The following is a 115,343-nucleotide window of genomic DNA, read 5'->3' on the forward strand; positions in this document are numbered from 1 at the left end:
CTTGCGCAGGTAGTCGACGCCGTCCTCGCCGTGACAGAAGCTCACGTGCGGGATCGGGTTGATGAACTCCGACGGGGTGTCGAGGATCCCCTTCTCGATGGCGTGGGCCCAGAACTGGCGCGACACCTGGAACTGCTCGTTGATGGTGATCGCCTTGGAGATGTCGACGCTGCCGTCGGCGCCCTGCGGGGTGTAGTTGAGCTCACACAGCGCCGAGTGTCCGGTGCCCGCGTTGTTCCACGGGTCACTGCTCTCCGCGGCGGCGGCGTCGAGTCGCTCGAACACCGAGATCGACCAGTCGGGCTGGAGTTGCCGGATCAGGGCACCCAATGTGGCGCTCATGATCCCGGCGCCGATCAGCACGACGTCGGTCTTGGTCGTCCCTGGGTTGTCGTGTGTGTTCTTGTCGCCGGCCACGTCCTGCTCAACTCCCTTGTCGTCGACCGCTTCTACCGGTCGGCAGGTTGAATGATTCCATTCTCCCCCATCGGGGCGCCCTGGGATAAGCCGGTGTGGGAAAACCCACCGGATCGTCGAACACGCGGTCGCCACACGACCCCGGCTCAGACCGCCACTACAGTCGGGGTGTGGCACACGACTGGGAACCCGATGTCCTCGGACCGGATTTCGCGGCCCTGACCATCGACCTCGGTCCCGATCCCGACGGCGAGGGCACCGTCACTGCCACGCTGGTGCGTCACCTGCGGTCGGAATCCGACGCCGACGTGGCGGCCCCGCGGCCGTCGGTGCTCTACGTCCACGGCTTCACCGACTACTTCTTCCAGGCGCCGCTCGCGACCGCGTTCGCCGACGCCGGATACGACTTCTACGCCCTGGATCTCCGCAAGTGCGGTCGGTCACGGAAGCCCGCGCACACCCCGCACTTCGTCTCCGATCTCGCCCTCTACGACGCCGAACTCGGCGCGGCGCTCGACGTCATCGACGCGGCCGCCCCGGGGACACCGGTCGTCGTCGCCGCGCACTCCACCGGCGGGTTGATCACCGCGCTGTGGCTCGACCGCCTGCGCGCCACCGACCCGGGCCGTCACGGTCGCGTCACCGGACAGGTCCTCAACAGCCCGTGGTTCGACCTGCAGGGCGCACCGGCCCTGCGCAGCTGGGGCACGGTGCTCGTGCGGACGATCGCCCGGGTCGCGCCGTATCGCGTGCTGCCCAACCGACTCCCCGGCGGGTACGGCGAGAGCCTGCACGTCAGCGCCCACGGCGAGTGGGAGTACGACCTCGACCTCAAGCCGCTGGGCGGTTTCCCCGTCACCTTCGGTTTCCTCGACGCCGTGCGTCGTGGCCACGCCGCGCTGCACCGGGGAATCGACACCGGCGTCCCGTCGTTGGTCCTACGGTCGGCACGTTCGGTGCTCGGCGGGCCCTACCGCCCCGAGATCGACACCGCCGACACCGTTCTCGACACCGAGCAGATCGCGCGCTGGAGCGGGTGCCTGGGCAACCGGGTGACCGCGGTGCCGATCGACGGAGCCCGTCACGACGTGTTCCTCTCCCGCGAGGAGCCCCGTGCGGTCGCCTACGCAGAACTCTCGAGGTGGTTGACGGAGAACACCGCGACCCTCTCGATCCGCCGTTCGGTCGAACCACCACCCACGGGGTCGTCGCGCGTGACGCGCGACGTCTCGTGACCACCAGGAGCATGCACATGACAGACGTCGATCTCGCCATCATCGGTTCCGGCAGCGGCAACTCGATCCCCGACGACCGCTTCGACGAATGGTCGATCGCCATCTTCGAGAAGGGTGTCTACGGAGGGACCTGCCTCAACGTGGGCTGCATCCCGACGAAGATGTACGTCTACGCCGGCGAGGTGGCCGAGACCATCCGTGAGTCCGCCCGGTACGGCATCGACAGCCACATCGACGACGTGCGGTGGCGCGACATCGTGACGCGCGTCTTCGGTCGTATCGACCCGATCTCGCTGGGGGGCCAGCAGTACCGGGAGGACAAGTGCGACAACATCTCCGTGCTGCACTCCCACGTACGGTTCGCCGGCACCACCGACGACGGGCGCTACCGCCTGCTCACCGATGACGGTGACGAGGTGACCGCCCGCAAGGTCGTGATCGCCGCAGGCTCACGGTCGTTCATCCCCGAGGCCATCGCCTCGGGCAGTGCGCCGTTCCACACGAACGAGGACGTGATGCGTCTCGCGTCGCTGCCACGCCACCTCGTCATCGTCGGTGGCGGCTACATCAGCGCCGAGTTCGCCCACGTCTTCGCCTCCCTCGGCACGGAGGTCACGATCATCGCCCGCGGCGACAAGCTGCTGCGCCACCTCGACGCCGACATCTCCGACCGCTTCACCGAGATCGCGAGCAAGCGTTTCGACGTGCGGTTCAACGCCTCGGTGACCGGCACGAAGATCGGCGACGAGGGCGCGGTCGTCGTCGAACTGTCCGACGGGTCGTCGGTCACCGCCGACGCACTGCTGGTGGCGACCGGCCGGACTCCCAACGGCGACGGCCTGCACCTCGACACCATCGGCGTCTCGCTCGACGACGCCGGTCGGGTGGAGTGCGACGAGTTCGGCCGCACCGCGGCACAGAACGTGTGGACCCTCGGCGACGTCAGCTCCCCGTACCAGCTCAAGCACGTCGCCAACCACGAGGCGCGGGTCGTCCAGGCGAATTTGCTGCGCGACTTCGACGGAGACGACCTCGAGAAGTTCGACCACCGGTTCGTGCCCGCCGCGGTGTTCACCCACCCGCAGATCGCCTCGGTCGGTCTCACCGAGGCGCAGGCCCGCGAGCAGGGTCTCGACGTCACCGTGAAGGTGCAGGACTACGGCGACGTCGCCTACGGCTGGGCGATGGAGGACACCACGGGTCTGTGCAAGATCGTCGCCGAGCGGGGCACCGGTCGGATCCTCGGCGCGCACCTCATCGGCCCGCAGGCGCCGACGGTGATCCAGCCGGTCATCCAGGCGATGCACTTCGGCCTCGACGCCACGTCGATGGCCAAGGGCCAGTACTGGATCCACCCGGGCATGCCCGAGGTGCTCGAGAACGCGCTGCTGGGTCTCGACATCTGACCGGTTGGTCGCGTGCCGTCCGGCGGTCTAGCCGAGGGTCAGGTGGTCGGTCTCGGCGAACGTGACGCCGTCGCGCGCGAAGTCGACCCAGCGCCGCCGTAGGCGCGGTCCGAGGTCGGCGAGCGCGGATGCGCCATGTGCGCCCAGCATCGGTGCGTCCGCCCACGCCTGCGGGGTGCCCAGCAGGAACGGGATCTCGATGCTGTGGCAGGCGCCGACACCGGAATCGTCGGCACCCCAGGAGAACTCATAGGTGACCGCGCGGCCACCGGCGGTGCGGTGGGCGTCGGCGAATGCCTTCGCCGGTGCGGAGAACGCACGCCGCGTCACGATCGCGGTGAGCAGTCGGCGCAGGGTGGATCCCACGACCGGCAGGTGTGCGAGCCTCTGCAGACGTGGGATCGCCTCGACGAACGGGCTCCCGTCGTCGGAGGTCCACCCGATGAGCACCTCGACGGACGTGGCGCTCGCGGCGCGACGCACGGCGACCTCGCCGAGCGCCGGGAGCGGGTGTTCGCCGTACTGGGGTCCGAACGCCATCCCCGACGCGAACCCGAAATCGGTCGCAGCGGCCAGCGCGGCCGTATGCGCGGCGAGGACATCGTCGATCGCGAGGCCGCCGGGGTCGTCGCCCAGCGCAGCACGGGCGGCGGTCCCCATCGCCGCCGACATCGCCGTGGCGTCGCCACGCAGGGCGAGCGGCGCACTCTGCAGCACCGCGCGATGGAACAATCCCTGCGCGCCGTCGGCGACGAGCAACGCGGCGATGGAGTCGGCACCGGCGGAGTGGCCGAACACGGTGACCGCGTCAGGGTCTCCCCCGAAGGCACCGACGGCGTCGCGCACCCACCGCAGGGCCGCGATCTGGTCGAGCAGGCCGAGGTTTGCGGGTGCGACACCGTCGATCCCGAGGTAACCGAGGATCCCGAGTCGGTAGGTGACGGTCACGACGACGACGTCGTTCTCCCGTGCCAGTGCCTCGGGGGCGTACTTCTCGCTCTCACCGCCACCGGAGACGTACGCGCCGCCGTGCAGCCACACCAGCACCGGTCGGACCCGACCATCCGGCGTCGGCGCGGTCACCGACACCCGCAGGCAGTCCTCGTCGAGATCGAGTCCGGTGAGCATCGGACCGGTGACCGATTCGATGCGCGACGGCAGCTGCGGGCAGGCCGGTCCGCGACGGGTCGCGTCGAGAGTGTCGGTCCACGTCGGCACGGGCGCACAGGGTTCGAATCGCCGCGCACGGGCGTATCGAATCCCGCGTGCGTGCAGCAGGCCGTCGGTGTGCTCGGCGCGAACGGGTCCCGACGGGGTGTCGACGACCAGGGTGTCGAGGGTCATGGCGTCATCGTGGCATCTGCGGCGCGGGCCCTCAGACGTCGGGACCGCGCTGATCGCGAGCGGCACGGCGTTGCGCCTCGGCGCGCTCGCGGACCGTGCGGCGGAACTCCTCCTCGGCGCGGGCGTCGTCGGCGGCCGACCGCGCCGGGGCCACGGCGGGCTTCGTCGACGGCCTCGACGGCCGGCCCTCGCGGGGAGGCGCGCCCTCGTCGTCGCCGTCGTCCTTCGAGGGCCGTCCGAGCGCGAACCAGGCGATCGGTCCCAGCAGCGGCAGGACCATCGCACCGAGCACCCAGACCATCTTCGGCAGGCCGCGGACGGTACGCCCGTCGGCCACGACGATGTCGATGGCGACCGCGACGATGATGACGGCGTAGATCAGGACCAGGTACGGCACTGCGTCACCACCTCCTGCGCGGTGGTCGGATCGGACTCGTGGACATCGCGGTGCTCAGAACGTCGCGGAGCGCAGGGCGATCTCGCTGGCCAGGGCGGCGGGTGCGTTCTGCGGGATCCAGTGGTCGATGCCGGGCAGTTCACAGAATCGGTAGTCGGAGTAGACCATCCGTCCGCTGCCCTCCGCCTGTCCGCGCCCGAGGGCGGTGTCGCCGTCGCTCCACACCACGGTGGTCGGCACCTCCACGGGCGGACAGGCGAGGTTCGCCTTGATGTCGCCGGTGAAGTTGGCGCGGTACCAGTTGATGGCACCGGTCAGCCCGGACCGTTCCAGCAGCGGTGCGACCGAGTCGTCGGGCACGATGCTGCGCAGGAACGCGGCGTCGTCGGCGAGCAGGCCGTCCTCGGCCGCGGGGTCGATCAGCTTCGGGATGTACGACGAGCGCTCACGCTGGTCCCCGTCGGTCGCCAACGCGCCGGAGATGGCACCCGGGTGCCCGACGCTCACCGCGACGAGCCCGGTGAGGCGGCCCGGGTGTCGACCGGCCAGATGCCACGCGACCAGCGCACCCCAGTCGTGGCCGACCACCAACGCGTAGGAGATGCCGAGTGCGTCGAGGATGCCCACCGCGTCGTCGACGAGGTGGGGCAACCGGTAGGCGTCGACATCAGTCGGTCGCGCGCCCGGGGAGTACCCGCGCTGGTCGGGTACCACGGTGCGGAGGCCGGAATCGTGCAGGCGCGGTACGACCTCGTCGAAACACGTTCCACTGCTGGGGAATCCGTGCAGCAGCAACACGACGGGTCCGGTGGGGGGCCCACCCACCCGGACGGTGAAGTCGTGGTCACCGACGGTCACGATCTGCGTGTCGACGTTCATCACCTCGAGCCTACGTGGCGCTCCGGCGACGCGGAGTAGGTCGTGGGAGCCAACCCGAGCGTGACCGTCGGCAGGCTCCGCGGCACGCCGTCGGCCAGGAGTGCGTCGATCGCGGCGAGGTCTACGTGCGCGGTGAACAGGTCGGCGATCAGGTCGATCTGCGCCATGCGGGCAGCGTCGACATCGGTGTCGGGGGCCACCACGAACCCGGTCTTGCCGACCCTGTCGGCGACCTCGGCGAGCACTGCGCGCCGCACGGCGCCGTTGGCCAGCAGTCCGTGCCAGTGGGTGCCCCACACCGCGCCCACCACGCATCCCTCGGGCCCGTTCTCGTCGTCGACGATCCAGTGCGGATGCGGCGCCGGGCGGGAGAGACGACCGTGGTGGATCTCATAACCGGTGATCGCGTCCTCGCCGGCACCGTCGCGGTGACCCCGGACCTCGCGGACCAGCTTGGTCTCGTCGAAGACGATGTCGATGTCGAGGAGTCCGAGTCCGTCGACGACGCCGCCCCCGGATTCGACCGTGTCGTCGATCCGTCGCGCGAGCATCTGGTAGCCGCCGCAGACCGCGACGATCGGGCGACCGTGTGCCGCCCGGTCGATGAGCGCTGCGTCCAGTCCGCGTGCGCGGAGCCAGGCGAGGTCGGAGACGGTGGCGCGCGTGCCGGGCAGGACCGCCAGGTCGGCGGCGGCCACCGAGGCCATGTCGTCGACCCACCGGACGTCGACGCCCGGTTCGCACGCGAGTGCCTCGAGGTCGGTCGAGTTCGACAGTCGAGGGAGACGGATGGCCGCGACGGTGATGCGTTGCGACCCGAGCGCGGGGGTCGAGGGACCGATCGCGCGCCCGATCGGTGACGACAGCGAGTCCTCGGCGTCGAGCCACATGTCGTCGGCCCACGGGATCACCCCGAGAGTCGGGCGGCCACACAGGTGGTGCAGTTGGCGCAATCCGGGGTCGAGGATCGACTGTGCGCCACGGAACTTGTTGATCAGGAACCCGGCGACCCGTGACTGATCCTCGGGCGGGAGCGCGGCGACGCTGCCGAGCAGATGCGCCAGCACTCCCCCGCGATCGATGTCACCGACCACCACGACCGGGATGTCGGCGGCGGCCGCGAGGCCCATGTTGGCGATGTCGGTGGCGCGCAGGTTGATCTCGGCGATCGATCCGGCGCCCTCGCACACCACGACGTCGAAATCGCCGCGCAGCGAGGCGAGTTCGGATGCCACGATGTCGGCGAGTGCGGCGCGGCGCGAGTGGTAGTCGGTCGCCGTGATCCACCCGTCGGCGACCCCGCGCACCACCACCTGGGATCGACGGTCGCTACCGGGTTTGAGCAGCACCGGGTTGAACCGGGTCGAGGGGGCGAGTCCGCAGGCGAACGCCTGCATGCCCTGGGCGCGTCCGATCTCGCCGCCGTCGGCGGTGACGACGGAGTTGTTGGACATGTTCTGCGCCTTGAACGGCGCGACCGACAGGCCGCGGCGGTGCAGCACGCGGCAGAGACCGGCCACGAGCAGGCTCTTGCCCGCGTCGGAACTGGTGCCGCCGATCAGGAGTGCGCCGCTCACCGACGCCCTACTCCGATGGCAGCGTGAGGATCTCGGCGCCGTCGTCGGTTACGACGAGCGTGTGCTCGAACTGGGCGGTCCACTTCTTGTCGCGGGTGACCACCGTCCAGTCGTCGTCCCACATGTCCCACGCCAACGCGCCGAGATTGATCATCGGCTCGATCGTGAACACCATCCCCGGCTCCATCACCGTGTCCACGTTCGGCTGGTCATAGTGCAGGACGATGAGTCCGTTGTGGAAGGTCTCACCGATGCCGTGACCGGTGAAATCGCGCACCACCGAATACCCGAAGCGGTTCGCGTAGGCCTCGATCACCCGGCCGATGACGTTGAGCTCGCGCCCGGGTCGGACGGCCTTGATGGCCCGCATGGTGGCGGTGTGGGTGCGTTCGACGAGGTCGGCGTGTTCGGCGCTCACGTCACCGGCGAGGAAGGTCGCGTTGGTGTCGCCGTGCACGCCGTCGATGTAGGCGGTGACGTCGATGTTGACGATGTCGCCGTCGGCGATGACCGTCGAGTCCGGGATGCCGTGGCAGATCACCTCGTTGAGTGAGGTGCAGCAGGACTTCGGGAACCCGCGGTAGCCGAGGGTCGACGGGTAGGCGCCGTGATCGATCATGTACTCGTGGGCGATCCGGTCGAGGGCGTCGGTCGTCACGCCCGGCGCCACCGCCTTGCCGGCCTCGGCGAGGGCGTCGGCGGCGATGCGACCGGCAACGCGCATCTTCTCGATCGTCTCCGGGGTCTGCACCCACGGCTCGTGGCCCTCGTTCACGGTCGAACGCCACGCGTACTCCGGTCGCGGGATCGACGGCGGCACCGGCAGGGTCGGCGAGACGACCCCGGGCTGCAGAGCAGTGCGTACGGACATGGCGTCCATCGTATCGGGCGGCCGCGACGGGGCCGGCGCGCGTCGTCAGTCCAGGAAGTCCGGCGGCAGTGCGGTGAAGAAGTCACGGGTCACCGCGACGGCGTTGTCCGAACTCGCCCCGAGCACCACCAGCGTCGCGAAGGCGAGGTCGCCGCGGTAGCCGGCGAACCAGGCGTGGGAGCCGCCGGGGACCTCGGCCTCACCGGTTTTTCCGTAGACCTCACCCTGGTCCTTGATCCGGTCGGCGGTGCCGTCGACGACCACCGCGCGCATCATCGGCCGCAGCTGTCGGATCACGTCGGGGCTGATCGTCGGGTGCGGACCCGACACGGTGGTCGCGCGGTCGAGGATGAGTTGCGGCACCGGGGTGGAGCCGTGGGCGACGGTCGCCGCGACCAGGGCCAGACCGAACGGACTGGTGAGCACCTTGCCCTGACCGAACCCGTCCTCGGTGCGGGAGATCAGCTCCGGGGCGATCGGCACCGAGCCGGAGTCGACGGGGATGCCGGGCACGTCGTAGCGGGTGCCGATGCCCATCGAGGCCGCGGCATGGGCCAGATCCGACGGCCCCATCTCGCTGGCCAGCTTGGCGAAGGTGGTGTTGCACGACTTCGCGAAGGCCTGGAGCATCGAGACGTCCCCGAGGGAGAAGTTGTCGTAGTTCGGGATGGTGCGCTGCCCGATCGTCACCTCTCCGGGACATCCGACGGTCGTCGACGGGGTCGACAGGCCGGTACCGATCGCCGCGGCCGAGGTCACCATCTTGAACGTCGACCCGGGCGGGTACTGACCGATCGTCGCGAGCGGACCGACCTTGTCGGCCAGCGCATTCTGCGCGACGGCCAGCAGCCGCCCGGTGGACGGCTGGATCACCACCATCATCGTCTGGAACCGTGACGCGGCGTCGACGGCGCGTTGTGCGGCCTGTTGGACGCTGCGGGACAGGCTGATCGACACCGACGGCGACGGCGCGGGGTCGACCTCGGCGAGCACCCCGGCGGTGGCACCGTTGGCGTTGAGCGACAACACCCGCCAGCCGGCCTTGCCGTCGAGGTCGCTGGCCACCTGCTTCTTGACCTGACCGAGCAGATCGGGCGCGAACGTCGGGTCGGTGGGAACCAGGTCGGCGAGGTCGGTGCTGGTCACTCCCGGGATGGCGGCCAACAGGTCACTGACCTGGTCGAACTGGCCACGGTCGAGGGTGGCGACAGAGTAGGTGCCCGAGGTCGCCGTGGCGGCCTCGGCGATCGCCTGGGCGCTGACCTTCGGGACGAACCGGCCGACCACCGACGCCAACTGCGTGGCCGAATCGGCGACCGATCCCGTCGCGGCGGCCTTCGTCGCGTCGATCCCGACCCGGTAGACCGTTCCGGGGACGAGCACCGACGACCCGTCGGACTCGTTCACCGAGCCCACCGGGGCAGGGATCGACTCCAGCGACATCCGTTGCGTTGCACCGAGATCGGGGTGGATGTCGGTGGAGTCCCACCGCACCTGCCATCCCGAGTCGGCGCGGGCCATGTTCAGCGTCGCGGTGTACTTCCAGGTCTGGGCGCGCGGGAGGGTCCAGGCGTAGGTGACGTCGACCGTGGCGGTGTCCCCGGAGACCTTCGTCCGGCCTGCGGTCGCGGTCATCGCCGACGCCTGCAGTCCCGACCATGCGGCGTCGATGTCGGTCGATGCCTGCTGCGGGGAGTCGGTGCGGGCCGCCGCCTGATCGGTGCGGTGACCACCGAACACCTCGAGGAACGACGCCGCGGCCGCGCGCGGCCCGTCGTCGGTGTCGGAGCACGCCGTGCCCGCGGCCACGATGATCGCGGCCACCGCGACGGCGCCCAGACGAGCGGCGAGGCGGCGCGATCGAGGCGGGTGCGAAGTCGTCATCGAGACCGAGACTAGGTGCCCCACCCCGCCCGATCGTGGTGCCACGCAGCGGCTGCACCTGAGAATCTCCCCAGGGATCGCCGAGGGATGGATCAGTCGACGAGAACGGTCGCGAACGTGCCGACCTCGGCGAAGCCGACCTTCGCGTAGGCGGCGCGGGCCGCGGTGTTGAAGCCGTTGACGTAGAGGCTCGAGGTGCGTCCCTCGGCGGCGATCGCGGACACGACCGCGGCGGTGCCGGATGCACCGAGTCCCTCACCGCGGCGGTGGTGAGCGACCCACACGCCCTGGATCTGGCCGACGGTGGACGACATCGAGCCGATCTCGGCCTTGAAGACGACCTCACCGTTCTCGAATCGGGCGAACGCGCGGCCCGCGCCGATCAGTGAGGCGATGCGTCGCCGGTAGGACCGGCCGCCGTCGCCGGCGCACGGGTCGACGCCCACCTCGCCGTGGAACATCTCGATCGCGGCCGGCAGGTAGGCGTCGATCTCGCTGATGCGCACGCGCCGGACGGCTCGGTCGGGACCCACCGACGGCGGCCCCGACATCGCGAGGAGCGGTTGATCGGCGCGGACCTCACGTGCGGGTCCCCAGTGCGCCTTGGCGTGCTCCCAGAACGCCAGGACGTGGTCGGCCCGCCCGACGATCGACGAGCACACGCGGGGGTTGCGGGTCGCGCGGGCGGCGAACATCTCCATGTCGGCGGCGTCACCGAGCATCGGGATGAGGTTCGCGCCCGAGAAACACAGCGACGTCGTCGGTTCGGTGTTGGTCCACAGTTCGCCGCCGAGCAGACGCGGGGTCACGCCCTGCTCCTCCACCCGCGCGGCCACCATGCACATCGCGACCGGGTCGAGAGCCAGTGCGGCACCGACCGCCTCGGCGTCGCGTGCGCCGAGGGGCTTGTCGCCCAACAACTTCAACACGGTCGCTCCCGGCCCGGGCAGTGGTGGCCCGACCTGTCGGACGACGGGTCGAGAGGTGGAGACGATGCGCCTGTCGCAGGCGTCGGTGGGCTATCCGACGCTGACGACCGGCGATCCGGTGGTGGCACCATCGCCAGTCTCCCCCGAATCGGCGGCAATGCGAAGAGCTTCTTCGATCAGAGTTTCCACGATCTGCGCCTCGGGCACGGTCTTGATGACCTCTCCCTTGACGAAGATCTGTCCGCGGCCGTTGCCCGAGGCCACACCCAGGTCGGCCTCACGGGCCTCACCGGGGCCGTTGACGACGCAGCCCATGACCGCGACGCGCAACGGCACCTCCATGCCCTCGAGTCCGGCACTCACCTCGTCGGCGAGTTTGTAGACGTCGACCTGCGCACGGCCGCACGAGGGGCAGGACACGATCTCGAGCTTGCGGGGACGCAGGTTGAACGACTGCAGGATCTGGTCGCCGACCTTGATCTCCTCGGCCGGCGGGGCCGACAGCGACACGCGGATGGTGTCGCCGATGCCCTCGGACAGCAACGCACCGAACGCGACCGCGGACTTGATGGTGCCCTGGAACGCCGGGCCGGCCTCGGTCACGCCGAGGTGCAGTGGATAGTCCGACTGCGCGGCGAGCTGACGGTAGGCCTCGACCATGATCACCGGATCGTTGTGCTTCACCGAGATCTTGATGTCGCCGAACCCGTGCTCCTCGAACAGGCCCGCCTCCCACAGCGCCGACTCCACGAGGGCCTCGGGAGTCGCCTTGCCGTACTTCGCGAGCAGACGCGGGTCCAGCGAACCGGCGTTGACGCCGATGCGAATCGGGATGTTCGCGTCCTTCGCGGCGAGCGCGACGTCCTTCACGCGCCCGTCGAACTCCTTGATGTTGCCGGGATTGACGCGTACGGCGGCACATCCGGCGTCGATCGCGGCGAAGATGTAGCGCGGCTGGAAGTGGATGTCGGCGATCACCGGGATCTGACTCTTCTTCGCGATGATCGCGAGCGCGTCGGCGTCCTCCTGCCGGGGGCAGGCCACCCGGACGATGTCGCAGCCCGATGCGGTCAGCTCGGCGATCTGCTGCAGGGTCGCGTTGATGTCGTGGGTCTTGGTGGTCGTCATCGACTGCACCGAGATGGGGTGGTCGCTGCCGACACCGACCGTGCCGACCTGGATCTGGCGGGTCTTCCGGCGCGGCGCGAGCACCGGCGGGGGTGCTGCGGGCATACCGAGTCCGATCGACATCGGACCGGATGTGCTGTCGCTGCTCATGGCTGTCGCTTCCTAGAAGTTGAGTTTGATCGGATTGATGATGTCGGCGGAGAGGGTGAGGACCATGTAGCAGCCCATCACCGCGAGCACCGCGTAGGTCGCGGGCATCAGCTTGAGGTAGTCGACGGGACCCTTCGCAGCCTTGCCGAGGCGACGGCGGACCGCGTTGCGTCCCTTCTCGTATCCGATGAGCGCCATGTGACCGCCGTCGAGCGGCAGCAGCGGGACGAGGTTGAACAGGCCGAGGAAGAAGTTGATGCTCGCCAGCAGGAAGATGAAGAAGGCCCAGTTGCCGACCTCGGCGGCCTGACCGCCGATGACCGAGGCGCCGTAGACGCTGACGGGGGTGTCCGCAGAACGTTCCCCGCCGGTCACCGACGTCCACAGCGCGCCGACCTTCTGTGGCAGCGACAGCAGCGCATCCCATGTGCGCGCAACCAGCTGGCCGGTGAACACCACGGCCCCGGGGACCGCGGTCAGCGCCGTGTACTCGTTGATGCCCTTGTCACCGAGCCCCACACCGATCGCACCGACGGTGGCGGTCGTGGTGGTGCCGTCGCTGTTGCGGACCGGTCGCTGCACCTGCGACACGGGCACGGTGAGCGTCTGCTCGCGTCCGTCGCGCTCGACGGTGATCGCCACCGAGCCGGTCGCCTTCTGGATGGCGGCGACCAGCTCGCCAGAGTTGTCACCGCGATCACCGTTCACCGCGATCACGCGGTCGCCGGTGCGCAGTCCCGCGGCCTGGGCCGGGCTGCCGCCCGAGCAGGGGGTGAGGTCGCCGTTGGGTTGCACCGACGGCGCCACGCACGCCATCGACCCGACCGACACCTCGGTCTTCCCGCTGATCACCGGCAGTCCGGCGGTCAGCGCGAGGATCACGATCAGCACGAAGCCGAGGACGAAGTTCTGCATCGGCCCGGCCAGCAACACCACGAGGCGCTTCCACGCCTTCTGGCGGTACATCGCCCGGTGTTCAAACCGGGGGTCGATCTCGTCGTAGGTGGTCATGCCGGCGATGTCGCAGAACCCACCCAGCGGCAGCCACTTGAGTCCGTACTCGGTGTCACCGCGTCTCGTCGACCAGATGGTCGGGCCGAAGCCGATGAAGTAACGGCGCACGAGCATGCCGGTGCGTTGTGCGGCCCACATGTGCCCACACTCGTGCCACGCGATCGACAGCAACAGGCCGACCGCGAACAGCAGCACACCCAGGATGAAACCCACCGCGCTCGAGACCTCCAGTTGTCGTTGTCACGTTCTGACGCCGGTCTGCGCCCGCGATCACCTCGCGTGGCGTGTGACCAGTTCGTGTGCGCGGCGGCGGGCCCAGTCGTCGGCCGCGAGCACCTCCTCCACGGTACCCGGGGTGCTGGTCCACTCGTCGGCCTGAGCGAGGACGTCGCCGATGACACCCACGATCCGAGGGAACGCGATGGTGCCCGCGAAGAACCCGTCGGCCGCCGCCTCGTTCGCCGCGTTGAACACCGCGGTCAGCGATCCGCCCCGTGTGCCGGCCGATCGGGCCAGGTCGATGGCCCCGAACACCTCGGAGTCGACGGGTTCGAAGGTCCACGACGACGCCGTGGAGAAGTCGCAGGCGGCCGATGCGCCGGGCACCCGATGCGGCCACCCGAGGGCCAAGGCGATCGGCAGCTTCATCGACGGCGGCGAGGCCTTGGCGACGGTGGCGCCGTCGACGAAGGTCACCATCGAGTGCACGATCGACTGCGGGTGGACGGTCACGTCGATGCGGTCGTAGGGCACCCCGAACAGCAGGTGCGCCTCGACCACCTCGAGGGCCTTGTTGACCAGGGTCGCCGAGTTCAGCGTGATCATCGGACCCATCGACCACGTCGGGTGCTTGCCCGCCTGCTCGGGTGTCACCGACTCCAGCTGCTCGGCGGTGTGGCCGCGGAAGGGACCGCCGGACGCGGTCAGCACCAGTCGGTCCACCTCGGCCGCTGTGCCGGCCCGGAGGCACTGCGCGATGGCCGAGTGCTCGGAGTCGACGGGCACGATCTGATCGGGGGCGGCCGCGGCGAGGACCAGGGCGCCTCCGGCGACCAGCGATTCCTTGTTCGCCAGGGCCAGTGACGCGCCCGTCGCCAGGGCCGCGAGGGTGGGGCGCAGGCCCAGGGATCCGACGACGGCGTTGAGGACGACGTCGGCGGGAACCGACTCGACGAGGTCGCACATGGCATCGGGACCCGAGCGGACCGACGACCAGCCCATCCGGTCGGCGAGCTCCCGGGCGGCAGCGACGTCGGCGACCGCGACCGCCTCGGCGCCCAGGCCCAGCGTCGAGATCTGCTGTGCGAGGAGGTCGATGGTCGACCCGCCCGCCCCGACCCCGACGACGATGAACTTGTCGGGGTTGGCGGCGATCACCTCGAGGGCCTGCACACCGATCGAGCCGGTGGAGCCGAGGATCAGGACTCGCCTGACGGAGGGTGCGTCGCTGGGGGTCACCGACTCATTGTGGTGGGCGGTGGTGGGCGTGCCAATGCCGGGCCACGTCGACCCGTCGGGCGATCCACACCCGTTCGTGGGACTGCACGTGGTCGAGGAATCGTTCCAGTGCCGCGATCCGCGCGGGGCGGCCGACGATCCGGCAGTGCAGGCCGATCGACAGCATCGCCGGGGCGCCGGCGGTCCCCTCGGCGTAGAGCACGTCGAACGCGTCGCGCAGGTGGGCGAAGAAGTCCTCGCCGGTCGAGAAGCCCGACGACGACGAGAAGCGCATGTCGTTGGTGTCGAGGGTGTACGGGACCACCAGGTGGTGTCCGGCCGGCTTGTCCTCCGCCGATGCGGGGATCGGGACCCAGTACGGCAGGTCGTCGGCGTAGCTGTCGGAGTCGTAGAGGAATCCGCCGTGGGCGATGACCAGCGACCGGGTGTTCGGGGAGTCGCGACCGGTGTACCAGCCGACGGGGGCCTCCCCGGTGATCTCGGTGAGCAGGTCGACGGCCTCGGCCATGTGCGCACGTTCGACCTCGGGCGGCGTCTGTTGATAGTTGAGCCACCGCAGGCCGTGCGCGGCGATCTCGTGACCGCGCTCGACGAACGCCGCGGCGACCTCGGGGTTGCGGGCCATCGCCTGGGCGACGGCGAACACCGTCAGCGGCAGCCCGCGGCGCTCGAAGGTGCGCAACACGCGCCACACGCCGGCACGGGACCCGTACTCGTACAGCGATTCCATGCTCATGTGCCGGTCGGGATAGGCGGCCGGCGCGGCCATCTCGGAGAGGAACGTCTCGCTGGCCGGGTCGCCGTCGAGGACGCTGTTCTCCGACCCCTCCTCGTAGTTCAGGACGAACTGCACGGCGATGGCAGCGTCGTCCGGCCAGTGCGGGTGGGGACGGTGCTCCCCGTACCCAACGAGGTCGCGGGGCAGGTTCTCGGACCGGTATCTCGACAGCGACACGCCCGTCATCCTCCCATCGTCGATGCGCCGGTGCACCGGGGTCGGTGCCGACGATATGCTGTGCCTACTACGCGCCATCGTTGACCGCGGCCGACCGCCGCGACACCGGTCACGAGAAGGAGAAACCAGTGGCAAGCAGCGAGGTCGAGCACGCCGACACCCATTCCCACGAGGTCGAGGTCGTCGACACCGGATGGGCCCACGAGCCGCCGGACGCCCCCTCGGCCCGCTTCGGGTGGCACGGCGAGAGCCTGCCGGCGATGCGCATCGCCGGCTGGATCAGCGGTATCGCGCTGCTGGCCATGATCATCGGCAACCACCAGGGGCACGTCGAGGACCTGTACCTAATCGGTTTCACCGCGGCACTGTGGTTCGTGCTGCTGCGCGACGTGTACCTGCGTCGCGGCAAGTGGCGGAACTGAGCGTCCCGGTCTAACCCTCGGCCGCGAGCTGCCCGCAGGCAGCCGCGATCTCCTGTCCGCGGGTGTCGCGGACGGTGCACGCCACTCCCCCGGCCACGACCCGTCGCACGAACTCGCGCTCGACCGGCTTGGGCGCGGCGTCCCATTCGCTGCCCGGTGTCGGGTTGAGCGGGATGACGTTCACGTGCACCAGCTGGCCGAGGTGCTTGCGCAGTCGTTTCGCCAGCAGGTCGGCACGCCAGGGCTGGTCGTTGACGTCCTTGATGAGGGCGTACTCGATCGAGACGCGGCGACCCGAGGTGTCGGCGTAATACCGTGCGGCCGAGAGGACCTCGTCGACCGACCACCGGTTGTTGACCGGGACCAGCGTGTCGCGGAGTTCGTCGTCGGGTGTGTGCAGCGACACCGCGAGGCGCACCTGCCACCCCTCATCGGCCAGCCGCCGGATCGCCGGCGCGAGGCCCACCGTGGAGACGGTGACCGATCGCTGCGAGATGCCGAGCCCCTCAGGGGCCGGGGAGATGATGCGCGACACCGCGTCTCGGACCCGGTTGTAGTTCGCGAGCGGCTCGCCCATCCCCATGAACACCACGTTCGACAGACGGCGCGTGTTCGGCGCGCCGCCGGACAGTTCACCCTCGGCAACCGCTCGCGCCGCCGCGCGGACCTGGTCGACGATCTCTGCGGTCGACAGGTTGCGGTCGAGACCGCCCTGGCCGGTCGCGCAGAACGGGCACGCCATGCCGCAGCCCGCCTGCGACGACACGCACACCGTGGTGCGGTCGGAGTAGCCCATGAGCACCGACTCGAGCATCGTTCCGTCGTGGAGGCGCCACAGCGTCTTCCGTGTGGTGCCGTCGTCGCACGAGATGTGTCGGACCGGGGTCATCAACGTCGGGAACAACGCCGCGCCGACCGCGGTCCGGACCGCGGCGGGGAGATCGGTCATCGCCTCCGGGTCGGCCTCGAGACGTCCGTAGTACTGGCGGGCGAGCTGGTCGGCACGGAACCCCGGCAGACCGAGCTTCGTGACGGCCTCGGTGCGCTGCGCGCGGTCCAGATCGGCCAGATGCGTGGGCGGACGTCCCCGCTTGGGGGCGTCGAAGACCAACGGGAGGTCGAGACCGGGCATGGGTCAACGTTCTCGCAGTTCGGGGTGGAAATCCAATCGGGCCGCGTCGCCCGCCTGTCGCGCCGGACCTGTCGCGTCGCGGGTGTCCGACGAGGGATGATGTGGGCATGACATACAACGAGCCGACCCCGGCCGATCCCCACAAGTCCGCATCGGATCTCCCCCCGGTCGACGACACCTCCGGACCCGCCCATCAGGACTCCGTGAAGCAGGCCCTCAGCGAGGTGCAGCACACCCGGACCAAGTCCGCGTGGGTCGGCCTCATCGTCGGCGCGATCGTCCTCATCCTGCTGCTCGTCTTCATCGTCCAGAACCTCGACAAGCAGGCGATCCAGCTCTTCTTTTGGGAGGTCAACCTGCCGCAGGGCGTGAGCCTGTTGATCGCCGCGATCGCCGGCGCACTGATCACCGCGGTCGTCGGCGGTGCGCGGATGTTCCAGGTACGCCGCGCGGTGCGCAAGGCCTGAGGTCACTCGTCGCGCGTCGCGTCCCCCGGGCGCGGCGCGCGACGGTCGGTGTCCGCTGCGGCCCGGCTCAGAGCAGGGCGCCGAGGATGGCCCACACGACGAACGCCGACGGCAGGATCGAGTCGAGTCGGTCCATGATGCCGCCGTGGCCGGGCAGCAGGGTGCCCATGTCCTTGATGCCGAGATCGCGCTTGACCTGCGACTCGACGAGGTCACCGAGCGTCGCGCACACCACGAGCACGGGTCCGAGGATGAGGCCGATCCACCAGTGGGCGTCGACGAGGTAGGTGACGACGAGCACCGCGCCCACCGTGCCGAAGACCAACGACCCCGCCATGCCCTCCCACGACTTCTTGGGCGAGATGGCGGGCACCATCGGGTGCTTGCCGAAGAGGACGCCTGCGGTGTAGCCGCCCACGTCCGAGCACACGACCACGATCATGAGCGTCAACACACGCGCCCATCCGTGGCTCTGCAGCACCATCGCGACGGCGAACGACGCGAGCAGCGGCAACCACGCGAGGATCAGCACCGTCACCGCGAGATCGCGCAGATAGTTGACCGGCGCCGTCGTCCGCCCCTGCGACAGCAACTTCCAGATCATCGCGACGAGGACGGTCGCCACGAACGACACCAGCGCACCGGTCGCACCGAAAGGCCACGCGGTCCACATGATCGCCTGACCACCGCCGATGAGAGGGATGATCCCGACGTCGTAGCCACCGGCGCGGACCCGCTTGGCCACCTCCCAGGTCGCCACGGCGATGGACACCGCCACCACCGGGATCCACACCAGCGGCGCGAATACGAGGATCAGGATGACGCCGACGCCGAGGCCGCCGCCGACGGCGAAGGCCGCGGGCAGATCGCGCCCGGCCCGGGACTTCTTCTCCGGTGCCGCGGGCGCGGACGGGTCGGAGGAGGACGGGTCCGGAGCGGCCGTCGGCCTCGCTTCACTCACACCCTGTCCTTGTCTGTCGTTCCGTGCGGGTCGCCGTTCGTCGCGGTCACCCGGTCGCCGTCCTGCGCTCTCACACCTCGAGCAGTTCGCCCTCTTTGCGCGTCACCAGGTCGTCGACCTGGGCGACGTAACCGGCCGTGGTCTTGTCGAGATCCTTCTCGGCCCGGTTGACCTCGTCCTCGCCGGCCTCGCCGTCCTTCTGGATCCGCTTGAGCTCGTCGGCGGCCTTGCGGCGGACGTTGCGGATGGAGATCTTCGCGTCCTCGCCCTTCGACTTCACCTGCTTGACCAGCTCGCGGCGACGCTCCTCGGTCAGCTGCGGGATCGCCACCCGGATGATGTTGCCGTCGTTGGTGGGGTTCACACCGAGGTCGGAGTTGCGGATAGCGGTCTCGATCGCGTTGAGCGACGACGCCTCGTAGGGCTTGATGATGATCATGCGCGCCTCGGGGGCGGTGATCGACGAGACCTGCGTGATCGGTGTCATCGCACCGTAGTAGTCGATGACGATGCGGTTGAACATCGAGGGGTTCGCGCGTCCGGTCCGGATCGACCCCATATCGTCCTTGGCCACACCGACGGCTTTCTCCATCTTCTCCTCGGCATCGAAGAGTGCTTCGTCGATCACGGTTTCGCCTCCGTTGTGTGCTCGCTGCGGGTCGCGCGATTCGTGCTGATGTGACTGGTGGTGATCACGAGGTGACCAGGGTTCCGATCTTCTCACCCGCCACCGCACGCGCGATGTTCCCCTCGCGCAACAGGTTGAACACGAGCATCGGCATCTTGTTGTCCATGCAGAGGCTGAACGCGGTGGAGTCGGCGACGGCGAGGCCCTTCTCGATGACCTCGCGGTGGCTGATCTCGCTGTAGAGCGTCGCGTCGGGGTTCGTGCGCGGGTCGTCGGAGTACACACCGTCGACCGCCTTGGCCATCAGCACTACCTCGGCCTTGATCTCGAGTGCGCGCTGCGCGGCGGTGGTGTCGGTGGAGAAGTACGGCATGCCCATGCCGGCGCCGAAGATGACCACGCGGCCCTTCTCGAGGTGGCGCTGGGCGCGCAGAGGGATGTAGGGCTCGGCCACCTGGCCCATGGTGATCGCGGTCTGCACCCGGGTGACCACGCCGGACTTCTCCAGGAAGTCCTGCAGCGCAAGGCTGTTCATGACGGTACCGAGCATGCCCATGTAGTCCGAGCGACTGCGCTCGAGCCCGCGCTGCTGGAGTTCGGCGCCGCGGAAGAAGTTGCCGCCGCCGATGACGACCGCGACCTGTACGCCGCTGCGCACCACCTCGGAGATCTGGGCGGCGACGGTGGAGACCACGTCGGGATCGAGCCCGACCTTGCCGCCGCCGAACATCTCGCCGCCGAGTTTGAGGACCACCCGACGGAAACCGGGGCGCGCTCCCCCGTCGATCGTTCCCCCGTCGATCTCGGTCACATCATGCCTTCCGTTCAGCGCTCACCGGACGGGCGATCCGGGCCACCGCGGCAGCGTCGGAGAAGACCGGTTGTCGGTAGTGATCCTATGCGTACACGACAGGCCCCGGTGAGCGCGGTGCTCACCGGGGCCTGTCGTGGACTGGGTCGGGTCGGTCAGGCCTGGCCGACCTCGAAGCGCGAGAACGCGGTCACGGTGACGCCGGCCTCGTCGAGGACGGCCTTGACCGTCTTCTTCGAATCCTGCACCGACGACTGGTCGATGAGGACGACGTCCTTGTAGAAGCCGTTGACGCGACCCTCGACGATCTTGGGCAGCGCCTGCTCGGGCTTGCCCTCCTCGCGGGCGGTCTTCTCGGCGATGGACCGCTCGTTCTCGACGATGTCGGCGGGGACCTCGTCGCGGGTGGCGTAGCGGGCCTTCAGTGCGGCGACCTGCATGGCGGCACCGCGTGCGGCCTCGGCCGCCTCAGCGCCGTCGCCGCTGTACTGCACGAGGACGCCGACGGCGGGCGGCAGATCCGAGGCGCGCTTGTGGAGGTAGCTCGCGACGGGGCCGTCATAGGAGACGACGCGACGCAGCTCGAGCTTCTCGCCGATCTTCGCCGACAGCGCGGCCACGGCCTCGGTGACGGTCTGATCGCCCAGCGTCGCGGCACCGAGCGACTCCAGGTCTGTCGCCTTCTGCTCGGCGGCCGCGGTGACGACGGCGTCGGCGAGCTTCTGGAACTCGTCGTTCTTCGCCACGAAGTCGGTCTCGCAGTTGATCTCGATCATGACGCCGTCGCGGGTGGCGACGAGGCCTTCGGCGGTGGACCGCTCGGCACGCTTGCCGACGTCCTTCGCGCCCTTGATGCGGAGCTGTTCGACGGCCTTGTCGAAGTCGCCGTCGTTGTCGGCCAGAGCGTTCTTGCAGTCGAGCATTCCCGAGCCCGTGAGCTCGCGGAGCCGCTTGACGTCGGCAGCGGTGTAGTTCGCCATGTGCGGCGAGCCTCCTTCATCGGTGTCGCGACGCCCACGCTCGTGAGGCGCGTCGTCGCGTCGTGGGTGCCGACGTCGTGTGACGCCGACGGTGTCAGACGCGATTCGGGCGCCGGGCCTGATGGCCCGACGCCCTCGTCGTCGCTCGAGCCCGAGGGCTCGATCGGTCAGGCCTGTGCGGGCGCCTCGTCGGCGGCCGCGGGCGCTGCCTCGGTCGTGGTCGCCGGGGCGGTCGCCTCGGTGGCCGGTGCCTCGGTGCCTGCTGCGGGGGTCGTCGCCTGGGTGAGCAGTTCCTGCTCCCACTCGGCGAGCGGCTCGCCCGCTCCGGACTCGGGCTTGGTGTCGCCGGCGTTCTGGCCGGCACGCGCCTGAAGGCCTTCGGCGACGCCCGAGGCGACCACGCGGGTCAGCAGCGCGGCGCTGCGGATGGCGTCGTCGTTACCCGGGATCGGATAGTCGACCAGGTCGGGATCGCAGTTGGTGTCGAGGATCGCGATGACCGGGATGTTCAGCTTGCGGGCCTCGCCGACGGCGATGTGCTCCTTGTTGGTGTCCACGATCCACACGGCCGAGGGCACGCGGGCCATGTCGCGGATACCGCCGAGGGTGCGGTCGAGCTTGGTCATCTCACGCGTGAGCATGAGGATTTCCTTCTTGGTGCGACCCTCGAAACCGCCGGTCTGCTCCATCGTCTCGAGCTCCTTGAGACGCAGGAGACGCTTGTGGACGGTGGAGAAGTTGGTGAGCATGCCGCCGAGCCAGCGCTGGTTCACGTACGGCATGCCGACGCGGGTCGCCTCAGCGGCGATCGACTCCTGGGCCTGCTTCTTGGTGCCGACGAACAGGACGGTGCCGCCGTGTGCGACGGTCTCCTTGACGAACTCGTAGGCCTTGTCGATGTAGGTCAGCGTCTGCTGCAGATCGATGATGTAGATGCCGTTGCGATCGGTGAAGATGAATCGCTTCATCTTGGGATTCCAACGACGGGTCTGGTGCCCGAAATGAGCGCCGCTGTCGAGCAGCTGCTTCATGGTCACTACAGCCATGTGTGTGTTCTTCTTCCGTGTGCAGTTGGTCGTCGGGAGCGTCGTGCGCCCGACCCTGACGCCTGGGTCCGATCAGAACCGTGCGGACTCGAGGGTCCGTCGGACTGCCTGATCGGAGGTGTTCCGGGCACGAGCCCCGCATGCGCGAGGTGCCACCCGGGTTGTGCAGGCGTGCGAAGTCACCGCGTCCGGATGGACGAAGTGCGTCGTTCAGTGTACGCACGGGCCGCCCCGCCCACGAAATCGCTGGTCGCAAGGATGGAACCGCAGGTCGACGGCCACCGTCTGAACCGGTGTGAGCACAGATGTCGCCGGAGATGACCCGGTCGCGAATCGTCCCGAACCCGGTCGGTCGCCGATACGGGACGAGGGGTCGGCGACATCTGTGCTCGTCTCGTCTCGGCGGTCGAGGTCGTCGCGGTCCGACGGGAGGTGTCCGACGCAGTTGCTGAGGTCGGCGGTGACGCTCGCGGCCCTCGTCGCGGTACTCGTCGTCGCGATCGTCGCCGTGCCCGGGGCATCGAGGGCCGAGGGACTCACCCCGGGCGGCTACGGCTGGCCGCTGAGTCCGCGGCCGGAGGTGGTCCGGGGCTTCGATCCCCCGGCGAAACGCTGGCTGGCGGGTCACCGCGGGGTCGATCTGGCCGCGGCGACCGGTGCGCCGGTCTTCTCGGCCGGATCGGGTGTGGTGCATTTCGCGGGTGTGGTCGCCGGCAAGCCCGTGGTGTCGGTGATGCATCCCGACGGCGTGCTCACCACCTATGAGCCGGTGACCGCGACGGTCTCGGTGGGGACGACGGTCGTGCGGGGCTCGCTGGTGGGCACCGTCGAGGGCGTGCATCCCGGCTGCGTGTCGGCGTGTCTGCACTGGGGCGCGCGGCGTGGTGCGGGGTCGGCGGCCCGCTACCTCAATCCGTTGGCCCTCCTGGGCGCGGTCCGTGTGCGACTCAAACCCGTAGGCGCCGTCCTCGCCGCCGGAACGGCCGGCGGTCAGGCCCGGGGATGGGCCTGACGGTGGACCGCACGCAGACGCTCGACGCCGACGTGGGTGTAGAGCTGTGTGGTCGCCAGCGATGAGTGGCCGAGCAGTTCCTGCACGACGCGCAGGTCGGCGCCGCCCTCGAGCAGGTGCGTGGCCGCCGAATGACGCAGACCGTGTGGACCGATGTCGGGCGCACCCTCCACGGAACGTGTGGCCGCGTGGACCACGGAGCGCGCCATCCGCGGGTCGAGGCGCCCACCCTTCGCCCCGAGCAACAGAGCCGATCCCGACGTGGGGCCCGCGAGCGATGGGCGGCCGCGTGCGCGCCAGGCGTCGAGGGCGGCCCCGGCGGGTGCGCCGTACGGCACCGTGCGTTGTTTGTCGCCCTTGCCGATCACCCGCACCACGCGACGGCCGTCGTCGACGTCGTCGAGATCGAGTCCGCAGAGCTCGCCGACCCGGATACCGGTGGCGTAGAGGATCTCGAGGATCGCTCTGTCGCGCAACATGATCGGGGTCTGTGCGGACCGGCCCGCCGGCACACCGGCCGTGACCTCGGTCTCGGACAGGGCGGTGTCGGGCCGGGCTGTGTCGGGCAGGGCGGGGCCGGTCATCACGCTGCGCGCCTGATCCGGCGAGAGCACCGCGGGCAGGGTGCGGTGCGCACGGGGAGCCTGCAGTCGCGTGGCGGCATCCTGGGGCATCACGCCCTCGCGGGCGGCCCAGGTGCAGAACGTCTTCACCGAGGACACCTGACGCGCGATGGTGGTGCGGGCGGCACCACGTCGCGTCGACTCGGCCAGCCAGGCCCGCAGCACCGCGAGATCGATCTCCGCGATGGACAGCCGCCGTGCGCCGGCGAAGGTGACGAGCGCCCGGACGTCGCCGACGTAGGCGCGGATCGTGTGTTCGCTGCTGCCCCGTTCGTAGCGCAGGTACGACTCGAACTCACCGAGTCGCGTCGAGGAGGTGCTCACGTCGACCAGCCAACACCGCTCGTGCGGCACACCCCGTTCCCGACACGCTCGTCGTGATCAAAGTGTTCCCCGCCGACGACCGTTGCGCCGACGGACTGTTCAGGACCCGACGGGCGCACCCTCTTCGGTTGCCCGCAGCTCGGCCTTCCAGGCCCGGAAGCCCTCCTCGGTGCGCCCCCGACGCCAGTAGCCCGAGATCGAGGCGCGTCGCGCCGACACCCCTCGCTCGGTGCGGACGTAGCGCCGCAGGTTGTGCATGACCGCCTGCGCCTCGCCGTGGATGAAGACATGCGGCTCACCGTCGAGCCACGGTGCGTCGCGAACCGCGCCGATGAGTGGCGCGTTGTTGCCGGCCACGTCGTCGCCGGCGGAGTCCGAACCGGCGCCGCGGTGCACCCAGGTGATCCGGGCGTCGTCGGGTGCCGCGAGCGTGATCTCGTCCTCCGGCCCGGCGACCTCGATGAACGCCTGCACGGTGGCGGTCGCGGGCAACGCCTCGAGGGCCGCGGCCAGCGCCGGGAGTCCGGCCTCGTCGGAGGCGAGGAGGTGCCACGGCGCATCGGCGTCGGGGCGGTAGCCGCTGCCGGGCCCGAGGAAGCGCACGACGTCGCCGACCTGCGCGGACGCGGCCCACGGCCCGGCGATGCCCTCGGTGCCGTGGACCACGAAGTCGATGGCGATCTCGCGGCGTTCGGGATCGACCGAGCGAACGGTGTAGGTGCGCAGGACGGGTTGCTGCTCGGGGGTGTACTCGGCGCGGATCCGCTCGAGGTCGTACGGCTCGGGGTAGGTCACCCCGGGGGCTCCGAAGAGGATCTTCACGTACGCGTCGGTGTCGTCGCTCGCGGCGAAGTCGGAGAAGCCCGGTCCACCGAGCCGGACCCGCATCATGTGCGGGGTGATCCACTCGGTACCGGTGACCTCCATGGTGTTCAGTCGCTTGGCCATGACGTCAGCCTACACCCAGAAATTAGGACACCCTAAGTAGACGGAGGTCGGTGCGATCACCCCGGGCCCTCGCGCATGCCCCACGGTTGGCCGTATCCGCCCTCGGACTCCGGACGCGCCATCAACTCCAGGAACGGTGACGCCTCGAAGGCCTCCGGGCCGAGCACACCGGCTCCCGACCACACGCCGGTGGCGAGCAGTTCGAGCGCGATGACCGGGCCGAGCGCGGTCTGCCAGACGACGCACTGGGTGCCGTACTCGCGCATCGTCCATTCGTTGTCGCTGACGTGATAGAGGTAGACCTCCCGTGCCGCACCGTCTTTCGTCCCCGTGACCCACATGCCGGCGCAGGTCTTGCCGGTCATCACCGGACCGATCGTCGCGGGGTCGGGAAGCGCTGCGGCCACCACGTCGCGCGGCGACACCGACACCGGGCCGTCGGCCGAACGCACCCGGATCGGTTCGGTCGCGTCGAGTCCGAGGGTGTGCAGCGTCTGCAGCACACCGATGAACTCGGCGCCGAGCCCGTATTTGAAGGTGACGCGGCGCGCGTCGAGCCACCGGGGCATGAGGAGCACCTCCTCGTGCTCCACGTTCACGCACTCGACCGGTCCGATGCCCTCGGGGAACACGAACGTCTCGGGCTCGGAGAACGGCGGTGTCGTGAACCAGCCGCGGTCGCGTTCCCACACCACGGGCGGGTTGAGACATTCCTCGATGGTCGTCCAGATGGAGAACGACGGCGCGAACATCTCGGCGCCGTTCTCGTCGCGGACGACGAGGTTCGCCCCGTCGCGGGTGCCGAGTTCGTCGACGGTGTCGAACAGTTCGTCGCAGGCGTACCGCGCGAACACGTCGGACAATCCGGGCTCGACACCCATGCCGACCAGCGCCAGTCGGCCGGCGGTCACCCACTCGTCGTGCGCGGCGAACTGCTGCTCCCCCAACATCACCCCGGTCCGCGTGTGCGGATCGGTGGGGTCGGGTGTGCTGAGGCTCATCGCCATGTCGAGGTAGTCGGCGCCGGCGGCCAGGGCGCCGGCGAACACGGTCGGCACGAAGGCGGGTTCCACGGCGTTCATGACGTGCGTGGCCCGGTGCTCGCGTGCGAGCGCGGCCACCGCGTCGGCGTCGGAGGCGTCGATCCGCGCAGCGGTGAATCGTGCTGCGACGGTGTCGCCGTGCCGGTCGGCGATCGCGGCGACGGTGCGCTCCGCGCGGGTCAGGTCGTAGTCGGAGACGACGAGACGGTCGAAGAAGTCGCGGCGGGCCGCGATCTTCGCGAGCGCGTCACCCACTCCGCCCGCGCCGATCAGCAGGATGCGCATACCCGGGTGTGCCATACCTCAGCCTAGGTGGTCGGCGGCGCGCGCCACGGCGATGTTGTTGATCCAGGCATCCTGCAATGCCACCCCGGATTCGTACTCGCGCACCACGCGTTCGCCCGACGGTGTGCCGATCACGAGGTAATGACCGATCAGTACACCCGGATCGGCGAGTCCGGCGGTGGCGATCTGGTGCCGGAAGGTCGAGGCGATCCAGGCGACGTCGGTCGGCCCGACCGCCAATCGCACGATGCGGCGTGTCGGCCCCCGGCCCTCGAGGACGCAGCTCTCCGCGACGCATCCGCCGACGACGCCGGCCTCGGCCTCGGGGCCGACCACGATCTCGTCGGCGATGTCGTTGAGGACTGCATCTCGCGCGGCGAGTTCGAGAACAGCGCGGTCGGCTGCGGGGAGCAGGGTCGGACTTGATCCGGTGGCGATCGAGGTGAGGGCGGCGACAGCCTCGGTCGCCTCAGCGCGCGTGAGGACGCCGCGGTCGCTCTCGCGCAGGAACATCTCGAACGCCTCGTGGTTCGAGGCGGGCAACGGCTGAGGCTCGATGGCTCTGCCCTCCACGAGAGATCGTCGGTCCGGTGTCCGAGCTTATCGCCGCCGCCCGACATCCCAAGGCGTCCGTGCCGGCCGACCGTCATCGGGGCGGCGGACCCCACGTCGCGCCGTCGGAGAACGCGCGGCCGTGCACCTCCATCCGCGCCAGTGTCGATCGCACCCGGCCGATGTCGGCATCGCAGGCACGCGCGATCTCGGCGAGGGTGACCCCACCCCGTGTCCCCAACGCCGCCACCACCCGAGCCTCGAACGGGTCGGTCTCGCCGCGCTCGGCCGGTGTCGACGACAACGCGTCCGACCCGTCCGGCGAGACGAGACGCTCGAGGCCCGCGACGTCCCCGACGAGCACGGCGTCGCCATCGCTGATCAACGCGTGACACCCCACCGACATCGCCGAGGTCGCCGGCCCGGGGACCGCTCCGAGTGGGACACCGAGCCGACGAGCCCAGGCCGCGGTGTTCTTCGCGCCGCTGCGATGACCCGCCTCGACGACCACGACCGCCTTCGACAGTGCCGCGACGAGCCGATTGCGGGCGAGGAACCGGTGCCGCGACGCCGTCATCCCCGGCGGGTACTCGGTCACGATGGTCCCGACGCGGGCGATCTCGTCGAACAACAGCCCGTGATCGGTCGGGTAGTCGATGTCGAGGCCGCACGCCATCACCGCCATCGTGGTGCCGCCCGCGGCCAGTGCGGCCCGGTGCGCAGCGCCGTCGATGCCGTAGGCGCCGCCGGAGGCGACACAGCGTCCGCGATCGACGAGACCGTTGGTGAGGACCGCGGTCATGCGGGTGCCGTAGCCGGTGGCCGCGCGTGAACCCACCAGGGCCACAGCGCGTTCCGTTGCACCCTCGATCGACCCCGGGCCCCGCGTCCACAGTGCCAGCGGCGGGCCGCCACGCGCCGAGGTGTCCGCCGTGCTCAGGCCGTGCAACGCCCACGCCGGCCAGTCCTCGTCGTCGGCGGTCATCAACCGCCCACCGAGCCGGTCGGCGACGAGGAGATCGTGATCGGGGTCGACGAGGTGGTGACGCGACGCCGTCGACCGTGCCACGGCCTGGTGGCCGTCGGGGAAGCGTCGCGAGCGCACCGCCTGGGCGGCGTCGCGCACCCCGACCGCATCGACCAGCCGCGCGATCGACGCCGCCGGCGGCTCGGCCACCGCGGCGAGATACGCCCACGCCCGCAACTCCCGGGAGTCGATCACCGTGGGCGTCACGTGGTGCGGATCGGTGGGGGCCATCACAGTCGCGGGACGGGGCTGCATGTCGGGTTCGACCCCGACGCCGTCGTCGCTCACGCGTATCCCCTGTCCCGGAACAGCAATGCCTGTGCCACCTCGTCTTCCGTGGGTTGTGGGAGCCCGCCGAGGTCGGCCAGCGTCCACGCCAGTCGCAACGCCCGGTCCGCACCTCGCGCGGTGACCCGGCCGTCGCGCAGGAACAGCTCGATCGGCCGGATGGCCGCACTCGTGAGCCGGAACCGTTGCCGTAGCGCGGAACCGGGGACCTCGCTGTTGGTCTGCCATCCGTGCTCGGACCACCGTGCGCGAGCCGTCGCGCGGGCCGCCGACACCCGGGCGCGCACATCGGCGCTGCACTCACCGGTCGGGTTCATGAGCGCGGTGTTGCCCGGCGGGTCCATCCGGACGCGGATGTCGACCCGATCCATCAGGGGCCCCGAGAGTTTTCCCAGGTAGCGTCGCCGGACCTGAGCCGAGCAGACGCAGTCGATGTCGGAGGCCGGGGCGCACGGACACGGGTTCGCCGAGAGGATGAGTTGGAACCGCGCGGGCATCACCGCGACGCCGTCGCGACGCATCACGCGGGTCTCGCCGTCCTCGAGAGGTGTCCGCAGCGATTCGAGCGCTTTGACGCCGAGTTCGGCGCACTCATCGAGGAACAACACACCTCGGTGCGCCCGCGACACCGCGCCCGGTTTGGCCATCCCGGTCCCGCCGCCCACCAGCGCGGTCTGCGACGTCGAGTGATGCGGGGCGATGAACGGGGGCTCGGTGATCAACGGCCGCCCCGCCGGCAGCGTCCCGGCGATCGAGTGGATCGCGGTCACCTCCAACTGTTCGGTCTCACTCAACGCGGGCAGGATGCCCGGCAACCGTCGGGCGAGCATCGTCTTGCCGATCCCGGGCGGGCCGGTCATGAACAGGTGGTGGGCACCCGCGGCGGCGATCTCGAGGGCATAGCGCGCCTCGGCCTGACCCACCACATCGGCCAGGTCGGGAACCGCGGGCGCCGCCGCCACGACACCGGCCTCGCACACCGTGTCCAGGACCCGCTCGCCGGCCAGCCACGCGATCACCTCGCGCAGAGTGCTCGCCCCACCGACCTCCACTCCGGGCACCAGTGCCGCCTCGGCGACGTTGACCAGCGGCACCACGACCCGCGCGAAACCGGCGGCGCGGGCGGCCACCACCGACGGCAACACCCCGCGTACCCCGCGGATGCGCCCGTCGAGTGCGAGCTCGCCGATGAACACGGTGTCGTCGAGGTGGTGGGTCGCCACCAGGTCCTTGGCCGCGAGCACCGCCAACGCGATCGCCACATCGTGGTTGGAGCCACCCTTGGGCACCGTCGCCGGCGAGAGGTTCAGCGTGATGCGCCCGTCGGGCCACTTGCGGTCGCTGTTGGTGATCGCCGCCCGCACACGGTCTTTGGACTCCCGCAACGACGCGTCGGCCAGACCGACGAGCTGGACACCGGGCAGTCCCTGACCGATGAACGCCTCGATCTCGACCATCTGTCCCTCGACACCGGCCACCGCCGCCGAGCGCGCTCGACCCAGTGACATCAGAATCCCCGCGTCATCAGAAGACACCGCGCAGATGCGACACCGTGCACACCCCGACGACATCGATGTGCACCGCGATGACGTCGAACCGAATGGTCGGCCAGTGCCGTTCGGAGTCGGCGAGCCACAGACCGGCCAATCGCCGCAACCGTCGGTACTTCTCCGCGGTCACCGCCTGCGCCGGGTCGCCGAACATCGAACCGGTGCGCGTCTTGACCTCGACGATCACCAATGATTCGCCGTCGCCGTCGGTCGGATCGACGGCGACCACATCGATCTCGCCGTGACGGCACCGCCAATTGCGGTCGAGTACCGACCATCCCGCCGCGGTCAGGTACTCGACCGCGGCGTCCTCACCCCGCCGACCGATCAGCTGCCGTCGGTTCGGTTGTCTGCTCTGCGTTGCCACGGGGCAACCATGACCGCCGAACCCGACCACCTCGGTGGACACGACACCCGATCACGGCCGTTCTGTGCAGCAGCACCTTCCTGTGCACAACTCCGACCGTGTCGCGGGCCCGGGCGGCGCGTTGTCAGTCGTCGAGCGCGCGGGCGAACTGGGGCCAGGAGGCGTGCAGGCTGTCCTGCCAGTAGGGCCAGCTGTGGGTTCCCGCGGGCGGGAGACGGAACGTCGCGGGGATGTCGAGCGCGGTCAGTCGCGACTTCAGCGCGACGGTGCAGCGCCGGACGGCGGTCTCGATCACGGCGCCGACCCCGATCCGGGAGACGAGTTCGCCGATGTTGCCGTCGATCCCCGGCCCGGTGATGGTGTCATATTCCCCGGGCTGTCCCGTGCTCGCGGAGATGAACAGCGATGTGCCGCGGAGTCGTTCGGCGTTGATGTACGGGTCGTTCGCGCGCCAGCGCGGATCGCTGGACACGCCCCAGAGGTTGTCGGCGTTGCCACCGCCACGGGCGACGGTGAGACGCACGTAGGCCTGACCCATGGGGTCGGCCGTCATCGCGCAGCCGCTGTAGGCGCCGACCGCCCGGTAGAGACCCGGGTTCTGCTCGGCGAGTTGCAGTACCGAGGTACCGGCCATGGAGATGCCGGCGAGCGCGTTGCGGCCGTTGCCCCCGAACGTCGAGTCCATCAGCGGTGGCAGCTCACGGGTCAGGTAGGTGGCCCACTTCTGGTGTCCGAGCACCGGGTCGTCACGGATCCAGTCGGCGAAGTAGCTGGCGGTACCGCCCATCGGGACGACCACGGTGACGTTCTTGTCGGCGAAGAAGTCGACGATATCGGTCTGGTCGAACCAGCTGCTGTCGTTGAAGCCGCCTTGGGCGCCGTTGAGCAGATACAGCGTCGGGTGCGGCACGGCAGGATCGCGGGCCGGGAGGACACGCACCTGCATGTCGGCCCGCATCGCGGCCGAGCGGACCCGGAGGTACCGGACACCGTGGGGTCCCGTGGAACTGCCGACCACCGTCGCCGACGTCGTCGCAGCAGGGGCCGCCGAGGTCGGTGCCGCGGTCGCCGACGGGGCGACAGTGGCGCCCAGACTCATGAGCAGCGCCACGACGACACCGCTCACCAGTGACGACACCGTACGTCTGCGGACTCCCACACGTGTCGACACGCGCCGGTCGGTCACCCTCGCCATCACTCCCCCTGCTCACGCACTCCCCGACGGCCACCACCTGGCGGTCGCTGCGGCGACGGTATCCCAGGAGAGCCCCGGCACCATGATTTGATATCTCGAACTATTCAGTCAGACAGGCACATTGACAGGCACTTGGAACACGTCACAAGTTCGATGTCCGATTTCCAGATCATCGTTGCCTTGACCACACATCCGACGGTACCTTCCGACCATTCGAACGCGACTCCGACGGCTCCGATACGCGCGCGACGATGCCGCCACCGTCCGCAGCCGGTTCGGAGCCCTGATCATTCCGACCGACCGGCCCCGGTGGCCGGCGACATCGTCGGGGGACATCACATGCTGAAGGGAAACCCCATGCCCGGATCATCACCTGCGCAGGCACGACGACGCTCGACGACGGGTGTGAGCGCATGATCAATTTCGGTCTGATCGACGAGTGGGAGCCCCGCGGCGGCACCCTCACCAGCTGGACCGCGACCCCCGCCTCGGTGGCACGCGCCGCGACGGCTCCCGTGCACCCGGTGCCGGCCTCGCACCAGCAGGAGGAGTACCTGCGCGCGGCCACGCGCAACAGCAGCGCCGGCTTCCGTTTCTCGCGACTGTGCCTGATCTCCTTCGACCTCGAGGGCACGCTCGATCGCGACGCCATGACCGCAACGGTCAACGCGTTCATCCGGCGGCACGACACGTTCCTGAGCTGGTTCTCCCACACCGCCGAGGACGACTCGATCACCCGTCACGTCATCGATCCCGACGGCATCGAGTTCGCGCCGACGACACACGGTCATCGCGAGCACGCCGCGGAGATCCGCACCCACGTGCAGGACGAGACGCCCGGACCGTTCCACTGGGACTGCTTCACCTTCGGCACCATCGAGCGTGAGACCGGGTTCACGATCTACTTCGCGGTCGATCACCTCAATTCCGACGGCGTCTCGCAGGCACTGGCGTGCGTCGACCTGATCGCGCTGTACGGCAACGAACTCGGCGGCGGTACGAACCCACCCGCGCAGGCGGGCAGCTACATCGACTACTGCCGCCGCGAACGCGAGGGCACCGCGGTGCTCACCGCCGAGTCGCCGCAGATCGCACGGTGGCTGTCGCTGCTCGCCGACAACGGCGGCCGCCTGCCCACCTTCCCGCTCGACCTCGGCGCCGGTGGCGCGGACTACACCCGCAGCGCCATGACGACCGTGCGCGTCTACGACGACGACGCGTCCGGACAACGACTCGAGGACGTCTGCCGTGCACACGGTTCCGGTGTCGCCGCCGGTGTCATGGCGGCCGCCGCACTCGTCGCTCACGAGTTCACCGGCACCGAGCGCTATCTGGGTATGACCCCGAAGAACACCCGGTCGACGGCGAGTGAGTTCACCTCCGTCGGCTGGTTCACCAATCTCATCCCGGTGGTGGTCGACGTCCACGCCGACTCCACCTTCACCTCGATCGTCGGTCCGGCGCAGGAGTCCTTCACCGCGGGCAAGACGATGTCGGAGGTGTCGTTGCACCGGGTCCTGCAGCTCGTCGACGACGACTCCGGCATCGACATCGCGCCGGGGTGGGTGGTTCCGATGGTCAGCTACATCGACGTGCGCAAGCTCCCCGGCGCGCAGATGTTCGACCACATCAACGGTGGGGTGTTCGGTAACCGCGGCAGCTCCGAGGAGGTCTACCTCTGGGTGAACCGCTTCCCCGACTACACGGTGATGACACTGCTCTACCCCGACTCCGATCAGGCGCGGGACTCGATCAAGCTCTACGTCGAGCGACTGTTGGGCGTGTTCGGATCGATCGCCGCCACGGGCGACTACCGCCCCGCGGCGGCGTCGACCACCCGGTGACCTCCGTCCCCACCGACACGGTCGCGACGACGGCCTCCCGACGCGCATGGCCCGCGTTCGCCGCGTGCCTGGTCGCGGTCTTCATGCAGATGGTCGACACGACGATCGTCAACATCGCGCTGCCCGACCTGACGACCGATCTCGGCGCCTCGTCGGCCGACCAACTGCTCGTCCTCACGGTCTACACGCTCGCGTTCGCGTGCACCCTCATGACCGCGTCGCGCATCGGGGAGCGCCTCGGGCGACGGCGGGTCTTCATCGCGGCTCTGGCGGGGTTCACCATCGCCTCGCTGCTGTGCGGGATCGCCGCGGGCCCCGGCGAGTTGATCGCGGCGCGCGGACTGCAGGGTGCGTGCGCGGCGTTCGCCTCGGCGCAGACCATCGCGATCATCTCCGCGATCTTCCCCAGGGCGCGTCACGGACTGGTCTTCGGTGTCTACGGTGCGACCGCGGGGGTCGCGGCGATGCTCGGCCCGGTCCTCGGCGGCGCCCTGGTGGGGCTCGATGCCTTCGGACTCGGTTGGCGCACCATCTTTCTCGTGAACCTGCCGTTCGGTGTCGTCGCATGCGTCATCGCCGCGCGGGCGATGCCGCCGGTGGTGGGCACACTGCGTGAGTCCCTCGACGCGATCGGCGTGGCCTTGTCGACGATCGGCCTGTTCCTGCTGATCTACCCGCTGTCGACGGGTCGTGAGAAGGGATGGCCGGCGTGGCTCCTGGCGATGCTGGTGATCTCGATCGCCGTGCTCGTCGCCTTCGTCCTCCACGAGCGCGCGCTGCTGCGCCGCGGCGGCGCGCCCCTGCTGCGGCTCGACCTGTTCGCCGAACGCTCGTTCGCGGTGGGCGCGGTGCTCTCGTTGTTGTTCTTCAGCGTCTTCACCGCGTTCTTCTTCACCGTCTCGATCACCACGCAGTTCGGCCTCGGCTACTCGCCGCTGCACACCGGACTCATCACGTTGCCGTTCGCGCTCGGCGCCGCGGTCGGTTCGCTGCTGTCGCCCCTGGTCGTGACCCGGATCGGACCACGGACACTGACGGTCGGCATGGTCGTCTTCGCCGTGTCGGTGGCGTGGATGGCGATCGTGATCGATCCCGCGCGGCACGACATCGCCGTCGCGACGCTGATCGCGCCGCTGGTCCTCGGGGGCCTGGGCACCGGCATCTTCGTCGCGCCGCTGCAGGCCGTGATCCTCTCGGGCACGACCTCCCGCACGGTCGGCTCGGCATCGGGCACGATCCCGACGGTTCAGCAGATCGGCGGGTCGGTGGGCCTGGCGATCATCGGGATCGTGTTCTTCGCCCTGGTGGGGTCGGCATCGTCGACCGGCGCATCGGCGGGGGCCGACGATCTGCGGGTGCGTCTGGGCGACACCGCGGTTCCCGCCGTCGCGCAACCGATCGTCGTGAGCCGGTTCAGCGACTGCGTGTCGCGTCAGTTGTCGTCACCGCGGCCCGAGGTGTCCCCGCCGGGGTGTTCGACGCAGGACTCGGACGCCGCGGCCGATGTCGGCCCGCAGGCGGCGATCCTCCGTGAGGCACAGCCCGCATTGCGTCCCGCGGCCCGCGTCGCCGCGGCCCGGGCGTTCCTCGAGGCGTTCTCGACGATCATGTGGATCATCTGCGCGACCGCGGCAGCGGTCGCGGCGATCAGCCTCGCCGTCCCTCGTGCGCGGGTGATCGTTCCGGTGGGGACGCCGGCGTCAGTCGGGTAGCGCGCCGTCCTCGGGAAGGCGCAGCTCCGACTTCTCGAGCTCCTCGATGTTGACGTCCTTGAACGTGATCACGCGTACCTGCTTGACGAACCGTGCCGGTCGGTACATGTCCCACACCCAGGCATCGGACATCCGTAGTTCGAAATAGACCTCGCCGTCGGCGTTGCGCGGGACCAGGTCGACCGCGTTGGCGAGGTAGAACCGCCGTTCGGTCTCCACGACGTAGGTGAACTGCCCGACCACGTCCTTGTACTCGCGGTACAGCGAGAGTTCCATCTCGGTCTCGTACTTCTCGAGATCCTCCGCACTCATGGAGGTCAGCCTAGTCACCCACGTCAGGCCGGCGTGACGCGGACGCGCTCGCGGACGTTGCGATAGGACATCCGGTGCTCGCGGGACGGTCCGAGCCGGTCGAGCGCCGACATGTGCAGCTCGGTGCTGTAGCCCTTGTGCACCGCGAAGTCGTATCCGGGGAGGTCGTCCTCCATCGCGACCATGATGCGGTCTCGGGTGACCTTGGCGAGGATGCTGGCGGCGGCGATGCACGCCGCGGCGCCGTCGCCACCGATGACCGGCAACGACGGGACGGTGAGACCCGGCACCACGAATCCGTCGGAGAGCACGTACCCCGGCGTCACGTCGAGCGTGGCGACGGCGCGACGCATGCCCTCGATGTTGGCGACATGGATCCCGATGCGGTCGACCTCGTCGGCGTCGACGATCACGACACTGCTGGCGACCGCGTGACGGGTGATCGACCGGTACAGCGTCTCGCGCATCGTCGGGGTGAGGCGTTTGGAGTCGTCGAGGTCGGCGAGTGAGACCAACTGGGTCGGTTTGAGGACGCACGCGGCGACGACCAGTGGACCCGCACAGGCACCGCGACCGGCCTCGTCGACACCGGCCACCGGGCCGAGACCGCTGTTGTGGAGCGCGAACTCGTAGGTGCGCAGGCTCGCGGCCCGACGGACGGGCGCGCGCGGTGGCCACCGGTTCACGTCATTCCCCCGCTACTTCTGCGGGTTGTGCGCGCCCACACCACCGATCCGGGAGAACGGATAGATGATGAAGCGCACCTTGCCGCGGATGTCGGAGACCGGGACGGTGCCGTTGAGTTCGTCGGTGATGTGATACCGCGAGTCGGCCGAGTTGCCCCGGTTGTCGCCCATCACCCACACGTTGCCCTTGGGCACGGTGACGGGCCCGAAATCGGCTCCGAGGCAGCTGCTCAGGGCACCACCCTCGGAGACCACGAGGCCGGGGTTGACGGTGGTCGAGTCCTGCTGCTGCAGCGCCTTGTCGACGTAGGGCTCGGAGAGGGGTTTGCCGTTGACGGTGACACCGACCTTGTCGGCGTTGCGGCATTGGACGGTCTGGCCACCGACGGCGATCACGCGCTTGACGAGGTCGTTCTCGTCGGGCGGGGCGAACCCGAACCACGACAGGGCGTCCTGGGCGCCGCGCAGGATCGTGTTGTCCGATCGCGGCGAGGTCCAGCCGTCGTCCCACGATTGCGTCGGCGCCTTGAAGACGACGACGTCGCCGGGGGCGGGATCGCTGAAGCGGTAGGTGAGCTTGTCGATCACGATGCGGTCGTTGGTGCATCCGGTGCAGCCGTGCAGCGTGTTCTCCATCGACTCCGACGGGATGACGTACTGGCGACCGATGAAGGTCTGCAGGATCCACGTGAGGACGAGGACGCTGACGATGATGATCGCGGTCTCGCGCAGCGCGGAACGCTTGCGGCCCGAACGCGGGGTGTCGCTCGCACCGTCGCCACGAGTTCGCCAGGGGCGGTGGGTGTCCGAGTCGGCGTCGTCCGTCGCGCGGGCGTCGTCGAACCGGTCCTGCGGGCTGTCCTGGCGGGGGGTGTCGGGCACGTCGATCAGCCTAGTGGACGCGCCGAGGGAGCCGGCCCGACCACGCGGTCGGGACCCGCCCCACTGACCAACGTCAGCGCTTTTCCTTGATCTTGGCGGCCTTGCCGCGCAGGTCGCGCAGGTAGTACAGCTTCGCGCGACGCACGTCGCCGCGGGTGATCACGTCGACCTTCGCGATGTTCGGGCTGTGGATCGGGAAGGTGCGCTCGACGCCGACGCCGAACGACACCTTGCGCACGGTGAAGGTCTCCTGGAGGCCGCCACCCTGGCGGCGGATCACGACGCCCTTGAAGACCTGGACGCGCTCCTTGGACCCCTCGATGACCTTGACGTGCACGTCGAGGGTGTCGCCGGGCCGGAAGGCCGGGATGTCGTCGCGCATCGACTGCTTGTCGAGAAAGTCCAGGGTGTTCATCTGCGGATCCAATCGGTGGTCATCGTCACTGAGTCAGAGGAACCTGGCGGCCGTCGCCGCGGACGGCGACACGGTTCGACCGGTTCGTGATCTAGTCGTGGGGTTCGCCGGACGGTGGCACGGACTGCATCGACCTCGACGCAGCCGCGTCTCCCTCGAACGGCAACCCGACCATTGTGCCAGAGCGCCCCCTCCGGGCGGAAATCGACGACGCCGTCGACGCGACCCCGACTGTTCCGGCGCTCGGGGTGACCGCCGAGCCCGGCGGCGGCGGGGCGGCGTGCACGACCTCGTCGAGCACCGACTCGGCCTCGGAGATGGCGTGCGGGACATCCGGCCGCCCGGCCATGAGGTCCTGCAGATAGATCTTCGCGCGGATCAGCGGCCGCCGCAGCCGGCGCTCGCGCGACATCGCCCGCTCCATCCGACGGGGTCGATGGGTGTAGCGCCACCGCGCCCACGGAGACCCCGGGCGGGCGAGCCGCAGGGCACCCACCAACAGCAGCGGCCACGCGAAGATGCCGATGAGTCCGGTCCAGATCTTGCCCTTGGCCAGCACGATCGCGGCGAGCAGCAGACTGACCGCGGCGAGGGCGACGGTGATGGCCACCTCTCCCCAACCGTCGTCGGGGGACAGTCCCGAGAGCTGGAACAGCTCGAGGGGTCGGAACCCGAGCAGGACCATGCCGGTTGCGCCGAGGGCGGCCCACACCGCGTCGATCGAGGCGCGTCCCTCCTCGGCCCAGTACACGTCACGCAGATAGAAGATGAGCGCGAACTCGTCGAGGACGAGGGCGGCGCCGATACCGAAGAAGCACGCGAGGACCGAGAGCGTGGTCTGGGAGCCCGTGACCGAGACGGCGACGATCGACACGCCCGACACCAGGGAGAGCACCACACCGAAGACCATGTGATGGACGTGGGTCGCGCCGGTGCTGACGTTGCCGAACCACCACGACTTCTCGGCGCGGATGAGGCGGACACTGACGCGGGTGCAGGCGAACCCGACGATGAACCCGATGAAGAACAGGAACAGCGGGAGGCGTCCGGCGTCGAGGATGTCGTGGGTGAACCAGTGGTGCACCAGGTCAGGCTAGTCGAGCGGGTCGTCGGACATGTCGGACTTCGACGGGGATGACGACGGGGTCGGCCGGCGGGCGGCCGAGCCTGTCTCGTCGAGCAGATCCGGGCGACGCGCACGCGTCCGCGCCAGTGACTGTTCGTGGCGCCAGCGGGTGATCGCGGCGTGGTCGCCACCGAGGAGCACCGGCGGGACACTGAGTCCTCGCCAGTGTTCGGGTCGGGTGTAGCTCGGCCCTTCCAGCAGACCGTCGGAGAACGAATCCTGTTGATGCGACGCGGCGTTGCCGAGGACGCCGTCGATGAGGCGCACGACGGACTCGATCATGGCGATCGCGGCGACCTCACCGCCGATCAACACGTAGTCGCCGATGGACAGTTCCCGCACGCGGCCGCGCCGCGCGACGTCGTCGACGACGCGCTGGTCGATGCCCTCGTAGCGACCGCAGGCGAACACCAGGTGCGACTCGTCGCGCAGTTCCTCCGCGACGCGCTGGGTGAACGGTTCCCCGGCGGGTGTCGGGACCACCAGGACGGCGTCGTCGGGGCACACGTCGTCCAGACACGGACCCCACACCTGCGGTTTCATCACCATGCCGGGACCGCCGCCATAGGGCGAGTCGTCGACGGCGCGGTGGACGTCGTGCGTCCAGTCGCGGAGGTCGTGGACGTCGACGGCGAGGATGCCGCGGTCGATGGCGCGACCGAGCAGCGCCATCCGCAGCGGATCGAGGTATTCGGGGAAGATCGACACCACGTCGATCCGCATCCGCGGTGACGGACCGGTCATTCGAGGTCGAGCAATCCGTCCGGCGGGTCGATCTCGATGCGCTCGGTGGTGACCGTCGGGACGATCTCGGCGACGAACGGTACGAGCACCTCGCGGCCCTGCGGGGTGCGCACCACGAGGGTGTCGCCGCCGGGTAGGTGCAGGATCTCGGTGAGCTCGCCGACCGGGTCGCCCCCCACCGTCGTCACCGCGACCCCGATCAGTTCGTGGTCGTAGAACTCGTCGGGATCGTCGCCGGAATCGACTGCGGCGGTGTCGATCAGGAACAACACACCGCGTAGCTCGTCGGCGGCACCACGGTCGTCGACGCCGTCGATGCGCAGGAGCATCCGTCCGCCGTGGTCGCGGGCACCGGAGACGACGAACTCGCGCTCACCGCCGCCCTTCGGCAGGCGTCCGCGCAGGCGGGAACCGTCGGCGAAGCGGGTGTCGGGGTCGTCGGTGCGTACATCGACGACGACCTCGCCGCGGACGCCGTGAGATTTCACGATGCGTCCGACGACGAGGTCCATCGAATCGGTCTGTTCGGCGATCGGGCGATCAGCGATCGGTGTCGACGATGTCGAGACGCACCCCGCGGCCACCGATACCGGTGACGAGGGTGCGCAGGGCGGTGGCGGTGCGACCGCCACGGCCGATGACCTTGCCCAGGTCCTCGGGGTGCACGTGCACCTCGACCATCCGGCCCCGGCGACCGGTGATCATGTCCACCGAGACGTCGTCGGGGTTGGCGACGATACCGCGCACCAGGTGCTCGATGGCGTCGGCGACGATCACGCTCACGCGTCCGTCCCGGCGGACTCGGCGGCCGGTGCGGCGTCGGCGGCGGGTGCCTCGGCGGCGGGCTCCTCGGCGTCAGCCTTCTTGGCGGCCTTCTTCTTCGGGGTGGTGGCCTCGGCGGCGGGCTCGCTGTCGGCGGCGGCGAGAGCCGCATTGAACAGGTCGAGCTTGCTGGTCTTGGGCTCCTTCACCTTGAGGGTGCCCTCGGCGCCCGGGAGGCCCTTGAACTTCTGCCAGTCACCGGTGACCTTGAGCAGCGCCGCGACGGGCTCGGTGGGCTGTGCGCCCACGCCCAGCCAGTACTGCGCGCGCTCGGAGTCGATCTCGATGAGGCTGGGCTCTTCCTTCGGGTGGTACTTGCCGATGGTCTCGATCGCACGGCCGTCGCGACGGGTGCGGGCGTCGGCGACGACGATCCGGTACTGCGGGTTGCGGATCTTGCCGAGGCGGGTGAGCTTGATCTTGACAGCCATAGTTTCTCTCTCATCTGCGGTCACAGTGCAATTCAGCGACCCACCCGGTGTGGTGGGCCCGGTTTTGCGGTTTGTGGTGGTGTGACCGTCGGGCGGTGCGTGACCGGGTCCGACGAACCAGCGGCCCATTCTGCCACGCAGGGGTGGCCCCGACGAAATCTCACCGAGGGGCGTCTACAGGACGGCGCCACCGCAGACGACCGCGCGGGGCGCGTGCAGCGTCTCGATGTCGACGCGCGGATCGGCGTCGAGCACGATCACGTCGGCGCGCTCCCCCTCGTCGAGGGTGCTCCCCGACAGCCATTGCCTGGATCCGACGGTCGCGGCGGCCACCACCGCGGCGGCGTCGAGCCCGATGGTGGTCAGCGCGACCATCTCGTCGACGATGCGGCCGTGGTCGACGAACCCGCCGGCGTCGGTGCCCGCGTAGATCGGCACACCGGCCTCGACGGCGTGGGCGAACACGTCGTGGGCGCCGGCGTGCAGCGCGCGCATGTGCGACTGATAGGTCGGGAAGCGGTCGGCGCCGTCGGCGATGGACGGGAAGTTCTCGACCTGGATGAGTGTCGGCACGAGAGCGATGTCGCGCTGCGCCATCGCCGCGAGGAGGTCGTCGGTGAGTCCGGTGCCGTGTTCGATGCAGTCGAATCCCGCGGCGATGACACCGTGCAGGGCGTCGGTCCCGAAGATGTGCGCGGTGATGCGGGCGCCCTCGGCGTGCGCGGCATCGGCCGCCGCAGCGAGTTGCGCGTCTGTCCACAGCGGCGCGAGATCCCCGATCTCGCGGTCGATCCAGTCCCCCACCAGCTTCACCCAGCCGTCACCGTCGTGAGCCTGCCGGCGGACCTCGTCGGCGAGGGTGTCGGGGTCGTCGAGTTCGACGCCGTACCCGCGCAAGTAGCGCTTGGTGCGTGCGATGTGGTGACCCGACCGGACGAACCGCGGGCCGTTCGGATCGGCGTCGAGCGGGTGGGTGTCCAGCGGCGAGCCGACCTCGCGGATCAACAGGGCCCCGGCGCGGGCGTCGAGCCGGGCGAACCCCCGCGCCTGGTCGATGGTGACCCCGAGACCGGGGGCGATGCCGACGTGGTTGTGGGCGTCGACGAGTCCCGACGTGATCCACCCGCCGTCGCAGACGGTGTCGGCACCGGGCACCGGCTCGAAGGTGATGACCCCGTCGTGGGTCCAGAACTCGACCGGGTTGTCGGTGTCGACGCAGTGGCCGCGGAAGTGCAGTGCGGCAGAGGGCGATTCGTGCATCACGCGGAGGGTCAGCCGCGCTTCTTCGGCTTCTGGAACTGCGAGATGTCGATGCCCTCGAGACCCGGCGGCAACTCATCGAGTCCGGCGGGCATGTTCGACAGGTCCGGGAACCCGGCGGGCATGCCGGGCATGCCCATCCCGGGCATGCCACCGCGCATCTTCGGCGGGGTGGGTCCGCGACCGCTGCCCTTCTTCCCCTTCTTGCCCTTCTTGCTGCGATTGCTGCGGCGGTTCGCACCGGGCATGCCCATGCGTCCCGACATCGCCGCCATCATCTTGCGGGCCTCGTAGAAGCGGTCGACGAGCTGGTTGACCTCGCTCACCGCGACACCGGAGCCGTTGGCGATACGCAGGCGTCGTGAGGCGTTGATGATCTTCGGGTTGTCGCGTTCGGCGGGGGTCATGCCCCGGATGATCGCCTGCACACGGTCGAGCTGCTTGTCGTCGACCTGGCTCAGGGCGTCCTTCATCTGACCGGCACCGGGCAGCATGCCCAGCAGATTCCCGATCGGCCCCATCTTCCGGATCATCAGCATCTGCTCGAGGAAGTCCTCGAGGGTGAGCTCGCCCTGGGTGATCTTCGCCGCGGCCGCCTCGGCCTGCGTGGCATCCCAGTGCTCCTCGGCCTGCTCGATGAGGCTCAGAACGTCACCCATGCCGAGGATGCGGCTGGCCATGCGGTCGGGGTGGAAGGTGTCGAACTCCTCGAGCTTCTCGCCCGACGACGCGAACATGATCGGCGCGCCGGTCATCTCGCGGATCGACAGTGCGGCACCACCGCGGGCGTCGCCGTCGAGCTTCGTGAGCACGACACCGGTGAAGCCGACGCCGGACGCGAACGCCTCGGCGGTGGTGACCGCGTCCTGACCGATCATGGCGTCGACGACGAACAGGACCTCGTCGGGCTGCACGGCGTCGCGGATCCCCGCGGCCTGCGCCATCAGTTCGCTGTCGATGCCGAGGCGGCCGGCGGTGTCGACGATGACGATGTCGTGCTGCTTGGCGCGGGCCTCGGCGACACCGGCGCGCGCGACCTCGACCGGGTCGGCCGCGCTCACACCGAGCTCACCCTCGCCGCCGACGGAGGTCCCCGGATGCGGCGCGAACACCGGGGTGCCCGCACGCTCACCGACGATCTGCAGCTGGCTCACCGCGCCCGGGCGCTGGAGGTCACACGCCACCAGCAACGGGGTGTGTCCCTGCTTGGTGAGCCACGCCGAGAGCTTGCCCGCCAGCGTCGTCTTACCGGCACCCTGCAGACCCGCGAGCATGATGACCGTGGGTGGGGTCTTGGCGAACGCGATCCGCCGCGTCTCGCCGCCGAGGATGCCGACGAGCTCCTCGTTGACGATCTTGACGATCTGTTGCGCCGGGTTCAGCGCACCCGACACCTCAGCGCCCTTCGCGCGCTCCTTGATCCGGGCGATGAAGCCGCGGACCACCTGCAGCGACACGTCCGCGTCGAGCAGGGCGAGGCGGATCTCCCGACAGGTGCGGTCGATGTCGGCGTCGGTGAGCTTTCCCTTGCCGCGCAGGTCTTTGAGTGCCCCGGTCAACCGGTCGGACAGCGAATCGAACATGGCCCTACCCTATCGGGACGCCGGCCGCGCTCGTCCCGTCGTCGCTCTCGCGGGGCGGTTCGGGCGGTGGGACCACCGCGAGCACCGCCTCGGCCAGCGTCCGACGCATCGCGTCGTCGTCGGACGATCCCGCCGGCAGCCGCAGACAGAACGTGTCCACGACTGTGCCTCCCATGGTCGACACCGAGGCCCATTCGATGGTCACGCCGTGGGTGTCGAGCACCGCGGCGACCCGGCTGAGCAACCCGGAACGATCGGCGGCGCGCAGCTCCATCACGATGCGGTCGCGCGTATCGCCCGCGGACCCGTCGTCGCCTGGGCCGGTGGGATCGACGTCGAACCACAGCACCTTCGGCGGGGCCTGCGCGAACAGTGCGGGCACCGCGATCGGCGCGCCGTCGGGGTCGGTGACCGGCGGCGGTGCCGTGGGGATCGGCGAGTCCCGTTCGCGGGCGTCGATGCGTGCGATGACGTCGAGGGTGCCCGCGGTCGCCTGCAGCAGTTGTTGTCGCAGCAGACCGGCGTCGGGCGGGTCACCGAAGGCGGGCACCACGAGGAAGGTGTTGACGATGCTGTCGGCGTAGGACTGGACCGCGGCGCTGCGGCACCGCAGACCGTTCAACGACAGCACCCCGGCCATCTTCGACAGCAGGCCCGGTTGATCGGGCGCGATCATCGTGACCAGGTGTGTGTGCATGCTGCCGGTCCCGACGATGTCGACGTGGACCCCACCGGCCTTCGCCCGGTCGCGTTGGTCGTCGGTCAGCGGGTCCGGGCGGTGCAACTGCTCACCGTCCATGACGCGCAGGCATTTCCGGACCAGGTCGCCGATGAGCGACGCCTTCCAGTCCCCCCACACCCCCGGGCCGGTGGCCAACGAGTCGGCCTCGGCGAGCGCGGCGAGCAGTTCGAGCAGCTGGCGGTCCCCGCCCAGCGCGTCGACGACGGCCTGTGTCGTGGCGGGGTCGTCGAGATCGCGGCGGGTCGCGGTCGCCGGGAGCAGCAGGTGGTGGCGCACCATGGCCGACAGCGTCGCGACGTCCTGCGGCCACAGACCGAACCGGTTGCCGATCTGCGTGGCGAGTTCGGCGCCGACGATGCTGTGGTCGGCTCCGCGCCCCTTGCCGAGGTCGTGGAGCAGGGCACCGAGGACCAGCAGGTCTGGCCGCGACACCCGCGTCGTCATCGTCGAGGCATAGGCCGTGGTCTCCACGAGGTGCCGGTCGACGGTCCAGGTGTGGATGGCGTCGCGGGGCGGGAGGTCGCGCACCGCACCCCATTCGGGCAGCAGACGTCCCCAGAGGCCGGTGCGGTCGAGGGCCTCGATCGGCGCCACCATGTGTCGCCCGGTGCCCAGCAGCACCAACAGGTCGCTCAGCGCCTCGGCCGGCCACGGCTCACGCAGTTCGGGCGCGAAGTCGGCCAGCCGTGACAGGGTCGAGGCGCTGATCGGGAGTCCGGTGCGGGCCGACGCGCCGGCCACGCGCAGGATCAGTCCCGGGTCCTTGCTGGGAATCGCGTTGCGCGCCAACACCACTTCACCGGAGTGTTCGACGACACCCTCGTCGAGGGGGCGACGTACCGGTGAGCGACGCAGTTTCGCGAGACCGCGGCGCGGCAGTGCGTTGCCTGCGGTGCGCAGCCCCACCTCCACCGAGTAACTGATGGTGCGGGCGCTGTCGCTGATCACCCGCGCGAGGTCGAAGCGGTCGCCGATGCGCAGTGCGGCACCGATCTCGTCGGCGTCCTGGGCGCGGAGTTGTTCGCGCGGGCGGCCGGCGATCCGGTGCAGTTCGGTCCGGATGTCGAGCAGCCGGTTGTAGGCCACCTGCAGCCCCGCCCCCGGAGAGTCGGGTCGCAGGTTGGCCATGCCGTCGGTGAGCTGCGCGATGGCGAGTGCGCCGAGCATCTGCACGTCACGCAGTCCGCCGCGGCCGTTCTTGAGGTCGGGTTCGGCGCGGTGGGCGATGTCGCCGCTGCGGCGCCACCGGTCCGACGCCTGGTCGACCAGTTCCGGGAACCGGGTGCGGATGTCGCTGCGCCACTGACGCCGGACGCCGCTGATGAGCAGCGTGGTCAGCGCCTCGTCACCGGCGATGTGCCGGGCCTCGAGCAGTCCGAGCGCGGCGGTCATGTCCGCTGCGGCGACCTGCAGGGCCTGCGGGACGGTGCGGACACTGTGGTCGAGCTTGATGTGGGCGTCCCACAGGGGGTACCAGAGCGCGTCGGCGACCTCGGACACACGGGCGGTGTCCATGTCGTCGTGCAGCAGGATCAGGTCGAGATCGGAGTGCGGCAGCAGTTCCTGGCGCCCCAATCCGCCGACGGCGACGATCGCGAAACCGCTGTCGGGGCGGACGCCGATCTCGGCGCCCTTGGTGGTGAGCCAGAAATCGTGGAGGTCGACGAGGATCTGCCGGAGTGCGGGTGCGTCTGCCCGCTTGGTGCCGTCGGTCGTGCGCAGGAGTCGGCGGCGGGCGTCGACGAGGTCGGTCGCGGCCGCGGGTGCGGCCGGGGTCGGGGTGCGCGGCCCGGACGATCGATCCGGCGACGGGGAAGGCCCCGCGTTCGACGTCGAGTCGGACGCAGGGCCTTCCGCGTGGTCGCCGTGCGAATCGTCACCGCTGGTCACGAAGGGCACAGGTGTACGTATACCTCTAGAGCGCGTCGCCGCCACGCTCGCCGGTGCGCACCCGCACCACCGAGTCGACCGGCGAGACCCAGACCTTGCCGTCACCGATCTTGCCGGTGCGCGCGGCCTCGACGATGACGTCGACCACCTTGTCCACGGCGGCGTCGTCGACGACGACCTCCACGCGGACCTTCGGCACGAAGTCGACCGAGTACTCCGCACCGCGGTAGACCTCGGTGTGGCCCTTCTGGCGGCCGTAGCCCTGAACCTCACTGACCGTCATGCCCAGGACCCCGGCCTGCTCGAGCCCGGTCTTGACGTCCTCCAGCGTGAACGGCTTGACGATTGCTGTGATCAGTTTCACTGACTCATCCCTCCTTGCCGAGAGCGACGCCGCTCTGGCTCAATGCGCTGCTTCCGGAGCTTCCACCGAGTGCGGCGAAGTCGTAGGCGGACTCGGCGTGTTGCGACTCGTCGGCGCCTTCGGCTTCACCCTCGGGATCGATACGGAGTCCGATGGTGAATTTGATGATCAGGGCAATTATGGCAGTTGCGATGGCCGAGTAGGCGAGCACGGCGAACGCACCGACCGCCTGGCGCCACAGCTGATCGAATCCCCCGCCGTAGAACAGACCGTCGACCGCAGCCGGCGCCTGGTGGGTGGCGACCAGTCCGACCAGCAGCGTTCCGATGAGACCGCCGACGAGGTGGACACCGACGACGTCGAGCGAATCGTCGAAGCCGAGCTTGTACTTGAGTCCGACCGCGAGGGCACAGATGGCTCCGGCGACGACGCCGATGACGAGCGCGCCGAGGACGTTCACCGAGGAACACGACGGGGTGATGGCGACCAGACCGGCGACCACACCCGATGCGCCACCGAGCGAGGTGGCGTGGCCGTCGCGGATGACCTCGACGACGAGCCAGGCGAGCATGGCCGCGGCGGTGGCGACGGTGGTGGTGAGGAAGGTCGAACCCGCGACACCGTTCGACGCGGTGGCCGAACCGGCGTTGAAGCCGTACCAGCCGAACCACAGCAGACCGGCGCCGAGCATCACGAACGGCAGGTTGTGCGGACGCATCGGGGTGCCGGGCCAGCCGCGACGCTTGCCGAGGATGATCGCGAGGACGAGGCCCGCGACACCGGCGTTGATATGGACCGCGGTACCGCCGGCGAAGTCGATCGCCTTGAGCTTGTTGGCGATCCAGCCGCCGGTCTCACCGGTGTAGCCGTCGAACGCGAACACCCAGTGCGCCACCGGGAAGTACACGATGGTCGACCAGAGCACGGTGAACGCGGCCCAGGCACTGAACTTCATGCGGTCGGCCACGGCACCGGAGATGAGGGCCACGGTGATGATGGCGAACATGAGCTGGAAGACGACGAACACCGACAGCGGCAGGGTGCCGAAGAGCGGGATGTTGACCGCTTCGGAGGCCGCGGTCCCGGTGGCGGGATCGGCGGCGACCGCAGCCGCGCCGTTGCCGCTGATGACACCCTTGAGCCCGAGGTACTGCCCCGGGTCGCCGATGATGTTCCCCTTGTCGTCGCCGAAGGCGAAGGAGAATCCGTAGAGCACCCAGAGCACGGTCACGATGCCCATCGAGATGACGCTCATCATGATCATGTTGAGGACGTTCTTGGCGCGCACCATGCCGCCGTAGAAGAACGCCAGACCTGGGGTCATCAGCAACACGAGCGCTGCGCTCGCGAGCATCCAGGCGGTGTCACCGGTATCCGGGACACCCATTGCGGGGTAAGCCACCCTATTCCTCCTCGATTTTCACCACCACGACATGAGGCCGCGGCTTCGATCTGGGAGAACTTTCCTATCCGGATGTTTCGGTGATGGCTACTGCATGTTTCCCGGGTGTGAACGGATCGGCGCCCCATATTTCGGGCAGGTATCGCCCCAGGTCAGAAAGTCGTGAGCAGAGGCAAACGACTCGCGCGATCGGGCAAAACGGGCGCAGCGGGTCGGGTGCGGGCCGGCTCAGCCCAGCAGGGCGTCGACGAACGCACCCGGCTCGAACGGCGCCAGATCGTCGGCACCCTCGCCGAGTCCGACGAGTTTCACCGGCACCCCGAGCTCGTGCTGCACGTGGAAGACGATGCCGCCCTTGGCCGTGCCGTCGAGCTTGGTGAGCACGACGCCGGTGATCGCGACGACCTCGGCGAAGACCTTCGCCTGCATCATCCCGTTCTGGCCCGTCGTCGCGTCGAGGACGAGCAGCACCTCGTCGACGGCGGTCTTCTTCTCGATGACGCGCTTGACCTTGCCGAGCTCGTCCATCAGACCGGTCTTCGTGTGCAGCCGGCCCGCGGTGTCGACCACCACGACGTCGACGCCGTCGGCCACACCGGTGGCGACCGCATCGAACGCGACCGACGCGGGATCGGCACCCTCGCGTCCCCGGACGGTCTGCGCCCCGACGCGCTCCCCCCAGGTCTGCAGCTGATCGGCGGCCGCGGCGCGGAAGGTGTCCGCCGCGCCCAGCAGCACGCGGCGACCGTCGGCGACCAGCACGCGCGCGAGCTTGCCGACGGTGGTGGTCTTGCCCGTGCCGTTGACGCCCACCACGAGCAGCACCGCAGGTACGCCGGCGTGCGGGAGCGCCCGGATCGAGCGGTCGAGATCGGGCATCAACTCGGCCATCAGCACCGTTCGGAGCAGTGCGCGGACCTCTGCGGCGGTGCGGACCGACGACGTCGCCAACCCGGTGCGCAACGCGTCGACGACGCGGGCGGTGGTGGCGCTGCCGAGGTCGGCCGAGATGAGCGTGTCCTCGATCTCCTCCCAGGAGTCCTCGTCGAGATCGCCGCCACCGAGCAGTCCCAGCACGCCCTTGCCGAGGGTGCCCTGCGAGCGGGCCAGGCGGCCGCGCAGACGGAGCAACCGGCCGTCGACGGGCTCGATGACGTCGAGCGGCGCGGGCGTGGCGAGGGCCGAGGCATCGGTGTCGGCCGTCTCGGGCTCGGTGCCGGCCGTGTCACCATCCGGCGTGTCGAGATCCGGTGTGTCCAGATCGGGCAGGGAGATGTCTTTCATCCCCCGCTGCGCGGAGTCGCGCGGGACCGACGCGTCGTCGCCGACACCGGGTTGACCGTCGGTCTCTGTGCGCTCGTAGGTGGTGGCCGGCGGTGTCACGGTCGGCGGGGGCACCGATGTCGTCTCCGACGGCGGATCGGCGAGACCGGCGCCGCCACCCTGGCTGAAGGTGAAACCGCCGCCCGCCTGGTAGCCGCCGGAGCGATCGACCTCACGGGTCGGCTGGTCGGTCGAGGTGCCGTCGCGCAACGAGATACGGCGCCGGTTCGCGACGACGCGGGCGATCAACACGACGGCGAGGATCGCGACGATCACGCCGACGACGATGCCGATGATGAGTTCGGTGTTCACCCGATCATTGTGTCAGCCGACGCCCGGGCGCCGACGGGCCGATCAGGCGCCCAAGGTCGTGACGTCGACCCCGCGCAGGCGCTGGGAGATGACGGTGGTGATGCCGTCGCCCTGCATGCTCACCCCGTAGAGCGCGTCGGCGATCTCCATCGTCGGCTTCTGGTGGGTGATGACGATGAGCTGCGAGCGTTCCCGGAGTTGCTCGAACAACCGGATGAGGCGCCGTAGGTTCGTGTCGTCGAGGGCGGCCTCCACCTCGTCCATCACGTAGAACGGCGAGGGCCGCGCCCGGAAGATCGCGACGAGCATCGCCACGGCGGTCAGGGACTTCTCCCCGCCCGACAGCAGCGAGAGCCGCTTGACCTTCTTGCCCGGCGGCCTGGCCTCCACCTCGATGCCGGTGGTGAGCATGTCGGTGGGGTCGGTGAGCACCAGGCGTCCGTCGCCCCCGGGGAACAGGGTCTTGAACACCTCGACGAACTCGCGCTCGACGTCGGCGTAGGCCTCTGTGAACACCTGCAGGATCTTCGCGTCGACGTCGTCGACGACGTCGAGGAGGTCACGACGCGCGCTGCGGACATCCTCGAGCTGGGTGGAGAGGAACGTGTAGCGCTCCTCGAGTGCGGCGAACTCCTCCAGGGCGAGCGGGTTGACCTTGCCCAGCGTGGTGAGGTCCTTCTGCGCACGCTTGGCGCGTGCCTCCTGGGCCGCGCGGTCGAACCGCATGGGCGCGGGCGCGACCACGATCTCGCCGCGCTCGACGGCCTGCCGGTACTCGGTCATCTCGAGCTCGGTCGGCGGCATCTCCACATCGGGGCCGTACTCGGCGAGCAGGTCGTCGAGCCCGATGGCGTGGGTGGAGACGATCTGCTCCTCGAGCTGCTCGACCCTCAGCGAGGCCTGCGCCCCGGCGACCTCGTCGGCGTGGAGGCGATCACGCAGTCGGTTCAGCTCGCCGGTGAGCTCGGCGACCCGGCGTCGGGCGGCGTCGAGCAGCGCCGCACGTTCGGTACGGGCGGTCTCGAGGCCGTCGCGGGTCCGTTGGGCGTCGGCCACCGCTCCGCCCAGTCGGGCGATGATGTCGTCGGCGGCGGTCACCACCACCTCGGCCACTGCGGCGGCGTGCGCCCGGGCGCGGTTCTGTCGTTCGGCACGCGCACGGGCGTCACGCTCGGATTCGGCCGCGCGACGCAGGGAATCAGCACGGCCCCGCACCGACGCCAGACGTTCCTCGGCAGTGCGCAGCGCCAGCCGGGCCTCGGTCTCGGCGGTACGCGCCTCGGCGACGGCACCGGCCGCGGCGACACGTTCACCGTCGGTGTCGAGATCGCTCTCGTCGTCGTCGGGGTCGATCTGCGCCGCACGCAGCCGCTCCTCCATCTCGGCGAGTTCGGCGAGGGCGGCGGTGCGACCCGATTCGATCGTGCTGCGCTGGGCGGCGAGCCGGGCCGACTCGTCGCGGGCGGCGCGCACGGTCTGCCCCAGGCGGGCGAGCTGCTCGTACACCGCGCCCACGGCCGCATCGGATTCGTGCAGTGCGACCAGCGCGTCGTCGGCCGACTGGCGACGGGCCTCCTGCTCGCCGAGGGCACCCGAGAGCGCCGCGGCGATCTCCTCACCCTGGTGGGCGGTGATGACGAGATCGGCCTTGGCGGAATCGATGTCGGCCTGCAACTCGAGGGTCGACGGTCGACGGTCGGAGCCGCCGCTGATCCATCCCGGACCCAGCACGTCCCCGTCGAGGGTCACCACGTGCAGGCGGTCGCCGGCCTCACGAGCGCGGGCGGCGACGTCGGCGGCGACCGTGTCGCTGTCGGCGACGACGGTGTCGGCGAGCAACAGGTCGACGGCGCCACGCAGTTGCTCCGGAGCGGTCACCACCTCGGCGGCCCACCGCGCACCGGTCGGCAGCGAGGAGCCCTGCCGCCGCGGCGCGGTCAACCCGCCGAGCAGCAGTGCGGCACGGCCGGCGTCGGCGTCCTTCAGGGTCGCGAGCGCGGTGCGGGCGGCGTCGGTGTCATCGGCGGCGACGGCGTCGGCGGCGGGACCGAGCGCGGCGGCGATCGCGGCCTCGTAGCCGGGGGCGACCTTCACCAGGTCGACCACCGAACCCTGCAGTCCCCGAACGTCGTTCGACAGCAGCCAGGCGCCACCGTCCTTGCGCGTGAGGTTCGTCGACAACGCCTCGATGCGGGCGGTGAGCGACGCGACCCGCTGTTCGGCGGCGCGTTCGGCGGCCTGCAGCTCCGCGACACGTTCGTTCGCGTGGTTCAGGGCGACGACGCTGCGTTCGTGGTGCTCGTCGAGGCCGCGTTCGGTCGCGTCGAGGTCGCCGACGGTCGCCGCGACGGTGTCGAGTTCGGCCTGCGCCTCGTCGGCGCGCCGGTCGGCGTCGACGATCGCGGCCGACAGACGGGCCGCCTCGGCGTCGGTCGACCCCGCGCGGGTGGCGAGGTTGGTGACCTGACCCTCCAGGCGCACCAATCCCTCACGCCGGTCGGCGACCGCGCGCACCGCCGCCAGATGGGCCCTGTCGGCCTGCGCGGCAACCGATTCCGCTGCGGCGAGCGACCCGCGGGTGGCCTGGAGTGCGTCATCGGCCTCGGTGACCGCGTAGGCGCGGATCTCCTCCTCCTCGGCGGCGGCAGCAGCCTGGGCGTCGAGTTCGTCGGGATCGCGTCCGGTGGCGGCCGCGACGACGGGTTCGGCGAGGTGTCGCACCCGCTCGGAGGCGACGCGCCGGGTCGCGTCGACCCGCTCGGCGAGGGCCGAGAGCCGGAACCAGGCCGCGGCGGCCTGTTGCGCGGCGGGCGCGATCGCCGCGACCTCGGTCTCCAGGTCGGTCATCTCGGCTGTCGCCCGATCGAGATCGGCGGCCACGCGGTCGGAGTTCTCGCGGATGAGGGTCTCGGTGGCGGTCTGCTCGGCCATGGCGGTCCGCAGTGTCACCAGGTCGTCGGCCGCCAGCCGCAGACGCGCGTCACGCAGGTCGGCCTGCACGGTCTGGGCGCGCCGGGCGACCTCGGCCTGGCGACCCAACGGCTTGAGCTGTCGACGCAGCTCGTCGGTGAGGTCGGTGAGGCGGGCGAGGTTCGCCTGCATCGACTCGAGTTTGCGGACGGCCTTCTCTTTGCGCTTGCGGTGTTTGAGGACCCCGGCCGCCTCCTCGATGAAGGCGCGACGGTCCTCGGGACGCGACTCGAGGATCGCCGAGAGTCGCCCCTGCCCCACGATGACGTGCATCTCGCGTCCGATGCCGGAGTCGCTGAGCAGTTCCTGGACGTCCATCAGGCGACACGTACTGCCGTTGATCTCGTACTCGCCGGCGCCGTCGCGGAACATGCGCCGGGTGACCGAGACCTCGGAATAGTCGATCGGCAGGGCGCCGTCGGAGTTGTCGATGGTGAGGGTGACCTCGGCGCGGCCCAGCGGCGGACGCCCGGAGGTGCCGGCGAAGATGACGTCCTCCATCTTGCCGCCGCGCAGGGCCTTGGCCCCCTGCTCCCCCATCACCCAGGTCAGAGCGTCGACGACGTTCGACTTACCCGACCCGTTCGGTCCGACGACACAGGTGATCCCTGGCTCGAACTTCAGGGTGGTGGCCGACGCGAAGGACTTGAATCCCTTCAGCGTCAGGCTCTTGAGGTGCACGACGGTAGAGATTACCCACGTGGCACACCGTCGGTGGACATCCGACTCGTCGCCCGGCGGTCACCGGGCCGAAACCTCCGTCTCACCTGTCGGTTCGGTTCACCGTTCGACGAACCCGACGAGTCCACCGACGGCGGGTCCGGTGTCGTCGACCACCAGCTCGACCCGACCCGGGGTGGTGTCGCCCCGCAGGAGCCGCAGCAGACTGTCCACCGCCTCGCCGGGGCCCTCGGCGACGACGAGCACCCGTCCGTCGGGCTGGTTGGTGGCGTGCCCGACCAACCCCAGTTCGAGCGCACGCGCCCGCGTCCACCAGCGGAACCCCACACCCTGCACGTGCCCGTGCACCCACGCCGTGAGCCGCACAGTGACGTCGGAGGGCCCGCTTTCGCTCCGATCCTCGCTGCGCTCGATTCTCACTCGGCGACCCTCCGGGTCGGCGTCGGAGGGTCGCTCATCGTGTCGGCAGGGTGAGCGATACCTCGGTGCCCGCCTTGAGGGTGCGGCCCACGGTGCACGACGCGTCGACGGCGCGGGCCACCACGGTGAGGAGACGCTGCGCTGTGTCGGCGTCGAGCCCGGACAGGTCGATGTCGAGCTCCTCGTCGAGCCGTGGGTAGACCTCGGCGTCGCGGTCGGCGGCGCCGGAGACGCGCACGGTCGCGGCATAGTCGTCGCCGAGGCGCCGGGCCAGCGGTGCGTCCGAGCTCATCCCGGTGCACGCGGCCAGGGCGATCTTCAGCAGCTCACCCGGGGTGAAGACGCCCTCGACGTCCTCGGACCCGACGAGCACCTGCGCGCCGCGCGAGCTGTGGCCCGTGTAGCGGCGGGTGCCGGTGCGCTCGACCCAGAGTGTCGTGGCGGCGGGGGTGGTGTTCTCGGTACTCATAGCAGCATTGAACACCGTGAGCAGACCGCGAATTCCGCTCACCGGACGAAGCGGTACCCCATCCCGGCCTCGGTGATGAGGTGGCGCGGGTGCGTCGGATCGGGTTCGAGTTTGCGTCGCAGACCCGCGAGATACACGCGCAGATAGTGGGTCTGCGAGTCGTAGGAGGGTCCCCACACCTCGTGGAGCAGCTCGCGTTGCCCCACCAGCTTGCCCTCGTTGCGCACCAGCATCTCCAGCACACCCCATTCGGTCGGGGTGAGATGGACGTCGGTCCCCTCCCGGGTGACGAGTTTCGCGCGCAGGTCCACCACGAACGACCCGGCGTCGACGACGGGCTCCTCCAGCCCCGGGGTGGGTGCGCTCGCGCGCCGGACGGCGGCACGGAGACGGGCCAGCAGTTCCTCCATCCCGAACGGCTTGGTCACGTAGTCGTCGGCGCCGGCGTCGAGGGCCTGCACCTTGTCGCCGGAGTCGGTGCGCGCCGAGAGGACGATCACCGGGACGGTCGTCCACCCGCGAAGGCCCTCGAGGACCTCGAACCCGTCGATGTCGGGCAGGCCGAGGTCGAGGATCACCACCTGGGGGTTGGTCTGGGCGGCCGCACGCAGTGCACCGGCACCGGTCGAGGCGGTCGTCACGTCGAATCCACGGGCGTTCAGGTTGATGCGCAGCGCGCGCAGGATCTGCGGCTCGTCGTCGACGACGAGGACGCGTGTGTGCTCGACCGGTTGCGGTTGTGACATCAGTGGCCCCCCAGGGATTCGCGCGCGAGGTGGTCGTCGGACGGTCGTGGTTCCCCCGGCGCACCGGGGAGGTCGACGACGAGGGTCAGTCCCCCACCATCGGTGTCGATCGCCTCGAGCCGACCGTCCATCGCCTCGGTGAAACCCTGCGCCACCGACAGACCCAGCCCCACACCGGAACTGGCGTTCTGATCACCGACGCGGTGGAACGCGGCGAACATCTGCTCGCGATCGGCCGGGGCGATCCCCGCGCCGTGGTCGATGACGCGGATCAGCACGCGCGTCGGGGCGTCGGGATCGGTGACCGAGGTCGAGGTGCCGCTGCCCTGGCCGGGCCCCTCGGTGACGACCTCGGCGCACACGGTCACCTCGCCCTCACCCTCTGCCCCGTATCCGTCACCGCGCCCACTGTGCCGCAACCCGTTGTCGATGAGGTTCGCCAACACGCGTTCCAGCAGAACGGGATCGGCGTAGACGAGCGTGTCACCGAGTTCGAGTCGCACCCGGGCGAGCTGGCGCGTGTCGTAGGCCGACATGCCCACCAGCACGCGGCTGACGACCTCGGTGAGATAGACGAACTTCATCTGCGGTCGCACCACGCCGGCGGCCAGACGCGAGGAGTCGAGCAGGTTGCCCACCAGGGCGGTGAGGTGGTCGGTCGACTCCTCGATCGTCGCCAACAGCTCGGCGGTGTCCTCGGCCGAGAACGAGACGTCGGTGCTGCGCAGGCTCGACGCCGCGGCCTTCACCGCGGCGAGCGGGGTCCGCAGATCGTGGCTCACCGCCGAGAGCAGGGCACGCCGCAGTCGGTCGGTCTCGCTGAGCGCCTTGGCGTTCGAGGCCTCCTCGGCGAGCTGGCGGCGCTCCACCACCGCGGCGGCCTGCGACGCAACGGCGGTCAGCACCCGACGGTCGCGGCCGGTCACCACCGGGCCGCGCAGCAGCAACGCGTAGGGCCCCGACGGCACGGTGCAGACGGTGTCGGCCTGCGCCGGGGCGGTCGCCGGGTCGTCGCCGACCGCGTCGGTGACCACCGGGGCCGAGGCGCCCTCGTCGATCCGCACCACCGACACCGACCGTTGATCGAAGGTGGTCCGGACGAGATCGAGCAGGGTGGCGAGGCCCTGTCCACGGAGCACCGCCCCGGCGAAGGTGGTCAGCAGCTCGGCCTCCCTGGCCGCGCGGGTGGCCTCCCGCCTCCGCACGGTCGCCGAATCCACCAGCACGGCAACGGCGATCGCGATCAGCAACATCACCACGATCGTCGACAGGTTCTCGACGCTGTCGATGGTGAACGTGTAGCGGGGTGCGGTGAAGAAGAAGTTGAGCAGCAGTCCCGAGGTGATCGCGGTGAGCGCCGCGGGCCCGACACCGCCGAGCATCGAGATCGCGAGCACCACCACGAAGAAGATCGCGGTCTCGCTGGCGAACCCCAGCCACCGGTCGAGACCGAAGATCGCGGCGGCCGCCACGCACGGGACCACCACCGCCAGCACCCAGCTCAGCGGTCGATGCAGACGGGTCTCGCGGATGTCGAGCCGGTTGCGTCGTCGCGCCTGGTCGTGGGTGACCATGTGGACGTCGATCTTCCCCGACATCCGCACCACGGTGGCCCCGGTCCCCTCGTCGAGGAGTCGTTGCCAACGTGATCGGCGCGAGGTCCCCATCACCAGCTGCGTGGCGTTCACGCCGCGGGCGAAGTCGAGGAGGGTCTCGGGGATGGAATCGCCCACCGCGGTGTGGATCCGGGCGCCGAAACCGGCGGCCAGTTCGGTGAGCGAGGGCATCTCCCCGGAGAGTCGGTCGAGGAGGCCGTCGCCGCGGACCACGTGCACCGCGATCAGCTCCGCGCTCGACCGCGAGGCGATCCGTGATGCGCGGCGCAGCAGGGTCGCCGACTCGGGGCCACCGGTGACCGCGACGACCACGCGTTCGCGGGTCTCCCAGGTGTCGGTGATCGCGTGTTCGGCGCGGTAGTCGGCCAGCGAGTCGTCGACCCGGTCGGCGAGCCACAGCAGCGCCAACTCCCGCAGGGCCGTGAGGTTGCCCTGGCGGAAGTAGTTGACGAGCGCACCCTGGATGCGCTCACCCGGGTAGACCTTGCCCGCGGCGAGGCGGCGCCGCAGCGCCTCGGGGGCGATGTCGACCAGTTCGATCGCGTCGGCGGCCCGCACGATCTCGTCGGGGACGGTCTCGCGCTGGGTGACACCGGTGATCTGGGCGACGACGTCGTTGAGGCTCTCGAGGTGCTGGATGTTGACCGTGGACAGCACCGAGATGCCGGCGTCGACGATGTCGCGGATGTCCTCCCACCGCTTGGCGTTGCGACTGCCGGGGGCGTTGCTGTGCGCGAGTTCGTCGACCAACACCACGTCGGGAGCGCGGGCCAGCACCGCCTCCAGATCGAGTTCGGACAGGACGGTGCCCCGGTACTCGATCGTCACCGTCGGGATGACCTCGATGCCCTCGAGCATCCGTGCGGTGCCCGTCCGACCGTGCGTCTCGACGACCGCGGCGACCACGTCGGCACCCTCGGCCGCCAGCGTCGCGGCCTGGGCCAGCATCTCGTAGGTCTTGCCGACGCCGGGAGCGCAGCCCAGGAAGATCTGCAGGGTGCCGCGCCGTTCGGCGCTCTCGGGTCCGGTGGTCACCACACGATCATCGTCGGACGCCGCCACCGCCCGCTACCCGCACTTCGGTGCCGTGGCGCCCAACGCGATGTTGACCTCGAGGACGTTCACGCGCGACTGGCCCAGGAACCCGAGCTGGCGATCGGAGGTGTGCGCGTCGATCACCGCCTGCACGCGCTGCGGGGTCAGATTGCGGACGCGGGCGATCCGGGGCACCTGCAGCGCCGCATAGGACTCGCTGATGTCGGGGTCGAGCCCGGAACCCGACCCGGTGACGGCGTCGACGGGGACCTGCCCGGGCGTGATGCCCTCGCGGGCCGCGATGGCCGCACGGCGTGCCGCGATGTTCTTGGCGAGCAGTTCGCTGTTGGGTCCCTGCTGGCTCGCCGCCGACGCCGACGGGTCGCCGGGGGCGAAGGGGTCGTCGGCCGAGCCGACCACCCGTGAGTGCAGATAGGGATCGGGCGTACCGGCGGGAACCGCGACGTCGACGCCGAGCAGTCTCGACCCGACGACGCACCCGTTGGCGTCGGTGACCTGCGATCCCTCGGCGGAGTGGGTGGTCAGGCGCGAGACGCCCCACACCGCGGCGGGATAGGCCACGCCCAACAGCAGCGTCAGGCCGATGAGCACGGCGAGACCGACGAGCGACTGGCGCACGACGTTTCGGATGACGAGCATGTGCTGCTACCCCATTCCCGGGAGAAAGCGGACGACGAGATCGATGAGCCAGATGCCGACGAACGGTGACACCACACCGCCGACGCCGTAGAGGAGCAGGTTGCGCCCGAGCAGCCTCGAGGCCGACGACGGCCGGTAGCGAACACCTTTGAGCGACAGCGGGATCAGCGCGACGATGATGAGCGCGTTGAAGATGACAGCCGACACGATCGCCGACTGCGCCGAGTGCAGGCGCATCACGTTGAGCGAGTCGAGCTGGGGGTAGATGCCGGTGAACAATGCGGGCAGGATGGCGAAGTACTTGGCGAGGTCGTTGGCGAGGGAGAACGTGGTGAGGGCACCGCGGGTGATCAGCAACTGCTTGCCGATCGCGACCACGTCGATGAGCTTGGTCGGGTCGGAGTCGAGATCGACCATGTTCCCGGCCTCTTTGGCCGCCGAGGTACCGGTGTTCATCGCCAGGCCGACGTCGGCCTGCGCCAGCGCCGGTGCGTCGTTGGTGCCGTCGCCGGTCATCGCGACGAGCCGTCCACCGGTCTGCTCGGTCTTGATCAGCGCGAGTTTGTCCTCCGGGGTGGCCTCGGCGATGTAGTCGTCGACGCCGGCCTCGGCGGCGATCGCCGCGGCGGTGCGCGGGTTGTCGCCGGTCACCATCACCGTCTTGATGCCCATGGCGCGCAACTGCGCGAACCGTTCGGCCATACCGGGTTTCACCACGTCGGACAACGCGATCACTCCGAGGACGCGGACCGGGGCCGACCCTGCACGGTCGGCCACCAGCAGCGGTGTGCCGCCACCGGCCGCGATCTGTTCGACCGCGGAGGTGACCGCGTCGTCGACGGTCGTTCCCCCCTCGCGGGCCCAGCGCACCACCGCGTCGGCGGCCCCCTTGCGGATCAGCAGGTCACCCTCGTCGGGAAGGTCGAGACCGCTCATCCGGGTCTGGGCGGTGAAGGCGACGATGGTGGCGGCGCCCGGTGCGGGTCGCAGCGCGTCGACGTCGACGCCGTAGCGCTCACGGCAGAGGTCGATGATGCTGCGGCCCTCGGGGGTGTCGTCGCCGAGACTCGAACGGCATGCCGCGCCCGCGATGTCGCCGATCGCGACGCCGGGTGCCGGCACGAGCGCGGTGGCCCTGCGGTTGCCGAAGGTGATGGTGCCGGTCTTGTCCATCAACAGGGTGTCGATGTCGCCGGCCGCCTCGACCGCGCGCCCCGACATCGCGAGCACGTTGCGTTGGACGAGTCGGTCCATACCCGCGATGCCGATCGACGACAGCAGCGCGCCGATCGTGGTGGGGATGAGGCACACCAGCAGCGCGATGAGCTTCACCGGATCGGGTGTCGACCCCGCGTACTGCTGCATGGGGCCGATGGCAACGACCGCGAGCAGGAAGATGACGGTGAGGCTCGCGAGCAGGATGTCGAGGGCGATCTCGTTCGGTGTCTTCTTCCGCGACGCGCCCTCGACGAGGGCGATCATCCGGTCGACGAACGACTCGCCGGGCATGGTGGTGATCTCGACGACGATGCGGTCCGACAGGACCACGGTGCCTCCGGTCACCGCGCAGCGGTCGCCGCCGGACTCTCGGATCACCGGCGCCGATTCACCGGTGATCGCCGATTCGTCGACGGTCGCGATGCCCTCGACGACGTCGCCGTCACCGGCGATGACCTCGCCCGCCTCGACGACGATGCGGTCACCGATCGTCAGGTCCGAGCCGGGGACCTCGGTGATCGACCCGTCGTCACCGAGACGTCGGGCCATGGTGTCGCGCTTCACCTTCCGCAGGCTCGCGGCCTGGGCCTTCCCACGACCCTCGGCCACCGCCTCGGCGAGGTTGGCGAACAGCGAGGTGAACCAGAGCCAGAACGCGATGGCCCACGAGAACCACGACGGCTGGTAGATCGCGAGCGCGGTGGTCGCGATGGCCCCGAGGTAGACCACGAACATGACGGGGTTGCGGGCCTGGTCGCGCGGGGTGAGCTTGCGTACCGCGTCGGGCAGGGAACGGACGAGCTGGGTGGGCGAGAACGCCCCGCTGCCGGCCATGTCGTCCGACACCGCGGGTGTATCCGCGGTATCCGACGTGCTCGGTCCGGAGGGACCGGGACCGGGATCGGGATCGGTGATGGTCATGCGAGTGCCTCCGCGATGGGCCCCAGGGCAAGGGCGGGGAAGAAGGTGAGACCGGCCACGAGGAGCACGGTGCCGGTCACCAGGCCGCCGTAGAGCAGGCCGTGGGTGGGCAGGGTCGCCGTCGATGCGGGTTTCGGTTTCTGCTTCGCGAGCAGTCCGGCGAGGGCGAGGGTGAAGATGATGGGCAGGAACCGGCCGAACAGCATGCACACGCCGAGCGAGACCTGGAACCAGTCGCTGGTCACGGTGAGGCCGCCGAACGCGCTGCCGTTGTTGTTGGCGGCCGAGGCGTAGGCGTAGAGCACCTCGGAGAATCCGTGGATCGATCCCGGGGTCCCGGGGTCGCCGCTGTTGCCCTGGAAGCCGGTGGTGGACGGCAGGATCGCGGTGATCGCGGTGCCGATGAGCACCAGTGCGGGCATCACGAGAATCGACAGGGCGGCCATCGTGATCTCCCGCTGGCCGATCTTCTTGCCCAGGAACTCGGGGGTGCGTCCGACGAGCAGACCGCCGACGAAGACCGCGATGATGGCCAGCACGAGGATGCCGTAGAGACCGGTCCCGACCCCGCCGGGCGCGACCTCGCCGAGCAGCATGTTCCACATCACCGCACCGCCGCTCGCCGCGGAGAAGCTGTCGTGTTGGGCGTTGACGGCACCGGTGGACGTGCCGGTGGTGGCGACGGCGTAGAGGACCGAGGCCGGGATACCGAAGCGCTGTTCCTTGCCCTCCATCATCGCGCCGGCCGCGGTGGCGGCGGCTCCGTTGGTCCGCTCCTCGAAGAACCATGTGACGGCGAGGATCAGGGCGAACAGCGTCGCCATGACACCGAGGACGGTGTAGCCCTGCCGACGGTCGGCGACCATCGTGGCGTAGGTCCTCGTGAGGCACACCGGGATCACGAGGATCGCGATGATCTGGGCGATGTTCGTCAGCGGGGTGGGGTTCTCGAACGGGTGCGCGGAGTTCGTGGCGAGCGAGCCACCTCCGTTGGTGCCGAGTTCCTTGATCGCCTCCTGCGAGGCGAAGGGGCCGACCACGGCGTGGCCGCTGCCGCCGCCGAGTCCGGTGAAGTCGAACCCGGAATGGAACGACTGCACCACACCCTGGGCCACGAACAGGATCGCGAACAGCACGCTGAGCGGCAACAGGATTCGGACGACACCGCGCACGAGATCGACCCAGAAGTTGCCGATCTCACCGGTGGTGGTGCGGGCGATGATGCCGCGGACGAGCGCGACCGCGACCGCCAGGCCGACGGCGGCGGAGAGGAAGTTCTGCACCGCCAGGCCACCGGCCTGGGTGAGGTTCCCCATCACCACCTCGGGTGAGTACGACTGCCAGTTGGTGTTGGTGACGAACGACACCGCCGTGTTGAAGGCCATCGCGCCCGGCACCCCGGGTCGCCCCCCCGACATCGGCAGGTGACCCTGGATACGTTGCAGCACAAAGAGGAACAGGACTCCGACCAGCGAGAAGCCCAGGAGCGCTGCGGCGTAGCCGACCCACGTCTGCTGCCGGCCCGCGTCCACCCGCACCACGCGGTAGAAGACGCGCTCGACGGCGAGGTCGCGGGCGCTGGTGAAGACGCGGGCCATGTGGTCGCCGAGGGGGACGTACACGAGGGCGAGGACGACGAGGACGACGCCGACCTGGAGGGCGGCGGCGAGTGCGGGGTTCACGTGTGTCAGAACCTCTCCGGGAAGACCAGTGCGGCGAGCAGATAGAGGGCCACCACGAGCGCGGCGACCAGGAGGATGACGTTGACCGTCCCCGAGGCGGTCATCGCGACATCCGTCCCGACACGGCGCGCAGCACCAGTGCACAGGCTCCGAACAACCCGATGATGGTGAGCACGAAGACGAAGTCGGTCACGCGATCTCCTGACGAACGGCAAGGACCGGACTCGAGGTGGTCCGATCTACGAGCCCGATCGTGACCCATCCGGATCCCCGGTTCCGCCGTCGTTAACGGACTTCCGACGCCGCGACCTGGCGCCTTTACGGGATTCCTACGGCGAGCGACGGCGCCTCTACGCTATAGTTCGGTTCGCTAAGTTCTTCTCCGCGCGGATGTCAGGCGCCGCGCGGACGCACCTGACACTTCGGGCAGCTGAACGAACTGCGGTTCATGAACTGTTCGCGACGCATGATGCGTCCGCATCGGCGGCACGGTTGCCCCTCGCGCCCATAGGCGTTCAGCGATCGCTCGAAGTACCCCGACTGGCCGTTGACGTTGACATAGAGAGAGTCGAACGACGTCCCGCCCGAGGCCAGCGCCTGCTCCATCACCTCGGTCGCCGCGGCGAGGAGGTCGCCCAGCTTGCGCGGTCCGATCTCGTCGGTCGGCCGCGCGCCGTGGATCCTGGCGCGCCACAACGCCTCGTCGGCATAGATGTTGCCGATGCCGCTCACGACGGTCTGGTCGAGCAGCGCCCGCTTGATCTCGGTGTGTCGGGTGCGCCACGTGGCGACCACGGCCCGCGGGTCGAAGGCGGGATCGAACGGGTCGGGTCCGATGTGCGCGATCGTCGAGGGGATGGCGGCCCCGGTGTCGGTGTCGGTGTGCGCGTCGAGGAACCATCCGCCGAACGTCCGCTGATCGACGAAGCGCAGCTCCATGCCGTCGCCGAGGGCCGCCCGCACCCGCAGGTGTGTGGGATCCGGGGTCGCGGGGTCGCAGACCAGCATCTGACCGCTCATCCCGAGATGGATGACGAGAGCGACATCAGGGGCGGCCTCGGTCAGCGGGTCGACCGCGGACGACGACGACGCCGACGTGTCGATGTCGAGCCAGAGGTACTTGCCACGGCGCCGGGCCGCGACGATGCGTGTCCCGGCGAGGACACCAGCGAGGTCCTCGGCGCCGGGGAGGTGACGACGGACCGAACGAGGGTGGTGCACGGTGACCGACTCGATCGTCCGGCCGACGGCGTGGGCGTCGAGCCCGCGACGCACGACCTCGACCTCCGGGAGCTCAGGCACCGCGCACCGGTGGGATGAGCACGCCGGTCACGAGGTGGGGCCGGCCTTCGACTCCGAGATCACCTGCCATGCCGTGGCGGCCGCCTTCTGCTCGGCTTCCTTCTTCGTGCGGCCCGCTCCGACACCCATGGACGCACCGGCGACGACCGCGGTGGCGGTGAACTCCTTGGAGTGATCGGGACCGGTGGAGGTGATCTCGTACTGCGGGACGCCCAGACCACGCTCGGCGGTCAGCTCCTGCAGCGAGGTCTTCCAGTCCAGCCCGGCGCCGAGCACGGCGGCCCGATCGAGGGAGGGTGCGAACAGGGCACCGACGACGCGCTGCGCCGTCTCGAAGCCGTGGTCGAGGTAGACCGCGCCCAGGATCGACTCGGTGCCGTCGGCGAGGATGCTCGCCTTGTCGCGACCGCCCGTGAGCTCCTCACCGCGGCCGAGCAGGATGTGGCGGCCAAGGCCACCGCGTCCCAGGCCGCGCGCGATGTCGGCGAGTGCGTACATGTTGACGACGCTGGCGCGGATCTTCGCGAGCTCGCCCTCGGGACGGTCGGGATAGGTGAGGTACAGCGTCTCGGTCACCACCACACCGAGCACCGAGTCGCCGAGGAACTCGAGGCGCTCGTTGGTGGGGAGACCACCGTTCTCGTAGGCGTACGAACGGTGGGTCAGCGCGAGCGTCAGGAGTCCGCGCGAGATGTCGACGCCCAGGGCGTCGAGCAGGTCGGTCGGATCGTCGACGAGATCGGGCAGCCCCGGCAACGACGCGGCGCCCGCGGGATCGGAGGCCTTCGGCGACACCGTGCTCACCCGGTGGGGCCGGCCGCGTCGCGGGCCGGTCCGGGTGCATCCGTGGCCGCCGGGTCCGCGAACTTCTCGCGCAGCGCCGCCCACTTCGGGTCGATGAACTCGTGTCCGTGTTCGGGATCGGCGGTGTCGAGTCGCACGCCGCACTCCACACAGAGGCCGCCGCAGTCGTCGCGACAGAGCGGCGTCATCGGCAGGTCGAGACCGACCGCGTCGATGACCGCCTGCTCGAGGTCGACCCGGTCGTCGACGATGCGGTGCACGTCGTCGGCGTCGGTGGTCTGCTCGGTCACGCTGTCGGGGTAGGCGAACAGCTCGGTGAGGAAGACGTTGACCGTGCCGCTCACCGGATCGAGGCAGCGCGCGCACTGTCCCTCGGTCTCGCCGCTGACCGTGCCGGTCACCAGCACTCCCTCGTTGACCGACTCCAGCCGGAGGTCGAGATCGATCTCGCTGTCGGCGGGGATGGCGATGAGGTCGAGACCCAGGCTGTGGTCACAGGTGACCGTGCGATGGATCTGGGTCATCGTGCCGGGACGACGTCCCAGGGAACGGATGTCGAGAACGAACGGGGTGACCGCGGAACTCGATCGAAGACGCTGATCGGACACGGGAGTAGACGATACGCCGAGCCGACCACCATCTCCCACCTCGCCCGAGGTGGGAGACGAGGTCAGACCGCGACGCCGGTCGGGTAGTCGTCCCGCACGGCCCGGGGATGCTCGCTGTAGTCGTGAACGCCGGCCCCCGTGCGGAGCTGCTGACGGCCACGGTTCACCGAGCGCATCGTGGAGGTGAGGACCTCCTCGAAGTCGGCGAGCTTGTTGTCGACGTAGACGTCGCACTCGCCGCGCAGGCGGTCGGACTCGGCGTGAGCGGCGTCGATGATGCGGTCGGCCTCGCTCTTCGCGGCCGCGACGACCTCGGTCTCCGACACCAGTCGCTGCTGCTCGGCGATGCCGTCGGCGACCGACTTCTCGTAGCTGGCGTTGCCCGACTCGATCATCCGGGCGGCCTCGGCGCGGGCCCGACCGGTCACGGCCTCGAACTCACGGGCGGCACCGGCCGCGGTCCGCTGCGCCTCGGCGGTGGCATCGGTGACCAGCTCGGTGGCGTGGGCGGAGGCCTCGCCCACCATCCGGTCGGCCTGCGACTTGGCCTCGGACAGGATCCGGTCGGCCTCGGCGCGCGCGTGGGCGACCATCGAATCCGACTGCGACGTCGCCTCGGAGACCGCGGTGTCGGCGTGGGCACGCGCGTCACCGATGAGCTTGTCGCGCTGGTCGAGCACGTCCTGCGCGTCGTCGAGTTCGGCGGGGATGGAGTCCTTGACGTCGTCGAGGAGTTCGAGCACATCGCCACGGGGGACGACGCATCCGGCGGTCATCGGGACCCCGCGCGCCTCCTCGACGATGGCGCCCAGTTCGTCCAGAGCTTCGAATACCCGATACACAGCTACCTCGTTTCTCGGCCGGGACGTGCCCGACTCGAGTGGTTGGTGTTGTTCCTGTGACTATTGTGCCCACTGGTACGAAGAATCCCGGGCAGGCGAGCCTCGGTGTGTCGGCGCGTCGGCACTACTGCGCGAGCTTGGCGCCCAAAGCGGAGAACACCGGCGGCGGGAGGAATGCCTCGACGTCGCCCCCGAGTCGCGCGACCTCCTTCACCAGCGAGCTCGACACGTGCGCCCATCGGGGCTCGGTGAGCATGAAGTAGGTCTCCACGTCGGCCAGGTCGCGGTTCATGGTGGCCATGGGCATCTCGTACTCGAAGTCGACCGCTCCCCGCAGTCCCTTCACCACCGTGGTCAGCTCGTGGGTGCGGAGGTAGTCCACGAGGAGCCCCTGCCACCGGTCGACGCGGACGTTCGGCAGGTGCGACGTGCATTCGGTGATCAGTTCGACCCGCTCGTCGATGTCGAACAGTCCCGATTTCGACGGGTTGACCGTGACCAGCACGACCAGCTCGGAGAATCGCGGGGCGCACCGCTCGATGACGAACAGGTGACCGCGGGTGAGCGGATCGAACGATCCCGGACAGACGGCTCCAGCCATACCGGTCAAGCTAGCAGTCGCCCGCCGGTGACCGTGGTCGTCAATCCTCGTCGGGGTCGGCCACCTGGCCCAGGTCGACACGGGTGTCGCCGTACCGTCGTGACCGCTCCGAGGTGACGGTCGCCGGCCAGGTGATCTGTGGCGACCGGGCCGAACGCTCCACCACGACGAGCGCGCCCGGCGCACACCAGTCGTTGTCGGCGAGCGCCTGCAGGTGTCCCTCCACGACCTCGACGTCCACGTCGTAGGGCGGGTCGCAGAACACGATGTCGAAGCGGTCGTCGGCCGCGGAGGCGAGCGTCGTCTCGACCCGGCGCCGACGGACGTCGTACGCCTCGACCCCGAACCCGCATCGCGTCGCGTTCGCGGTGATCGTCGACGCCGCCGTGGCATCCGCCTCGACGAACACCGCCCGCGCCGCCCCCCGCGAGAGCGACTCGAGCCCGAGCGCGCCGGACCCCGCATACAGGTCGAGAACACGTGCCCCATCGAGGTCGATGCGGGCGTCGAGCATCGCGAACATCGACTCGCGGACTCGATCCGACGTCGGTCGGGTACCGGCGGGAGGAGCCGCGATCGGGCGCCCGCGGGCCGACCCCGCGATGATCCTCATGACGGTGATTGTCCACGTCGATGCCGCGCTCGCGGTGGCGACGCGGCACCAGGCGACCGAACGCGACACGACCCGGTCGCACCGACGTCGTGCGCCACTTCGTGACGGGTATCACAAAGAGGGTCTGTACTGGCCCTTAGAGGCGCTTTCACCAGCAAATATCCGGTTCTGGGTGACATCGGTGTGACCCGTTGTTAACTTCAGAGTTGCCATGACCCCCATACAGACGAGTGCCACCCTGACCACCACACCCGAGGTCTCCTTCCGGGAGCCCGATGTCGCCGATGGCGTTCGTCTCTGGGAAATCGCCCGTGATTCCGAGGTCCTCGACCTCAACAGCAGCTACGCCTACGTGCTCTGGTGCCAGGATTACGCGCGCACGAGCATCGTGGCCGAGGTCGACGGTACCGTCGTCGGCTTCGTGACCGGATACGTGCGCCCGCAGGCGCCCGACACGGTCATGGTGTGGCAGGTCGCGGTCGACGCCGACCAGCGCGGTCTCGGTCTCGCCGGGCGCATGCTGTCCGCACTGATGGATCGTGTGGAGTCCGACTCCATCACGCGGATGCAGACCACCATCAGCCCCGACAACGAGGCGTCGCAGAAGCTGTTCACCTCGTTCGCCGAGCGTCGTGACATGACCATCACCCGTCGCGACTACTTCGCGCCGGAGGACTTCCCGGATTCCCACGAGCCCGAGGATCTCTACACCATCGCTCCGCGCTCGTAGACCCCGATTGCGCACCGGATGTACAGACGACGATCCGGGCCCGCCTCCCCGTGCGAGCGGACGACGACGTTCGCCGCACTCCCGGGTACAGCCACAGTGCCCGGCACGCACGCCGCGCCGCAGCCGTGACCACTCACCATTTCTGATCTGAGGACGACCATGACCTTTTCTTCCGACATTTTCGACACGCGAGAGTCCGAGGTCCGCAGCTACAGCCGCGGGTGGCCCGCCGTCTTCGAGAAGGCGTCCGGGTCCTGGCTGACCGATCGCGAGGGTGTGCGCTACCTCGACTTCTTCGCCGGCGCGGGCGCCCTGAACTACGGGCACAACCACCCGGTGCTCAAAGAGGCTCTGCTGGAGTACATGTCCGGCGACGGCATCACCCACGGTCTGGACATGTCGACCGTCGCGAAGGGTGAGTTCCTGCAGACCTTCCAGGACACGATCCTGATGCCGCGCAACCTCGACTACAAGGTGATGTTCCCCGGCCCCACGGGCACCAACACCGTCGAGGCCGCCCTCAAGCTGGCCCGTAAGGTGACCGGTCGCGAGGCGATCATCAACTTCACCAACGCCTTCCACGGCATGACACTGGGCGCGCTGTCGGTGACCGGTAACGCGTTCAAGCGCGCCGGCGCCGGTGTGCCGCTGGTGCACACCACCCCGATGCCCTACGACGACTACTTCGACGGCGACATGAAGGACTTCCGCTGGTTCGAGCAGGTCCTCGGCGACTCGGGAAGCGGATTCAACAAGCCCGCCGGTGTCATCGTCGAGACCGTCCAGGGTGAGGGCGGCGTCAACGTCGCCCGCGCCGAGTGGCTTCGCGGCCTGGCCGATCTGTGCAAGCGCCACGAGATCCTGCTCATCGTCGACGACGTCCAGATGGGTTGCGGCCGTACCGGTCCGTTCTTCTCGTTCGAGATCGCCGGCATCACCCCCGACATCGTCACGCTGTCGAAGTCGATCGGTGGCTACGGCCTGCCGATGGCCCTGACCCTGTTCAAGCGCGATCTCGACGTGTGGAGCCCCGCCGAGCACAACGGCACCTTCCGCGGGAACAACCCGTCGTTCGTCACGGCGAAGGCCGCCATCGACCACTTCTGGTCCGACGACACCTTCGAGAAGGCGACCATCGCCAAGGGCAACCGGATCCACGAGGCCTTCACCGAGCTGTCGGAGAAGTACGACGGCGTCAGCACCCGGGGTCGCGGCATGGCCCAGGGCCTCGTGTTCGAGGTCGCCGAGAACGCCGGCAAGGTGTGCTCGCTCGCCTTCGACGAGCACCTGCTGACCGAGACCGCCGGACCGTCGGACCAGGTCGTCAAACTGCTTCCGCCACTGACGATCTCCGACGACGAGCTCGAGCAGGGACTCGACATCCTCGCGCGGGCGACCGCCAAGGTCGTCTGAGCACTCGGAGAACACACGCATGTCCCCGGCCCGACCGGGCCGGACCGCAACGGGAAGGAACGCGTCCATGATCGTCCGCACCACCACAGAGATCACCGACACCGACCGCGACATCGTCGCCGAGAACGGCAACTGGCGTTCCAAGCGGATCATCCTCGGTGGCGACCGGGTCGGTTTCTCGTTGCACGAGACCGTCATCAAGGCCGGCACCGTCAACGAGTTCCACTACGCGAACCACGTCGAGGCCGTATGGCTCATCTCCGGTGAGGGCACGCTGCTCGACCGCGAGACCGGCCAGGAGTACCCGCTGGGGCCCGACACCATGTACCTGCTGAACGGCCACGAGCGCCACACCGTCACCGCGACCACCGAGCTGCGCATGTACTGCGTGTTCAACCCGCCGGTGGTCGGCAACGAGACCCACGACGAGAACGGTGTCTACCCACTCGTCACCGTCGACTGACCCCTTATCGTCATGGGATGACAAGCGAGACAACCCCGGTCGCCCTGGCGCCGGGACACGACGAGCACCTCACCGCCGCGATCGAATCCGCGGGTGGGGTGCTCGTCCCGTTGGAGCAGGCGCAGGTGCTGGTGTGGGCGGGAGGTGTCGACGACTTCCCCACCGACCTCCCCGACGCCGTCGAGTGGGTCGCGCTCAGACTCGCCGGTATCGAGGAGTTCATGGCGGCGGGACTCATCGACGACCGTCGTACATGGACCAATGCGTCGGGCTTCTACGCCGAGAACGTCGCCGAGCACGCCCTGGCGCTGCTGCTCGCCGGGCTGCGACAGATCCCCGCGGCGGTGACGTCGCGTTGGGACAAGCAGGTCATCGACACCACCATCCGCTCGCTGCACGGGTCCACGGTGGCGATCATCGGCGCGGGCGGCATCGCGCGATCGCTGATCCCCCGACTCGTTGCGTGCGGCGCCGACGTCATCGCCGTCAACCGATCCGGTCGTCGGGTCGACGGAGCCCGCGAGACCCTGCCCGCCGATCGCGTCGCCGAGGTGTGGCCGCGCTGCGACCACGTCGTGCTCGCCGCGCCGTCGACCGCCGAGACCCGTCACCTGATCGGTGGCTCGGTTCTCGCCGCGCTCCCCGACCACGCCTGGATCGTCAACGTCGCACGCGGCACCCTCATCGATCAGGCCGCCCTGCTGCGGGCGGTCCGCGCGGGCGAGATCGCCGGTGCAGCCCTCGATGTCACCGACCCCGAGCCACCGGGTCCCGATGACCCCCTCTTCGACGAGCCCCGGATCATCGTCACCCCGCACGTCGCCAACCCCGCCTCGGGACTCACACGGACACTGGCGCCGTGGGTCGCCGAGAACCTCCGACGCTTCCGGGCCGGCGAGGAACTCCTCTCGACCATCTCCCCCGACAGCACCTACTGATCACACCGGCGCGACCTCGGTCGACGGCCGACGCGGATCGGCGCATCGTCGGTACCGTGGACGGTGATGCGGACGCGTAGCCAGGTCGCCTGGACACCGGGAGAACCCACCGAGATCGACCTCGACCTCGATGGCGCGGTCGCGCGGCTGTCGGCCCTCGTCGCGGGCCGACACACGGTGATCCTGTCCGGGGCGGGCATGTCCACCGACTCCGGGATCCCCGACTACCGCAGTCCCGACGCCGCGCCGCGCACCCCGATGACCATCGACGCGTTCCTGGCGTCGCGGGAGTTCCGCACCCACTACTGGGCGCGCAACCATCTCGGGTGGCGTCACATGGACGCCGCGAGGCCCAACCGTGCTCACCACGCCATCACCGATCTGCAGCGGCTCGGGCTCGTGTCCGGGGTGATCACCCAGAACGTCGACATGCTGCACACCAAGGCGGGCAACCACCCCGTGCTCGAACTGCACGGGTGCTACGGCCGCGTCTGCTGCATCGACTGCGGGTGGCAGGTATCGCGACATCGCCTCGCGAGCATGCTCGAACCCCTCAACGCCGACTTCACCGCGCGCATCCGCAGCCGCGGCGCGATCGAGGTCGCACCCGACGCCGACGTCGCCGTCGGCGACACCGACGACTTCGTGATGATCGACTGTCCCGCGTGCGGCGGTCCGCTGAAACCGGCCATCGTCTACTTCGGGGAGAGTGTTCCCGCCGACGTGGTCGACCGCGCGTACGCGATGGTCGACGCCGCCGACACCCTGCTCGTCCTCGGATCGTCGTTGACGGTCATGTCCGGGCTGCGGTTCGTCAAACACGCCGAACGACAGGGCAAGTCGGTCGCCATCGTCAATCGTGGCCGCACCCGGGGCGACAGCCTGGCCGACCTCACCATCGACCACCGCTGCGCCGAGGTCCTCACCGCGCTCGTGGAGCGGATCGGTGCCGGAGTCGGTTCACACCCCGACGAGATCGTCGGCGTGCACCACCGGACGCCGTAGGCCCGGGGGCAGGTCGCCGGTCGACTTCCCCACCATCTCGCCGACCTCGTCGACGTCGTAGGCGATGACCCCGCGCGCACGGATCGCTCCCCCGCTGTCGACGACGTCGACGACGTCGCCGGCCGAGAACCGCCCGTGCGCATCGAGGACGCCGGCCGGCAGCAACGACTTACGGCGCGAGATGGCCACCGCGGCACCGTCGTCGACGACGATGCGTCCGCGGGTCTCGGCGGCGTGCCGCACCCAGAACCGGCGCGCCGACATGCGGGTGGGACGCGCGGCGAACGCGGTCCCGACGGTGGCGTCTCCCAGTGCCGCCCGGGCGTCGGCGGCCGCGGCGAGCAACACCGGCACCCCGGCGTCGGCGGCCAGGCGCGCCGCCGACAGCTTCGAGGCCATGCCGCCGGTACCGAGTGCGCCACCCGACCCCGCGATGACCCCGTCGAGGTCGGCGGGTCCGGCGACCTCGGGTATCAACCGCGCGTCTCCTTTGCGGGGGTCGCCGTCGTAGAGACCGTCGACATCGGACAGCAGGAACAGGGCGTCGGCGCCGGCGAGGTGGGCGACGAGCGCGGCCAGTCGGTCGTTGTCGCCGAAGCGGATCTCGTCGGTGGCCACGGTGTCGTTCTCGTTGACCACGGCCACCGCGCCCAGTGACCGCAGACGGTCCAGTGTCCGTTGGGCGTTCGCGTGTTGGGCACGCATCGAGATGTCGTGCGCGGTGAGCAGGACCTGACCGACGGTCCGTCCGTGTCGGGCGAACGACGTGCCCCAGGCATGCGCGAGCGCGAGCTGCCCGACGCTGGCCGCGGCCTGCTTGGTCGCGAGATCGGTCGGTCGGCGCTTGAGACCCAGCGGCGCGATACCCGCGCCGATGGCGCCCGACGACACGACGATGACGTCACTGCCCGCGGCCATCCTCGCCTCGAGGGCGTCGGCCAGCCGGTCGAGGCGATCGAGATCGAGACCGCTGTCGATGTCGGTGATGGCCGATGAACCGATCTTGACCACGATGCTGCGCGCCGAGGCGATCTCGGCGCGGACCGTCGGATTCTCGGAGGTGCTCACCGGACCCCTCAGTCGTCGCTCTGCGCGGATTCCGACGTCGTGGCGGGGGCGACGGCGCCGGGGTCGACGGTGTCGTCGGACCCGATCGACACCCACCCCGCGCCGATGTCGTCGGCGTGATGGCGCCTGGCCTTGCGTGCGACCTTGCGGTCGGCGGCGCCGATGCGATCGGGACGGTCGAGACGGACGTCGGTGCCGCGTCCCTGGATGGGGATGTCCTCACCGCTGGGCACCTGGGGCTCCCAGTCGAACGTGACGGCGCCGATGGTGACCGGGGCGCCCGGCTGGGCACCTCGCTTCACCAGCTCGGCCTCGACACCGAGTCGGTTCAACCGGTCGGCGAGGTAGCCGACGGCCTCGTCGTTGTCGAAGGCGGTCTGCTTGATCCAGCGTTCGGGGCGCGTACCGCGGACGATGAAGCCACCGGGCTGGTTCGGGTCGGCGATCACGCTGAAGCCCGCCTCGTCGACGGCCTTCGGGCGCACGACCGCACGACGCGGCACCGGCGGTGGGTTCTCCGTGCGGTGGCGGCGCACGAGATCGGCGAGCGCGTAGGTCAACTCGTTGAGTCCGGTCCGGCTCACCGCGGAGATCGCGTAGACCGGCCACCCGCGCTCTTCCAGCTCGGGACGGACCAGGTCGGCCAGGTCGGCGGCGTCGGGGACGTCGATCTTGTTGAGGATCACCGCGCGGGGGCGGGTCGCGAGATCCTCGAGCCCGTGATCGGAGCTCAGCGCGGGGGTGTACGCGGCGAGTTCGGCCTCGAGGGCGTCGATGTCCGACAGCGGGTCCCGACCCGGTTCGAGGGTCGCGCAGTCCACGACGTGCGCCAGCACGGCACACCGCTCGAGGTGGCGGAGGAACTCGAGGCCGAGGCCCTTGCCGGCCGATGCGCCGGGGATGAGTCCGGGGACGTCGGCGATGGTGAACACCTCCGCACCCGCGGTGACGACACCGAGGTTGGGGGCGAGGGTGGTGAACGGGTAGTCGGCGATCTTCGGCTTCGCGGCCGAGAGCACCGACACCAGCGACGACTTGCCCGCCGACGGGAAGCCGACGAGGCCGACGTCGGCGACCGACTTCAGTTCCAGGACGAGTTCGTTGATCTCGCCCTCCTCGCCCAGCAGCGCGAAGCCGGGTGCGCGACGCGCGCGGGAGGCGAGGGCGGCGTTGCCGAGTCCCCCGCGTCCGCCGGCGGCCGCGGCGAAGGTGGTGCCCGCACCGACGAGGTCGGCGAGGATCGTGCCGTCACCGTCGAGGACCACGGTGCCGTCGGGGACGGGCAACACGAGGTCGTCGCCGTGGGCGCCGTCCCGGTTCGATCCGGCGCCGGGCCGGCCGTTGCCCGCCTTGGCGTGCGGGCGGAAGTGGAAGTCGAGAAGGGTGTGTACCTGGGGATCGACGACGAGGGTCACGTTGCCGCCGTTGCCGCCGTTACCGCCGTCGGGACCACCGAGGGGCTTGAACTTCTCACGATGCACCGACGAGCAGCCGTGACCGCCGTTGCCCGCCGTTGCGTGGATGGTCACGCGATCGACGAATCTCGACATGTGCGGGCCTTTCTCGGTGCTGAGGGTGTTCGGTCCGCCGGGTCGGCGGGGGTGAAGAGGTGGGGTGCAAACGCCACGAGGGGCGGGCCGGGTTCACGATCACCCTGGCCCGCCCCTCGTGGAGCGTGAAGCGTTGTCCGGTTTCGAACGCCGCGCGTCAGGCCTGCGCGGCGGCCGGGACGATGTTGATGGTCTTGCGACCACGCTTGGCGCCGAACTCCACCGCACCCGCCGAGAGGGCGAACAGGGTGTCGTCGCCGCCACGGCCGACGTTGACGCCGGGGTGGAAGTGGGTGCCGCGCTGACGGACGAGGATCTCGCCTGCGCTGACCTGCTGGCCGCCGAAACGCTTCACGCCGAGGCGCTGGGCGTTGGAGTCACGACCGTTGCGCGAGCTGGACGCGCCCTTCTTGTGTGCCATGTCTGTGGATCCCTTCTAGCAGTCGCGTCGCGTTACTTGATACCGGTGACCTTGAGGACCGTCAGCTTCTGACGGTGCCCCTGGCGCTTGTGGTAGCCGGTCTTGTTCTTGAACTTGTGGATCCGGATCTTGGGGCCCTTGACGTGCTCGACGACCTCGCCGGTCACCGAGGCCTTGGCGAGCGCGGCGGCGTCGGTGGTCAGCGTCGAACCGTCCACCACGAGGGTGACCGGGAGCGAGACCGTCGCGCCCACGGCGCCGTCGATCTTCTCGACCTTCACGAGGTCGCCTTCAGCGACCTTGTACTGCTTACCGCCGGTCTTGACGATCGCGTACGTTGCCATCGAAGCACTACCTCTTACTGTCTGTTGTCCGGGCGCCCGCGGTTGCGCGGGCGCTATTGGCGTCTGTCTGTCGTGCGGGTGTCACGGTCGCACCGCGTGGGATCCGACGATGCCTTCGGTGAGCTCGGTCGCCGTCTGTCGTGGAACGTTCTCCGCGCCAGCGGCGTCACGCTGGTTTCGGACACAGCGTCACCATGCTCGCCCTGAGGCGACCGTCCAAGGTTACGGGAGCGCCGTCGGCCGGGTCAAACCGCGACCCGCCCACGTCGTGTCACTCCTCGACCGGCGGTCCCGCGGGGCGACCGGCGGCCCGTCGCCGTGGGCGGGTGCGCACCGCCACGGTCGGTTCCTCCGAGGTCGCGGCGGTGATCGTCGTGACCGGGGTGGTCGTCGCGACCGTCGCGGCCAGGGCCTCGGCGGTGCCGGCCACGGCCTCGCCGCCACCGGTCGGTGCCGCTGCGGGACGACGAGCGGCCCGACGTCGACGCTTGGGCGCCGCGTCCTCGGTCGTGGTCTCGGTGGGCGTGGTCTCGGTGGGCGCGGCCGTCGCGGGAGCGATCTCGACGTCGTCGGCGACCTCCGGGGAGGCGTCGACCTCCGCGGGTCCGGTCACCTCGACGACGGCGACCTCGGCGTCGGTCGACGTCTCGACGACCACCTCGACCTCGGTGGCCGGGCCACTCGCGTCGGCCGCCGTCTCGTGGCCCGCGGTCTCGTGGCCCGCGTCGTCGGCGGGCTCGTCACCGTGGGAGGCCATGGCCCGGAACATCGGGTGCTCGGAGGGATTGTGGGCGGGCTTCGACTCGGTCGACGCCTCCGACTTGCGCTTGCCGCCACGACGGGACCGCTTCGACCCCTCCTGACGGGGCGCGTCGTCACCCGACTGCACCTCCACCGGATCGGCGTGCACCACGATGCCGCGACCGTTGCAGCAGGTGCAGGTCGACGAGAACGCCTCCAGCAGACCGGTTCCCAGTCGCTTGCGGGTCATCTGGACCAGTCCCAGCGACGTCACCTCGGACACCTGGTGCCGGGTGCGGTCACGGGAGAGGGCCTCGGTCAGTCGACGCAACACCAGGTCGCGGTTCGACTCGAGCACCATGTCGATGAAGTCGACGATGATCATGCCGCCGATGTCGCGCAGACGCATCTGCCGCACGATCTCCTCGGCAGCCTCGAGGTTGTTGCGGGTGACCGTCTCCTCGAGGTTGCCGCCCGACCCGGTGAACTTGCCGGTGTTGACGTCGACCACGGTCATGGCCTCGGTGTGCTCGATGATCAGCGTGCCGCCCGAGGGCAGCCACACCTTGCGCTCGAGGGCCTTGGCGAGCTGCTCGTCGATGCGGTGCACCACGAACGCGTCCGGCGCGTCGGCGTGGGCCTTCTCGAAGCGTTCGAGCCGTTCCATGAGGTCGGGTGCCACCGCCTCGACGTACCCGTGCACCTGATCCCAGGCCGAGTTGCCGTCGACGATGAGGCTCGTGAAGTCCTCGTTGAACAGGTCGCGCACGACCTTGACGAGAAGATCGGGCTCCTCATAGAGCGCCTGCGGTGCCGACCCCTTCGAGCCGTTCTTGCCGCCCTTGCCCCCGCCGCCGTTGTTACCGCCGGCCTGGGCGGTGACCTTCTCGATCTGCGCCCACTGGTTCTTCAGGCGATCGATGTCGGCGGCGAGTTCCTCGGCGCTGACGCCCTCCGACGCAGTGCGGATGATGACACCCGCATCCGAGGGGATGAGCTTCGACAGGATCGACTTCAGGCGCTTGCGTTCGGTGTCGGGCAGCTTGCGGCTGATCCCGGTCGACGAACCACCGGGCACGTACACGAGGTAGCGACCGGCGAGGGAGATCTGCGTGGTGAGACGCGCCCCCTTGTGGCCGACGGGGTCCTTGCTGACCTGCACCACCACCGGGTCACCCGGCTTGAGCGCCTGCTCGATCTTGCGGCTGCCGCCGTCGAGACCGGCGGCGTCCCAGTTGACCTCACCCGCGTAGAGCACGCCGTTGCGGCCGCGACCGATGTCGACGAACGCGGCCTCCATGCCGGGGAGCACGTTCTGGACGCGACCCAGGAAGATGTTGCCGACCATCGACGACGAGGTCGAGGTGGTCACGAAGTGTTCGACGAGCACGCCGTCCTCGAGGACCGCGACCTGCGTGTAGTCCTCGGTGGCCGTGGTCTCGCCGGTGTCGTCGTTGAGCCGGGTGTTGGCCGAACGCTCGCGCACCACCATCACACGGTCGACCGCCTCGCGCCGGGCGAGGAACTCGCTCTCGGTGAGGATCGGGGGGCGCCGACGACCGGCGTCGCGGCCGTCGCGGCGACGCTGACGCTTCGCCTCGAGCCGGGTCGACCCGGAGATGCCCTGCACCTCGTCGCGGTCGCGGCTGCGCGACTTGTTGCGCGGCTCCCGCTCGTGGACCACGGTGTTCGGCGGATCGTCGTTCGTCGACCCGTCGGCCCTGCTCGAACCGTCACCGTCCCCGTCACCGGCTCCGCCCTTGCGACGACGACGCCGGCGCCGACGACGCGTGCCCGAACCCGACTCGTCGTCGGAGTCGTCACCGTCGGCATCGCTGTCGGAGTCGTCGTCGGAGTTCGACGGCGAGCCGTCCGAGCTCTCGTTCTCGGGAGCGCTCGTGGTGTCGCCACCCGCACTCTTGCCACCCGATCGACGGGCGTTGCGTGACCGTCCCGACCCGCGCGATCCCGTCGTCTCGTCGTCGTTGGCGTCGGCGTTCGTGTCATCGCCGGTCGAATCGCCCTCGTCCGTACGTCCGGACGTCGAGTCGTCGGACCCGCTCGTCGCGTCGCCGTTCTCGTCGTCCCTGTTCCGGTCGGCCCTGTTCTGATCGTCCCTGGACTCGTCGTCGCCGGACTGATCGTCACTGTTCTGTTCGTCGCCACTCTGGTCACCGCGACCGCGACCGCGACCCCGTCGTCCACGACGCCGACGACGGTTGGCGCCGCCCTCGCCGTCGTTGTCGGAGCGGTCGTCGGATCCGGTCCGGTCACCGTCGGTGGTCTCGGCCTCGGCCTCGGCCGAGGGGGTCACGACCTCCGTTGCCGGGGTCTCGCGCGGCGAGGTGTCGGCGCCGACCTTCTCGGACGGATCGGCGGTGGCCTCGGCGGTCGGACGCTCGGCGCGACGCGCCCGGGCAGGACGCTCCGGCGCCTGCGGCTGCAGGAACAGCGGGGTCTGCGCCGCGTCGTATGCGGGCTCGGATGCCGGGGCGTCGGCGGCCGGGGCAACCGGTTCCGTCGCCGCGGCCGCGGAGAACAGCGAGGGGGTCTGTTCGAAGGCCGAGGGCGTGGCCTTCTCGGTCGCGGGGGCGTCGTCGGTCGGCGCGTCGCCCTCGGCGGACTCGGCGACGGGTTCGCCCGCGGGCGCGGACGCCCGGTCACGCACCTGCACGGCCGCGCTGCGGTCGATGCTGGACTGCGGGCTGCGGGCCGCGACACCGAGTTCGGCGAGGAAGGCGAGCACCTCGCGGCTGGTGATCCCGAGGATCCGGGCCAGTGCGTGCACTCTCATCTTGTGCGGGAACTCCTGCGCCGAGGTCGATTCATTGCTCTGATCCTCGGGCGCGCCATTGTCGGCCACGTGCTCTCCTAACCCCCGGGCGCATCGTCGTGACGCGGCCTCGCGAGGGTGTGCTCTGTGTATCGGACCGCGGACGATCCGAATTCTCTATGGTCTCGCGTCGCAGGACGTCGGTTGTGCCGTGTCGCTGCCACGCCTTGGCGGTGATGGCTGTACCGGTATCCGTACGGTCCACACCGCGATGCGTCGTTGTGATCGACGCCGTCGCGTTGTTGTGATCAACGCCTGTAGCGGGGACCGAGGAATCGGCTGGTCATCGTGTCGTCACCGAACTGTGTCGAGGACAACTCCACGAGTATCCCACACCGGCACGCCACGGCCCCGCAGCGGATCGCGCAACCGAGCCACCGCGACCAGCGGACACACCCGCCGGGAGGCGCCGCACCGACCCGGGACATGAGTCGGCCCGCCGGGTCTGCGAGGCGGTGCTCGCAGGGCGGCGGGCCGAGGGGACGGTCGGTCAGATCAGGACAGGCCGGGGAACCAGAGGGCGATCTCGCGCTCGGCGGACTCGGGCGAGTCCGATCCGTGCACCAGGTTGTTCTGGGTCTCGAGGGCGAAGTCGCCGCGGATGGTGCCGGGCACGGCCTTCTCCACCGGATCGGTGCCGCCGGCGAGCTGCCGGAAGGCGGCGATGGCACGAGGACCCTCCACCACCGCGGCCACGAGGGGCCCCGAGGTGATGAATTCGAGCAGCGACGGGAAGAAGGGCTTCTCCGCATGCTCTGCGTAGTGGCCCCGCGCCACCTCGTCGCTGACGGTGGTGAGCTGCAAGGCGACCAGCGACAGGCCCTTGCGTTCGATTCTGCTGATGATCTCGCCGACCACTGCCCGGGCTACGCCGTCGGGCTTGATCAGGACCAGTGTCCGTTCAGTCACGCTCGACAGCGTAGCGAGGTGCTCAGTCGCAGAACTCGCCCGCCACCGGGAAGAAGCCGTAGTTGAAGAGATTGCCGTCGGTCGCCCGGGGGTTCACGACGACCTGCACGCAGCCGCCCTTGGAGGTGAGGGCCTCGGCGACGGTCGCATCGAAGCGGTCGGCGAGGGCGAGGTTCGCCGCGCGGTACTGCGCGGGCACGGGGATCGAGGCCACGAATCCGGCGAGATCGATCGAGGCGGCGCGGACGGTGAGGTCGTGGGTGGCGACATAGCCGAACTCCGACGGGGCCACGGGGACCGGCGGGCCGGGCGGCACGACCACCTGCGTCGACGCGCCCGGCGCCTGGGGCGTCCCGGCCGGGGGCACGTCGGCGCCGGCGGGTGCGACCACCGTCAGACACAGGCCGGCGAACACACCGGCGGTAACCGCCGGGAACAGGATGCGGGGACGGGGCATGACGCGGTGGGCCTTTCGTCGGGGACTGTCGGTGAGATCGGTGACAGGGGACCTGTCGGTGTCGGCCTCTATCGGCGACACCTCACACGGGCATGGTGTCAGTCGTCCCGAGCCGCGTCTCGGCGACGACGCCGATCGGCAGGTCACGAATCGGACACGCCGCCGGGGCCGTCGTCGACGATGGGCTCCTGACCCGGCAACTGTCCGCTCGCCACACGTTTCTCGACGTCGCGCTTGATGTAGGCGATGTAGACCCAGACCAGCCCGAAGACGATGCCGACGGCGCAGATCGACCAGTGGAACACCACGCCGGCGATCAGCAGCACCTGCAGCGCGAGATCGAAGGTGAGCGCCCACGACCGTCCCTGCAGGCCGGCGCCGAGGAACATGGCGACGGTCAGCACCACGAGGTAGGTGGTCGAGGCGACGGTCAGTCCCCCGCCGACCTTCGCCACGATCGGCAGCGCGAGGACGACCACGATCCCCTCCAGCACGAGGGTCCCCGCCATCACTCCGCGCAGTCCGCGCCACGGATCGTTGACCGGCGGGGTGAAGCGGGTCTCGCTCACGCGGGATCCTTTCCGAAGAGGGTGCGGGCCGCACCCGCGGTCACCACCGAACCGGTGATCACCACGCCCGCGCCGGACAGGTGGTCGAGGTCCTCGCCGACGTCCTCGGCCGAGGCGATCGCCGCCTCCACCGCATCGGGCAGGAACGGGTGGACCGCGACGCGATCCTCACCGAAGATCGGCAGCGCGAGATCGGCGAGCACCTCGGCCTCCATCGATCGCGGCGACCCGCTGTGGGTGGTGATGATCGAGTCGACGACCGGTTCGAGGGCGGTGAGCAGGCCGACGGCGTCCTTGTCGGCCATCACGCCGACGACGGCGACGAGCCGACGGAAGTCGAACTCCTCGGTGAGGCTGCGGGCCAGGGCCGCGGCCCCGTGCGGGTTGTGGGCGGCGTCGAGGAACACCGACGGCGCCGACCGCACCCGCTCGAGCCGCCCCGGCGTCGTCACCGCGGCGAAACCGGCTCGTACGGCGTCGATGTCGAGCTGACGATCGGCCCCGGCACCGAAGAACGCCTCGACGGCGGCCAGCGCGATCGCCGCGTTCGAGGCCTGATGTCCACCGTGGACGGGCAGGAAGATCTCCGAGTACACCCCGCCGAGGCCCTGCAGTTCGAGCAGCTGCCCACCGACGGCGGTACGGCGTTCGAGGACACGGAACTCCGATCCCTCACGCGCGACGAGGGTCTCGGTCTCCACCGTCCGGGCCAGCAGCACCTTCTCGGCCTCGGGATCCTGCACCGCGATCACGGTCACGGGGTCGACGGGCACGAGGTCGTCGGCGGCGGCCTTGATGATCCCCGCCTTCTCCCCTGCGATCGCCGCGATCGTGTCACCGAGGTAGTCGGCGTGATCCATCGCGATGGGCGTGATGACCGCGACCGACGGCTCGATGACGTTGGTGGCGTCCCAGGTCCCGCCCATGCCGGTCTCGACGACCGCGACATCGACGGGCGCCTCGGCGAACACGGCGTATGCCATCGCCGTGAGCACCTCGAACTTGCTCATCCGCGGGCCGCCCTGGGCCTCCGACGAGTCGTCCACCATGGTGATGAACGGCTCGAGTTCGCGGTACGCGTCGATGTACCGGCGCGGCGAGATCGGTTGTCCGTCCACCGAGATGCGCTCGGTCGCGAGCTGCAGGTGCGGACTGGTGATGCGGCCGGTGCGGCGGTGCAGCGCGGTCAGCAGGGCGTCGATCATGCGCGTCACCGACGTCTTGCCGTTGGTCCCGGCGATGTGGATCGAGGCGTATCCGCGCTGCGGCGAGCCCAACAGGTCCATCAGCGCGGTCATCCGGGTCAGCGACGGCTCGATCTTCGTCTCCGGCCACCGACCGTCGAGTTCGGTCTCGACATCGGCGAACTCGGCGAGATCCTCGGGCGTCGGGGTGTCGTCGGCGGACCCCGATGGGCCCGACCCGCCGGCGTCGGTCGTGCTCACGCGCCACCGAGCGACGCGAGCTTGGCGCCGATCCGCTCGACCTCTTCGGTGGCGATCCGCTGACGCAGCCGGATCTTCTCCACCACCGGGTCGGGCGCCTTGGCGAGGAACTGCTCGTTCGACAGCTTCGCCGCGGTCTGCGTCAGCTCCTTCTCCGCGGCCGCGAGATCCTTTGCCAGTCGTCGCTTCTCGGCCTCGACGTCGATCGCCTCGGAGGTGTCGAGGTCGACGGTGACGGTCATGGTCGACAACCGCACCTCGAGGGTCGCGGTGGCGGTGAACTCCGGGCCCGGCACGGTGAGCTTGGCCAGCGAGTCCGCGTAGGGCCGCAGGTGCCCGATACCCGCGGCGTCGATGCCGTCGAGACGGGTCGGGACCCGCTTGTTGTCGGGAATGCCCTGATCGCCGCGGAAGCGACGGATCTCGGTGATCAGGTGCTGCAGGTCGGCGACGCGGGTCGCCGCGTCGGCGTCTCGGGTGGCCCCGCCGGCGGTGGGCCACGGCGCGGTCACCACCGTGGTTTCACCGGTGAGGGTCGTCCACAAGGTCTCGGTGACGAACGGCATCACCGGGTGCAGCATCTTCAGGATCGAGTCGAGCACGGTACCGAGCACCAGTCCGGTCGCCCGCACACGATCGTCGTCGACGTGACCATCGGCGTCGGCGTACACCTGCACCTTCGACAGTTCGACGTACCAGTCGCAGAACTCGTCGCGCGCAAAGTGATACAGCGATTCACACGCGCGCGCGAACTCGTAGGACTCGAAGCCCGAGTCCGCGTCGGCGAGCACCTCGTCGAGGCGGTCGAGGATCCAGCGGTCGGCGTCGGTGAGCGTCGCGCGGTCGGGCAGGGTGCCCAGGGTGGCGCCGTTCATCAGGGCGAAGCGGGTCGCGTTGAACAGCTTCGTGGTGAAGTTGCGCGACGCCTCGGCATGGCGCTCGCCCACCGACAGGTCACCGCCGGGGTTAGCGCCGCGGGCCAGGGTGAACCGCATCGCGTCGGCCCCGAAACGGTCGACCCAGTCGAGCGGGTCGATGCCGTTGCCCTTCGACTTCGACATCTTCTTGCCGTGTTCGTCGCGAACAAGCCCGTGCAGGAACAGATGTCGGAACGGGACCGGTGCGTCCTGATCGAGGGTCGCACCGACATAGGTGCCGAACATCATCATCCGGGCGACCCAGAAGAACAGGATGTCGTAGCCGGTCACCAGCACACTGGTCGGGTAGAACGCGCGCAGGTCGGCGGTGTCGTCCGGCCAGCCCAGCGTCGAGAACGGCCACAGACCCGAGGAGAACCACGTGTCGAGCACGTCGGGGTCCTGGACGTATCCCGCGGGCGGCTCCTCGCCGGGCGCGGTGCACACGACCTCGCCGTCGGGCCCGTAGAAGATCGGGATGCGGTGGCCCCACCACAGTTGCCGCGAGATGCACCAGTCGTGCATGTCGTCGACCCACCCGAACCAGCGCGGCTCCATCGATGCCGGATGAATCTGTGTGGCGCCGCTGCGCACGGCGTCGCCGGCGGCCTTGGCCAGGGTCTCCACCCGCACCCACCACTGCATGCTCAGCCGCGGCTCGATCGGTTCGCCGCTGCGCTCGGAGTGCCCGACGCTGTGCAGGTAGGGGCGGACCTCCTTGACGATCCTGCCCTCGGCGGCCAGCGCCTCACGTACGGCGACGCGCGCGTCGAACCGGTCGAGTCCGTCGAATCGTGTTCCGGTGTCGGCGATGTGACCGGAGGTGTCCATGATCGTCGGCATGGGCAACCCGTGGCGCTGCCCGAGCGCGAAGTCGTTGGGGTCGTGGGCGGGGGTGATCTTCACCGCGCCGGTGCCGAACTCGGGGTCGACGTAGTCGTCGGCGACCACGGGGATCGAGCGATCGAGGAACGGGTGCGGCAGCTCGGTGCCGACGAGGTGTGCGTAGCGCTCGTCGTCGGGGTGCACCGCGATCGCGGTGTCGCCGAGCATGGTCTCCAGTCGCGTCGTGGCCACCACCAGGTGGGGTTGCGCGTCGTCCATCGAGCCGTAGCGGAAGCTCACCAGCTCGCCCTCGACGTCGTCGTAGGACACCTCGATGTCGCTGATGGCGGTCTGCAGCACCGGCGACCAGTTGACCAGTCGCTCAGCGCGGTAGATGAGCCCGTCGTCGAACATCCGCTTGAACACGGTGTGGACCGCGCGTGAGAGGCCCTCGTCCATCGTGAACCGCTCGCGCGACCAGTCGACGCCGTCGCCGAGACGACGCATCTGCGCGCCGATGTCGCCGCTGATCTCGGCCTTGGCCTGCCACACGCGGTCGATGAACGCCTCACGCCCGAGGTCGGAACGGGTGGTGCCCTCGGCGGCCAACCGCTTCTCGACCATGGCCTGCATGGCGATCGCGGCGTGATCCATTCCGGGCAGCCACAGCACCTCGAAACCCTGCATCCGACGGCGTCGGGTGAGGGCGTCCATCAGGACGTGTTCGAAGGCGTGGCCCATGTGCAGGGACCCGTTGACGTTCGGCGGGGGGATGACGATCGAGAAGGTCGGCTTGCCGCTCGCCGGGTCGGCCGTGAAGAGGCCGTCGTCGATCCATCGCTGATAGATCGAGGACTCGTGGGCGGCGGGTTCCCAGGACTTGGGCAGCCTCTCGGCAGGGGTGGGCGCGTCTGGGAGTTCGGTCACCCCTCGATTCTAGTGACGCCCCACCTACGGGATGCTCACGCCTGCCGTGTCGGCGGTGATCCCGCTCCCCGCGTGGCGCAACCGGTGCAGGTCCTCGGGCGCGTTGACGTTGGTGAGCCAGGCGACATCGCTGACCGCGACGCGGTTGGCGGCGAGGGCGTCGAGCGCGGCGAGCATGCGTCGTTCACCGGTCGCGGCCAGGTCGCGGATGCGTCCGGCGCACGCCGTCCGGTACACGCCGGCGAAGGGATGGACGCGCTGGGAGTCCACGGCGATCGCCGCGTCGTCGCCCTCGCGCAGGCCCAGGAGCAGCTCGTCGACGATCGCCACCTCGATGAGCGGCATGTCCGTGGCACACACGAACGCTATCTCGCATCCCGCGGCGGCGGCGTCGGCCAACCCGGCGGCCAGGGCACCGAGCGGTCCGGCGCCGGCCTGCTCGTCGGTGACCCAGTGCGCCTCGGGACCGCCGGAACCCTTGAGGGTCCTGTACGCGGGCGACGACGCCGCGGCGACGACCGACACCGGCGAGCACCGGGTGCCCACCTCGGCGACGATCCGGGCGAGCATCGGCTGGCCCTCCCAGTCGAGACCGGCCTTGTCCGAGCCCATCCGTCGCGACGCGCCACCGGCCAACACCACACCCGCCACATCGATCATCGGCCCAGTATCGCGTGACGCACCCCGTACTCGGGGCCACTATGGAGGAATGACTTCCATCGAATCCGATCCCACCGGCGCCGCAGAAGCGACCGAGACCGACGTCGACGAGCCGACGACCACACGGATCGGACACCGCAAGTCCTACGCGGCGGGCGTGCCCGCGGTGGCGGTGTCGATGCAACGCGGGTTCACCCAGATGGGTCCACTGCGCACCGCGCGCACGTTCCTCGAGCTCAACCAGCGCGACGGGTTCGACTGCCCGGGATGCGCGTGGCCGGAGAAGCCGGGCGGACGCAAGCACGCCGAGTTCTGCGAGAACGGCGCGAAGGCGGTGGCCGAGGAGGCGACCCGTCGCACCGTGACGCCGGAGTTCTTCGCCGCGCACAGCGTGGATTCGCTGCGTGACCGCACCGAGTACTGGCTGTCGCAGCAGGGTCGGCTGACCCATCCGATGGTGTTGCGCGAGGGCGACACCCACTACCGCCCGATCGACTGGGACGACGCCTACGCCCTCATCGCCGACGAACTCGCCGCGCAGTCCTCACCCGACGAGTCGGTGTTCTACACGTCGGGTCGCACGAGCAACGAGGCCGCGTTCACCTACCAGCTGCTCGCCCGCAGCCTCGGCACCAACAACCTGCCCGACTGCTCCAACATGTGCCACGAGTCGTCGGGCCATGCGCTGTCGACCACGATCGGCATCGGCAAGGGATCGGTGTCGGTGCTCGACGTCGAGAACGCCGACCTCATCGTCATCGCCGGGCAGAACCCGGGCACCAACCATCCTCGGATGCTGTCGATCCTCGACGCGGCCAAGCGCAAGGGCGCGACGATCGTCGCGGTCAACCCGCTGCCCGAGGCCGGGTTGATGCGGTTCAAGGACCCACAGCGCGTCAACGGTGTCGTCGGTTCCGGCACCACCATGGCCGACGAGTTCCTGCAGATCCGGCTCGGTGGCGACATGGCGCTGTTCCGCGGTCTCGCGACACTGCTCCACCGTGCCGAGAAGGCCGCGCCGGGAACGGTGTTCGACACCGAGTTCCTCGACACCTACTGCGAGGGCGTCGACGATTACGTCGCCACTCTCGCCGACACCGACATGGACGAGATCGTCGAGGCGACCGGGTTGTCGCTGCGGCAGATCGAGGAGTTCGCCGACCGGTGGGCGTCGTCGGAACGCATCATCGTCTGCTGGGCCATGGGGCTGACCCAACACGCGCACGCCGTCGCCACCATCGAGGAGGTCACCAACACGCTGCTGCTGCGCGGCATGATCGGCAAGCCCGGCGCCGGTGTCTGCCCGGTGCGCGGACACTCGAACGTCCAGGGCGACCGGACCATGGGCATCTGGGAGCAGATGGACGAGGCCTTCCTCGCCGCGGTCGATGCCGAGTTCGGTATCACCAGCCCCCGCGAACACGGTTGGGACGTCGTCGATTCCATCCGCGCCATGCGTGACGGCAAGGTGTCGATGTTCATGTCGATGGGCGGCAACTTCGTCTCGGCCACACCCGACACCGAGGTCACCCGCGCGGCCCTGGGACGGTGTCGACTGACCGTGCAGGTGAGCACCAAGCTCAACGCGTCGCATCTCGCCACCGGATCGATCGCGCTCATCCTGCCGACGCTGGGCCGCACCGACCGCGACATGCGGGCCGGCCAGAAGCAGAAGGTCACCGTCGAGGACTCGATGGGATCGGTGCATCTGTCGCGCGGATCGCTGCGACCGGCGAGCGAGGAGCTGCGCAGCGAGGTGGCCATCATCTGCCAGCTCGCCGAGAAGGTGCTCGGTACAGGCCATCCCGTCGACTGGTCGGCCATGGCCGACGACTACGACGTGATCCGCGACCACGTCGCGAACGTGGTGCCGGGGTTCACCGACTTCAACACCCGGGTGCGCCAGCCCGACGGCTTCCTGCTGCCCCACCCGCCGCGTGACGACCGCGAGTTCCCCACCGACAGCGGCAAAGCCGTGCTGACGGTGAACCCGCTGCAGTGGCTCCCCACGCCTGCCGGACGACTGATCCTGCAGACGATGCGCAGCCACGACCAGTACAACACCACCATCTACGGCCACGACGACCGCTACCGCGGGATCAAGGGCAACCGTCGCGTGGTGCTCGTCAACGGCGACGATCTGACCGAACTCGGTCTGCGCGACGGGCAGTCGGTGTCGATCGTCTCGGAGTTCGCGACCGACAGCGGTGTCGAGGAACGCCGGATCGACGGGTTCACCGTGGTCGCGTACTCGACCCCGCGCGGCAACGCCGCCGCCTACTACCCCGAGACGAACCCCCTCGTCCCCCTCGATCACGTGGCCGTGAAGTCGAACACGCCGGTGTCGAAGGGGATCACGGTGCGTCTGATCGCCGCCTGATGGGTCGCGTCACCACCCGGGTACCGGTCCGCCGGATCCGCGGGGAACTCGACGCCACCCGACCGGACACACTCGCCGTCGAGGAACCCCTCGAGATCCGCATCGGCGGTCGGGCGCTCACGGTCACGATGCGCACACCCGGCGCCGACATCGACCTCGTGCACGGATTCCTGTTGTCGGAGGGGCTGATCGGATCGGTCGACGACATCGCCACCATCCGCTACTGCGACGGAGTGGACGACGCGGGGGCGAACACCTACAACGTGATCGACGTGACCCCGGCCGACGGCGTGTCGATCGCGCCGCGGCCGCGGGCGTTCGTGTCGAACTCGGCGTGCGGGGTGTGCGGATCGTCGGCCATCGACGACATCCGTGCCACCTCACGGTTCGACCTCTCCATCGACGACTCGTCGATCGGCGTCGAGGCACTGGGCGCCCTACCCGACCGGCTGCGGTCGGCGCAGGCCACCTTCACCGCGACCGGCGGAACCCACGCCGCCGCACTCTTCGACACCGACGGGACCCTGCTGGTGGTCCGCGAGGACGTCGGGCGCCACAACGCTCTCGACAAGGCCGTCGGGTGGGCTCTGCGGGAGGGACGGATCCCGTTGCGCCACACCGTGGCGATGATGTCGAGCCGGGTGTCGTTCGAACTGGTGCAGAAGTCGGTGATGGCGGGTATCCCGATCATCGCGGCGGTGTCGGCGCCGTCGTCGCTCGCCGCCCACCTCGGTGCCGAGCTCGATCTCACCGTGGTCGGCTTCCTGCGCGGCGCGTCGATGAACGTCTACTCCGCCCCGCAGCGCGTCATCGGGGCCTGAGCGGTCGCGCGTCGCACGGTCAGTGCGGGTCGTGCGGCGCGATCTCGACGTCACCGAGGACGTCGGGCAGGTCGACGGTCTCGCCCCGCACGTGCTGCGCGAGGAAGGCCAGCACCACCCGGTACCAGATGATCGCGTTCTGGGGCTTGAGGATCCAGTGGTTCTCGTCGGGGAAGTACAGGAACCGGTGGACGGTCGTCCCGTCGTCCGCGGCGGGCAGTCCCGATTCGGAGAGAAGCTCGTACCAGAGTCGCAGCGACTCCCCCACCGGGACGCGATAGTCCTTGTCGCCGTGGATGACGAGCATCGGGGTCACGATGTCGGCGACGTAGAGGTGGGGCGAGTTCTCGACCGCCATCTCCGGCGACATCTCCCGCGACCAGTAGTCGGCGCCGTCGGTGGTCGGCCCGAACTGGTCGAGCGCCCAGAGGCTCGCGTGCGTGATCACGGCCCGGAACCGGTCGGTGTGCCCGGCGATCCAGTTCGCCATGTACCCGCCGAACGATCCGCCCATGAGCGCCGACCGCTCGGACGCGATGCGGGGGTCGGCCTCGGCGGCGTCGGTCACCGCCATGAGGTCGGTGTACGGCTCGAAGCCCCAACTCCCCCAGCCGCGCTGGATGAAGTTCTGCCCGTATCCCGTCGACAGGGCCGGGTCGGGCAGCACGACCGCGTAGCCCGCCGCGACGGCGATCCACGGGTTCCACCGCCAGGACCACGCGTTCCACGACGCCAGCGGTCCCCCGTGCACCCACAGCAGCAGCGGAACCCGCGCCTGCTCGCTCGCGCCGTGCGGCAGCGCGAGCCATGCCCGCAGGGGCGTGCCGTCGATGGTCTGGGTGCGCAGCTCCTCCAGGGTGCCGGGCAGCGCCGGGAGTTCGGCGGGCCCGGGCAGCGGGGTGACCCCACCGCCGGCGATGTCAATGCGCACCACGTGCGGCGGCTCGGCGGGCGAGCTGCGCAGCGCGAACAGCGTTGTGCCGTCGGGGTGTACGCACACATCGCTGTAGCAGTGATCGGTGGATGTCACCGCGCGCACGGGTTCGCGGTCCTCGCGACCCGTCGCGTCGATCATGAACACCTGCCCCCGGCCGTCGTCATCGGCGGTGACGAACAACGCCGTTCCGTCCGCCGACCACGACACCGCGGTGGGCCATCGGTCCCAGTTCGCGGCCGGATCGGTGACCACGCCCGTGGCGAGGTCGATGATGCCGACCCTGATCACCGGTGCGGTGGTGGGGGTGGTCACCGACTCCGAGACGAACGCGACCCGCGTACCGTCCGGCGAGATCGTCGGCGCGAAGAAGTCGACGTCGGGATCGGCACGCAGGGTCACCGGCTCGGTCGGTGTGTCGGCGCGAAGATCGATGCGCACCAATGCGGTTCGCGTCGCTGCCTGGGGCGCGCCGGTTCGCCAGGTGGCGACCGCGACGTCGCCGTCGGGTGCGATCGCGACGTGCGCCTCGCGTAGGGCTGCGCCCGGTCGCGTGACGACGGGATCGAGCCGGCCGTCGTGCGCGACGTCGAACAGGTGCGGTCGCCCCGGTCCGAGATCGGCGTCCCAGAGGCGTACCGGGTAGCGATCGTGCAGGATCGCCGACGTGGTCGTCGTCTGCCGGCGTTCACGGACCTCGGCGTCGGTGTCCGGTGTGCGGGAGAGCACGTCGGCAAGGACGAGCACCCGGTCGCTCGCGGTCGCGGTGACGATCGATGCGACACCGCCCGGGCGTTGTGCGACCCGCTCGGCCTCGCCGACCGTCGGCAGGCGCCAGAGGGCGGCCTGCGGGTCCGCATCGGGATCCTGCGCGGACTTTCGGATGAACCACAGGGCGCCGGTGCCGTCGAAGGTGGGTGCGGTGGCACTGTCGGCGCCCCGGGTGAGGCGATGGGCAGACGTGTCGCCGGTGGGGTCGATCTGCCACAGGGCCGAGACGTACTTCGTGGAGGCGTCGTCGAGGGTGGCGACGGTGGTGACGAGCCGACGGCCGTCGGGTGACATCACCAGCCCGCTCACGCGGGGCAGGGAGATGTAGCGATCGAGATCGGCGAAGTCTGATTTCTCGGCGTGCGTCACGCCGCGAGACTACGCGGTCTTGTCACGCCGTTCGTCGCGACGCGGCTTGCGCGGCACGATGGTCGGCAACACGTTGTCGCGCACCGTCTCTCCGGTGACGACCACCTTGGCGACGTCGTCGCGGCTGGGGATGTCGTACATCACCGGGAGCAGGACCTCTTCCATGATGGCGCGAAGACCGCGGGCGCCGGTGCCCCGGTGGATGGCCTGGTCGGCCACGGCCTCGAGGGCGTCGGGGGTGAACTCGAGCTCGACGCCGTCCATGTCGAACAGACGCACGTATTGCTTCACCAGCGCGTTCTTGGGGGTCGAGAGGATGGAGACCAACGACTCCTTGTCGAGGTTGGTCACCGATGCCACGACGGGCAGGCGGCCGATGAACTCGGGGATGAGACCGAATTTGATGAGGTCCTCGGGCATGACCTCGGCGAACGCGTCGGTCATCTCGTCGTCGTTCTTCTTCGCCACCTCGGTGCCGAATCCGATGCCGCGCTTGCCGATTCGATCGGACACGATGCGCTCGAGACCGGCGAACGCGCCGGCCACGATGAAGAGCACGTTCGTGGTGTCGATCTGGATGAATTCCTGGTGCGGATGCTTGCGACCGCCCTGCGGGGGAACCGAGGCCTGGGTGCCCTCGAGGATCTTCAGCAGCGCCTGCTGCACGCCCTCGCCGCTGACGTCGCGGGTGATCGACGGGTTCTCGCTCTTGCGGGCGATCTTGTCAACCTCGTCGATGTAGATGATGCCGGTCTCGGCGCGCTTCACGTCGTAGTCGGCGGCCTGGATCAGCTTCAGCAGGATGTTCTCGACGTCTTCACCGACGTAGCCGGCCTCGGTGAGCGCGGTTGCGTCGGCGATGGCGAACGGCACGTTGAGCATCTTCGCCAGCGTCTGCGCGAGGTAGGTCTTGCCACAGCCGGTGGGACCGAGCATGAGGATGTTCGACTTCGCCAGTTCGACGGCCTCGCCGCCACGCGAGTCCTTGCGGTCACCGGCCTGGATGCGCTTGTAGTGGTTGTAGACGGCCACCGCCAGGGTGCGCTTCGCGGTGTCCTGGCCGATGACGTAGTTCTCGAGGAAGTCGCGGATCTCCGAGGGCTTGGGCAGCTCGTCGAGCTTGACGTCGCTCGACTCGGCGAGCTCCTCCTCGATGATCTCGTTGCACAGGTCGATGCACTCGTCGCAGATGTACACGCCGGGACCCGCGATGAGCTTCTTGACCTGCTTCTGGCTCTTTCCGCAGAACGAGCACTTCAGCAGATCGCCACCGTCTCCGATTCGCGCCATCGTGTGCTGTACCTCTTCCTTGTGCACCGGCGCGATGGGCATCGCGTCGGGCGAACCGACCTGGCGTCAGTATGGACGACCGTACCCGCGGGCCGACCGAACTTCGACCGATAAACACTTTTGTCATGACCGCGTCGGCGAGGGCCGACACGGGTGGGGAACACGAGTTCTCAGTGGTCCCAGGCGTACAGGATCACCCCTGCGCGACCACGCCGGGCGCAACCGCTGCGCACCCGGCGTGTCGCCCGAGAGCTGTGGACCGTCAGCTCCGGCGTGCGGACTTCTTGCGGTACTCGAAGACCTCGTCGATGATCCCGTATTCCTTGGCCTGCGCCGCGGTGAGGATGTTGTCGCGGTCGGTGTCGCGGCGGATCTTGTCGGGGTCCTGGCTGGTGTGACCGGACAGGATCTCGTCGAGGAGGCGGCGGATGCGCTCGATCTCGGCGGCCTGGATCTCGAGGTCGGACACCTGGCCCTGGTACGAACCGCCGGTGCGCGGCTGGTGGATGAGCACCGTGGCGTTCGGCAGGGCGGCGCGCTTGCCGGGGGTGCCCGCGGCGAGCAGGACCGCCGCGGCCGAGGCGGCCTCACCGAGGCAGACCGTCACGATGTCGCAGTGGACGTACTGCATGGTGTCGTAGATCGCCAGCATCGCGGGCACGCTGCCACCGGGCGAGTTGATGTACATGGTGATGTCGCGGTCGGGATCCTGCGACTCGAGCACCAGCAGCTGCGCCATGATGTCGTTCGACACGGTCTCGTCGATCGGGGTGCCGAGGAAGACGATGCGCTCCTCGAACAACTTGGCGTACGGGTTGTACTCCCGCATCCCGTTGGGGGTGTGCTCGATGAACGAGGGCAGGATGTAGCGACTCTGGAGTCCGGCGGCGGCCACGCCTGCGGGACTGGGGGTGGATCCGAACACGTTGCTCATGGTTTCTCCGAGGTTCTCTGGGCGGCGATGCGCGCGGGGCGTGGGTGGAGTCGGGTCGCGGTCGGTCAGGCCCGCGAGATCACGTGGTCGACGAATCCGTACTCCTTGGCCGCCTCTGCGGTGAACCACTTGTCACGGTCGGCGTCGGCCTCGATCTTCTCGAGCGGCTGTCCGGTGAACTCGGCGTTGAGGCGGTTCATCTCTTTCTTCGTCAGCGCGAACTGCTCGGCCTGGATGGCGATGTCGGCCGCGGTGCCACCGATGCCCGCCGACGGCTGGTGCATCATGATCCGCGCGTGCGGCAGGGCGTGACGCTTGCCCTTCGCGCCGGCGGCGAGGAGGAACTGGCCCATCGAGGCGGCCATGCCCATCGCGTAGGTCGCGACATCGCACTGCGCGAGCTGCATGGTGTCGAAGATCGCCATGCCCGCGGTGACCGACCCGCCGGGCGAGTTGATGTAGAGGTTGATGTCCTTGGTGCTGTCCTCGGCGGCGAGCAGGAGGATCTGGGCGCACAGCCGGTTGGCGATGTCGTCGTCGACCTGGGTGCCGAGGAAGATGATCCGCTCGCGCAGCAGGCGCTCGAAGACCGAGTCGCTCAGGTTCAGGCCGGACATGCCCGAGCTCGCGGTGACACCCGAGCTCATCGCAGGCGTGTGGATCTTCGACTCGGTCACGATTCCTACTTTCGAAAGAGGTCGGGAGAGATCTCGAGGGTCGGCGCACGGGGCGCCGTGCACGAGATCGTTGTGCGGGAGTGCTCGTAGTCGACACTAACGAACAGGGGCGGCCCCGAGTCGTCGGAGCCGCCCCTATTCGCTGACAGCGGAACACATCGGTGACCGCTGTCGTCGGTGGTCCTAGCTGGTCTCGGGCTCTTTCGCCGAGGCCTCTGCCTGCTCGGTCCCGGCACTCTCGACCCCGGGGGTGTCGCCCTCGGAGTCGGCGTCCTCGCCGCCGCCGAAGAACTCGGCGGTGTCGACGGTCGCGCCGGTGGTGTCGGTGACCGACACCAGACCGATGACGCCGGCGAGCGCCTTGCTGCGACGGACGTCGGCGTAGATCGCGCCCACCTGTCCGGCCTGCTGCAGCTGGGCGATGAAGTCCTGGGGCGCCATGCCGTAGCGCTGCGCCTGGAACATGATCTGCTGGGTCAGCTCGTCCTGCCCGACGACGGTCTCGCGGGCGTCGGCGATCGCGTCGAGCAGCAGCTGCGACCGGACCGACTTCTCGGCACCCTCGCGCGCCTCGGTCTCCCACTCCTCGCGGGTGGTCCCCTGCTGCGCCAGGAACTCGGCGACCTTGTCGTCGTCGTGATCGAACGCGTGGACGACCTGGTGCATCTGGCTCTCGACCTCGGCGTCGACGACGCCCTGCGGCAGCGGCACCTCGACCGAGTCGAGCAGCTTCTCGAGCACCGCGTCGCGGATCGCGCTCGCCTGCTCCATCTTCTTCGACTGGCCGACGCGCTCGGTGAGGTCCGCGCGCAGCTCGTCGATGGTGTCGAACTCGCTGGCCATCTGGGCGAACTCGTCGTCGGCCTCGGGCAGCTCGCGCTCCTTGACCGAGTTCACGGTGACGGTCACCTCGGCCTCGGAGCCGCTGTGCTCGCCGGCGACGAGCGTGGTGGTGAAGACCTTGTCCTCACCGGTGCTCATGCCGACGAGTGCCTCGTCGAGGCCGTCGATGAGCTGACCCGATCCGACCTCGTGGGACAGGCCCGTGGTGGAGGCCTCCTCGACCTCGGCGCCGTCGACGGTGGCGGCGAGATCGATCGAGACGAAGTCGCCGTCCTTCGCGGGGCGCTCGACACCGGTCAGGGTGCCGAAGCGAGCGCGCAACGCGTCGAACTGCTCGGTGACCGCGGCGTCGTCGACCTCGACGGGCTCGACCTCGACCGACAGCGACGCGAAGTCGGGCAGGGCGATGTCGGGACGGACGTCGACCTCGGCGGTGAAGGTGATCGACTTGCCGTACTCGAGTTCGGAGAGGTCGATGTCGGGCTGGCCGATCGGGTTGGTCTCGGTCTCGGCGATGGCCTCGGAGTACTTGCCCGGGAGCGCGTCGTTGACGACCTGCGCGAGCACCGAATCGCGGCCGACCCGTGCCTCGATGAGCTTGGCGGGGGCCTTACCCGGACGGAAGCCGGGGATGCGGATCTGCTGGGCCAACGACTTGTAGGCGCGGGCGAAATCCTTCTCGAGCTCCTCGAACGGGACCTCGACATTGAGTTTCACGCGCGTCGGGCTCAGCTGCTCGACAGTGCTCTTCACGAACTTGACTCCTTGTGTGATGACGGTGGTACGGGTCTGGGGTCTCCGGGCCAGGGGTCTGGTCCGGACGCAGACGCGTCGGGGTTCTCGCCCGGGGATCCATCTGTCGTCGGGATGACAGGATTCGAACCTGCGACCCTCCGCTCCCAAAGCGGATGCGCTACCAAGCTGCGCCACATCCCGGACTCGCCGGTGCCACAGCGGAGAAGAAGGCTCGCAGTCCTCGCAGACACCGAGCGCAAATACTACGTTGCCGCGGTGCGACCTCGGGAATCGCCTCACGACGCGGTGCGACGGCCGACATGACACAGGCGCCGTATCGCGGTGCGATCGGCGCCTGTGTGGTCACGTGAGCGGGTGACGGGAATCGAACCCGCGTAGCTAGTTTGGAAGACTAGGGCTCTACCATTGAGCTACACCCGCGAGCACACCACGCCGGGTGGGATCGCCACCGGCGTCGCGTGCGGAAGCGACTGTACCGCGTGGGTGTGGCCGATCCGAAATCCTCGACGAGGCGGTTTCCGCCCGTCTCGTGTGACACGCGTCTCCCAGGAGTTGCACCTGCATGTGCTGTCACGTGCGTCTCACGAGCCGCATGACAACACTCCTGTAACGAATCAGACACAGTCTGGGTTGGGCGCAGTCCGCGGTCCGTGTCACCATGGACGAGCGCGTGGGGTCTCGCGCAGTACACCCGTATCCGATCGAAGGACAGGTTTCGAACTCGTGCTGACTCCCAGGTCCACCCGCCGTGCCCACACCGTGCGCCGCGTGCTCACCGTGCTGATGGGTGTCGTGATCGCCCTCGTGGCGGTCCCGACCGCGGCGATGGCCGCGCCCGCCGCACCCACACCGACCATCCCCGGCCTGCCGGGTGTGCCCGTGCCGGACTTCCTCAAGCCGCTGCTCCCGGCGCCGCCGGCCCCGAGCACCCCCCAGCCCGCCCCGGCCCCGGCCGAGCCCGCCGAGCCCGCGCCGCCGGCGCCCACCAAGACCGGGTGGATCGCACTGGCCGACGACGCCACGCACACCCTGACGATCTGGCACAACGGCAAGGTCACGCGCACGATGCCGATCTCGATGGGCTCCAACGAGCACCCCACCCCGAACGGCACGTACTTCACCAAGGAGAAGTACCGCGACATGTACATGGACTCGTCGACCTACGGCGTGCCCGTGAACTCCCCCGGTGGCTACCGCACCTACGTCGAGTACGCGGTCCGGATGAGCTGGGACGGCATCTTCTCCCACGCCGCCCCGTGGTCGGTGGAGCAGCAGGGCAAGACCAACGTCAGCCATGGCTGCATCAACCTCAACACCGAGAACGCCAAGTACATCTACGACAACTTCCCCACCGGTACGCCGATCGTCGTCCGCGGCACCGTGGGTGGTCAGTACGTGCAGGGCAGCTGACCCACCTTCTCCACCGAACGAGGCCCGACCGTGATGCACGGTCGGGCCTCGTCGCGTGGGTGGGCGTCCGCGGAGGGCGTTCGGCTCGGGGCGAGGTCAGTGCGCTCCGAGTTCGTGGCCGTTGCCCTCCCCGGTCACACGGGAGATCGCGCGCATCTTGTTGACCGCGTCGAGTGCGGCGACCTTGTATCCCTCGGCCAACGTCGGGTAGTTGAACACCGCGTCGACGAGGTAGTCGACCGTTCCACCGCACCCCATCACCGTCTGGCCGATGTGGACGAGTTCGGCTGCGTTGCTGCCGAACACGTGCACGCCGAGCAGGGTGCGATCGTGGGCGTGGACGAGCAACTTCAGAAGCCCGTGGGAGTCGCCCATGATCGCACCGCGGGCGAGTTCTCGGTACCGCGCGACACCCACCTCGAACGGGACGGTGTCGGCGGTCAACTCCTCCTCGGTCTTCCCGACGTAACTCACCTCGGGGATCGAGTAGATGCCGATGGGCTGGATCCCCGTGCCGTTGCCGATCGGCTCGCCGAAGGCGTGGTACGCCGCGCGCCGCCCCTGCTCCATCGACGTCGCCGCGAGCGCGGGGAAGCCGATGACGTCGCCGACGGCGTAGATGTGGTCGACCTCGGTCTGGAAGAACTCGTTGACCTCCAGCCGGCCGCGGTCGTTGCCGGTGAGCCCGGCCTCTTCGACACCGAGTTCGTCGGTCACCCCCTGACGGCCCGCGGAGTACAGCACACAGCCCGCGGGGATCTTCTTGCCCGACTCCAGGATCGTGAGGGTGCCCTGGGGGTGCTTCTCCACCGTCTTCACCGATTCCGAGAACCGGAAGGTCACGCCCCGTTCGCGCAGTTGGTACTGCAACGCCTCGACGATCTCGCGGTCACAGAAGTCGAGCATGTGGGGCCGCTTCTCGACGACGGTGACCTTGGTGCCGAGCGCGGCGAACATGGAGGCGTACTCGATGCCGATCACCCCGGCGCCGACGACGACCATCGACTGCGGCACGTGATCCATGCCGAGGATCTGGTCGGAGTCGACGATGGTCGCGCCGTCGAACTCCACCGTCGACGGACGCGCGGGCCGGGTGCCGACGGCGATGACGACGTGATCGGCCGTCACCACCTTGCGCTCTCCGTCGGGACCGTCGACGGCGATCTCGTTCGGACCCGTGAAGCGCGCGTTGCCGATGAGCAACGCCACCCGATTCCGCGTCAGCTGACTCTGGATGACGTCGATCTCCTTGGCCACCACGTGCTGGGTGCGCGCCGAGAGATCGGTGACGGTGATGTCGGACTTCAGACGGTAGGACTGGCCGTAGAGCTCCCGCTGGCTCAAACCCGTGAGGTAGAGGACCGCCTCGCGCATGGTCTTCGAGGGCACGGTGCCGGTGTTGATGCAGACCCCGCCCACCATGTCGCGACGTTCGACCACCGCTGCGCGTTTACCCAGCTTGGCCGCGGCGATCGCGGCCTTCTGGCCCGCCGGGCCCGATCCGATGACGACGAGGTCGTAGTGATCCACAGTTGCACTCCGCTTCGGTGACAGGCGACACGCACAGACCGGCCCAGTGTCACCCAGTTCGGACGCCGCCACATGTCGTGGACGTGAATTCTGACGTCCCGCGTCTCCCGTTCCGCCTCAGGCGCTGCGCGGCAACTGCCGGTCGGCGGAGAAGGTGGCCTGCACCTGCATCCACTGCGCCAACACCTCACAGCCGCAGAGGTCACCGCGACCGCCCAACGGCTCCGACCCGTAGGCGACATGGCGGCCGCCGCGGCGGTTGATGATGGTGATGCCGTGCCACATGATGACCGCGGGCAGGTACGCCGCGATCTCGACCAGCGCCGTCCGGATGCGGGTGATGTCCCGACGCCATTGCCGTGGGCGGATCGCGGTGCGCGCCGCGTTCTGAAAGGCGTTGGTGCGCAGGGTCTGACCGATGCGCCGCATCCAGGCTGCGACATCCCGCAACGACAGTGCGCTGGTGAGATCGGCGATGTCGCGGATCAGAGAGTCGTCGCTGGCGTTGCAGATCATGTCGTTCGGATCGGCGATCCACATCGTCGCGATGTCCGGCGGCAGCGCGGGACCGGGACCGGCGATCCCGAATCCCTCGCACCCGGCGACCGCGCCCGGCGGCTGATGCGGGTCGGCGACGAGCCCCACGCCGAGCACCGTCGAGAGGTCGCGTCGGCTGCGCCGGGCACGCGACAGCGCATCGCGGATGACCACACATCCCTGCGAATAGCCGATGAGCATGACCGGTCCGTCGACCGCAGCCATCGCGGCCTGCAGCCGCGCCGATCCGACGGCGACCGACTCGGCGAAGCTCATCCCGTCGCGCTGGGGTACGGGGCCGTAGCTCGACGGGTAGCCCACCCAGCGGCACCGGAACCGGTGGTCGAGGTGGGCGCCCACCTCGGCGAGCAGACCGGTGAGGTCGGTGCGAGGGTCGTCGGGCCAGGACTCCCCGGTCCCGCCGACGGCGAGGACGGTCACTGTGGTCATGGGACCGATACTCGACCCCGGACCTGAGAGATCGGGTCCGAGGACTCTGAGGATCGGCTGGCAGTGCGTGCGACGGTCAATCCGGCTGGCAGGAGGGGCACCAGAACAGGTTGCGGCCCTCCATCACCTCGCCGAGGATCGTGTTCCCGCAGATCCGGCAGGGCTCGCCGCGACGGCGATACACATAGCTGCGCGGACGGCCGCGCATACCCGGTGTGCCGTGGTCGTCCTCGGACCGGATGGTGATGATCTTGCCGCGCCGCACCCCGACATCCATCAGTTCGACGGTGTCGTCCCACATCTTCTGCCAGACACGGTGATCGACCGCGGTACCCGGTCGCATCGGGTGTACGTTCGCACGGAACAGCACCTCGGCGCGATACACGTTGCCGATTCCGGCGATGACCTTCTGGTCCATCAGCATCGCGCCGAGCGCGCGACGGGACTTGTGGATCCGCGCGAACGCCTTGTCGGGGTCGGCGTCCTTGCGCAGCGGATCGGGACCCAACCGGGCGACAAGGGCATCGAGGTCCTCGGGCGTGAACATCTCGCAGGCGGTGGGACCACGGAGGTCACCGCCGTGATCGTCGCCCTCGATACGCAGACGGACCTGACCGACCGGTGGCGGCATGGGCGCCTTGACATCGGAGAACTTGCCGTAGAGCCCGAGGTGGATGTGCACCATGTCGCCCGAGTCGTAGTGGTGCACAAGATGTTTGCCCCACGCCTCGGCCCGGGTGAAGTGTTGGCCGTCGAGGCGTTCGGCCTCGGCGACGAAACGCCCCTGCGGGCTCGACACCGCCAGCTGTTGGCCGCGATAGCGACGGTGGTGCAGACGCGCGAGCCGGTGGATCGTATGGCCCTCGGGCATACGACGCTCAGTTCGCGGGCAGGGCGGGGGCCTGTCCCGTTCGCTCGTAGTCGGCGAGGATGTCGATGCGACGCTGGTGGCGCGGTTCCTCCGACCACGGCGTGGCGAGGAACGCGTCGACGATGGCGAGCGCCTCGTCGGTGGAATGCATGCGCCCGCCGATACCGATCAGCTGGGCGTTGTTGTGCTGACGGGCCAACTGCGCGGTCTCCACGCTCCAGGCGAGCGCGCATCGGGCGCCGGGCACCTTGTTGGCCGCGATCTGCTCGCCGTTACCGCTACCGCCGAGCACGATGCCCAGGCTGCCGTCGTCGGCGACGGTCGCGAGAGCTGCCGCCACACAGAACGCCGGGTAGTCGTCCTGGGCGTCGTAGGTGTGGGCACCGCAATCGGTCACCTCGTGGCCCGCGGCGGTGAGGTGGTCGAGGATCTGGTTCTTGAGTTCGAAGCCGGCGTGATCGGCCCCCAGGTAGACGCGCATGCGCTACAGCATGCCAGGTCATCGGGGGCCGATCACACGGTGGCCGGGGACTGCTCAGTCGAACTGCGGTCCCTCGTCGCGGCTGCGCTTGAGTTCGAAGAAGTGCGGGTAGCTCGCCAGCGCCACGGCGCCGTCCCACACACGTCCGGCGTCGTCGCCGCGCGGGATACGCGAGAGCACCGGGCCGAAGAAGGCGACGTTGTTGATGTGGATGGTCGGTGTGCCCACGTCGTCGCCGACGGCGTCCATGCCCTCGTGGTGGCTCTTCCGGATCGCGTCGTCGAACTCGCCGGAGTCGGCGGCCTTCGCGAGTTCGGCGGGCAGCCCGGCGTCGGCCAGCGATGCGGCGATCGCCTTCTCGAAGTCGTCGACACCGTTGTTGTGGATCTGTGTGCCCATGGCGGTGTAGAGCGGGTCGAGGACCTCGTGGCCGTGCGCGTTGACGGCCGCCTGCAGCACGCGGACCGGCTTCCACGCCTCCTTGAGCTTCTCGGCGTAGTCGGCCGGGATGTCCTTGCCCTCGTTGAGGACGGCGAGGCTCATGATGTGGAACTCGACATCGATGTCGCGGACCTTCTCGACCTCGAGGATCCAGCGCGAGGTGATCCAGCACCAGGGGCACAACGGGTCGAGCCAGAAGTCGACGCGGTCGCGTCCCGTGGAGCCGGTGGTGTCGGTCGTCTGCTCAGCGGTGGTGCTCATCAAAACTCCTCACGTCGGGGCGTGCGCATGCCAGTGGACTCTGCCAAACGTCTCGTGAGAGTCAACGGCGAGCGCCGGTCGGCATTCCCGACCCCGCCGTCGCCCCTGCACACCGGGGCGGGAGGAATGATGGGGTAAGTGTGTTGACGACACGACCGGGCTCCCCCGACGTCTTCTCCACCACTGCCCGACCCACACACCACCGACAGGACAATCCTCTGTGAGTGCACCGAATCTGACCCGCGACGACGCGGCCCGGCGATCGTCGACGATCGCCGTCGAGAACTACGTCATCGACCTCGACCTGACCGACGGCGCCGGCAAACCCGGCACCGAGACCTTCCGCTCGACCTCCACCGTGACGTTCACCGCCGACGCCGATTCCTCGACGTTCATCGACGTCGTCGCGAAGTCCGTGGTGTCGGCGACACTCAACGGCACCGACATCGACGTCTCCGGCTACACCGAGGAGGACGGGATCACTCTGTCCGGCCTCGCCGCACACAACGAGCTCACCGTGGTCGCCGACTGCCTGTACTCGAACACCGGTGAGGGGCTGCACCGGTTCGTCGACCCCACCGACGACTCGGTCTACCTGTACTCGCAGTTCGAGACCGCCGACGCCAAGCGGATGTTCGCGTGCTTCGACCAGCCCGACCTCAAAGCGACCTACGACATCGCCGTCACCGCACCCACCGACTGGGTGGTGATCTCGAACGCGGCACCGACCGATTCCGAGGGAGCGGTGTCGGAGGGCCGCGACGGTCGCCACACCTTCGCGACCACGGAGGTGCTGAGCACCTACCTCGTCGCCCTCATCGCGGGCCCCTACGCCAGCTGGACCGACGAGTACTCCGACGACCACGGCACCATCCCCCTCGGGATCTACTGCCGCGCATCGCTCGCCGAGTTCATGGACCCCGAGCGGCTGTTCACCGAGACCAAGCAGGGCTTCGACTTCTACCACCGCAACTTCGGCGTCCCGTACGCGTTCGGCAAGTACGACCAGCTGTTCGTGCCCGAGTTCAACGCCGGCGCGATGGAGAACGCCGGCGCCGTCACCTATCTCGAGGACTACGTCTTCCGGTCGAAGGTCACCAAGGCGCTCTACGAGCGTCGCGCCGAGACCGTGCTGCACGAGATGGCGCACATGTGGTTCGGCGACCTGGTCACCATGAAGTGGTGGGATGACCTGTGGCTCAACGAGTCCTTCGCGACGTTCGCGTCGGTCCTGTGCCAGTCGGAGGCAACCGAGTACACGAGCGCCTGGACCACGTTCGCGACGGTCGACAAGTCGTGGGCCTACCGCCAGGACCAGCTGCCCTCGACCCACCCGGTTGCCGCCGACATCCCCGACATCGCCGCGGTGGAGGTCAACTTCGACGGCATCACCTACGCCAAGGGCGCGTCGGTACTCAAGCAACTGGTGGCGTACGTGGGCCTCGAGGACTTCCTCGCGGGCCTGCGCGATTACTTCGGCGCCCACAAGTTCGGCAACGCCACGTTCTCGGATCTGCTGGGGGCACTCGAGAAGTCGTCGGGTCGCGACCTGTCGGACTGGGGCGACCAGTGGCTCAAGACCACCGGCATCAACGTGCTGCGCGCCGACTTCGACGTCGACGACTCCGGCGCGTTCACCCGCTTCGAGATCGTGCAAGAGGGCGCTGCGCCCGGCGCCGGTGAGTTCCGCACGCACCGTATCGCGGTCGGGATCTACGCCGACGACGACAACGGCAAGCTCGTGCGTGTCCACCGTGCGGAACTCGACGTCGAGGGCGAGCGCACCGAGGTGTCCGACCTCGTGGGGGTGGACCGCGGCGCACTGATCCTGGTCAACGACGACGACCTCACCTACTGCACCGTCGAACTCGACGAGGACTCGCTGACCACCGCGACCGAGCGGATCGCCGACATCACCGAGTCGCTGCCGCGCACGATGGTGTGGTCGGCCGCGTGGGAGATGACCCGTGGCGCCACCATGCGGGCACGCGACTTCGTCGCATTGGTCGAGCGCGGTATCGGCGCCGAGACCGAGATCGGCGTGGTGCAGCGCGTGCTCATGCAGGCCCAGACCGCCGTCGACCGCTACAGCGATCCCGAGTGGGCGGCGAGCACGGGCTGGCCGGGCTTCACCACGCGGCTGCTGGAACTGGCCCGTGCCGCCGAGGCGGGATCGGATCACCAGCTGGCGTTCGTCGGTTCGCTGCTCGCGTCACCGGCCGGCGACGACGTCGTCGAGGTGTTGCGTTCGCTGCTCGACGGCGACGACCCGGCGGATCACGGTCTCGCCGGCCTCACCGTCGACACCGATCTGCGGTGGTCGATCGTGACCGCGCTCGCCGCGGCCGGTGCGATCGACACCGATCCGGCGTCGACGCCGGTCATCGACGCCGAGGCGCAGGCCGACAACACCGCCGCCGGAGCCCGCAAGGCCGCCGCGGCCCGCACGGCGCGCCCGCTGGCCGAGGCGAAGGCACACGCCTGGGAGCAGGCCGTCGAGGACGACTCGCTGTCGAACACGCTGGCACGCGCGGTGATCGGCGGGTTCGCCCGGCCGGGGCAGGAGGAGCTGCTGGCGCCCTACGTCGAGAAGTATTTCGACGCCGTGCCGAAGGTGTGGAAGCGGCGGTCGAGCGAGGTCGCGCAGAGCGTCGTCGTGGGGCTCTACCCGCAGTGGTCGATCGACGAGCACTCGCTCGAGCTCGCCGATGCCCTGCTCGCGGAGGAGCACCCAGCCGCGCTGCGTCGGCTCATCCTCGAGGGTCGCGACACCGTCGCCCGCTCGCTGCGGATCCGCCGCTTCGATCGCGGGGAGGACTCCCGGAGCTGAGATCGCCCCACCGAACGACGAACGCCGCGTCCCCGGAAGGGACGCGGCGTTCGTGGTTCCGGCGTGTGCCGAGTCGGCGTCGCGCGGTGCCGGCTCAGGAACGGGCGACGGCGGTGGCCATCACGCGCAGGGCGGCGATGAGGCCGTCGACCATGTCGTTGTTGCGGAACGAGGCGATGGCCGCGGTGACGCCGAGCTGCGCGACGCGGTCGTTGACGCGGTCGGCGACGGCGCTGCCGCTGACGACCACGATGTCGTGGCTGTTGGGCGACACGGCGATCAATGCGGCGTGCGCGGGCTCCGGGATCTGCGGGAGCACGGCGGTCGCACCGGCGTACGGGTCGGAGCCCAGGTCGCCGATGTAGATCGAGAAGCGGACCCGCGCGAGCTCGGTGGCGTGCGACAGGGCCTCGTCGAGGGCGACGAGCTCGTCGCGCGCGAACGGCGGTGTCGCAGCGGCCGAACCCGGCATACGGGCAGCCGAGATGCGACCGCTGGTGGTGACGACGGCGCCGAGCGGCAGAGCGTCGGGATCGGTCACGATGGGCTTGATCTCACCACTTGCCACTTGCGGACCCTCCGATCAGTTCGTCGGCGCCGAGATCGTGGTGGACAACCGACAGCGGCGCCGCGTCGGTCGCACTGAGTAGCATCGGATCGCGCGTCCACTCCTGATCGAGCGTGTACGGCTGTGTCTTCTCGTACTTCGCGCCGAAGGCCCACGCCATCGACACGACGCAACCGATCACGAACACGATGCAGATGATCGTGACGGGAACGCCGATCGCGACTATGAGGTCATCCATCCCAACACCCTTCAGCAGTGGAGCTGCGCCCAGAGAAGCCGTACTCCGGGAAAATCTAGCCGAACTCCACCGCCGGGGACCATTCGGGTACGACGAGCTGTAGTCGACCGTGTGGGCATCGGGGTCACCGGGGTCAGGCGGCGCCGACGTCGATGTAGCGCGACCAGGCTGGATCGATCTCCTTGACCGTCGCGAGCAGCCGCCAGTGCCGGCCCTTCGGCGGGGTGAGCGAGGCGCGCAGCGTCCACCCGAGCTCCGACAGGAGCCGGTCGGCCTTCCTGTGGTTGCAGTTCGCGCAGCAGGCCACGCAGTTCTCCCAGTTGTGCGCTCCCCCGCGACTGCGCGGCACCACGTGGTCGATCGTGTTCGCCTTGGCCCCGCAGTAACCGCACCGGAAACGATCGCGGTGCATCAGCGCGGCGCGCGTCATCGGGATCTTCGCCCGGTACGGCACCCGCACGTACGTGCGCAGGCGGATGACCGACGGGATCGGCATGGAGAGGTCGGCGGAGTGGATGGCCGGACCCATCTCGTCGGTGTGCACCACATCGGCGCGTTCACGGAGCACCAGGACCACGGCGCGCCGGATGGAGATCGCGGTGAGGGGTTCGTAGGTCGCGTTGAGCAACAGCACCCGGTGCTTGCCCCAGACCGCGGTGGTCGCCACGCCGTTCTCGTCGATCGGGGCGGTCGTCTCGCCCGCGGACCCCGAACCACCGACGGACCCCGAACCGCCGACGGACGCAGTGGAGACAAGCGCGGTCACCCGCTCTGACTGCTGCTTCCTCATGCGCGTCATCCGACCTCCGACAGTGGGGACGATCCAGTTCACCACGGAATCGCACCGAACGCACTGCATTACGCGCCCGGCCCGGTCGTCGAGGCCTCCGGGTGTGCATCCTCGCAGTTCAGAGGGGTTGTGGACGGGTGAACATCCGTTGTCGGGCAGGGGTGGCCGGCGCCGGGGCGTCGGAGCGCATCGGTCGATGGGGGACACTGGGGGCGTGACCGATGGCGCAACGACGTTCTACGACGCGGTCGGGGGTGCGCAGACCTTCGACGACCTCACCCGACGTTTCTACGAGGAGGTGGCGCGCGACGAGATCCTGCGTCCGCTCTATCCCGAGGAGGACCTCGTCCCGGCCGAGCGACGGCTGCGGATGTTCCTCGAGCAGTACTGGGGCGGCCCGCGCACCTATTCCGACGAGCGCGGCCATCCACGTCTCCGGATGCGCCACCACCCGTTCCGGATCGGCCCCATCGAACGGGACGCCTGGCTGCGCTGTATGCACACCGCGATCGACTCCATCGGCGCCGACCGCCTCGACGACGACCATCGTCGTGCGCTGGTGGACTACATGGAGATGGCCGCGGAGTCGATGGTCAACTCCCCGCTCTAGACCTCCGTACGCGTGAGCGCGCCGACCGGCGCCACGCCGGTGTGAGCGCGGCCACGCCCGGGCGCGGCGGGACCGGGGGCTCGCCCACCGGTGAGGCAAGATGACATCCGTGAACGACGAATCGCCGCAAGCCCCGATCGACGACTCCGCACCCGAGGGTGCCGACGACGTCGCGGCGGCCACCGACGTCGCCGAGGACTCCGGTGCCACCGATCCCACTGCGGGCCAGGACGTTTCCGCACCGGCGCAACCCACCGCGGTCGCCGACGACGCCGCCGGTACACCGGCGTGGTGGACGTCGGCGGTGTTCTATCAGATCTATCCGCGATCGTTCTCCGACAGCGACGGCGACGGTGTCGGAGACCTCCCGGGTGTGATCGACAAGCTCGGCTATCTCGAACTGCTCGGCGTCGACGCGCTGTGGATCAGTCCGGTCATGCGCTCCCCCATGGCCGATCACGGCTACGACGTGTCCGACCCCCGCGACATCGACCCGCTCTTCGGCGGCATCGGCGCGTTGGACGCCTTGGTCGCCGAGGCCCATGCGCGCGACATCAAGGTCACCATGGACCTGGTCCCGAACCACACCAGCGATCAGCACCGGTGGTTCGTCGAGGCGCTCGCCGCCGAGCCCGGCAGCGCGGCTCGCGAGCGGTACATCTTCCGCGACGGTCTCGGCGAGGACGGCAGCGAGCCGCCGAACAACTGGCCCAGCATCTTCGGCGGCCCGGCCTGGACGCGCGTCACCGAACCCGACGGCACGCCCGGCCAGTGGTACCTGCACATCTTCGCCCCCGAGCAACCCGATCTGAACTGGGAGAACGACGAGGTCTTCGAGGATCTCGCGACCACCCTGCGGTTCTGGCTCGACCGGGGCGTCGACGGATTCCGCATCGACGTCGCCCACGGCATGGCCAAGCCGCCGGGACTCCCCGATATGCCCGAGGAACTTCAGACCGGTCTGCTCATCAACGACGACGACGATCCGCGGTTCAACAACCCCGGGGTGCACGCCATCCACCGTCGTATCCGCGAGGTGATGGACTCCTATCCCGACGCGGTCACCGTCGGGGAGATCTGGGTGCGCGACAACGCGCGCTTCGCCGAATACATCCGGCCCGACGAACTGCACCTGGGCTTCAACTTCCGGTTGGCCGAGGCCGACTTCGACGCCGAGTCGATCCGCGAGGCCATCGAGAACTCGCTCGCCGCGGTCGACTCGGTCCGCGGCAATCCCACGTGGACGTTGTCGAACCACGACGTCGAGCGCGAGGTCACGCGATACGCAGCCGAGACCACCGAGGCCGTCGGTCTCGATCGGGCGCGGGCGATGGTCATGGTCGAGCTGGCCCTGCCGGGAACGGTGTTCCTGTACAACGGATCCGAACTCGGGCTGCCGAACATCGACCTCGCTGAGGAGGCGCTGCAGGACCCGGTGTGGGAGCGCTCGGGCCACACCAACCGCGGCCGCGACGGCTGCCGCATCCCGGTGCCGTGGCTCGGCGACGCCCCGCCGTACGGGTTCAGCACCACCGAGGACACCTGGCTGCCGATGCCGAAGGACTGGGACGTCCTGACCGCCGAGCACCAGCTCGAGGACGTCGACTCCACTCTGTCGCTGTACCGGCTGGCCATCGAGCTGCGCAAGACGCGTCCGGAGTTCGCGGGCGAGGAGATCGAGTGGTACGGCGCACCGCCGCAGTGCCTCGCGTTCCGCCGCTCCGTCGGCCGGCTCGTGTGCGTGCTCAACGCCGGCGACACCCCGGTCGGGCTCCCCGCGGGCGAGGTGCTGCTCACCAGTGCCCCGCTCGACGAGGGCCGGCTGGCGCCGAACGCCGCGGCCTGGCTGGTCTGACCGCTCAGGTCGCGGTCAGCGTGATCGGGACCGTACGCCGGAAGTAGACCGAACCGAAGCGCGCGTCGATACGTGCCCAGGCACCGTTCGTGCGTACTCGCACCGGTTCGTCGGCGTCGATCGCGGAGATCGGTGACGTCTCGGTGACCATGCGTCCGTCGGCGTCGGTGACGAAACCCATTGCGGTGATGGCGAACACCGCCCGCATCGTCACCGCCACCGCCGTGCCGGTCCACTCCGACGACGCGTCCGGGGTCACCTCGAGCACGCTCTGATCGAGCAGCGAGGCAGGCGGTCCCTGCGGACCGCCCTGGGTGCGGGCGACCTCGGCGCCCTCCCGCGACAGTCCGACGATGGTCCGCGCGGGCACGTCGTCGACGTGCACGAACCCGTGTTCCGGTGGCAGCGCGCCCGATTGCCAGGCGCTGTCGACGGAGAACCCGGCATCGATCTCCCGAGCGGTCGTGTCGTCCGACGGGACACGCAGGGCGCCGTGGAGGACGGCGCTGTCGTGGACCACGTCGGGTGCGTCGATCGCCACCCGCACCACTCGGGTCGCCAACACGTCGAAGGGCGTGTGCACCCACACCCCGACACCACCGTCGCCGCGACGGCGCAGACGGATCGCCGAGGCCGGATCGAGTCGGTGGGCGCGAGAGACGAACGCGTACAGGTCATACCGGTCCATCAACTCGTCCACGACGATCACGCCGGACCTCGCGTTCGGGTCGTCATCACCGCGCGGGACGCGCCGCGCGACGGCCGTCGGTGCGCAGGAAGCTGCGCAGGTAGTCCTTCTCCTCGGTGGTCATCCGCCGAGGCATCTGCGTGTCGACGTCGAACGACACCAGCTGTGTCGAGGCGACGACCGCGGGCTTGGACTGCGGGTCGGCGTGGGCCGGACGCACCTCGTACCCGACGGTGAAGTCGACGGCCCGCACCGTCGTGGTGAACATGGTGACCTCGATCGGCGACTGTTCGTGCCGCAGTTGGCCCTGATAGCGGACGTTCAGGTCCGCCACGAGGCAACCGGTGCGCAGACCGGCGGTCGGTCGTTCGTCGTAGAACAACCACGGGATCCGCGCCTCCTCCAGCAGCGTCACCATCCGTGCGTGGTTGATGTGGGCGAAGACGTCCATGTCCGACCAACGGACGGGAACCGTCACCAGGAAGCCGGCGTCGACCCGTCGGCCGTCGTCGCCACCGAGTGAGTCGTCGCGTTGTCCGTCGGTGGTCGTCATGGCCGTGTGATCCTCCTGTGTTCCTCGCACCACCCTCGACGGGGTCGCGCCGATGCTCTCCTCACCTCATCACAGCGGGCCCCACCGCGGCGAGGCGCGTCCGCCCATGTCGAGTCAACGACCCGCTGCCCTGATCTGCGCATCACCGAGAATCGCTACCGGGCAATGGTTCTGAACCACTCCACGATCGGCCCGATCGCCGCGAGGTTGGAGGCGAGGTGTCGCGACCCATGGACGGTGCGGTCGGGCAGGGGCGTGCGGTCGACCGCAGCGCGTCGCTGTCGCAACAGCGCCGCGCACCGGTCGGTGTTGGCGGCGACGGCCTGCTCGTCGTCGCTCATCGAGAACAGCCGCACCGGCGCCGAGGACGTCCACCCTGCGCACACCGTGTCCGCGCGGTCCAGTGCACGCGCGAACGTCCCGGTGGGACGGCTCAGGAGTTCCATCGCACGCGGTGTCAGCAACTCGCCGAGCGTCCCCGGTAGACCCCGCACCATGACGTCGCCGGGAGTGTCGCCGGCGAAGTAGGTGTCGACCCGGCCCGCATACGGCTCGCGGAAGACCTCCGTCGGAACGGTGTAGATGCCCCCGTGCACGCGGTTCCACGAGTCGAGGAGATACGCCGCGTAGATCACGGCCATGCGCTGGTCTACCTGTCCGCTCAGCATCGCCGGGATCTCCACGGCCCGCAGCGCATACGCGCCACTGACCGGCGCCACGGCGCGCAGCCGGAAGTGAGCGTCCTCGTGGGCATCGAGCGCTCTCGCCAGTCCCAGCGCAGCGGATGCGCCCTGGGAGAACCCGGTCACCATCACGCCGCGATACACGGTCCGGTGCTGTCGTGCGACGACCGTTCGTGATGCCCGGAGAAGATCCAGCGATGCCGATGTCTCCGTCGGCACATCCATCCACGGGTGTCGACCAGGACCGTCCCCCAACCCGAGATAGTCCGGTGCAGCGGCGGCGAATCCGGCCGACGCGTACGCGATCGCCGGACCGGACGACCAGACGTCGGCCGAGCGGGACGGCACGTCGGATCGGACGCTCGTGGTCCCGTGACCGTAGGAGACGAACGTCAGGGTCGGCGAGTCGGTGCGCGGCAGCGCCAGCAGGCCGCTGGCCGATGTGAGCGTTCCATCGACACCCGGTGTCCGGTAGACGATGCGGAAGGTGTCCACGCCGGACATCGCCGATCGTGTGTCGAATCCACCGTCTGCGAGCCGCGTTCGGACCTCCGATGCCGTGTAGCCGACGAGCTTCTCCACCGACTCGACTGTTCCGCGACCTCGCTCGGCGGTGTCCGTGCCGGCGCATGACGTCCCGGTCACGGCAACGATGGCACCCACCAGGCCGACGAGGACGAGCGACCGCAGTCCGTGTGCTCTCATGCCCCCATCGTGGAACGCCGACGGCCTCGCCGGATCACCCACGAGAGGGATCGGTGATGCTACGTCCGAGGGTGTCGCGGCGATGATGCGCCGTGCCGTGCGGTCGTGATCAGCGGATGACGCTGCGGAGCTGTCGGGCCGCCACCGAGAGGGTGGCGAGGTCCCAGTGGCCGGACGCCTCGATCTCCTCGAGGGTCGCCCGCGCACGGGCCAGCCGTGAGGCGTTGTGCAGCTCCCATTCCGCGATCTTCTCCTGCGGGGTCTCCTCGGGTTCACCGACGGCGAGCACCTCGAGGGTGACCGCACGTACCACCGCGAACAGGTCGTCGCGCAGCGCCAGCCGCGCGAGTGACTGCCACCGGTCGGCGCTGTCGAGCGCGGAGACCGCACTGAGCAGTTGCTCCACGTGGAGGTACTCCAGCAGCGTCCCGTAGAGCGCGCCCACCTCGTCGACGTCGCGGTCGGCGATCTCGGCGGCGTCGACGATGTCGAGCAGGCAGAAGCGGTGCAGGCTCGCGGCCACGTCGTGCGCGATGTCGGCGGGGACACCGGCCTGCGTCCAACCCAGGGCTCGTTCGGCGATGTCGGCGCGTGTGGTCTCGCCGAGCCAGTCGGGCAGCCGGGTGTCGAGGTCGGCGACACGGCCGGAGTACCGGGCGATCTCCGCGGCGATGGCCAGCGGTTGCGGCCGGGTGGCGACCAACCATCGCGAGGCGCGGAACAGCAGGCGGCGCACATAGACGAGCATCTCGTCGATGGCAGCGATCTCGCCCTCGGAGGCCACGATGCGTTCCCGCAACCGTGACAGCCCGAAGGTCTCCGAGACCACGACGAACGCGCGGGCGACATCGGTCGGCGAGGCGCCGGCGCTCTCCCCCAGCGCGAACACGTGCTCGACGCCTGCGGTGTCGACGAGATCGTTGACCAGCGTCGTGGTCACGATCTGCCGCCGCAGCGGGTGCGCGGCGATGCCTGCGCCGTACGGGCCGCGCAGCGGCTCCGGGAAGTAGTCGACGAGCCGGCCGTCGAACACGTCGTTGTCGGGGAGGTCACCGGCGAGCAGATCGTCTTTGAGAGCGAGTTTCACGTGCGCCATGAGCGTGGCCAGCTCGGGTGACGTCAGCCCTGTCCGTCGTCCCTCACGGGCGACGAGGTCCTCGGGATGCGGCAGCGCCTCGAGGGCGAGATCGACACCGTGGTCGGCGGCGAGATGTCCCAGCAGACGGGCGTGCACGTCGCGTGTCTGATCCGCCCACGCACGCGCGGTGCCCAGTTCGGAGTTCTGGGAGATGTTGTCCCACAGCACGAGCCGGCCGACCTCGTCGGTCATCGACTCCAGGAGGCGATTGCGCTCGTCGGGCGCGAGTGCGCCCGACGCCACCTGGGAATCGAGCAGGATCTTGATGTTCACCTCGTGATCGGAGCAGTCCACCCCGGCCGAGTTGTCCATCGCGTCGGTGTTGATCCGACCGCCGGCCATGTCGAACTCGATGCGGCCGTGCTCGGTGACACCGAGGTTGCCGCCCTCTCCGATCACCCTCGCCCGCACCGACTTCCCGTCGACGCGGATCGCGTCGTTGGCCTTGTCGCCCACGTCGGCGTTGCTCTCGGCCGAGGACTTCACGTAGGTGCCGATGCCGCCGTTCCACAACAGGTCGACCGGCGCCAGCAGGATCGCGCGCATCAGTTCCGGCGGCGAGAGGTGCTCGACACCCGCGTCGAGGCCGAGCGCGGCACGCGTCGACGGATCGGTGGGGATCGTCTTGGACTCCCGCGACCAGACGCCACCGCCGGCGGAGATGAGCGAGGTGTCGTAGTCGGCCCAGGACGACCGCGGGAGGTCGAAGAGTCGTCGCCGTTCCGCGAACGACGTTGTCGCGTCGGGGTCCGGGTCGATGAAGATGTGCCGGTGGTCGAACGCGGCGACGAGGCGGATGTGTTCCGACAGCAACATGCCGTTGCCGAACACGTCACCGCTCATGTCACCGACACCGACGACGGTGAAGTCGTCGCGCGCAACATCGGTGCCGATCTCGCGGAAGTGACGCTTCACCGACTCCCAGGCACCGCGCGCGGTGATCCCCATCGCCTTGTGGTCGTATCCCACCGATCCGCCGGACGCGAACGCGTCGCCGAGCCAGAAACCGTAATCGGCCGCGACAGAGTTGGCGATGTCGGAGAACGTCGCGGTCCCCTTGTCGGCGGCCACCACGAGGTAGGTGTCGTCGGAGTCACGTCGCACGACGCCCGGTGCGGGAACCACTGTGGCGGCGGCTGATCCGTCACCGACATCGAGGTTGTCGGTGAGGTCGAGCAATGCGGAGATGAACTCGCGATAGCTCGCGACCCCGGCCGCGCGGGCCGCGTCGCGATCGACGGCAGGATCGCCGGTGGGCGCGGGCGGCTGACGGACGACGAATCCACCCTTGGCGCCGACCGGCACGATGACCGCATTCTTCACGGCCTGGGCCTTCACGAGACCGAGGATCTCGGTGCGGAAGTCCTCCCGCCGGTCCGACCAGCGGAGTCCGCCGCGTGCGACAGACCCGAACCGGAGGTGGACGCCCTCGACCCGTGGTGAGTAGACGAAGATCTCGTGCAGCGGACGCGGCTGCGGGGTCTGCGGGATCTCCTGCGGCCGCAGCTTGAACGCCAGCGCCGCACCGGCGTCCGGCGAGTAGAAGTTGGTTCGCGAGGTCGCCTTCACCACCGACGAGAACGCGGAGATGATCCGGTCGGCGTCGAGGCTGATTACGTCGGCGGCCAGCTCGTCGAGCCGTGTGATCGCGTTTGCCCGCGCGTCGCTGTCGATGATCTCCGGATCGACCCGCTCGGGATCGAACGACGACTCGAAGAGTTCGACGAGCGTGGCGGTGATGGCCGGATGATCACCGAGCACCGCCGTCACATGCCGTGCGCCGGAAGAGAATCCACACTGCCGGAGGTATCGCGAGTATGCGCGCAGCATGACGACCTCACGCCACCCCAACCCGCATCGGATGACCAGCTCGTTGAACGGGTCGACATCGGCGACACCGGTCCACAGCTGACTGAACGCCGACGTGAACCGTTCGGTGAGATCGTCGGCGGAATCCGGCGCGACGTCGACGCCGACCGCGGGCACGATGGTGAACTCGTAGATCCAGCAACCGATCCCGTCCGGCCGGGTGACGGCGAACGGATGCTCGTCGAGGACCTCGACGCCGAGGCTCTGCAGCATCGGGAGGATGGCGGTCAACGAGGCAGAGCGGCCACAGAGGTAGAGCCCGAAAGTCCATCGGTCGTCGGATCCGCCGGTGTGGGCGCGCAATCGCACGTGGTGGTCACCGTCTGCGAGACCGGCCAACACCGTCACGTCCGACAGCGCCGCCTGCGGGTCGCGCTCGTTCTTGTAGGCCTGGGGAATCGCCGCGGCATAGGCACCCACGAGGTCGGCGTCGATGGCCCCGCCGGCGATGGCCCGCAGATCGTCGTCCCAACTGCGTGCGGCCGCGGTGATCTCGGCCTGGATATCGGCACGGCGCGGGTCTGCGGCGTCGGCCCCGGCGAGCATCGCGCATGTCGACGGATCCACCCGCATGATGACGTGCACGAACGCCAGCGGCGAATCACTGATGCGCGCGGTGTACTCGAGCGATCGGCCCCCGAGACGCTCCACGAGGAGTGTCTGCATCTGCTCTCGCAGCCGTGTCGTGTAGCGGTCGCGCGGCAGATAGATGCGTGCGGTGACGATCTCGGCATCGGCATCGACGCGCAGGTAGACGCGGACCTCCCGGCTGGCGATGGCGTCGAGGACGTCGATGAGGGTGCGCCCGAGTTCGGCCGGGTCCGAACCGAACAGTTCGGCTCGTGACTGGTTCTGCAGCAGCTCGAGCAGCGTCGCACCGGCGTAGGAGTCGCCGCCGACGCCCGCCTGCTCGAGGACCGCCCCTGCCACGTCACGCAGCACCGGGACCGCGAGCACATCGGTGTGCAGGGCCGCGGAGGTGAAGATGCCGATGACGAGGTGCACGCGTCGGTCGTCGCCGGGGTCCACGACGCGGACGGCGGTGGGGTACTCGGTACGGATGACACCTGTCGGCAGGTGGATCCGACCTATCGAGACCGCTGTGGCCGGCACGCGGCCGGGGTCCGGTGGCCGCGGCACCGACGACTGCGTGAACACCCCACGCGGGTCGGACCATTCGGCGTCGTCGACATTCGCCTGCAGTGATCCCAGGATGAGGAAGTGGTCGTCGGACAGCCACGTGAGGAGCTCGGCCTGCTGTACCGATCCGGCGTCGCGGAACGCGATGCCCAGTGCCCCAAGGGTCTCGCCGATCGCACGCGCATCGGCGTGGACGGCGACGATCCGGTCGAGCACCTCGGCCAACTGTTCGCGGACCGCGACCGGGTCGACGCCCGCGTGGGTCGCCGACACCTGCAACCCGATCCACGACTCGTGCACGACCGCGCCCCCGGCATCGGACGCACCGACGGGATCGACGGCGGTCAGAGTGCCGTCGGCGTCGCGCGCCACCGCGAGGATCGGGTGGTCGACCCGACGTACCGCGAGGCCCGCGCGTTCGACCGCGACGACCGCGGCCTCGACGAGCAACGGCTGGTCGTCGACGACGGCGTACACCGAGGCGATCGATCCCTCGGACTCGACGACGTCGACGAGCGTCTGCCCCGGTCGACGGACCTGCGCGAGCGCGAGGTGATCGGCGACATGGGCGAGGTCCGCCCCGTCGGTCACGGCATCGTCGGCGAGCGGCTCACCGGGTCGTGAGTGGTAGCCGCGTGCGATCGCGGCCGGGGTGATCGTCGACGATGCCGTGCTCATCGGGGCACCGCTCAGTCCCGGGTGAGCTTGCGGTGGGTGACCGAGTGCGGGCGGGCGGCGTCGGCGCCGAGGCGCTCGATCTTGTTGGCCTCGTACGCCTCGAAGTTGCCCTCGAACCAGAACCACTGGCCCTCGGAGACGTTGCCCTCCCACGCGAGGATGTGGGTGCAGGTCCGGTCGAGGAACCACCGGTCGTGCGAGATGACCACGGCACAGCCCGGGAACGAGTCGAGAGCGTTCTCCAGCGATCCGAGTGTCTCGACGTCGAGGTCGTTGGTGGGCTCGTCGAGCAGGATCAGGTTGCCGCCCTCTTTGAGCGTCAACGCGAGGTTCAGGCGGTTGCGCTCACCACCGGAGAGCACCTCGGCCTTCTTCTGCTGATCCGGTCCCTTGAACCCGAACGCGCTCACGTAGGCGCGCGAGGGCATCTCGTTCTGGCCGACCTCGATGAAGTCGAGCCCCTCGGAGACGACCTCCCAGACGTTCTTCTTCGGGTCGATGTTCGCGCGGTTCTGGTCGACATAGCTCAACTTGACCGTCTCACCGACCTTGACGTTGCCCGAGTCGGGGCTCTCGAGGCCGACGATGGTCTTGAACAGCGTCGTCTTGCCGACGCCGTTGGGACCGATGACACCGACGATGCCGTTGCGCGGCAACGTGAACGAGAGATCCTTGATGAGGACG

The 115,343-nt window shown here is 69.5% G+C and carries 103 protein-coding genes and 2 tRNA genes (2 of these 105 running past the window's edge); 18 read left to right on the plus strand and 87 right to left on the minus strand.

The annotated features are described in order from the left end of the window. Positions 1 to 417 carry the beginning of a malate dehydrogenase (quinone) gene (gene mqo / locus ASG12_RS10730; RefSeq protein ID WP_150116461.1) on the minus strand. 1,146 nt of this gene lie to the left of the window's left edge, so only the first 417 of its 1,563 coding nucleotides appear in the window; the start codon lies at positions 415 to 417; its stop codon lies off the left edge, out of view. Between the two features lie 170 nt (positions 418 to 587). On the opposite strand from mqo, the gene ASG12_RS10735 reads away from it, so the two are divergent. Next, entirely contained in the window at positions 588 to 1,652 is a 1,065-nt protein-coding gene (locus tag ASG12_RS10735) for an alpha/beta hydrolase (protein ID WP_082501861.1), read from the plus strand. 17 nt (positions 1,653 to 1,669) lie between these two features. Continuing rightward, complete coding sequence (mtr, locus tag ASG12_RS10740; protein ID WP_156378053.1) at positions 1,670 to 3,058, plus strand: mycothione reductase; 1,389 nt, start codon at positions 1,670 to 1,672, stop codon at positions 3,056 to 3,058. Between the two features lie 27 nt (positions 3,059 to 3,085). On the opposite strand, the gene ASG12_RS10745 is transcribed toward mtr, so the two are convergent. From ASG12_RS10745 to puuE, 11 genes are all read right to left on the minus strand, one after another. Beyond that, complete coding sequence (locus ASG12_RS10745) at positions 3,086 to 4,402, minus strand: carboxylesterase family protein (protein WP_055789018.1); 1,317 nt, start codon at positions 4,400 to 4,402, stop codon at positions 3,086 to 3,088. A gap of 31 nt (positions 4,403 to 4,433) precedes the next feature. After that, the gene (locus ASG12_RS10750; protein ID WP_055789022.1) at positions 4,434 to 4,799 is read right to left on the minus strand and encodes a PLD nuclease N-terminal domain-containing protein; all 366 of its coding nucleotides are present in this window, start codon (positions 4,797 to 4,799) and stop codon (positions 4,434 to 4,436) included. Positions 4,800 to 4,853: 54 nt separating this feature from the next. Beyond that, positions 4,854 to 5,678: an alpha/beta fold hydrolase gene (locus tag ASG12_RS10755; RefSeq protein WP_055789025.1), complete on the minus strand. Its 825-nt coding sequence runs from the start codon at positions 5,676 to 5,678 to the stop codon at positions 4,854 to 4,856. Next, complete coding sequence (locus ASG12_RS10760) at positions 5,678 to 7,255, minus strand: cobyric acid synthase (protein WP_055789027.1); 1,578 nt, start codon at positions 7,253 to 7,255, stop codon at positions 5,678 to 5,680. Before ASG12_RS10760 ends, ASG12_RS10755 begins: the two co-directional genes overlap by 1 nt. 7 nt (positions 7,256 to 7,262) lie before the next feature. After that, the gene (gene map, locus ASG12_RS10765) at positions 7,263 to 8,126 is read right to left on the minus strand and encodes a type I methionyl aminopeptidase (protein WP_055789571.1); all 864 of its coding nucleotides are present in this window, start codon (positions 8,124 to 8,126) and stop codon (positions 7,263 to 7,265) included. A 45-nt stretch (positions 8,127 to 8,171) separates the two neighbouring features. After that, positions 8,172 to 10,010: a penicillin-binding transpeptidase domain-containing protein gene (locus ASG12_RS10770; protein ID WP_055789029.1), complete on the minus strand. Its 1,839-nt coding sequence runs from the start codon at positions 10,008 to 10,010 to the stop codon at positions 8,172 to 8,174. 92 nt (positions 10,011 to 10,102) lie between these two features. Beyond that, positions 10,103 to 10,939, minus strand: coding sequence for a GNAT family N-acetyltransferase (locus ASG12_RS10775; RefSeq protein ID WP_055789032.1), 837 nt, complete (start codon positions 10,937 to 10,939; stop codon positions 10,103 to 10,105). A 90-nt stretch (positions 10,940 to 11,029) separates the two neighbouring features. Then, complete coding sequence (gene ispG / locus ASG12_RS10780; protein WP_055789035.1) at positions 11,030 to 12,217, minus strand: flavodoxin-dependent (E)-4-hydroxy-3-methylbut-2-enyl-diphosphate synthase; 1,188 nt, start codon at positions 12,215 to 12,217, stop codon at positions 11,030 to 11,032. A gap of 12 nt (positions 12,218 to 12,229) precedes the next feature. Next, positions 12,230 to 13,444, minus strand: a complete 1,215-nt coding sequence (locus ASG12_RS10785) for a M50 family metallopeptidase (RefSeq protein ID WP_055789038.1) — start codon at positions 13,442 to 13,444, stop codon at positions 12,230 to 12,232. Positions 13,445 to 13,501: 57 nt separating this feature from the next. Then, entirely contained in the window at positions 13,502 to 14,689 is a 1,188-nt protein-coding gene (gene dxr, locus ASG12_RS10790) for a 1-deoxy-D-xylulose-5-phosphate reductoisomerase (protein ID WP_055789040.1), read from the minus strand. A gap of 4 nt (positions 14,690 to 14,693) precedes the next feature. Then, positions 14,694 to 15,653 (minus strand): allantoinase PuuE, encoded by a 960-nt coding sequence (gene puuE, locus ASG12_RS10795; protein ID WP_055789043.1) that lies wholly within the window; start codon positions 15,651 to 15,653, stop codon positions 14,694 to 14,696. A gap of 119 nt (positions 15,654 to 15,772) precedes the next feature. On the opposite strand from puuE, the gene ASG12_RS10800 reads away from it, so the two are divergent. Then, entirely contained in the window at positions 15,773 to 16,066 is a 294-nt protein-coding gene (locus ASG12_RS10800; protein WP_045822476.1) for a DUF2631 domain-containing protein, read from the plus strand. Positions 16,067 to 16,076: 10 nt separating this feature from the next. On the opposite strand, the gene rlmN is transcribed toward ASG12_RS10800, so the two are convergent. Next, on the minus strand, positions 16,077 to 17,198 hold the full coding sequence (gene rlmN, locus ASG12_RS10805; protein ID WP_055789045.1) for a 23S rRNA (adenine(2503)-C(2))-methyltransferase RlmN: 1,122 nt from the start codon (positions 17,196 to 17,198) through the stop codon (positions 16,077 to 16,079). Between the two features lie 107 nt (positions 17,199 to 17,305). Here rlmN and ASG12_RS10810 point away from each other — a divergent pair, with 107 nt between their 5' ends. Then, complete coding sequence (locus tag ASG12_RS10810) at positions 17,306 to 17,665, plus strand: LapA family protein (protein WP_055789048.1); 360 nt, start codon at positions 17,306 to 17,308, stop codon at positions 17,663 to 17,665. Positions 17,666 to 17,732: 67 nt separating this feature from the next. On the opposite strand, the gene ASG12_RS10815 is transcribed toward ASG12_RS10810, so the two are convergent. The 5 genes from ASG12_RS10815 to rpsB all read right to left on the minus strand — a co-directional run bounded on the left by ASG12_RS10815 (position 17,733) and on the right by rpsB (position 22,091). Further along, entirely contained in the window at positions 17,733 to 18,626 is an 894-nt protein-coding gene (locus ASG12_RS10815) for a phosphatidate cytidylyltransferase (RefSeq protein WP_055789051.1), read from the minus strand. A gap of 70 nt (positions 18,627 to 18,696) precedes the next feature. Continuing rightward, positions 18,697 to 19,254 (minus strand): ribosome recycling factor, encoded by a 558-nt coding sequence (gene frr / locus ASG12_RS10820; protein ID WP_045822439.1) that lies wholly within the window; start codon positions 19,252 to 19,254, stop codon positions 18,697 to 18,699. Between the two features lie 64 nt (positions 19,255 to 19,318). Beyond that, on the minus strand, positions 19,319 to 20,056 hold the full coding sequence (gene pyrH, locus ASG12_RS10825; RefSeq protein WP_082501911.1) for a UMP kinase: 738 nt from the start codon (positions 20,054 to 20,056) through the stop codon (positions 19,319 to 19,321). Between the two features lie 164 nt (positions 20,057 to 20,220). Next, a complete protein-coding gene (gene tsf / locus ASG12_RS10830; RefSeq protein WP_045822438.1) occupies positions 20,221 to 21,045 on the minus strand; it encodes a translation elongation factor Ts in 825 nt (274 codons plus the stop codon). A gap of 167 nt (positions 21,046 to 21,212) precedes the next feature. Next, the gene (rpsB, locus tag ASG12_RS10835) at positions 21,213 to 22,091 is read right to left on the minus strand and encodes a 30S ribosomal protein S2 (protein ID WP_045822437.1); all 879 of its coding nucleotides are present in this window, start codon (positions 22,089 to 22,091) and stop codon (positions 21,213 to 21,215) included. Positions 22,092 to 22,551: 460 nt separating this feature from the next. On the opposite strand from rpsB, the gene ASG12_RS10840 reads away from it, so the two are divergent. Then, positions 22,552 to 23,103, plus strand: coding sequence for a M23 family metallopeptidase (locus ASG12_RS10840; protein WP_082501862.1), 552 nt, complete (start codon positions 22,552 to 22,554; stop codon positions 23,101 to 23,103). Here the strand turns inward: ASG12_RS10840 and ASG12_RS10845 are convergent. The 8 genes from ASG12_RS10845 to ASG12_RS10880 form a co-directional block, all read right to left on the minus strand. Further along, a complete protein-coding gene (locus ASG12_RS10845; protein ID WP_200932764.1) occupies positions 23,082 to 24,050 on the minus strand; it encodes a tyrosine recombinase XerC in 969 nt (322 codons plus the stop codon). The genes ASG12_RS10840 and ASG12_RS10845 overlap by 22 nt on opposite strands. 99 nt (positions 24,051 to 24,149) lie before the next feature. After that, complete coding sequence (locus tag ASG12_RS10850) at positions 24,150 to 24,998, minus strand: siderophore-interacting protein (RefSeq protein WP_055789056.1); 849 nt, start codon at positions 24,996 to 24,998, stop codon at positions 24,150 to 24,152. Positions 24,999 to 25,054: 56 nt separating this feature from the next. Further along, positions 25,055 to 26,326, minus strand: a complete 1,272-nt coding sequence (locus ASG12_RS10855; RefSeq protein WP_055789059.1) for a saccharopine dehydrogenase family protein — start codon at positions 26,324 to 26,326, stop codon at positions 25,055 to 25,057. An 18-nt stretch (positions 26,327 to 26,344) separates the two neighbouring features. Then, on the minus strand, positions 26,345 to 26,869 hold the full coding sequence (locus tag ASG12_RS10860; RefSeq protein WP_156378054.1) for a hypothetical protein: 525 nt from the start codon (positions 26,867 to 26,869) through the stop codon (positions 26,345 to 26,347). Between the two features lie 103 nt (positions 26,870 to 26,972). Further along, positions 26,973 to 28,193, minus strand: a complete 1,221-nt coding sequence (gene dprA, locus ASG12_RS10865; RefSeq protein WP_443089085.1) for a DNA-processing protein DprA — start codon at positions 28,191 to 28,193, stop codon at positions 26,973 to 26,975. Continuing rightward, complete coding sequence (locus tag ASG12_RS10870) at positions 28,190 to 29,701, minus strand: YifB family Mg chelatase-like AAA ATPase (protein WP_055789066.1); 1,512 nt, start codon at positions 29,699 to 29,701, stop codon at positions 28,190 to 28,192. Before ASG12_RS10870 ends, dprA begins: the two co-directional genes overlap by 4 nt. A 16-nt stretch (positions 29,702 to 29,717) precedes the next feature. Next, positions 29,718 to 30,110: a YraN family protein gene (locus ASG12_RS10875; RefSeq protein ID WP_082501912.1), complete on the minus strand. Its 393-nt coding sequence runs from the start codon at positions 30,108 to 30,110 to the stop codon at positions 29,718 to 29,720. A gap of 124 nt (positions 30,111 to 30,234) precedes the next feature. Next, on the minus strand, positions 30,235 to 31,209 hold the full coding sequence (locus ASG12_RS10880; RefSeq protein WP_156378067.1) for an alpha/beta hydrolase: 975 nt from the start codon (positions 31,207 to 31,209) through the stop codon (positions 30,235 to 30,237). A 509-nt stretch (positions 31,210 to 31,718) separates the two neighbouring features. Between ASG12_RS10880 and ASG12_RS10885 the strand changes: the two genes are divergently transcribed. Both ASG12_RS10885 and ASG12_RS10890 read left to right on the plus strand, forming a co-directional pair. After that, complete coding sequence (locus ASG12_RS10885; protein ID WP_055789074.1) at positions 31,719 to 33,149, plus strand: condensation domain-containing protein; 1,431 nt, start codon at positions 31,719 to 31,721, stop codon at positions 33,147 to 33,149. Further along, positions 33,146 to 34,861, plus strand: a complete 1,716-nt coding sequence (locus tag ASG12_RS10890; protein ID WP_055789077.1) for a DHA2 family efflux MFS transporter permease subunit — start codon at positions 33,146 to 33,148, stop codon at positions 34,859 to 34,861. Before ASG12_RS10885 ends, ASG12_RS10890 begins: the two co-directional genes overlap by 4 nt. Here the strand turns inward: ASG12_RS10890 and ASG12_RS10895 are convergent. The 30 genes from ASG12_RS10895 to rsmD all read right to left on the minus strand — a co-directional run bounded on the left by ASG12_RS10895 (position 34,850) and on the right by rsmD (position 66,343). Next, positions 34,850 to 35,173 (minus strand): DUF2469 domain-containing protein, encoded by a 324-nt coding sequence (locus ASG12_RS10895; protein ID WP_045822426.1) that lies wholly within the window; start codon positions 35,171 to 35,173, stop codon positions 34,850 to 34,852. The genes ASG12_RS10890 and ASG12_RS10895 overlap by 12 nt on opposite strands. 23 nt (positions 35,174 to 35,196) lie before the next feature. Next, positions 35,197 to 35,859 (minus strand): ribonuclease HII, encoded by a 663-nt coding sequence (locus tag ASG12_RS10900; RefSeq protein ID WP_045822425.1) that lies wholly within the window; start codon positions 35,857 to 35,859, stop codon positions 35,197 to 35,199. 12 nt (positions 35,860 to 35,871) lie between these two features. Then, positions 35,872 to 36,741 carry a signal peptidase I gene (gene lepB / locus ASG12_RS10905; protein ID WP_055789081.1) on the minus strand — a complete coding sequence of 290 codons (870 nt, stop codon included), beginning with the start codon at positions 36,739 to 36,741 and terminating at the stop codon, positions 35,872 to 35,874. A 73-nt stretch (positions 36,742 to 36,814) separates the two neighbouring features. Beyond that, positions 36,815 to 37,156, minus strand: coding sequence for a 50S ribosomal protein L19 (rplS, locus tag ASG12_RS10910; RefSeq protein WP_045822423.1), 342 nt, complete (start codon positions 37,154 to 37,156; stop codon positions 36,815 to 36,817). 91 nt (positions 37,157 to 37,247) lie between these two features. Further along, on the minus strand, positions 37,248 to 38,240 hold the full coding sequence (locus tag ASG12_RS10915) for a hypothetical protein (protein WP_055789082.1): 993 nt from the start codon (positions 38,238 to 38,240) through the stop codon (positions 37,248 to 37,250). Between the two features lie 9 nt (positions 38,241 to 38,249). Then, positions 38,250 to 39,005 carry a tRNA (guanosine(37)-N1)-methyltransferase TrmD gene (gene trmD / locus ASG12_RS10920; protein WP_055789582.1) on the minus strand — a complete coding sequence of 252 codons (756 nt, stop codon included), beginning with the start codon at positions 39,003 to 39,005 and terminating at the stop codon, positions 38,250 to 38,252. Positions 39,006 to 39,022: 17 nt separating this feature from the next. Further along, positions 39,023 to 39,538, minus strand: coding sequence for a ribosome maturation factor RimM (rimM, locus tag ASG12_RS10925; protein WP_045822450.1), 516 nt, complete (start codon positions 39,536 to 39,538; stop codon positions 39,023 to 39,025). A 28-nt stretch (positions 39,539 to 39,566) separates the two neighbouring features. Continuing rightward, on the minus strand, positions 39,567 to 39,809 hold the full coding sequence (locus tag ASG12_RS10930) for an RNA-binding protein (protein ID WP_055789085.1): 243 nt from the start codon (positions 39,807 to 39,809) through the stop codon (positions 39,567 to 39,569). Beyond that, positions 39,806 to 40,279 carry a 30S ribosomal protein S16 gene (gene rpsP / locus ASG12_RS10935; protein ID WP_055789087.1) on the minus strand — a complete coding sequence of 158 codons (474 nt, stop codon included), beginning with the start codon at positions 40,277 to 40,279 and terminating at the stop codon, positions 39,806 to 39,808. Before rpsP ends, ASG12_RS10930 begins: the two co-directional genes overlap by 4 nt. A 174-nt stretch (positions 40,280 to 40,453) precedes the next feature. Beyond that, the gene (locus ASG12_RS10940) at positions 40,454 to 41,539 is read right to left on the minus strand and encodes an amidohydrolase family protein (protein WP_055789090.1); all 1,086 of its coding nucleotides are present in this window, start codon (positions 41,537 to 41,539) and stop codon (positions 40,454 to 40,456) included. Between the two features lie 11 nt (positions 41,540 to 41,550). Next, positions 41,551 to 43,122, minus strand: a complete 1,572-nt coding sequence (gene ffh / locus ASG12_RS10945; RefSeq protein ID WP_055789093.1) for a signal recognition particle protein — start codon at positions 43,120 to 43,122, stop codon at positions 41,551 to 41,553. Between the two features lie 4 nt (positions 43,123 to 43,126). Continuing rightward, positions 43,127 to 45,763 carry a [protein-PII] uridylyltransferase gene (locus ASG12_RS10950; RefSeq protein ID WP_055789095.1) on the minus strand — a complete coding sequence of 879 codons (2,637 nt, stop codon included), beginning with the start codon at positions 45,761 to 45,763 and terminating at the stop codon, positions 43,127 to 43,129. A 16-nt stretch (positions 45,764 to 45,779) separates the two neighbouring features. Continuing rightward, a complete protein-coding gene (locus tag ASG12_RS10955; RefSeq protein WP_045822416.1) occupies positions 45,780 to 46,118 on the minus strand; it encodes a P-II family nitrogen regulator in 339 nt (112 codons plus the stop codon). A 4-nt stretch (positions 46,119 to 46,122) separates the two neighbouring features. Next, on the minus strand, positions 46,123 to 47,505 hold the full coding sequence (locus ASG12_RS10960; RefSeq protein ID WP_055789098.1) for an ammonium transporter: 1,383 nt from the start codon (positions 47,503 to 47,505) through the stop codon (positions 46,123 to 46,125). A 243-nt stretch (positions 47,506 to 47,748) separates the two neighbouring features. Then, positions 47,749 to 49,155, minus strand: a complete 1,407-nt coding sequence (ftsY, locus tag ASG12_RS10965; protein ID WP_055789102.1) for a signal recognition particle-docking protein FtsY — start codon at positions 49,153 to 49,155, stop codon at positions 47,749 to 47,751. 42 nt (positions 49,156 to 49,197) lie between these two features. Next, on the minus strand, positions 49,198 to 52,806 hold the full coding sequence (gene smc, locus ASG12_RS10970) for a chromosome segregation protein SMC (protein ID WP_055789106.1): 3,609 nt from the start codon (positions 52,804 to 52,806) through the stop codon (positions 49,198 to 49,200). Positions 52,807 to 52,905: 99 nt separating this feature from the next. Continuing rightward, the gene (locus ASG12_RS10975) at positions 52,906 to 53,226 is read right to left on the minus strand and encodes an acylphosphatase (protein ID WP_082501863.1); all 321 of its coding nucleotides are present in this window, start codon (positions 53,224 to 53,226) and stop codon (positions 52,906 to 52,908) included. Between the two features lie 34 nt (positions 53,227 to 53,260). Further along, complete coding sequence (locus ASG12_RS10980; RefSeq protein ID WP_055789112.1) at positions 53,261 to 53,695, minus strand: OsmC family protein; 435 nt, start codon at positions 53,693 to 53,695, stop codon at positions 53,261 to 53,263. A gap of 38 nt (positions 53,696 to 53,733) precedes the next feature. After that, complete coding sequence (locus ASG12_RS10985; protein WP_055789114.1) at positions 53,734 to 54,441, minus strand: response regulator; 708 nt, start codon at positions 54,439 to 54,441, stop codon at positions 53,734 to 53,736. Next, complete coding sequence (locus tag ASG12_RS10990; protein WP_055789584.1) at positions 54,441 to 57,092, minus strand: sensor histidine kinase; 2,652 nt, start codon at positions 57,090 to 57,092, stop codon at positions 54,441 to 54,443. Before ASG12_RS10990 ends, ASG12_RS10985 begins: the two co-directional genes overlap by 1 nt. A 33-nt stretch (positions 57,093 to 57,125) precedes the next feature. Next, entirely contained in the window at positions 57,126 to 57,752 is a 627-nt protein-coding gene (locus ASG12_RS10995) for a potassium-transporting ATPase subunit C (protein ID WP_055789117.1), read from the minus strand. A 6-nt stretch (positions 57,753 to 57,758) separates the two neighbouring features. After that, positions 57,759 to 59,804, minus strand: a complete 2,046-nt coding sequence (gene kdpB / locus ASG12_RS11000) for a potassium-transporting ATPase subunit KdpB (protein ID WP_156378069.1) — start codon at positions 59,802 to 59,804, stop codon at positions 57,759 to 57,761. Between the two features lie 83 nt (positions 59,805 to 59,887). Further along, on the minus strand, positions 59,888 to 61,573 hold the full coding sequence (gene kdpA / locus ASG12_RS11005) for a potassium-transporting ATPase subunit KdpA (RefSeq protein ID WP_055789123.1): 1,686 nt from the start codon (positions 61,571 to 61,573) through the stop codon (positions 59,888 to 59,890). A gap of 5 nt (positions 61,574 to 61,578) precedes the next feature. After that, positions 61,579 to 61,677 carry a potassium-transporting ATPase subunit F gene (locus tag ASG12_RS11010; RefSeq protein WP_055789125.1) on the minus strand — a complete coding sequence of 33 codons (99 nt, stop codon included), beginning with the start codon at positions 61,675 to 61,677 and terminating at the stop codon, positions 61,579 to 61,581. A 289-nt stretch (positions 61,678 to 61,966) separates the two neighbouring features. Then, positions 61,967 to 62,875: a bifunctional DNA-formamidopyrimidine glycosylase/DNA-(apurinic or apyrimidinic site) lyase gene (gene mutM, locus ASG12_RS11015; protein ID WP_055789129.1), complete on the minus strand. Its 909-nt coding sequence runs from the start codon at positions 62,873 to 62,875 to the stop codon at positions 61,967 to 61,969. Between the two features lie 27 nt (positions 62,876 to 62,902). Then, complete coding sequence (rnc, locus tag ASG12_RS11020) at positions 62,903 to 63,631, minus strand: ribonuclease III (RefSeq protein WP_055789586.1); 729 nt, start codon at positions 63,629 to 63,631, stop codon at positions 62,903 to 62,905. 44 nt (positions 63,632 to 63,675) lie between these two features. Then, positions 63,676 to 64,287, minus strand: a complete 612-nt coding sequence (locus ASG12_RS11025; RefSeq protein WP_055789131.1) for a YceD family protein — start codon at positions 64,285 to 64,287, stop codon at positions 63,676 to 63,678. A 62-nt stretch (positions 64,288 to 64,349) separates the two neighbouring features. Further along, a complete protein-coding gene (locus tag ASG12_RS11030; protein WP_045822403.1) occupies positions 64,350 to 65,129 on the minus strand; it encodes a DivIVA domain-containing protein in 780 nt (259 codons plus the stop codon). 124 nt (positions 65,130 to 65,253) lie between these two features. Beyond that, entirely contained in the window at positions 65,254 to 65,730 is a 477-nt protein-coding gene (coaD, locus tag ASG12_RS11035; RefSeq protein ID WP_055789134.1) for a pantetheine-phosphate adenylyltransferase, read from the minus strand. A gap of 40 nt (positions 65,731 to 65,770) precedes the next feature. Beyond that, a complete protein-coding gene (gene rsmD / locus ASG12_RS11040; RefSeq protein WP_055789588.1) occupies positions 65,771 to 66,343 on the minus strand; it encodes a 16S rRNA (guanine(966)-N(2))-methyltransferase RsmD in 573 nt (190 codons plus the stop codon). 211 nt (positions 66,344 to 66,554) lie between these two features. Between rsmD and ectA the strand changes: the two genes are divergently transcribed. From ectA to ASG12_RS11065, 5 genes are all read left to right on the plus strand, one after another. Next, the gene (gene ectA, locus ASG12_RS11045) at positions 66,555 to 67,073 is read left to right on the plus strand and encodes a diaminobutyrate acetyltransferase (RefSeq protein WP_055789136.1); all 519 of its coding nucleotides are present in this window, start codon (positions 66,555 to 66,557) and stop codon (positions 67,071 to 67,073) included. A 159-nt stretch (positions 67,074 to 67,232) separates the two neighbouring features. After that, positions 67,233 to 68,486 carry a diaminobutyrate--2-oxoglutarate transaminase gene (gene ectB, locus ASG12_RS11050; RefSeq protein WP_055789139.1) on the plus strand — a complete coding sequence of 418 codons (1,254 nt, stop codon included), beginning with the start codon at positions 67,233 to 67,235 and terminating at the stop codon, positions 68,484 to 68,486. Between the two features lie 67 nt (positions 68,487 to 68,553). Continuing rightward, positions 68,554 to 68,949 (plus strand): ectoine synthase, encoded by a 396-nt coding sequence (locus ASG12_RS11055; RefSeq protein ID WP_055789141.1) that lies wholly within the window; start codon positions 68,554 to 68,556, stop codon positions 68,947 to 68,949. A 17-nt stretch (positions 68,950 to 68,966) separates the two neighbouring features. Continuing rightward, positions 68,967 to 69,887 carry a D-isomer specific 2-hydroxyacid dehydrogenase family protein gene (locus ASG12_RS11060; RefSeq protein WP_055789143.1) on the plus strand — a complete coding sequence of 307 codons (921 nt, stop codon included), beginning with the start codon at positions 68,967 to 68,969 and terminating at the stop codon, positions 69,885 to 69,887. Between the two features lie 66 nt (positions 69,888 to 69,953). Continuing rightward, positions 69,954 to 70,892: a Sir2 family NAD-dependent protein deacetylase gene (locus ASG12_RS11065; protein WP_082501864.1), complete on the plus strand. Its 939-nt coding sequence runs from the start codon at positions 69,954 to 69,956 to the stop codon at positions 70,890 to 70,892. Here ASG12_RS11065 and proB read toward each other — a convergent pair. The 11 genes from proB to mobA all read right to left on the minus strand — a co-directional run bounded on the left by proB (position 70,848) and on the right by mobA (position 84,558). Continuing rightward, positions 70,848 to 71,960, minus strand: coding sequence for a glutamate 5-kinase (gene proB, locus ASG12_RS11070; protein ID WP_055789145.1), 1,113 nt, complete (start codon positions 71,958 to 71,960; stop codon positions 70,848 to 70,850). The genes ASG12_RS11065 and proB overlap by 45 nt on opposite strands. 8 nt (positions 71,961 to 71,968) lie before the next feature. Then, the gene (gene obgE / locus ASG12_RS11075; protein WP_055789148.1) at positions 71,969 to 73,510 is read right to left on the minus strand and encodes a GTPase ObgE; all 1,542 of its coding nucleotides are present in this window, start codon (positions 73,508 to 73,510) and stop codon (positions 71,969 to 71,971) included. Between the two features lie 157 nt (positions 73,511 to 73,667). Next, positions 73,668 to 73,931, minus strand: a complete 264-nt coding sequence (rpmA, locus tag ASG12_RS11080; protein ID WP_055789151.1) for a 50S ribosomal protein L27 — start codon at positions 73,929 to 73,931, stop codon at positions 73,668 to 73,670. 32 nt (positions 73,932 to 73,963) lie between these two features. After that, positions 73,964 to 74,275, minus strand: a complete 312-nt coding sequence (rplU, locus tag ASG12_RS11085) for a 50S ribosomal protein L21 (protein WP_045822393.1) — start codon at positions 74,273 to 74,275, stop codon at positions 73,964 to 73,966. A gap of 271 nt (positions 74,276 to 74,546) precedes the next feature. After that, complete coding sequence (locus tag ASG12_RS11090) at positions 74,547 to 77,879, minus strand: translation initiation factor IF-2 N-terminal domain-containing protein (protein WP_055789154.1); 3,333 nt, start codon at positions 77,877 to 77,879, stop codon at positions 74,547 to 74,549. 465 nt (positions 77,880 to 78,344) lie between these two features. After that, complete coding sequence (gene ndk / locus ASG12_RS11095) at positions 78,345 to 78,758, minus strand: nucleoside-diphosphate kinase (RefSeq protein WP_045822391.1); 414 nt, start codon at positions 78,756 to 78,758, stop codon at positions 78,345 to 78,347. Positions 78,759 to 78,780: 22 nt separating this feature from the next. Further along, positions 78,781 to 79,215 (minus strand): hypothetical protein, encoded by a 435-nt coding sequence (locus tag ASG12_RS11100; RefSeq protein WP_055789591.1) that lies wholly within the window; start codon positions 79,213 to 79,215, stop codon positions 78,781 to 78,783. 143 nt (positions 79,216 to 79,358) lie between these two features. Further along, entirely contained in the window at positions 79,359 to 79,724 is a 366-nt protein-coding gene (locus ASG12_RS11105; RefSeq protein WP_055789594.1) for a DUF4233 domain-containing protein, read from the minus strand. Between the two features lie 56 nt (positions 79,725 to 79,780). Next, a complete protein-coding gene (folC, locus tag ASG12_RS11110; protein WP_055789158.1) occupies positions 79,781 to 81,229 on the minus strand; it encodes a bifunctional tetrahydrofolate synthase/dihydrofolate synthase in 1,449 nt (482 codons plus the stop codon). Next, positions 81,226 to 83,898: a valine--tRNA ligase gene (locus tag ASG12_RS11115; protein WP_055789160.1), complete on the minus strand. Its 2,673-nt coding sequence runs from the start codon at positions 83,896 to 83,898 to the stop codon at positions 81,226 to 81,228. The genes folC and ASG12_RS11115 overlap by 4 nt, the downstream gene beginning before the upstream one ends. Before the next feature lie 24 nt (positions 83,899 to 83,922). After that, complete coding sequence (gene mobA / locus ASG12_RS11120; RefSeq protein ID WP_055789163.1) at positions 83,923 to 84,558, minus strand: molybdenum cofactor guanylyltransferase; 636 nt, start codon at positions 84,556 to 84,558, stop codon at positions 83,923 to 83,925. 49 nt (positions 84,559 to 84,607) lie between these two features. Between mobA and ASG12_RS11125 the strand changes: the two genes are divergently transcribed. Both ASG12_RS11125 and fdhD read left to right on the plus strand, forming a co-directional pair. Continuing rightward, positions 84,608 to 86,938 (plus strand): FdhF/YdeP family oxidoreductase, encoded by a 2,331-nt coding sequence (locus ASG12_RS11125; RefSeq protein ID WP_055789166.1) that lies wholly within the window; start codon positions 84,608 to 84,610, stop codon positions 86,936 to 86,938. After that, positions 86,938 to 87,759: a formate dehydrogenase accessory sulfurtransferase FdhD gene (fdhD, locus tag ASG12_RS11130; RefSeq protein ID WP_055789168.1), complete on the plus strand. Its 822-nt coding sequence runs from the start codon at positions 86,938 to 86,940 to the stop codon at positions 87,757 to 87,759. Before ASG12_RS11125 ends, fdhD begins: the two co-directional genes overlap by 1 nt. A gap of 19 nt (positions 87,760 to 87,778) precedes the next feature. On the opposite strand, the gene ASG12_RS11135 is transcribed toward fdhD, so the two are convergent. The 7 genes from ASG12_RS11135 to ASG12_RS11165 form a co-directional block, all read right to left on the minus strand. Continuing rightward, the gene (locus ASG12_RS11135) at positions 87,779 to 89,758 is read right to left on the minus strand and encodes a S9 family peptidase (protein WP_082501917.1); all 1,980 of its coding nucleotides are present in this window, start codon (positions 89,756 to 89,758) and stop codon (positions 87,779 to 87,781) included. An 84-nt stretch (positions 89,759 to 89,842) separates the two neighbouring features. Next, entirely contained in the window at positions 89,843 to 91,123 is a 1,281-nt protein-coding gene (gene clpX, locus ASG12_RS11140) for an ATP-dependent Clp protease ATP-binding subunit ClpX (protein ID WP_055789597.1), read from the minus strand. Positions 91,124 to 91,385: 262 nt separating this feature from the next. Next, positions 91,386 to 92,057, minus strand: a complete 672-nt coding sequence (locus ASG12_RS11145) for an ATP-dependent Clp protease proteolytic subunit (RefSeq protein WP_045822383.1) — start codon at positions 92,055 to 92,057, stop codon at positions 91,386 to 91,388. A gap of 65 nt (positions 92,058 to 92,122) precedes the next feature. Next, the gene (locus ASG12_RS11150) at positions 92,123 to 92,734 is read right to left on the minus strand and encodes an ATP-dependent Clp protease proteolytic subunit (protein ID WP_045822382.1); all 612 of its coding nucleotides are present in this window, start codon (positions 92,732 to 92,734) and stop codon (positions 92,123 to 92,125) included. Positions 92,735 to 92,917: 183 nt separating this feature from the next. Then, the gene (gene tig / locus ASG12_RS11155; RefSeq protein ID WP_055789177.1) at positions 92,918 to 94,330 is read right to left on the minus strand and encodes a trigger factor; all 1,413 of its coding nucleotides are present in this window, start codon (positions 94,328 to 94,330) and stop codon (positions 92,918 to 92,920) included. Positions 94,331 to 94,439: 109 nt separating this feature from the next. Continuing rightward, positions 94,440 to 94,513, minus strand: a tRNA-Pro gene (locus tag ASG12_RS11160). 169 nt (positions 94,514 to 94,682) lie between these two features. Next, positions 94,683 to 94,753: transfer RNA gene (locus tag ASG12_RS11165), tRNA-Gly, on the minus strand. A gap of 303 nt (positions 94,754 to 95,056) precedes the next feature. Between ASG12_RS11165 and ASG12_RS11170 the strand changes: the two genes are divergently transcribed. Continuing rightward, entirely contained in the window at positions 95,057 to 95,743 is a 687-nt protein-coding gene (locus tag ASG12_RS11170; RefSeq protein WP_055789178.1) for a L,D-transpeptidase, read from the plus strand. 96 nt (positions 95,744 to 95,839) lie between these two features. On the opposite strand, the gene sthA is transcribed toward ASG12_RS11170, so the two are convergent. The 5 genes from sthA to ASG12_RS11195 form a co-directional block, all read right to left on the minus strand. Further along, the gene (gene sthA / locus ASG12_RS11175) at positions 95,840 to 97,273 is read right to left on the minus strand and encodes a Si-specific NAD(P)(+) transhydrogenase (protein ID WP_055789181.1); all 1,434 of its coding nucleotides are present in this window, start codon (positions 97,271 to 97,273) and stop codon (positions 95,840 to 95,842) included. 117 nt (positions 97,274 to 97,390) lie between these two features. Beyond that, positions 97,391 to 98,260, minus strand: coding sequence for a PE-PPE domain-containing protein (locus tag ASG12_RS11180; protein WP_055789184.1), 870 nt, complete (start codon positions 98,258 to 98,260; stop codon positions 97,391 to 97,393). Positions 98,261 to 98,336: 76 nt separating this feature from the next. After that, entirely contained in the window at positions 98,337 to 99,131 is a 795-nt protein-coding gene (locus ASG12_RS11185) for an Fpg/Nei family DNA glycosylase (protein ID WP_055789187.1), read from the minus strand. 7 nt (positions 99,132 to 99,138) lie between these two features. Then, on the minus strand, positions 99,139 to 99,612 hold the full coding sequence (locus ASG12_RS11190) for a ribose-5-phosphate isomerase (RefSeq protein WP_055789190.1): 474 nt from the start codon (positions 99,610 to 99,612) through the stop codon (positions 99,139 to 99,141). A gap of 54 nt (positions 99,613 to 99,666) precedes the next feature. Then, entirely contained in the window at positions 99,667 to 100,314 is a 648-nt protein-coding gene (locus ASG12_RS11195; RefSeq protein ID WP_055789192.1) for a mycothiol-dependent nitroreductase Rv2466c family protein, read from the minus strand. 220 nt (positions 100,315 to 100,534) lie between these two features. Between ASG12_RS11195 and pepN the strand changes: the two genes are divergently transcribed. Next, entirely contained in the window at positions 100,535 to 103,144 is a 2,610-nt protein-coding gene (gene pepN / locus ASG12_RS11200; protein WP_055789195.1) for an aminopeptidase N, read from the plus strand. 94 nt (positions 103,145 to 103,238) lie between these two features. Here the strand turns inward: pepN and ASG12_RS11205 are convergent, their stop codons facing one another. The 3 genes from ASG12_RS11205 to ASG12_RS11215 form a co-directional block, all read right to left on the minus strand. Continuing rightward, complete coding sequence (locus tag ASG12_RS11205; RefSeq protein WP_055789197.1) at positions 103,239 to 103,712, minus strand: DUF5130 family protein; 474 nt, start codon at positions 103,710 to 103,712, stop codon at positions 103,239 to 103,241. Continuing rightward, positions 103,699 to 103,950 carry an aa3-type cytochrome oxidase subunit CtaJ gene (gene ctaJ / locus ASG12_RS11210; RefSeq protein ID WP_045822352.1) on the minus strand — a complete coding sequence of 84 codons (252 nt, stop codon included), beginning with the start codon at positions 103,948 to 103,950 and terminating at the stop codon, positions 103,699 to 103,701. The genes ASG12_RS11205 and ctaJ overlap by 14 nt, the downstream gene beginning before the upstream one ends. Positions 103,951 to 104,083: 133 nt before the next feature. Next, positions 104,084 to 104,749 carry an HNH endonuclease gene (locus ASG12_RS11215; RefSeq protein ID WP_055789600.1) on the minus strand — a complete coding sequence of 222 codons (666 nt, stop codon included), beginning with the start codon at positions 104,747 to 104,749 and terminating at the stop codon, positions 104,084 to 104,086. A gap of 187 nt (positions 104,750 to 104,936) precedes the next feature. Between ASG12_RS11215 and ASG12_RS11220 the strand changes: the two genes are divergently transcribed. After that, a complete protein-coding gene (locus ASG12_RS11220) occupies positions 104,937 to 105,350 on the plus strand; it encodes a globin (RefSeq protein ID WP_055789199.1) in 414 nt (137 codons plus the stop codon). A gap of 100 nt (positions 105,351 to 105,450) precedes the next feature. Further along, the gene (locus tag ASG12_RS11225; protein ID WP_082501866.1) at positions 105,451 to 107,205 is read left to right on the plus strand and encodes a glycoside hydrolase family 13 protein; all 1,755 of its coding nucleotides are present in this window, start codon (positions 105,451 to 105,453) and stop codon (positions 107,203 to 107,205) included. A gap of 4 nt (positions 107,206 to 107,209) precedes the next feature. Here the strand turns inward: ASG12_RS11225 and ASG12_RS11230 are convergent, their stop codons facing one another. From ASG12_RS11230 to ettA, 5 genes are all read right to left on the minus strand, one after another. Further along, positions 107,210 to 107,893, minus strand: a complete 684-nt coding sequence (locus tag ASG12_RS11230) for a hypothetical protein (protein ID WP_055789605.1) — start codon at positions 107,891 to 107,893, stop codon at positions 107,210 to 107,212. A 46-nt stretch (positions 107,894 to 107,939) separates the two neighbouring features. Next, positions 107,940 to 108,446: an acyl-CoA thioesterase gene (locus ASG12_RS11235; RefSeq protein WP_055789202.1), complete on the minus strand. Its 507-nt coding sequence runs from the start codon at positions 108,444 to 108,446 to the stop codon at positions 107,940 to 107,942. 155 nt (positions 108,447 to 108,601) lie between these two features. Continuing rightward, the gene (locus tag ASG12_RS11240; protein ID WP_156378055.1) at positions 108,602 to 109,834 is read right to left on the minus strand and encodes a lipase; all 1,233 of its coding nucleotides are present in this window, start codon (positions 109,832 to 109,834) and stop codon (positions 108,602 to 108,604) included. A 109-nt stretch (positions 109,835 to 109,943) separates the two neighbouring features. Continuing rightward, on the minus strand, positions 109,944 to 114,659 hold the full coding sequence (locus ASG12_RS11245) for an NAD-glutamate dehydrogenase (RefSeq protein WP_082501867.1): 4,716 nt from the start codon (positions 114,657 to 114,659) through the stop codon (positions 109,944 to 109,946). Positions 114,660 to 114,670: 11 nt separating this feature from the next. Beyond that, positions 114,671 to 115,343, minus strand: partial view of an energy-dependent translational throttle protein EttA gene (ettA, locus tag ASG12_RS11250; protein WP_055789204.1) — the end only. It continues 1,001 nt past the right edge of the window; 673 of the gene's 1,674 nt are visible here — the last part of the coding sequence; the start codon falls outside the window, past its right edge — the gene reads right to left on this strand; its stop codon occupies positions 114,671 to 114,673.

Source organism: Williamsia sp. Leaf354, assembly GCF_001424365.1.
Taxonomy (GTDB): Bacteria; Actinomycetota; Actinomycetes; order Mycobacteriales; family Mycobacteriaceae; genus Williamsia_A.

Coding starts and splice junctions, on each gene's coding strand:
- ectB (WP_055789139.1), top strand. CDS start 67,233: ATGACCTTTTCTTCCGACATTTTCGACACGCGAGAGTCCGAGGTCCGC.
- ASG12_RS10810 (WP_055789048.1), top strand. CDS start 17,306: ATGACATACAACGAGCCGACCCCGGCCGATCCCCACAAGTCCGCATCG.
- coaD (WP_055789134.1), bottom strand. CDS start 65,730: ATGGCTGGAGCCGTCTGTCCGGGATCGTTCGATCCGCTCACCCGCGGT.
- fdhD (WP_055789168.1), top strand. CDS start 86,938: ATGGGTCGCGTCACCACCCGGGTACCGGTCCGCCGGATCCGCGGGGAA.
- ASG12_RS11245 (WP_082501867.1), bottom strand. CDS start 114,659: ATGAGCACGGCATCGTCGACGATCACCCCGGCCGCGATCGCACGCGGC.
- ASG12_RS11220 (WP_055789199.1), top strand. CDS start 104,937: ATGGGGGACACTGGGGGCGTGACCGATGGCGCAACGACGTTCTACGAC.
- ASG12_RS11135 (WP_082501917.1), bottom strand. CDS start 89,758: ATGTCACCCGACGGCCGTCGGCTCGTCACCACCGTCGCCACCCTCGAC.
- trmD (WP_055789582.1), bottom strand. CDS start 39,005: ATGCGGATCGACGTGGTGTCGATCTTCCCCGAATACCTCGATCCGCTG.
- ASG12_RS11215 (WP_055789600.1), bottom strand. CDS start 104,749: ATGACGCGCATGAGGAAGCAGCAGTCAGAGCGGGTGACCGCGCTTGTC.
- ASG12_RS10855 (WP_055789059.1), bottom strand. CDS start 26,326: ATGCGCATCCTGCTGATCGGCGCGGGCGGAGTGGGTGACGCGCTCGCG.
- ASG12_RS11235 (WP_055789202.1), bottom strand. CDS start 108,446: ATGACGACCACCGACGGACAACGCGACGACTCACTCGGTGGCGACGAC.
- clpX (WP_055789597.1), bottom strand. CDS start 91,123: ATGGCGCGAATCGGAGACGGTGGCGATCTGCTGAAGTGCTCGTTCTGC.
- puuE (WP_055789043.1), bottom strand. CDS start 15,653: ATGACGGGCGTGTCGCTGTCGAGATACCGGTCCGAGAACCTGCCCCGC.
- ectA (WP_055789136.1), top strand. CDS start 66,555: ATGACCCCCATACAGACGAGTGCCACCCTGACCACCACACCCGAGGTC.
- ASG12_RS10870 (WP_055789066.1), bottom strand. CDS start 29,701: ATGTCACTGGGTCGAGCGCGCTCGGCGGCGGTGGCCGGTGTCGAGGGA.
- ASG12_RS11125 (WP_055789166.1), top strand. CDS start 84,608: ATGACTTCCATCGAATCCGATCCCACCGGCGCCGCAGAAGCGACCGAG.
- rpsP (WP_055789087.1), bottom strand. CDS start 40,279: ATGGCTGTCAAGATCAAGCTCACCCGCCTCGGCAAGATCCGCAACCCG.
- ASG12_RS11060 (WP_055789143.1), top strand. CDS start 68,967: ATGACAAGCGAGACAACCCCGGTCGCCCTGGCGCCGGGACACGACGAG.
- ASG12_RS10995 (WP_055789117.1), bottom strand. CDS start 57,752: ATGCTCGTCATCCGAAACGTCGTGCGCCAGTCGCTCGTCGGTCTCGCC.
- ASG12_RS10755 (WP_055789025.1), bottom strand. CDS start 5,678: ATGAACGTCGACACGCAGATCGTGACCGTCGGTGACCACGACTTCACC.
- ASG12_RS11195 (WP_055789192.1), bottom strand. CDS start 100,314: ATGAGCACCACCGCTGAGCAGACGACCGACACCACCGGCTCCACGGGA.
- tsf (WP_045822438.1), bottom strand. CDS start 21,045: ATGGCGAACTACACCGCTGCCGACGTCAAGCGGCTCCGCGAGCTCACG.
- rplS (WP_045822423.1), bottom strand. CDS start 37,156: ATGAACACCCTGGACTTTCTCGACAAGCAGTCGATGCGCGACGACATC.
- ASG12_RS11055 (WP_055789141.1), top strand. CDS start 68,554: ATGATCGTCCGCACCACCACAGAGATCACCGACACCGACCGCGACATC.
- ASG12_RS10980 (WP_055789112.1), bottom strand. CDS start 53,695: ATGAGTACCGAGAACACCACCCCCGCCGCCACGACACTCTGGGTCGAG.
- rplU (WP_045822393.1), bottom strand. CDS start 74,275: ATGGCAACGTACGCGATCGTCAAGACCGGCGGTAAGCAGTACAAGGTC.
- ASG12_RS10850 (WP_055789056.1), bottom strand. CDS start 24,998: ATGGCCAAGCGACTGAACACCATGGAGGTCACCGGTACCGAGTGGATC.
- ASG12_RS11185 (WP_055789187.1), bottom strand. CDS start 99,131: ATGCCCGAGGGCCATACGATCCACCGGCTCGCGCGTCTGCACCACCGT.
- ffh (WP_055789093.1), bottom strand. CDS start 43,122: ATGTTCGATTCGCTGTCCGACCGGTTGACCGGGGCACTCAAAGACCTG.
- mobA (WP_055789163.1), bottom strand. CDS start 84,558: ATGATCGATGTGGCGGGTGTGGTGTTGGCCGGTGGCGCGTCGCGACGG.
- ASG12_RS10940 (WP_055789090.1), bottom strand. CDS start 41,539: ATGCACGAATCGCCCTCTGCCGCACTGCACTTCCGCGGCCACTGCGTC.
- kdpB (WP_156378069.1), bottom strand. CDS start 59,804: ATGGCCGGCAGCGGGGCGTTCTCGCCCACCCAGCTCGTCCGTTCCCTG.
- ctaJ (WP_045822352.1), bottom strand. CDS start 103,950: ATGGATGACCTCATAGTCGCGATCGGCGTTCCCGTCACGATCATCTGC.
- rimM (WP_045822450.1), bottom strand. CDS start 39,538: ATGGACCTCGTCGTCGGACGCATCGTGAAATCTCACGGCGTCCGCGGC.
- ASG12_RS11180 (WP_055789184.1), bottom strand. CDS start 98,260: ATGACCACAGTGACCGTCCTCGCCGTCGGCGGGACCGGGGAGTCCTGG.
- ASG12_RS11240 (WP_156378055.1), bottom strand. CDS start 109,834: ATGAGAGCACACGGACTGCGGTCGCTCGTCCTCGTCGGCCTGGTGGGT.
- ASG12_RS11190 (WP_055789190.1), bottom strand. CDS start 99,612: ATGCGCGTCTACCTGGGGGCCGATCACGCCGGCTTCGAACTCAAGAAC.
- ASG12_RS10770 (WP_055789029.1), bottom strand. CDS start 10,010: ATGACGACTTCGCACCCGCCTCGATCGCGCCGCCTCGCCGCTCGTCTG.
- ASG12_RS11010 (WP_055789125.1), bottom strand. CDS start 61,677: ATGACCGCCTCGGGGACGGTCAACGTCATCCTCCTGGTCGCCGCGCTC.
- ASG12_RS11225 (WP_082501866.1), top strand. CDS start 105,451: ATGACATCCGTGAACGACGAATCGCCGCAAGCCCCGATCGACGACTCC.
- ASG12_RS11145 (WP_045822383.1), bottom strand. CDS start 92,057: ATGAGCAACGTGTTCGGATCCACCCCCAGTCCCGCAGGCGTGGCCGCC.
- mtr (WP_156378053.1), top strand. CDS start 1,670: ATGACAGACGTCGATCTCGCCATCATCGGTTCCGGCAGCGGCAACTCG.
- rlmN (WP_055789045.1), bottom strand. CDS start 17,198: ATGCCCGGTCTCGACCTCCCGTTGGTCTTCGACGCCCCCAAGCGGGGA.
- ASG12_RS10880 (WP_156378067.1), bottom strand. CDS start 31,209: ATGAGTCTGGGCGCCACTGTCGCCCCGTCGGCGACCGCGGCACCGACC.
- ASG12_RS10895 (WP_045822426.1), bottom strand. CDS start 35,173: ATGAGTGCGGAGGATCTCGAGAAGTACGAGACCGAGATGGAACTCTCG.
- ispG (WP_055789035.1), bottom strand. CDS start 12,217: ATGAGCAGCGACAGCACATCCGGTCCGATGTCGATCGGACTCGGTATG.
- rpsB (WP_045822437.1), bottom strand. CDS start 22,091: ATGGCTGTAGTGACCATGAAGCAGCTGCTCGACAGCGGCGCTCATTTC.
- rsmD (WP_055789588.1), bottom strand. CDS start 66,343: ATGAGGATCATCGCGGGGTCGGCCCGCGGGCGCCCGATCGCGGCTCCT.
- ASG12_RS10745 (WP_055789018.1), bottom strand. CDS start 4,402: ATGACCCTCGACACCCTGGTCGTCGACACCCCGTCGGGACCCGTTCGC.
- obgE (WP_055789148.1), bottom strand. CDS start 73,510: ATGTCGAGATTCGTCGATCGCGTGACCATCCACGCAACGGCGGGCAAC.
- ASG12_RS10960 (WP_055789098.1), bottom strand. CDS start 47,505: ATGGGTGTCCCGGATACCGGTGACACCGCCTGGATGCTCGCGAGCGCA.
- ASG12_RS10985 (WP_055789114.1), bottom strand. CDS start 54,441: ATGTCACAACCGCAACCGGTCGAGCACACACGCGTCCTCGTCGTCGAC.
- ASG12_RS11230 (WP_055789605.1), bottom strand. CDS start 107,893: ATGGACCGGTATGACCTGTACGCGTTCGTCTCTCGCGCCCACCGACTC.
- rpmA (WP_055789151.1), bottom strand. CDS start 73,931: ATGGCACACAAGAAGGGCGCGTCCAGCTCGCGCAACGGTCGTGACTCC.
- ASG12_RS10885 (WP_055789074.1), top strand. CDS start 31,719: ATGATCAATTTCGGTCTGATCGACGAGTGGGAGCCCCGCGGCGGCACC.
- ASG12_RS11065 (WP_082501864.1), top strand. CDS start 69,954: ATGCGGACGCGTAGCCAGGTCGCCTGGACACCGGGAGAACCCACCGAG.
- map (WP_055789571.1), bottom strand. CDS start 8,126: ATGTCCGTACGCACTGCTCTGCAGCCCGGGGTCGTCTCGCCGACCCTG.
- ASG12_RS11105 (WP_055789594.1), bottom strand. CDS start 79,724: ATGGCGGGGACCCTCGTGCTGGAGGGGATCGTGGTCGTCCTCGCGCTG.
- ASG12_RS11100 (WP_055789591.1), bottom strand. CDS start 79,215: ATGCCCCGTCCCCGCATCCTGTTCCCGGCGGTTACCGCCGGTGTGTTC.